This window comes from Nocardia sp. NPDC050175 (genome assembly GCF_044459885.1).
In the GTDB taxonomy this organism is placed as follows: domain Bacteria; phylum Actinomycetota; class Actinomycetes; order Mycobacteriales; family Mycobacteriaceae; genus Nocardia.
The window spans coordinates 1,048,342-1,162,193 of sequence record NZ_JBITJI010000001.1 but is presented as its reverse complement, the minus strand read 5'-3'; the positions used below and the strand labels follow the sequence as shown (position 1 = coordinate 1,162,193).

Genomic DNA, 113,852 nt, shown 5'->3' with positions numbered 1-113,852 from the left:
AGATACGACGTAGTTCACCGGGGAATCCGGGAAACGTTCGCGGGCGGTCCGTATCGCGGTGTCGGAGACATCGAACGCGGTGGTCTGGAAACCCAACTTGCCGAGATGCTCGGCGTCGCGCCCCAACCCGCAGCCGACCACGATCGCCCGCATGCCACCGTTGGCCCGCTCATGCCGCTCGAGCCAGTCGACCAGCAACTCGTTCGGCTCGCCCGCGTCCCAGGGCACGATCGCCGTGCCATCGGCGGCCGCCACGTACAGTCGCTCGAACCAGCCTGTTGGATCACCTTGCTTCAGCGAGTCGGTTGCCAGCCGGGTCGCATCCGCATCACGAGAATCGGTCACCCGCCGAGTCTGTCAGGCGCCCTCGGCGACCGCACGGCGGCCACCGGGCATGATCACCGGGTGACCTCTTTACGGCAGCCGATCGCGGTCTTCGACGCGGGCCTCGGCAGTTATTCGGCGGTGGAACTGTTGCATCGGCGCCTGCCCGACCGCGACATCGTCTACCTCGCCGACCGGGCCAGCTTTCCGTACGGCGCGAAGGATCGGACCGAGCTGTTGACGGTGGTCGACCGCGCGGTGCGGTTCCTCGCCGAATTCGAGCCGAGCGCCATCCTGCTGGCTTCCAACGCCCCGTCGGTGACCATCCTCGACGATCTGCACAGCCCGGTCCCGATATTCGGAGTGCGGCCACCGGTGCAGGAAGCGCTGGCGGTCGCCGACGAGGTGGCGGTGCTCGGCGTGCGCTCGCTGGTGGAAAGCGTTGAGCTGAAAGAGTTTCTGCGAGCGGAAGCAGGCTCGGCGATCACCCGGGTGCACGCCGTGAATGCCTCACCCCTGGTGGAACTGGTGGAGAGCGGCGACTTCCTGTTCCGCCGCGACCACACCGCGACGGTGATCAGCGAGTTCCTGAACACTCTGCTCGCGGCGCATCCGGAAGTCGACGCGGTGACACTGTCCAGCACCCATTTACCTTGGCTGCGTGACTATTTCGAGCACGCACGCCCCGAACTGCGACTGTTCGACCCCATCGAAGGCGTGGTCGACCGAATCCGCCCACTGTCCGCACCGGGCAGCGGCACCGTCCTCGGCCTGGTCACCGAGAACGACCGCTACCCGGCGAGCGAGTTCCGGGAGATGCTCACCCGCCTCGAGATCGACCTCGAACTGGAGTCCGTCGTCATCTCTTGAGCACTCACGAGGCCGAAATCGACTACAGTTAATGAAGTGCAACTAGGCGAGGAGGCGTGCACAGATGGCAGTTGACCCGATCGATGCAGGGCAACCAGCCCAGCATCCCGTCGCAGCCACCTTCGACCTGCTCGGCGACCGTCTGACACTGACCATCCTGCGCCACGCATTCGTCAACCACACCCGCCGCTTCAACCAGTGGATCGAACGCACCGGCGCCCCACCCGCCGTACTCACCGCCCGACTCGCCGCCCTGGTCGACGCGGGCGTCTTCGTCCGCACCCCGCAGGCGGCGTCCCCGGACCGCTTCGATTACCTGCTCACCGACCTGGGCCTGGCCACCTGGGAGATCCTCGTCTCCGTCTGGAGCTGGCAGCGCGAGTGGACCGCCGAGGGCGCCTTGCATCCCGACCTGGTGCACGGCGCATGCGGACACCGCGGCCCGCCGGTGCTGATGTGCCGAAGCTGCGGCCGCACGGTGACCCCACGCGACACCGATGTCGACCTGGGTGATGATGCGTTGTGGCGCTTCACCTCCAGCGGCAGACGCCGCGCCCGCGCTCCCGTCTCCGCCCGATCCGACATGCAATTCGACGAGGTCATGGCGGCGATCGGCGACCGCTGGAGCGCCACCGTAACCGGCCTCGCGCTGGCAGGTATGCGCCGATTCAGCGCGTTCCGCACCGCGATGAACATGTCGCCCACCACCTTGACCGAGCGACTGTCCCGCCTGTGTGACGCCGAGATCCTGCGCCGATCCGGCGAAGGCGCCGGCCGCGAATACCGCCTGACCCCGCGCGGCCGCGCACTGTTCGCGATCTATGCGTTCCTACTCTCCTGGTCCGCACTCGCGCACCCCGGCGCACCCGAACCGCGCCTGCGCATCCGTCATCGCGAATGCGGTGCGGACCTGGTGCCCGCCCTGCGCTGCCGCGGCTGCGAAGCCCGACTCGACCGCACAGCCGTCCGCTTCGAACCGGTCGCACAGGCCGTCCTCGACCGCCTCGCCTGAGCCGCCCGACCAGCACCTCTTGACACCCCTCATTGAGACGCGTATCACTTCAATAACTGTAGTGAAGGGGCAGGCAACTCATGACGCTCAACGAAGAACTCATCGCACCGGCCGCGCAGGCGCTGACCAACCCGTACCTGGAAGGCATGTACGCGCCTACCGCCGACGAGATCACCGCGACCGACCTCGCCGTCCTGCACGGCGAACTCCCCGCCGACCTCGACGGCGTCTACGTCCGCAACGGCCCCAACCCGCAGTTCGCGCCGATCGGCCGCTACCACTGGTTCGACGGCGACGGCATGTTGCACGCGGTGCATTTCGAGAACGGCAAGGCCACCTACCGCAACCGCTACATCCGCACCACCGAGTTCGAGGCCGAGCGCGCCGCCGGAACCGCGTTGTGGCGCGGCGTGATCGAGCCATGGGACGACAACCCGCCGGGCGACCGCCGCGAACGCAACTCCGCCAACACCGACGTCGTCTTCCATCACGGCAACCTGCTGTCGCTGTGGTACCGCGCGGGCAAACCCTATGCGCTGGACCCGATCAGCCTGGAGACCCGCGGCGTCGACACCTTCGGCGGCACGCTGCCCGGCGAGATCTCCGCACATGCCAAGGTCGACGAGCGCACCGAGGAATTCATCTTCTTCGACTACGGCATCCACGCGCCGTACCTGCGCTACGGCATCGCCGACCCGTCCGGCACGGTCACCCACTACACCGGCCTCGAGCTGCCCGGCCCGCGGTTGCCGCACGACATGGCGATCACCGAGAACTACTCGATCCTGATGGATCTGCCGCTGTACAACGACCCGAGGGCCGCCGCGGCGGGCCGGTTCAAGCTGTTCTTCGATCGCACGCTGCCGAGCCGTTTCGCGGTGCTGCCCCGGCGCGGCGACGGCAGCCAGGCGCGCTGGTTCGAGGCCGCGCCCGGCTACATCTATCACACGGTCAACTCGTGGGAGGACGGCGACGAGATCGTCATGGTGGTCTGCCGCGTCTCCAAGCCGAGCCCGGTATCCGATCGCGCGAACCCGCTCGCCCAGCTGCTGGCCTACCTGCGCCCCGAGGCGAAACTGCACAGGTACCGCTTCAACTTGCGCACCGGCGCCACCATCGAAGAACCGATGGACGACGTCAACACCGAATTCCCGGCCATCGATCAAGGCCGCACCGGCCAGCGCGGCCGCTGGTCCTATCAGATGCGGCTATCGGTAGACAGCACAATGCTTTTCGACGCGGTGATCAAGTACGACCTGCGCACCGGCGCCAAGCAGACCCAGCCGTTCGGCGACGGCTTCTTCGGCAGCGAGCTCACCGTGGTCCCGCGCCCGGACGCGCGCGACGAGGACGACGCCTGGCTGACGATGTTCGCCTTCAACAGCCACACCCAGCTGTCCGAGGTCTGGATCTACGACGCCGCCGATCTCGCCGCCGGACCGGTCTGCCGACTCGGCCTGCCGACCCGCGTGCCCCTCGGTTTCCACGCCACCTGGGTCAGCGGCGAGCGGATGCGCGCGGCCGCGGCTCCGGCCGAGTGAGCGCCGCCGACCGCCAACTGAGCGTGAGCCTGCCCTATTGGCAGGACCGCGATCCGTTGGACGCCCTCGCCGTCGCCGAAGCGGCCGAGAAGCTGGGCTATCACCGGCTGTGGCTCGGCGAGATGGCGACCTTCGACGCCTTCGCGCTGGCCACCGCGATCGGGTTGGCGCCCGGCCGGATTCCGCTGTGCCTCGGACCGTTTGCCGTCGATGTCCGAAGCCCGGCCACCATCGCGATGGGTGTTGCGAGCGTCGCGGCACTCACCGGTCGGACGGTCGACGTCGCCATCGGCAGCTCGAGCACGGTCGTGGTGAACGGCTGGCACGGACGCGAAAGAAGGCACACTGCAACGCATCTAGAGGAATCGGCGCGCATCTTGCGGGGGCTGCTCGCAGGCGACAAGGTCGATTTCGCGGGGAAGGTGGAGCGCACCAGGGGCTATCGGCTCCGTCTCGCGCCACCGCGCTCATCGATCACCGTGGCGGCCTTCGGTGCCCGCGCCTTGGCGGCCGCCGCCCGTGCTGCTGACCGTGTGGTGCTCAATCTGGTAACTCCAGAACAAGTTTCGCGATGTGCCGAGTTGGTGCGCGAGGCCGCGGCAGCGGCAGGCGTACCGAGTCCCGCGATCTCGGTATGGGTCACTGCCGCAGCGGATCCGACAGCCGACATCCTCGCTACTGTCCGTCGCGGTGTCGTGGGCTACCTGCGCGCACCGGGTTATGACGCCATGTTCGAGGAGGCAGGCTTCGGCGAGATCGTGCGTCTCGCGCACAGCGGCGCGCATCCGCGCGACATCCTGGCGGGTGTGCCCGACGAATTACCCGCGGCCGTAGGCATGTTCGGCGACGACACCACCCTGCGCCGCCGACTCGACGCGTACCGCAGCGCGGGCGCCGACGAAATCGTCGTCGTGCCCGCCACTTCGGCCGAGGACCCGGCGGGCCACCACACGCTCGAGACCCTCGCGAGGATCGACCATGCCTGACGCGCTACCCGACGCCTACCTCTACGACGCCATCCGGCTACCCCGCGCACGAGTCCGCAAGGCAGGCGGCACGCTCGCCGAGATCCCACCCTACGAGCTGTTCGGACAGCTGCTCACCGCACTCGAAAGCCGCTCGCTCAGTCCGGATTCCGTCGACGACATCGTGGTCGGCATCAACACGACGGTGGGGGAGCAGGGTGGGAATCTCGCCCGAGCGGCGGCACTCTGGGCGGGGTGGCCGGACCGAGTGCCGGGCGGCGTGGTGTCACGACTGTGTTGCTCCGGGCTCGACGCGGTCGAGAGCGCTGCGGCCCGGGTCGCCGCGGGCTATGCCGACGTGATCGTCGCAGGCGGCGTCGAATCGATGTCCCGGGTGCCGATGCTGTCGGATCGACCCGCCATCGCCACGGACACCGACCTCGGCGAACGCACCGGGTTCGTGACGATCGGCGTCTCCGCCGACCTCACCGCCGCCACCTACGGCATCACCCGCGCCGACCTCGACGCCTACGCCGTGCAATCACACCAGAGAGCCACCGCCGCACCGAGTTCCGACTCCGTGGTGCCGGTCCGCAAGGGCGGCACCGTACTGCTCGACGCAGACGAGGGCGCCCGCGCCGACGCGAACATCGACGCCTTCGCCGCACTACCCGCCCTGTTCGGCGACGATCCCGCATGGGAGCGGGTGGCCCGCCGCCTACCCGGAGCACCGCACCCGGCGGACGGCCTGCACACGATCGCAACCGCACCACAACTCGCCGACGGCGCCTCCGCCCTGGTGGTCGGAAACCTCCGCGCGACACAGACACTCGGCCACCCACCGATCGCCAGGATCGTCGGCACCGCACAGACCGCCGTGCGCTCGCCACTACTGACCGCCCCGGCCGCCGCAGCACGGCTCGCACTCAACCGAGCGAGCCTCACCGCCGCCGACCTGGACGTGGTGGAAGCCAACGAATCCTTCGCTGTCACACCGATTCTGCTCACCAGAGAACTCGGCCTCGACCCGGCATCGGTCAACCCGGCCGGTGGCGCACTCGCGGTCGGACATCCACTCGGGGCGACCGGCGGCAACCTCATCGTCCAAGCGCTCGACGCACTCACGCGCACGGGCGGCGAACACGCGCTGGTCACCATTCCCGCGGCCCTCGGGCTTGGCGCCGCGGTCGTGCTGCGGCGTCTGAATTGAAGGAACACCCATGGCCGAGTCGCCGATCACCGCAGCCGATGTCACTGATGCCGTAGCCACTGATTCCGGCGCGGCGGTACCCACCTGCCACCCCGAGGACACGGTGCGTGAGTACCTCGATCGTGGTTGGTGGCAACCGGATACGCTGCCGGAACTCTTTCAGCGCCGGATCGATACGGCACCGGACGCACCCGCCGTCACCGATCCCGCCAACCTGGCCGCGTTGACGGGAGCACAGCCGCGAACGCTGTCCTGGCGCGAACTCGACGAGCACACCCTCGATCTCGCGGCCGCGTTGTACCGCAGCGGAATCCGGCAGGGCGATACCGTCGCGGTCCTGCTGCCGAACTCGATCGCGTTGACCGCCACCTACTTCGCGCTGTGGCGACTCGGCGCGGTCGCGACACCCATGCCCGCCTCCTACCGCCGCCATGAACTGTCCGGCATCGTCGCAGCGGCCGACGCGACGGCCATCATCACCACGGGCGAGCTGTCCGGACGCGAACTCGCCCGCGAGGCACTGGAAGTGGCGGGCGACGCACGCACCGTCTTCGCCTTCGGCCCCGGCGTGCCCGACAACGCGATCGCCCTGGACGGGCCGGTGGATACCGCAGACCGGGAGCGCCTGCGCTTTTACGTTCGCGGACTGACGATTTCGGTGAACGACCGGGTCACCATCTGCTGGACCAGCGGAACCGAGGCCGCACCCAAGGGAATCCCACGCTGCCACGGCGACTGGCTCGCCATGGCCTGGGGCGTACAGGACGGACTGCACCTCACCCCGGAGTCGGTGCTGCTCAACCCCTTTCCCATGGTCAACATGGCGGGCTTCGCCGCGTCGTTCCTGCCATGGCTGATCACCGGCGGGCACCTGGTGCAGCACCAACCGCTGGATCTGCCGGTGTTCCTCGGACAGATCGCGCGACACCGGGTGACGCACACCAGCATGCCGCCCGCGCTGCTGACGATGCTGCTGCACAACGAAGCACTGCGCGCCTCGGCCGACCTGTCCTCGCTGCAACGAGTCGGTTCCGGCGGAGCGCCGTTGCCGCCCAGCATCGTTCGTGGCTGGCAGGAGGAGCTCGGCATCGAGGTGCTCAACTTCTTCGGCTCCAACGAAGGCGTGTCCCTGCTCGGTGCGCCCATCGACTTCCCCGATCCGATCATGCGAGCGCAATACCTGCCGCGCTACGGCGCGCCCGGCGTCCGCTGGGCCACCCGGCTCGCCGAGAGCACGCGGGTCAAACTCGTCGACGTCAGCACCGGCGCGACGGTCACCGAAGTCGGTGGCATCGGCGAACTCCGGCTCGCGGGCCCGGCCGTATTCGGCGGCTACCTGCCCGGCACCGCAACGGCCGAACCGTTCGACGACGACGGGTTCCTGTGCAGCGGAGACGTATTCGAGTTGTGCGGCGTAGACGGCCGGTATCTGCGTTTCGTCGACCGGATCAAGGAGATCATCATCCGCGGCGGTATGAACATCGCTCCGGCAGAAATCGAGGGGTTGCTCGCCGACGCTCCCGGTGTCGCCGATGTGGCGGTGGTCGGTTACCCGGATCCCGTGCTCGGCGAAAAGTGTTGCGCCTTCATCGTTCCCGCGCCAGGCGCGACGGTGACGCTCGACGGCCTGGTCGAGCATCTGCGCGCCCGCGAGGTGGCGTCATTCAAATTGCCGGAACGCCTGGAGATCGTTGAAACGCTGCCCCGCAACCCGGTCGGCAAGCTGCTGCGCCGCGAGTTGCGGTCCACGCTCATCGATGACCCAGCCTGATCGCCGATCCACGACATACAGGAGTCTCCATGTCCACCAGCGCCATTCACCTACTCGGCGGCAGCCAATCCGATTTCGCGGTCAACTGGCACCGCGCCGGAAAGGGATTCGACGCGCTCATCGGGGAGGTCGTCGGCGCGACACTCACATCGACGACCATCGCGCCGACCGAGATCGACGTGATCCACGTCGGCAACGCGTTCGGCCAATTGTTCACCGGCCAGGGCCAACTCGGCGGCATGCCCGCCACGGTCATCCCGGAACTGTGGGGCATCCCGGCCAGTAGGCACGAAGCCGCTTGTGCCTCCGGCAGTATGGCGCTGCTCGCCGCGATGGCCGACCTGGAATCGGGTCGCTACGACTGCGCGCTGGTGATCGGCGCGGAGCTCGAAAAGACCGTCCCCGGTGACGAAGCCGCCGGATATCTCGGTGCCGCCGCCTGGGTCGGCCACGAGGCGCAGGACACGAAGTTCGTGTGGCCCACCATGTTCGCCGAGCTCGCCGACGAATACGACCGGCGCTACGGCCTCGACGACGTCCACCTGCGCGCGATCAGCGAACTCAACATCACCAACGCCCGCACCAACCCGCTTGCGCAGACCAGGAATTGGACCTTCACCCCGGACAGCTTCGGCACCGACGACACCGCGAACCCACCGGTCGCCGGTCGGCTGCGCCGCCAGGATTGCAGTCAGATGACCGACGGTGCCGTCGCGGTAATCCTGGTATCGGATCGATTCTTGGCACGGCGCACCGACTTACGGCCCGACGAGCGCGCGGTGGTCAGCGGCTGGGGTCATCGCACCGCCGGTCTGTCATTGGCGCAGAAGCTGAGTGTCTCGGCCGACGAGCCGTACGTGTTTCCCCATGTGCGACAGACGATGCTCGACGCGCTGCGCCGGGCCGGTTTGCCCGATATCGACGCGCTCGACGGCATCGAGGTGCACGACTGTTTCTCCATGTCCGAGTACATGGCGATAGACCATCTTGGCATCACCGGTCCCGGCGAAAGCTGGAAAGCCGTGGAGGGCGGCGATATAGCGCGCGACGGGCGATTGCCGGTCAACCCGGGCGGCGGATTGATCGGTGGTGGTCATCCTGTTGGTGCGACTGGTGTACGAATGGTACTCGATGCCTACAAACAGGTCACCGGGAATGCAGGAGCGTACCAAGTGCCGGATGCGCACCGGTTCGCCACCCTCAACATCGGCGGGAGCGCCACGACCGCAGCGAGTTTCATCGTGCAGAGTCAGACGAAACGGTCATAGTGAAGTCGGGCCGTTCCTGATAGCGCCGTATTCGCCCACGGTGCAAGGACACTCGGCGCGCGGCGACCGGCGCCGCACAGCGTCCCGCGAGCATCCTCGGCTATCGATCGTCCGCAACTTTGCGGTTGCGAATCGTCGTGCCTGTTCTATGATCATCCAGGAAACGCGGTCGCGGCACGCCGCATTCGCCCGGCAAATCGACGGTTTTCGCTGGCAACGGTGCGTCGACGGCAAATGCGATGTAGCCTTCCCACGCGTGATCACTTGTCTGCCATCGAATCTCCTCTTGGAGCCGAAATGACCATCCAGCATCCCATTGAGGACGAGGTCACACAGCTGGCGCGGCGGGTCGAGAAGGCCCGTGGCCGGCTGGCATACCAATTCGATCCCGCGTTGACCGAAGCGCTCTCCGAGGATGAGCTGCTGGCCGAACGCGAGCTCGCCGAGAAGATTCGCGGGCAAGACCGTGGTCAGCGCTGGAAAGAGGCTCAAGCCGCCGCGGGAGCGGCCGACCGCGCCAGGCAGACCACCGAAGCGATCGAGAAGGCCGACATGCGAGATCTCCTGGTGGCCCGCAAGGCAATTGCCGCACAGCGCCGCGAGTCGAGCCCGCATGCCAAACTGGCCTCCCTATATCGGCACCGCGCCTGGTCACTGCGCGCGCTGGCCGGTGTCGTCGCAGCGGGCATGCTGTGGTCCGCGGTCAACGTGCAGCACAACATCGCCCCCGGCGGGCCGGGTGACCCGCTGTACTGGTTCAGCTACCTGCTGGAAGGCATGATCAGCGTCTGCCTGATCATCATCATGATCGGCACCAACAAGGTGGCCGAGTGGGGTGTGGTCGACAACCGCAAGCAGGTCGTCGCCGCCGAGGTCGCGCTGCTCGGGCTGACCGTCACCCTCAACACGTACCCGTACCTGCGCGCGGAGCATTGGTACGACGCCGCCGTGCACGCCGTCGCGCCGGTGATGATCGGCGTCTCGCTGCTCATCCACGACGCCGCCAGCGCCCGCTACGGCCTCGCCATCCACCGCGCCACCGACCAGGTCCGGGATCTGCCCGACCCGGCCGAGCAGATCCGGCGCACCCTGCCCACGCTCGCCAGCTACCGGATGCGACGCTCGGCGGACATGCGGGCGGCCAGTTCGTTCGCCGAACTGACCGTCGAGGCCGAACCGGACCCGCTCGCGGAATTGAACGCGGCACCGGCCAGCATCGTCGATCCCGAGATCGAAGACGCACCGACCGTCGTGCTCGCCGACGAGGACGACAAGGCCCCCGAGCCGCCCGCGCCCACCCGGTCCGCCTTCCGCTCGGCCGCCCCGGCGCCGTCGGCGAAGGTGATGGCCGCAGCGACCCTCGGCAGCGACCTCGCCGACATCACGGCGGAGACCCTGGCCGTGCCGAAGTCCGAAAACGGCGCCGCCGCCGGTACTTCCAAGCCGGTCCAGGCCGACGAGCCGGTCGTGCCGAGCAAGCCGGTGAACGGCGAGAAGCACAACGGGGTCGTAGGCAAGCCGATCACTCCGGTGAACGGCGCCAGCGCGCCGACCAAGCCCGCCACCCCGGCGGCCACCAAGCCGGTCACCCCGGCGGCCCCGAAGCCGGCCACGCCGACCAAGATCGCCGCGCAGCAGCCTGCCCCGGCCAAGCCGAGCAAGCCTGCCGCACCGGCCCCGGATAAGGCCACCGTGGCCTCGGCCGACCGTCCGTCGGCAACCGCAGCGGCATCCGCCACTACCGCCGCCATCAAGCGGCAGCCCGCCGCGGCGGACGAAAAGGCGTCCACCCCAGCCGATCCCAAGGCCGCCAAGGAAACTCCGGCCACCCCGGAGATCCACGACACCGGCCAGTTCCGCATCGCCGAGATCCTCGAACAGGAACTCGCCGAACTCCAGGCCGCCCGTCGCCGCGCTCGGACGAGCAGGAAGACGTCTACTCCTGCGGCAGGCCGCGACCGCTAGCTAGGCCGTACAACTCCATAAAGTCTTCAGCCGCTTCGTGTTTGCCCGGATCGTCGGGCCGGGAGCGGCTTCAGACTGTCTGCCGCAGTGCGTCGAGCAGCCAGTAGTGCACGGCCCCCACGGTTGTCTCCGTGCCGGTGATGTCGGCGGTGAGCCGCCAGAAGCGATGTAGCTGAGGATCGGTGTCCGTCGTGCCGGTGGTCAGTAGCTCGCGTCGGAATCGAGGGGTGTCCCGTTTATGCCTGGCCGCGGCGTGGGCATGCACGTACTGGTCCAGTTCGGGTCCAGGATGCGGGATTTCGTGGGCGGCGACGAGCGGAGCCGCGCCCTCGAACGCGTTGGCGACCGAGGTCACGAACTGTAGCCGATCGCTGATCAGGTCCCCATCCGACCGCCAAATCTGATGGGTCATCGCCGTTTTGACGTGCGGGTCGGTGGTGAGGGTGGTGAGCTCGGCATAGGCGACCACCTGAGCGGGCTCAGGCTCGCTCGGCAGCGGCGGCACGTTCATATCGATGAACGAATCGAATTCCTCCCGCGGCAGTGGCACGAGGATGGGCCGCCAGAACGCGACGATGCTCTCGATTACCACGCCCCGGTCGTGCACCGCGGCAAGCAGTTCCAGCCGCCCGGCCCGTTCCTCGGGCGGTGCGTTCTCGATGGCTACCAGTGCCGCTCGTCGCCATCGCAGTGCCTCGAGCTCAGCATCGAGCGCAGCGCGTTCAACGGCGGCGGCCTCACTGATCGTCTCGCTACCGTCCAGCACCCGCTCGATCGCGGCCAGCGGCAAACCCATGGCACGCAGCCGGCGCACCAGCAGCAGCCGGTCGGCCGCGGCGGCATCGAACACCCGATGACCGCCGCCGGTCCGGTGATACTCCAGAATCCCGCTGTCGCAGTAGAACCGGATCGTCCGAACGGGCACGCCGGTCCGGCGCGCCAACTCGCCGATGCTCACCACACCGCGCAGTGTGTCCTCGGTCACAGTAGCTTGCACCTCCACTCGGGTGGAGTTCTTACGGTAGTGGAACGTCGAGTGAGAGGGTCGAGCTATGAACCACATCGAATCCATGACGGCCGAGCAGATCTGGCACGCGGTGGCCGCCGAGCGCCAGCGGATGGCCGACCTGCTCGCCGATCGCCCCGAGTCCGACTGGGATCACGAATCCCTCTGCGCCGACTGGCGAGTCCGTGATGTCGTCGCGCATGTGGTGCTGTGCACGCGCGCGAACCTCGGCTGGATCCTGGTCAACCTGGTGCGCGCCCGTGGCAGCGTGCACGGGGCGTTGCGGGACACCGCCATTCGGCACGCCGACAGCGTCAGCACCCGGCAGTTGCACGCGGAGTTGCGCGCCAGCGTGCCGTCGCGGTTCTTCCCGATCGGCACCATCCCCACCGATCGATTGCTGGACATGCTCGTGCACGTCCAAGACATCGCGATACCGCTCGGCCTCACCCGCGAGATGTCTTCCGTGCCAGCACGATCCGCGCTGGATCGGGTGTGGGCGACCGGCGACCGGTTCGGCATCGACGACCGGTTGGCGGGCTATCGCCTCGTAGCGACCGATATCGACTGGTCGGCCGGCGACGGCCTGGTCGTCGAGGGCACGGCGGGCGCGTTGCTCTTGCTCGCGACGGGCCGTACCGCGGCGTCGTCGCAGCTGACCGGTCCCGGCGCGATCACGCTCGCCGCCACCCTGATCGCGAATCAGGCCTGAACAGTGGGGCCGCCATCGGTCAGCGGCGGCCCCACAAGCAGGTAGACAATCAGGCAGGCTTGGCGGCGCTCAAATACCTCATGTTGTTGAACATTTGGGCCATCGGCTGGAGCGCTGCGGTAAGCGGCCGGTCATAACGCTCGGCCAATTCCTCGGGTCGCGCGCTGGTCGTGGTCCAGCCTTGATTCGTCAGCCACTCGGCCGGGTCCGAGCGATCGTCGGTGTAGACGAGGTCGACGAAATCTATCTTTCCGAACGGCAGATCACGCAGTTGCTCCGCCTGGAAGTCGGCGATTTGCTGGTAGTCCAGGTCGGTGTCGAAGACGTCGCAGGCCAGGCTGCTGCCGGGTGCGGAAAGCTGATCTATCCGGGCGAACAGCGCGTCCTGCGCGGCTCCCGGCAGATACCCGAGCAGGCCCTCGGCCGACCACACCGTGGGCACGGCCGGATCGAAGCCCTCCTCGATGAGCGCGGCGGGCCAGTTCTCCCGCAGGTCGACGGCCACCTCCCGGCGGTCGGCCTTGGGGGCGGCGCCCGCGTCGGCGAGGACCTGTCGCTTGAACTCCAGCACCTTGGGCTGGTCGATCTCGTAGACGACCATGCCCTGCGGCCAGTCCAAGCGATAGGCGCGGGCGTCCAGTCCGGCGGCCACAATCACCGCCTGCCGGACCCCGGCCTCGGCCGCGGCGAGGAACAGGTTGTCGAAGAACTTGCTGCGCAGGCCCATGAATTCGGTGCCGAGCGGACTGTCCGCCCACAGTTGTGGATTGTCGATCAGCTGATTAGTGGTCGGATCCCCGGACGCCGCCACGAATAACGCGGCGAATTCGTCGTGGACCAGGGCGTCGGGCTGTTTCGACTCGACCGCCCGGATGGCCGCGACGAATAGCGCGGTCATCCCGACGCTGCTGACGATGTCCCAGGTATCACCTTCAGTACGCATGCTGCTCTCCTCGAAGTCTTTGAATGACCTGTGCGACAAGCAGTCCCGGTAGAGAAGCACGCGAACCGCTTGCCGACGTGGCAATTACGCTGCTGTCGGAAGGGGTAGAGCGGTAACCGAATTGATCCTACGACTTGGCGGCGAACCCTGCAGAACGCCCGGTCAGGACGCGATCAGGGGCGTGGCTCGGCGGCGAGGGCCTGTTCGGCCGCCGCACGCAGTTCCGCAAGGCGGGCTCGCTCCTCGGGGGTGTAGTCGCGCGCCTGGTCATCGAGCACACAGACGGTGCCGTAGACGCTGCCGTCCGGATTGTGCACGGCCAGCCCGAGGTAGTTGACCAGCCCGAATTCCACTTCGTCCTCGTTGCCCGCGAAGGCCGGATCCGCGCGCGAGTCGCGCACGAACAGTTCCGTGTCGTTGTCGACCACCCGCTCGCAGTACAGCTCCTGCGCCTCCGCGAAGGCCGCGCCCTTCTTGCCCTCGGCACCCACCGTGTAGTGCACCTCGGCGGCACCGGCCGTCGCCTCGACCGCCATATGAGTGGGCGTCGACCGCATGACCAGGACCGACCGCACCCCGAGCTCGGCCGCCGTCTGTTCGAGTAGCGATTCGATCGGCCGGAACTGGGCACTGCTATCGGACATGGGGACCTCTCCTGGCAAGACGGGACAAGTCGTCTCACTCTCCTCGGCGGGCGGTCCGGTCGCCACGATTGCGCTCACCCTGCGACAAACCAGGGTCAGGCGACGATCTGGGTGTAGGCGGCGCGGATATGGGATTCGGCGTCGGCGAGATAGTCGGCGAGCATCTTCTCCGCCGCGGCGGCCTGCCCGCCGATCATCGCCTCGTAGATCTCGTGGTTACGCGCCAGATAGGGCTCATGAAAGGTGAGCGGGTCGGCCATCACATGGAAGACCAGCCGCAGCTCGTTCCACACGCTCGCCATCATCTGATCCAGCCGCCTGCTGCGGTTGAGTGCGGCGATCGCCTTGTGGAAGTCGATGTCGGCCGTGCCGACGCCGGTCCAATCCTGTTCCGCCGCACAGGCATCCGCGCGCGCCAGGGCGGCGGCGAGCTCGGTCGGTTCCTGATCGGCGCGGTCGAATCCGTGCACCGCCGCGCCCTCGACCACCCGGCGGCACTGGTAGAGCTCCGCGACATCGTCTGAACTGGGGATGCGCACGAACGCGCCGCGGTTGAGTTCGTGGGTAACCAGACGTTCCTCGATCAACGAGCGGAACGCCTCCCGCAGGGTATTGCGCGAAACTCCCAGTGCCGCACAGATATCCGGCTCGGACAGCCGCGTGCCCGGCCGCAGTGCCCCATCCAGGATGCTCGCGCGCACGATGTCGGCCGTCTGCGAACTACGACTGGACCGGGCGAGTAGACCCTTGTGTTCGGACAGTGCCGTGTAGACGGGATCGGGCCGATCTACCGGTGTCGTCATCCAAACCTCCGCGACCAGTGACTTTGCCGTTCGAGCATAGCTCAGGGATCGAACTGCCAGCCGACGATCCGACTTTAGGATTGCAGAATCGTTCAACGATCCGTACGCTACTGTGACGTACGTCGCTCTCCTGAGCTCGAGCATTGCGAGGCAGCCATGAGCCTTTCCACAGACCTTCCGGTGGATCCGGCCGAGAAATCCCCACCCTTCGACTGGTTCCGCACCCTGAGCGCCAAAGGCAAGAAGGCCTTCCTCGGCGCGTTCGGCGGATATGGCTTGGATGCCTACGATTTCCAGGTTCTACCGTTGGCGCTCGGCGCCATTTCGTCCTACTTCGTGATCAGCTCGGGCAAGGCCGGTCTGCTCACCACGGTGACGCTGCTCGTGTCCGCGCTGGGTGGTGCGCTGGCGGGGGTGCTCGCCGACAAGATCGGGCGGGTGCGCACCCTTCAGCTCACCGTCGCTACCTACACGCTGTTCACGGTGCTGTGCGGCTTCGCGCCCAACTTCGAGACACTGCTGGTGTTCCGAGCCTTCCAGGGACTCGGCTTCGGTGGTGAATGGGCGGCGGGCGCGATCCTGGTCGCCGAATACGCGCAGACCAAGTACCGAGGCCGGACGGTCGCCTATGTGCAGAGTGCCTGGGCGGTCGGCTGGGGCTTGGCGGTTTTGGTCTACACCTTGGTCTTCCAGTTCGTCAGTGAGGATCTGGCCTGGCGGGTGTTGTTCTGGACCGGCGCGCTGCCCGCGTTGCTGATCATCTGGGTGCGCCGCAATCTGACCGACTCCGAAACCGTCACGCAGCGGCGCGAATCGGCGGGCAAGCGGGCCGGATCGTTCGCGTCGATCTTCCGGCGGGACCTGGTTCGGACCACGCTGTTCGCCTCGCTGCTGGCCACCGGTGTGCAGGGCGGTTATTACACGCTCGCCACGTGGCTACCGACCTATCTGAAGAAGAGCCGGCATCTGAATGTTGTTGGTACCGGCGGTTATCTGTTCATGCTGATCGGTGGCGCGTTCCTCGGGTACGTCACCGGCGGCATCCTCGCCGATCGGATCGGACGCAAACGCACCATCCAGCTGTTCGCCGTGCTGTCGGTCGCGTTCATGGTCGCCTACATCCAGGTGCCGGAGGGGGCGAACACGATGGTGCTGGTCCTCGGGTTCCCGCTCGGCTTCTGTACCGCCGCAATCTTCTCCAGCTTCGGATCGTTCCTGTCCGAGCTGTATCCGACCGCGTCGCGCGGTACCGGACAGGGCTTCACCTACAACTTCGGTCGCGGCGTCGGCGCGATATTCCCCACGGTGGTCGGCTTTTTGGCCTCCACCACACTGGGACTGGCCGGGGCCATGATGTTCGGCGCGTTCGGTTACGTCCTCGCCGTGATCGCGTTGTTCGGCCTGCCGGAGACCCGCGGCCGCGAATTAGCCTGAAGGAGTGTCGATGTCCGCGATCACCACACCGCTGCGGATACTGCCCGCAGGGGACCGGTCCGTGCTCGTCGCGCCCGACGAGCACGCCGACCTGGTCGCGTTCATCGACCTGTTGCGGCGCGAACTGCCCGCGGGCGTGCACGATGTGCTGCCCGCGGCACAGACGGTCCTGGTCACCATGACCGATACGGCGGATGCCCGTGCCGTCGAAGAGCAACTCCGGCAACTATTTCGGAGTACACAGGGTGTCGGCTCGGTCGAGCCGGAGCTGGACGCCGTGCGCACCATCCCGGTCCGTTACGACGGGCCGGATCTGGAAAGTGTTGCGGCGCAGTTGGGTATCTCGGTTCGTGAAGTGATCGCCGCGCACACCAAGGCGGTATGGCGGTGCTCGTTCATCGGATTCGCGCCGGGCTTCGGCTATCTGGAGTCCGCCGAATCCGGGCTGGCCGTTCCGCGCCGAACGGAATCGCGGACCTCGGTGCCCGCCGGCTCGGTAGCCTTGGCCGACGGGTACAGCGCCATTTATCCTCGGCGTTCGCCCGGCGGCTGGCAGCTCATCGGCACCACCGACGTCCGGATGTGGGACCTGGACCGCGCCGAACCGTCCCTGCTGCGCCCGGGCACCAGGGTCCGGTTCACCGAGGAGGCGAGGGGATGAGTTCGACACGTCGTGCGGTGTTGCGGGTTCTCGACCCGGGTCCGTTGAGCACCATCCAGGACCTCGGCAGGCCCGGCTGGTTCTCGGTCGGCGTCGGCGTCTCCGGTGCGGCCGATCGCGGTTCGCTGAAGCTGGCGAATCGACTGGTCGGCAATCCCGAGGATGCCGCGGGCATCGAAACCTTGCTCGGCGGACTGGAACTCGTGGCCGAGGCGCCGGTGCTGCTCGCGGTGACCGGTGCCGACGTGCCGATCACCGTGGACGGTGCCGCCGAGGCCAACGCGTCGGTCCTCGCCTTGCGTACCGGCCAGCGGCTGAAGCTCGGCCAGGCCGCCGCCGGGCTGCGCGCGTACGTCGGCGTGCGCGGCGGTATCGCCGTCGACGAGGTGCTCGGCTCCCGCAGCCGGGACACCCTCGCCGGACTCGGCCCGGAGCCGCTGACCGAGGGAACCGAGCTCGGCGTGGGCGCGGCGGACGGGTACCCATGGCCGAATGTCGCTGTGGCGCCGGTCCCTTCGATGCACTCGGGGGTCGTCACCGTCCGGGTGTTGCTCGGGCCGCGGGAGGACTGGTTCACCGATCCGCGCTCGCTGTTCACCGGAACCTGGTCGATGACCGACCGGGCCGATCGGGTCGGCGTGCGACTGGCCCGCGTCGGCGACGAGCCGCCGTTGAGCCGGATCAACGACAAGGAACTGCCGACCGAGGGCATGCCGCTCGGCGCGATCCAGGTGCAACCGAGCGGCGAACCGGTCGTGTTCCTCGCCGATCACCCGATCACCGGCGGCTACCCGGTGATCGGCACCGTCGTCACCGCCGACGTCGACCTGCTCGCGCAGCTGCGACCGGGCCAGCACCTGCGGTTTCGCCCGGCACAGTCCTGATCGCACCGGCCACCGCCGGTTCGGATTCGCCGAACACCGCGCGAACCTCCGAGTCTTCAGAGTTCCTGCAACAGAACACATTTCGGCCGAACTGGTCGGCTATGAACCGTCGGTGCTATGGCTGACCGCTGTCCTGGCCGGTGCCGACCCCGGCCCGACCGCCTGCTGAGCGTCGCCCGGCTACGTCGGGTAAACGTGGCCCATCCGTCGCGGCGATGAGTCCGAATAGACACGTGGACAACGGCTCTTATCTGAGGGCGGTCGGTCCACCATCGACGTCGGATTATCACGGGAGGTTTGGCATGGCAGCGGTCACACGGGGAATATGCTCGGTGTCCGGAAGCGACTATATCGCCAAATACGAGGGCTATCAGCGGAAATTCCAGTCCGGCAGAACATTCTGGTATTTCGATGAGCGGCCCACCGCGGGGCGGTGGGCACCGGGTGCCTGCTTGACTCCGGACGGCTCGGTCTCCGGAAAGTTCCTGAAAAAGCAGTGCGGCTTCGATATCTGTTGGCAGGAACTGTCTGCCGAGGAGGCACGCTACGGATCGACCGTTTCCAAGAAGTTCTATCAGGCCGCCGGTGCGGAATGGTATTTCGACGGTGACGACATCACTTGGGCCTGAATCGGTTTCGGATCAGCCGAGCTCCTCGCTCGATGGCGACATGACGATCGCCTCGCTGGGGCGTAGCACCGCGCCGGGAGTAGGGCCGGACGGTAGGAAGCCGGAGGTGATGAACTCTCTGATGTAGGCGTCGAGGGCGGCCTCGGTGATCGGTGGGCAGGCGATGCCGGTGTCGGCCAGTGCGGTTCGGGTGTGGGTGTCGCTCCAGTCGAGGTCGGCGAGGCCGAGGTAGTTGGTGCTCAGCAGGGCGGCGCGGACGAGGGAGTCGTCGCCGATGGTGTTGCGGCGGTGGGACTCTTCGGCGAGGGCGGCGCGGACGGTGTCCAGCGGAGCGATGGCTACGGGGAGGCCGTGGTAGCGCAGGCAGGTGAAGATGTCGGCTACCGCCACCGGGGTTTTGTTGATCAGGTGGTACACGGATTCCGACTGCGGCCCGGTGGCGAGTTCGACGATGGCGCGGGCCACGTAGGTCACCGGGATGAGAGAGATGGTCGCGTCGCCGACATCCGGTGCCAGGCCGAGGATCGCGGCGGCGCGGATCATGTTCCAGAACGAGTCGTCGGCACTGTTCCGGCCGACTTTCGGGTCGCCGCAGATGGTTCCGGGGCGGTAGATGCCGATCGGGATGCCGCGCTCGCCCGCCTGCCGGACCAGTTCCTCGGCGGCCCATTTGGACGCGACGTAGCCGTTGTCGGGTAGCTGGTCGGCTTCGAGCCGGACGTTCTCGTCGATGACGCCCGATGCCGCCGTGGTGGGGACGGTGGTGCCGAGGGTGGAGACGAAGTGCACCGGCTTGAGCCGCCGGGTGGTCGCGAGCCGGAGTACCTCTCGGGTGCCTTCGACGTTGGCGGTGCGCAGTCGCGCGTACGGGTCGATGTGGTTGACGCGGGCACCGTTGTGCAGGATGACGTCGACGCTGTCGGCGAGGTGGTCGTAGTCGGTGGCGGCGAGCCCTAGTCGTGGTGCGGCGAGATCGCCTGGGACAGCGACGATCCGAGCCGCGGTAGCGTCGTTCCAAAGGTGATAGCGGTGCAGGGTCTGCCTAATGCGGTCGGCGCCTTGCTCGGCGGTGTCGGCCCGGACAAGGCACCGGACCTGTGCGTCGGTGCGCTCCAGCAGTTCTCGCAGCAGGTGGGCGCCGAGGAAGCCGGTCGCACCGGTCAGCAGCACCTCCTGTCGTGGCCCGCAATACACCGGCCTGCAACCACTGCCATCGATGTCGCGGTCGAGTACCGCATCCTCGGCCGGGGACACCGCTGGGGTCTGTTCCGCCGTTCCGGTGAGATGTGCGGCGAGGCCACGCACCGTGGGCGTGGTGAGCAGCGCCGACATCGGCACGTCGAGGTCGAGGCGTGCCGAAAGCCGTTGATGCAGTGTGAAAGCCATCAGCGATGAGCCGCCGAGCTCGAAGAAATCGTCGGTCACGCCGATCGGGGATACGTCGAGGACCTCGGCGAATACGTCGGCGATGGCTATCTCGAGCACTGTCGACGGGGCGATGCCGCTGCGCGAAGCGAACACCGGCTGGGGGAGTGCCGCCCGGTCGAGTTTGCCGCTGGTATTGACCGGCAGCGCGTCGAGGAACAACACCGCGGACGGCACCATGTAGGCGGGGAGCATGCGGGATATCGACTGCCGCAGCGTATTCGGGTCGACCGCGGCGTCGGGAGCCGCGACGACGTAACCGACGAGGCGATCACCGGCCTCGGACGGTTTCACCGCGACCGCCGCCTGCGCGACCGCGGGATCGGCGAGCAGCGCGGTTTCGATATCGCCGAGCTCGATGCGGTGCCCGCGCACCTTCACCTGGAAGTCGCTGCGCCCGAGGTATTCCAGGGTTCCGCGCGCGTTCCAGCGCACCAGATCCCCGGTCCGATACATCCGCGCACCGCGCTCGGCCGGATTCGCGACGAAGCGTCCGGCGGTCAGCCCGAGCGCGCCGTGATAGCCGCGCGCGAGTTGGACTCCGGCCAAATACAGTTCACCGACCGCGCCGACAGGCACCGGCCGCAGCCGGGCGTCGAGAACGAAGGCTCGCGAATTCCATTCCGGCACACCGATCGGCACGGTGGGCGCCGGATCGGCCGGGTCGAAGCGGTGCTCGGTGATGCTGACCGCGGCCTCCGTCGGGCCGTACAGATTGTGCACCTCGGCGGAGCTGATCGCGGCGAACGCCCGCGCGGTCTCCGGCGCGAGCGCCTCGCCGATGACGAAAACGGCGCGCAGCGAAGCCACTTCGGCGGCGGTGGCATGACCGGCGAACGTCGTCAGCATGGTTGGCACGAAATCGGTGAGCGTGACCCGGCGCGTCGCGATCAACCCGCACAGCGCCGCCGGATCGCGATGCTCATCTGGTCCCGCGAGCACCATGCGCGCGCCCACACGTAGTGGCAAGAAGTAGCCCCACAGCGACACATCGAAGGTCGCCGGTGTCTTCTGCAGATAGGTGTCTGCGGCATCGACTCCGTACCGGTGTTGCATCCAGTCGAGCTGGTTGACGATCGCTTCGTGGCTGACGACAACGCCTTTCGGGCGGCCGGTCGAGCCCGAGGTGTAGATGACGTAAGCAGGGTGGTCGCCACGCAGCGGCATGCTGCGCTCATCCTCGCGCACGGGCGCGGGGTCCAACTGTGTCAGATCGAGGGTGTCGACAGCATGCGCGGCGGTGACCGTGAACGCGTCTCCGGTAGTGGTCAACACACACTGCGGCGCTGCGGAATCCAGCACGTAGCCGATCCGTTCGGCCGGATGGTCCGGATCGATGGGAACCCACGCGCCGCCCGACTCGGCAACCGCACACAGCGCGACAACCTGATCGATGGACCGGCGCATCGCCACCGCAACGACGGTCTCCGGACCGACGCCCTGACCGATCAGCCACCGCGCCAACCGGTTACACCTGTCCTGCAACTGCGCGTAGGTCAACGTCTCTGATCCGAAGACCAACGCGATGGCATCCGGCGTGGCCGCGGCGTTGCGTCGCAGTGCCGCACCGAGGGTTTCGGACGCGACCGCGTGATCAGGACCGGCAGACCAGGATTCGATCCGCCGCCGCTCCTGCGGGTGCACCATATCGATGTCACCGACCGCGCCGACCGGATCGGCGGCAACCTGATGCAGCACCCGGATATAGGCGTCGAGGAACCGAAGCACCGTCGGCTCGTCGAAAAGGTCGGTGGCGTAGCTGAACCGGATGATGATCTGGCCGGGCGTCCCGTCGGCGCCGTGCTCGTCCACCACCGCGATATGCAGATCCGTCTTCGCCGTTCGCGTGTCGATGTCGAGCCCGGAGAATGTCAGACCTGGCAGCTCCAGGCTGGCCTTGCCGAAGTTCTGGAACGCGAAACCGACCTGATACAGCGGATGCCGCCCCGGCGACCGCACCGGGTTGACCGCGTCGACGACGTGCTCGAACGGTACCTCGGAATGGGCGAAGTTCACCAGATCCCGGTCCCGCGTCCGATCGAGCAGCGCGGTGAAACTCTCGCCGAGGTCGATCCGGGTCCGCGACACCGTCGTATTGACGAACATGCCGACGAGGTCGTCGAGGGCGGCCTCGGCGCGATTGGTCATCGGCACCCCGATGGCGACATCGGTGCTGCCGGACAACCGGGAAAGCAAGACGGCCAGGGCCGTTCGCATCACCATGAACAGCGTCGCCTTGTGCTCGCGTGCGACGGCGAGCAATTCGCGGTGCAGCGTGGCGGGCACCGGCCGCTGGGTTGCCGCGCCGCGCAACGACGCGGTGCTCGGTCGCGGTCGATCGGTCGGCAGGTCGAGCTCGTCCGGGAGCCCGGCCAGTTCCGTGGTCCAGTAGGAAAGCTGCTGGGACAGTATCGAATCCGGATCATCACGCGAGCCGAGCAGTTCCTGCTGCCACAGGGCGTAGTCGGCGTACTGGATATCCAGCGGTCGCCACATCGGGGCAGTGCCCGCGGACCGTGCGGTGTAGGCGACGGCGATATCGCGGGCCAGCGGCGCCAGCGAGGAACCGTCGGCGCAGATGTGGTGCACCGCGCACACCAGCACGTATTCGCCGGGCGTGCGCAGCAGCCGAACCCGCAGTGGTACTTCGGTCGACACGTCGAACCCGCGCCACAGGATGGCGCGGATGCGTTCGGCCACCGCGTCGGGGGTCGCCGTCAGCATCTCCTCGACGGCGAAATCGGCAACGACACTTGCTATTTCGAGCGCTTGCTGCCGCGGACCGGTGGCGTCGGCGGGATACATCGTGCGCAGAATCTCGTGACGCGCAACGGTATCGGCGAACGCCGCACGGAGCACCTCGATATCGAGATCACCGGACATGTTCAAAGCGAAGCCGATATTGTCCACCGACGACTCCGGGTCGAACTGATTACGCAGCCAGAACCGAAGTTGCGAGGGCGACAACGGCACCCGCTCCGGCCGGGACCGGGCCAGCAGCGCCGGTCGGCCCTTGTCGAACCGCTGCGCCTGAATCGCCTTCGCCAACGCCGCGACCGTCGGATGATCGAACAGCAGCCGGGTCGGGATCTGCGCCTGCCACGTCTCGCTCAGCCGCGCGGCCACCTGGGTGGCGAGCAGCGAATTACCGCCCGAGGCAAAGAAATCGGAATCCGCGCCCAGCTGTTGCTGACCCAACACCCGAGCGAACACCTCGGCGATCAACTCCTCGCCGGGGCCGGACAACGACCGGCAAGCCAGTTGATCGACAGCGCGGCTACGCAATGCCGCCCGATCGGCTTTTCCGGTAGGTGTCAGTGGAATTCGGTCGACCACCGTGATCGTCGTGGGCAACATGTACTGCGGCAGCTGACGGGCCAACGCGTTCGCCAGCTCGGCGGTATCGAGTGTGCCGCCAGGCTCGGGCTGGACGTAGGCCGCGAGCGCCGTCTCACCGGCCGCGGTCTTACGGTCGACGGTGACCGCCGAGCGCACCCCCGGTTGCTGCGCCAGCACCGATTCGATCTCACCGAGCTCGATCCGGAAGCCGCGGACCTTGACCTGATCGTCGGTGCGGCCCAAGTATTCGAGGTCGCCATCCGTGCCCCGGCGGACGATGTCACCCGTGCGATACATCCGAGTGCCGGGCGCACCGTGCGGGTCGGCCAGAAAACGCTGCGCAGTCAGGCCGGATCGCGCGTGGTAGCCGCGGGCCAGGCCGGGCCCGGAGACATACAGCTCACCTGCGGTGCCGAGGCCGACCGGACGCAGCCGCTTGTCGAGCACCCGGCAGTTCATGCCCGATAGCGCCGACCCGATGGTCACCGGAAGATCCGGTGACAGCGGCGAACTGATCGCCACCATGATGGTGGTCTCGGTCGGTCCGTAACCGTTGAAGAATCGGCGACCGGGCACCGCCCAGCGGCGAACCAGTGGTGCGGGACAGGTTTCGCCACCGACGACTACCACTCGCAGCAGGTCGAGCCCGGTCGGCTCGAGCGAGGCCAGCGCTGACGGCGTCATGAAGGCGTGGCTGATCTCGTGTCGCGCGATGACACTCGCCAACTCGGCCCCGCCGTAGACCGTCGGCGGCGCGATCACCATGGTGGCGGCCGAGCCGACGGCGAGCAGCAGCTCGAGCACCGAGGCATCGAAGCTCGGTGACGCGAAATGCAGAGTGCGCGAGGAAGGAGTGAGCGTGTACCGAGCGATCTGCTCGGCACAGAACGCGGCAAGCCCGGCGTGGGTGACCGCGACACCCTTCGGGCGACCGGTCGAACCGGAGGTGTAGATCAGGTACGCGACATTCGAAATGCGCAGCAGCGCAGGACGATCGAGATAGGAGATGGGGTTCGCCGACTCGGTTGCCGTCAGCGCGACGAACTCGGGATCATCGATGGCCAGCCAGCGCACGTCGGCGGGCAGCACTGGCGCGTATTCGGCAGTGGTCAGCCCGATTTCGGCGGCACAGTCGGTGACCTGGAACTGGATGCGCTTGCGCGGCAAGCCCGGATCGATCGGCACGAACGCGGCACCCGTCTTTACGACGGCCCACACCGCGAGCACCGAGTCGATCGACCGCGGCAGCGCCACCACGACCATGGTCTCCGGGCCGACCCCCATCGCCAGCAAGGTTCGCGCCAATCGCGCGGAGCGCGCGTCGAGTTGGCGGTAGGTGATAGAGCTGTCGCCGCACACCGCCGCGACGCCGTCGGGATTGCGCTCCACCGCCGAGGCGAGCAGCGCGGCGAGCGTGGGTGAGTGCGTCGCCGAGGTCCGGCGGGAACGCGCGCGACGAGCAGACGAGGGGGTCCGCTGAATACCACTGGTCAAGCTCTGGTCCCGCCATGTGAAGTGATAAAGGTGAGAAGTCAACCGCTCGCGCACGTGCTCAGCCCAGTCGCTCGGCGCGGAGCCACACATTACGGCATTGGCTGCCAAGAGATTTCGAATTCAGAGGATTATCGTCCTACGTTTATCGATGCGTCTCCGACGCTCGACCGCACCCACCGGCGGCTCGGTTCCAGGCACCGCCGTTGCGCGTCGGCGAACAGCCGCACGCTGTCCAGTCCGGGCCAGTCGGCGGGCAGCATCTCCTCGGGGAGACCGGGATCGAGATAGGGGATGATGCGCCACTCGTCGAGCAGCGGCACGAAACGCTCGAAGGCCTGCCTGCCGGTGAGGCTGTCGCGGGCGAGGATGTCGCGATGGTGTTCGAGGAACGCACGGTGCCGATCGGCGAGGGCGGGCAGATCCCACCATTGCGCCGCCGCCGCGCGCAGCGTATCGGGGACCGTGAGTTCGGTTGCGCGAAAAGATGTCACGTACTCGTCGAGCTCCAGTGCCGTGACGATCGCGGACGCCTCCGCCGCCAGATACTCCGGGCAGATCCACAAGCCCGCGGAAACAGTGCCGCAGCCGATCGAGGACAGTCGGCGGCGCAGCTGATGTCGTGCGGCGCGCTGGGATTCGGGGATGCCGAACGAGATCAGATGCCAGGCCTCGCCCTCGCCCATCTGCCGGAAGCCGAAGATGCGCGGATCACCGCGCGAGTACATCGCCTCCGCGGCGTCGGTGATGCGGTATCCGCTACGCCCGCCACGAGATTCGGCAGCGAGCACGCCCTTGCTCTTCAGCCGCGTGACCGCCGTCCTGGTGCTCTGCTCCGGCACGCCCAGCCCGGCCAGCAGGCCACTGAAGTCGGCGATGGCGATCCAGCCACCCAGGTTACGGACGTAGGCACCGAGCACGGTCCGGGCGAGCGAGGTCGCGCTGCCCGGCCGCGAATCGATGTCGTCGAGGACGGCCCCCGCGAGGTCAGCGCGGGGTGAGTTCATCGCGGATCGCCGCCACCCCGGCGAGGACCTCGGCGTAGGTGGTACTGAGTGGGCTCAGGCCGATCCGAATGCCCTGCGGCGGACGGAAATCGGGGATGACGCCGCGTTGCCAGAGTCGCGCGGTGATCTCCTTGAACTGGGGGTGGTCGATCGTCACGTGGCCACCACGGCGGGCCGGGTCGGTGGGCGACGATACCGCAACGCCGAGCGGAAGCAACCAGGTTCGGACCAGTTCGAGCGCGAATTCGGTGAGCGCGACCGACTTCGCGCGCACGGCCGCCATGCCGACCTCCTCGATCAGCTCGAGGGTGTCCTGGATCGGGAGCATGCCGATGATCGCGGGCGTTCCGCTGATGACCCGCCGGATCCCTTGCGCAGGAAGGTATCCCTGTGCCATCTCGAACGGGCTCTCGCGCCCCATCCAGCCCCAGATCGGCTGGGTGAACTCGGCGAGGTGCTCGGCACGCACGTAGCCGAACGCGGGGGCGCCGGGACCGCCGTTGAGATATTTGTAGGTGCAGCCGACCGCGAAATCGACTGCCCAGGAGTCGAGTTCGATCTCCACCGCGCCCGCCGAGTGACACAGGTCGAGCAGCAGCAGTGCGCCGGCTTCGTGGGTGATGGCGGAGATGGCGGGCGCGTCGAGCAGGTACCCGGACCGGTAGGCGACGTGGCTGAGCACCACCAGCGCGGTGCGTTCTGAGACGGCCTCGCCCACGTCCTGCGCGGTGACGCCGCCGGTGAACTCCGGCTCGATCCACCGCAGCGTCAACCCGAGCTCGGTGGCGATCGCTTCCAGCAGGTAGCGGTCGGTGGGGAAGTTGTCCCGGTCCAGCACGATCTCGGTGCGCCCCGGCCGCAGCGCGAGGGCACCGCGGGCGATCTTGTACAGCAGCACGGTGGTCGAGTCGCCGATCGTGGTCTGACCGGCCGCGGCGCTGAGTATCGACGCGCCGATCCGCTCGCCGATTGTCACCGGCAGGTCGAACCACTGTTCGTCCCAGCCGCGGATGAGCCGGCCGCCCCACGCGTCGGTGACGAAGGTGGCGAGACGCTCGGCGGTCGCCCGGGTCGGCCGACCGAGTGAATTGCCGTCGAGGTAGGCGACGATCTCGGGATCGTCGCTGCCGAGGAAGCGGCTCGGGTAGTCGCGCAGCGGATCGGATTCGTCGAGAGCCTTTGCGCGCGTGCCGAAGTCGAGCGGTGCGGTGGTCATGTCGTCAGCGTCCGATCTCCGTGCGTACAGCGAACAGTTCGGGGAAGAAGGTGAGGTCGAGCGCGCGCTGCAGGAAGCCGACCCCGCTGGATCCGCCGGTGCCGCGCTTCATGCCGATGGTGCGCAGCACGGTCCGCAGGTGCCGGAACCGCCACAGCTGGAAGTTCTCCTCCAGGTCGACCAGCTCTTCGAACGTCTCATAGATCGACCAATGCTCTTGCGGAGCTTCGTAAATGGACTTCACCAGGGGGAGTAGGTCCGGATCGAGGACATAGGCCTGGGTCACGTCCCGATCCAGCGTCGAGCGCGGCACGTCGAGTCCGATCCGCGCGACGTGCTGCCAGAACGCGTCATAGAGGCTCGGCTCGTGCAGCAGCGTGTGCAACTCCTTGTGCGCGACGGGATCCGCTTCGAAGACCCGCAGCATCGAGGCGTTCTTGTTACCGAGAATGAATTCCACGGCGCGGTACTGATAGGACTGGAAGCCCGACGAGTTGCCGAGCACGTCGCGGAACTGGGCGTACTCGGTGGGCGTCAGGGTCGCGAGCACCGACCACTGCTCGGTGAGCGTCTTCTGGATATGTTTCACGCGCGCAATGCATTTGAGCGCGACGCCGATGTCGTCGGCTTCGAACGCCGCCCGCGCCGCCCGGGTTTCGTGCAGCACCAGTTTGAGCCAGAGCTCGGTGGTCTGGTGCTGGATGATGAACAGCAACTCGTCGTGATGCTGCGGCCTGCTCACCGGATGCTGCGCGCTGAGCAGCGTGTCCAGGTCCAGGTAGCCGCCATAGCTCAGACGCGAGCTGAAGTCGGTGACGATGTCGTGTTCGAGGGCACGGGTGTTGTGCTCGACGGTCATGCCATATCCCCATCAGTAGGGTGCTGCCTTCGCTCCACCGTATGACACTATCGTGACGCACGCCAGGTGTGTGTCATAGTTGCGCAACTGTCGCATCGGGCGCGGTCGCCGCAGCTCGGAGCCGTCTGGTGACCGGGATTCGTCTCGCCGCGATCGACGTTGTCGGTGTATCTCCTTGAGGTGAGAAGGCGTGACGTCATGGAGGGGACATGCTCGACGGTCAGAAGTTGTCGGATCCGAATCGCCCGTTGCCACCGGCCACCCAGGACGGCCACCCATTCAATGCGTTGACGGTCGCCGTCGTCACTGCGATGAATGCCGGATTGAAGGACGAGGCCGCGGCGCGCAGGCTTTCGGTGTCGCTGCGCACCTATCGCAGATACGTCGCGGAGGTCATGACGAGCCTCGGCGTCGCGACGCGGTTCCAGCTCGGTGTGCGTGCGGCCGAGCTCGGGCTACTTTCCGAGCCGCGGGCCGACCGCGGGGTGGTGCCGGCCCGGGTGTGACGGTTCAGCGGGTGGTGAGCGCGAAGATGGGGATGGTCCGGTCGGTCTTGGTGCGGTAATCCGCGTAACCGGAATACATGGCGTCCAACTCGGCCCAGGCGGCGTCGCGTTCGGCGGCGGGGATCTCGGTGGCGGTGACCGGGATGGTCTTCTTGCCGATCTCGACCTCCGCGTCGGGGTTCGCGCGCAGGTTCAGCACCCATGCGGGGTGCGTCGCGGCACCGCGATGCGACCCCGCGATCAAGTAGCGGTCACCGTCCTGGCGATACAGCAATGGCGAGGTGCGTCGTTGACCGGACTTGCGACCGACGGTGTTGAGCAACAGGATCGGCGCCTGCCCCATCTTGCCGCCGAGTTTTCCGCCGCTGACCCGATAGAGAGATGAGTTGAGGCCCACAAAGATTCGTTCGAGCTGACTCTGAATCGACATGGCACCAGCTTATGTCGATCTTCGGGATGTGGCGTTCGGGCGAATCGTGACAGGAAGCTGCCAACATTGGCTTGTTCGGGTCGGTTCCATTGCCCAAAACTAGAACCAGTTCTAGTTTTACCGTCATGGCTTTCAACGTCGCAGACCTTCTCGAGCACGCGGTGGACGCGGTGCCCGACCGCATCGCCGTCATCTGCGGGGACCGCCAGGTCACCTATCGCGAGTTGGACGACCGCGCGAACCAGCTCGCGCATCACCTCGCCTCGCGTGGCATCGGCAAAGGTGATCACGTCGGGGTGTACTCGCGTAACTCCATCCAGGCGCTGGAGGCGATGTTCGCGACCTACAAACTGCGCGCGGCGGTGGTCTGCGTGAACTACCGCTACGTCGCCGAGGAGGTCCGCTACATCGCCGACAACGCGGACCTGAAGGCGCTGATCCACGAACGCGCCTACTCCGACGTCGTCGCCGAGGTGCTGCCGCACACCCCGTTGCTCACCGACGTCATCGTCATCGAGGACGGCTCCGATCGGGACTTCCACCGTTACGGCGGCACCGAATACGAGGCGGCGCTGGCGAACGAGGCGCCGGTGCGCGACTTCCCGGAACGCAGCTCCGACGACCTCTACCTGCTCTACACCGGCGGCACCACCGGCTTCCCGAAGGGCGTGATGTGGCGGCACGAGGACGTGTGGCGCACCCTCGGCGGCGGCATCAACCACGTCACCGGCGAATACGTCGCCGACGAGTGGGAACTGGCCGACGGTGCGAAGTCCGGCCCCACCGGCATCGTCATGGCGCCGCTGCCGCCGCTGATCCACGGCGCGGCGCAGTGGGCGTCGTTCATCGCGCTGAACTCCGGCGGCACAGTGGTTTTCGTGCCGCAGTTCGACGCGCACGAGGTGTGGCGGGCCGTCGAGCGGCACCAGGTCAATGTGCTCGCCGTGGCCGGCGACGCGATGGCGCGGCCGCTGTTCGACGCCTACCGCGAGCGGCCGTACGACGTGTCGGCGCTGTGGGCGTTGAGCAGCAACGCGGCGCTGTTCTCGCATTCGCTCAAGCAGCAGTACCTCGAGCTGTTCCCGAACCTGTTCATCACCGACGTGATCGGCTCCTCGGAGAGCGGCGGCACCGGACTCGGGGTGGTCACCAAGGACTCCGATCACACGCAGGGGCCGCGGGTGAAGTTCAACGCCCAGGCCGCGCTGATCGATGAGGACGGCGCACTGCTCGAGCCGAAGCCGGGCGCGGTCGGCCGGATCGCGCGCCGGGGTCACGTGCCGATCGGCTACTACAAGGACCCGGCGAAGACCGAGACGATCTTCATCGAGATCGACGGCACCCGCTACGTCGTGCCCGGCGACTACGCCCGCTACGAGGAGGACGGCACCGTCACGTTGCTCGGACGTGGCTCGGAATGCATCAATACCGGCGGGGAGAAGGTCTATCCGGAGGAGGTCGAGGGTGCGCTGAAGTCGTCACCCGAGGTGTTCGACGCGCTGGTGGTCGGTGTCGCGGACGAGCGGTTCGGTGCGTCGGTGGCGGCAGTTGTCGCACCGCGCAAGGGGATTCGGCTCGATCTGGCGGAGCTGGACGCGCACGTGCGCACCAAGATCGCGGGTTACAAGGTGCCGCGTCGCTATTGGATCGTCGACGAGGTGATGCGGCAACCGAGCGGTAAAGCCAACTATCCGGCGGCCAAGAAGCATGTTGCCGAGCATCCCGAGGAGGTGCGCTCGCCGCGCTGACCCCCGAAAACGGCATGCGGTCGGCGTCGCCCGGTAATCATCGTTAATTCATCACCGGCCCGCTGAATACGTTATTCAACCGCAGTAATAGACGCGTGCCGTTCCAGGTATTCGGCGATTGTTTTTGTAGTGTGTGATGAATGACCGTGCAACTGGCTCGGGGGCAGGCAATTGTGCTCGAAGCCGAGCACATCGTTGTTTCGGTCCGGCACAGCGCGGCTGTCGATCTGTCCGCACTGTTGCTCACCACGGACGGCATGGTGCGCGCGGACGCGGATCTGGTCTTCTACAATCAGCCGCTCGGCCAAGGTGTTCGGCTGCTGCCGGGCGAGGAAGGTCGGCCCAGCGCATTGGCGATCGATCTGCGCGCGATTCCGGCCGACATCGAACATGTCCGAGTCGTCGTCGCGCTCGATGACCAGCAGGACAGCATGGGCAATTACGCCGCCCCTGACCTGAGCATCGATGACGCTGCCGGACACCGATTGTGCGACTACATGGTTACCGACCTCGGCCCCGAATCGACGGTCGTCGCCATGGACTTGGATCGGTCGGGCCCCGATTGGCTGCTCCGTCCCCTAGGACACGGCTACCACAGCGGGTTCGCCGCGCTGGTCACCGCGCACGGCGTCGCGGTGGGGCGCACTCCGAACCCGCCGGTGCGCCAGCCCGCCCCGCTGCCCGAGCCGCATGATGCGAGCCTGCTCGGCGCGACCACGGAAATGGCACTGCGTAAACCGGGCGGCGCCGAATTGTCGCACGTGAAAATGGCATTGGGCTGGGACCCGGTCCGCGCACCTGGTCGATTCGGACTACGCGAAGTCGATATCGACCTCGACGCATCGGCCCTGGTCTTTTCCGGCCGCCAACTCATGGACGCCGCTTTTTATGGTCAATTGTCCTCCAGAGACGGCTCGGTCCGTCATCAAGGCGACAATCTCACCGGCTCGAGCAACGGCGACAACGAAATGATCGACGTCGACCTCACCCTGCTGTCACCCGAGGCCTCGACCGTCGTTTTCGTGGTGACCTCCTACGCGGGACACACCTTCGAACGAGTCCGAAACGCCTTCTGGCGACTGGTCGATGGCAAGACAAACGTCGAACTGACCGGGGGCAACCTGCGCGTCGGCGGCAGGCACACCGGCATGGTTGTGGCGAAAGTGCAACGCGAGGCCGACATCTGGAAGTTTCACACCGTCGGCGCCCCGATCCAGGCAGGCCACCCGGTCGAGGCGGCCGAACAGGTCGCCCCCTACCTCTGATCCGAGTCGTCATCCGCCAACAGTCCGGTGCGCTGCGGCGCGGGCGTTCGGTCGAACGGGCCGATAGTGCCCGCGCGGTCGGTAACGTCAAGGTCGGGCCCGGTCGGCGCATTGATCGGGGCGGATTTGCCGAGGAGGATGGAAGGCGTGGCCGGCGGTGCGGATATTCGGGTGAATCCGTGGGTAGCGCTGCGCCCGGACGAGGATGCCGAGCAGGTGGGCACGGATGTGTCGGCCGCGCACGAATCGTTTGTCGAGCGGGGCGAGGCGCCGACGTCGGTGCGGCGGGTGGTCGAGGCGTCCTGGGTGCGCAGTCGGGGCAATGGCATCGATCCGGATCGGCAGATCGGGCGGACGTCGCTGACCGGAATCGAATTGGAGCGGTATCGGCGCGCGCATCCGATGGCGTCGGTTCGGCCGGTCGTGCAGACGCTGCTGGTCGAAGATGCCAGGGACACCGGGCTGTTGATCGCGATGAGCGATGCGCACGGCCGATTGCTGTGGGTGGAGGGCGATTCGGCGGCCAAGGACCGGGCGGCGGGCATGAACTTCGTCGACGGCGCGGACTGGAGTGAGGCCGCCGTCGGCACCAACGCCCCCGGAACGGCACTGGCACTTGATCATTGCGTGCAGATCTTCGGGGCCGAGCATTACAGCAGGCTGGTCCACCCGTGGAGCTGCGCGGCCGGGCCGGTGCATGATCCGGCGACCGGCCGGATACTCGGTGCGATCGATATCACCGGCGGCCCGCGCGTCGCTGCGCCGGAAGTGCTTTCGCTGATCAGGGCGACGGTTGCCGTCGCGGAGTCCGAACTTCGGGCGCATCCGGTGTCCGTTCGTACGGCACCGCGGGTGGAGCTGCTTGGCTCACAACCCGCGCTCCTGTTCGGCAACGAGCGAATCGCCTTGTCGCGCAGGCACTCGGAGATCTTGCTGCTGTTGATGGAACATCCGGAAGGACTCGCGACCGAGCACATCGCGGTACTGCTGGACGAACGAGACCTCGACGCCGTCACCGTGCGCGCCGAAATCTCGCGCCTGCGCAGGATTCTCGGCGGCACCGCATTGGGCTCGCGGCCCTATCGGCTACTGACGGAACTCGATTCGGATGTCGGCGAGTTGCGCCGCAGCCTGCGCCGCGGCGACATCGGCGCGGCCGTGGCGCGCTACCGCGGCCAATTGCTACCTGCCTCACGGGCACCCGGCGTCGGCCGGGTCCGCGAATCGCTGCGGGCGCGGATGCGCGCGGCCGTTCTCACCTCCAGGGACCCGGCGATCCTCGGCTGGTGGATCTCGTCGGTCGACGGACGCGAGGACCGCGGCGCGTGGTCGGCCTATCTGGCCTCACTCGACCGGGATTCGTCGCTGTATGCCCAAGTGGCGGCGCAGATCGGCATGTTGGATCGGGAGTTCGGCGGTCTGTGATCCATTCCCAACGTTGATGCAACGTTGGCGTCATAGTGTCGTGGGTCACAGTGAGTGCCGCCGTGAACGCTAGGAGATTCGATGACCGTATACGCACGTCCTGGTTCGCCGGAGTCCCCGACGAGCTTCCAGCCACGCTACGACAACTGGATCGGCGGCCAGTGGGTTGCGCCGGTCAAGGGCCAGTACTTCGAGAACCCGACCCCGATCACCGGTGAAACATTCTGCGAGATCGCGCGTTCCACCGCCGAGGACATCGAGCTCGCGCTCGACGCCGCGCACGCCGCGGCACCGGCCTGGGGCAAGACCTCGCCCGCCGAGCGCGCGGTGATCCTGAACAAGATCGCCGACCGGATCGAGGAGAACCTCGAGGCGATCGCGATCGCCGAGGTATGGGACAACGGCAAGCCGATCCGGGAGGCCCTGGCAGCCGACATTCCGCTCGCCGTCGACCACTTCCGCTACTTCGCCGGAGCCATTCGCGCGCAAGAGGGTTCGCTGTCGGAGATCGACAGCGACACCGTGGCCTACCACTTCCACGAGCCGCTCGGCGTTGTCGGGCAGATCATTCCGTGGAACTTCCCGATCCTGATGGCCACCTGGAAGCTGGCGCCCGCGCTGGCCGCGGGCAACGCGGTGATCCTGAAGCCCGCCGAGCAGACACCCGCCTCGATCCTGTTCCTGTGGAGCATCATCGGCGACCTGCTGCCGCCCGGCGTGGTCAACATCGTCAACGGGTTCGGCGTCGAGGCGGGCAAGCCGCTGGCGTCGAGCAACCGGATCGCGAAGATCGCGTTCACCGGCGAGACCACCACCGGCCGGCTGATCATGCAGTATGCGTCGCAGAACCTGATCCCGGTGACCCTCGAACTGGGCGGCAAGAGCCCCAACATCTTCTTCTCCGACGTAATGAGCGCCGACGACGACTTCCTGGACAAGGCCCTGGAAGGCTTCACCATGTTCGCGCTCAACCAGGGCGAGGTGTGCACCTGTCCGTCGCGTTCGCTGATCCAGGCCGATATCTTCGACCGCTTCCTCGACCTGGCCGCATTGCGGACCAAGGCGGTGCGCCAAGGCGATCCGCTCGATTCGGAGACGATGATCGGCGCGCAGGCGTCCAACGATCAACTCGAAAAGGTGTTGTCCTACATCGAGATCGGCAAGGGTGAGGGCGCACAACTGGTGACCGGCGGCGAACGCGCGATGCTCGGCGGCGACCTGAACGGCGGCTACTACGTGCAGCCGACCATCTTCACCGGCCGCAACGCGATGCGGATCTTCCAGGAGGAGATCTTCGGCCCGGTGGTCTCGGTGACCTCGTTCACCGATTACGACGACGCCATCTCGATCGCCAACGACACCCTGTACGGCCTCGGCGCGGGCGTGTGGTCCCGCGACGGCGGCACGGCGTATCGCGCGGGCCGCGACATCCAGGCCGGGCGGGTGTGGACCAACACCTACCACCAGTACCCGGCGCACGCGGCGTTCGGCGGCTACAAGCAGTCCGGCATCGGCAGGGAAAACCACAAGATGATGCTGGACCACTACCAGCAGACCAAGAACCTGCTGGTGAGCTACGCGCCGAAAGCCATGGGATTCTTCTGATGCCGAGCAACATGGCGAAGCGGGAACGGGTGGCACGGTGAGTGTCGCCCCGCCCCGTTTGGTCGCGACCGTGGGGGCGGCGGCACTGTTGCGCCGCCTCCGCGACGTGCACGGTGCGCTGATGATGCACCAGTCCGGCGGGTGCTGCGACGGGTCGTCGCCGATGTGTTATCCGTTGGGCGAGTTCATCATCGGCGATCGTGACATCCTGCTCGGCATCCTCGATCTGCGCCTCGCGGTGGGGGAGGTGCCTGCGAGTCTGCCGTCCGCCGACCTCGACGCCGTGCCGGTGTGGATCTCCGGATCGCAGTTCCAGGCCTGGAAACACACGCAACTCGTCATCGACGTGGTGCCCGGGCGCGGCGGCGGATTCAGCCTCGAAGCGCCCGAGGGCTGGCGATTCCTCAGCAGGGCAAGGGCATTCACCGAAGAGGAGAACGAATCACTCGAATCCGCGCCACCCCTGGTGGGGACCGAGTACGCCGACGGCGTCCGTCCGCCGGTCCCGGATTCCGCGCAGGTGGTGGCGGAGGCGGTGGACGCCTGCCCGGTGCCCGCGCCACCCATCGCGCGCTGAGTTCGAGCAGGAGAAGGCGCCCAGCTCCTCGAAATTCGTGGCTGCGGGCTCGTAGCATGGCGGTATGTCCGTCGCGCCGGTTCGTATCGCTGAACAGGTGATGGATGTCGCGGTCCCGGCGCGGTCGGGGCGGCTGGCGGGGGTCAGCATGGCCGGGTTTCGTGGCCGAGCCGATCGGCCGATCGAATTGCGGATGGTCCCGTACCCGGCCTTCACGATGTTCATCGATTTCGGCGACGTGTGGTTCGTCGACGAGGCCGATGGTGCGCGGAGGCATGGCAGCGGCGTGGTCGGTCCAGCCCCGGCCCGCGTGCGTGGGTGCGGGCAAGAGGTCGACGTGCTGCAGGTGCGGCTGTCGCCGGTGGTCGCGCACGCGGTGCTGGGCGCCTCGGCGGAGTTGGGCGGAACAGTCGTTGCGCTCGAGGATCTTTGGGGCAGCGACGCCGCGCGGATCCAGGAACAACTGCATGCCGCCGAATCCTGGGACGAGCGGTTCTCGATCGCGAAGGCCGCGCTGATCCGACGGCAGGAGGCGGGCCGGGCGGTCGACCCGGAGGTGGCCTTCGCTTGGGCGCGAATCGTGCTGAGCCGAGGGCGAATTCGAGTCGAACGGCTGGCGGCCGAGGTCGGCTGGAGCTACAAGCGGCTGTGGTCACGCTTTCGGTCCCAGGTCGGTCTCACGCCCAAGCGGGCCGCGCAGCTGGTCCGATTCGACTATGCGGCACATCGTCTCGCCGAGGGGCACAGCGCTGCCTTGGTCGCGGCCGAGAGCGGTTACGTCGACCAGTCCCACCTCTGCCGGGACGCGATGGCCTTTGCCGGAGTGACACCGGCGGGGGTTGCGGTGGCGCCGTGGCTGGCGGTCGACCCCGTCGCGTGGGCGGCGCCGGAGTACGCATCCAGGGCGTGAGCCGAGGGGCTGATTCTCGCGGTGCCGATCACCGGGGCGGGAAGATTTGTCCAATACGGCCGGCGATGAGCTGGCGATGCTGGCAGTCAGGTCTGCAACACGCGTCAGCTGCGGCGCGGTGTGCTCTAGGAGGAACGACATGACTGACGCAACCAGCATCGAACGGCCGCCGCTCGGTATTCGGCTGCTGTATGCCCTGCGGAAGGAGCCGGACTGGTCCACGATGACGGACGAGGAGCTGATCGCCTACCGCGACAAGGCGAACCGCATCGCCTCCGCACGACTCAGTCGGGTGATCACCGGGTCTCCGGATCGTCACGCCGAAATCCGTTGGCAGGAAGTGGCATTGGCTGATCGCGTGCTCCCCGTCCGGGTGTACCGGCCGTCGACCGGCGGCACCGACCTGCCGCTCGTAGTGCACGTGCACGGTGGCGGTTTCGTGGGCACCGCCGCCCAATGCGACTGGGCGAACAGTCATCTCGCGGCGCGACTGCCCGCGGTCGTCGTCTCCGTCGAGCATCGACTCCTCGCTCCGGGGACTCCGCTGTCGGACGCCATCGATGACGGCTGGGATGTGCTGCGGCACATAGTTGAGCACGCCGCGGAATGGGGGATTGACCCGGCACGAACCGCGGTGGTCGGTGAGAGCACCGGCGCGCTGATCGTCGCGATGGCCGCGATCCGCGCCAAAGCCGTTGGCCTGCAACTACGAGCGCAAGTATTGATCAACCCGGCCAGCGATCTGACCGAGACGATGTACGACTACCCCTCGATGTCCCGGTACGCGCACACTCAGACGGCGTCCGTGCCGAAGCTACGGCTTTTCCAGCGGTTGGCCGTGCCGCCGGGCACGGATCCCCACCTGGTGTCACCGTTGTTTGCCGCGGACCTCGGTGGGCTCGCCCCGGCACTCGTGGTGGTGCCGACCCTCGACCCGGTGGCCGATCACGGCCGCCGCTACGCTGCTCGACTGCGCGAATTCGGCACGCCCGTAAAGCTTTCCGAACATCCAGGAGCGCCGCACGCGTTCATCACCCTGCCCGGGGTGGTGCCGCAGGCCAAGGCCGCACGTGCGGAGATCGCCGAGTTCCTCCGCGGTCGCCTCGCCGGAGCGCAGTCTGCCGCTACACAGGCGGAAGCACGATGACCACGCATTCACCGGACGTGCGCCGCCGGGGTGACTACGGCGTGGATGGAGACTTCGGCGTGATTTCGGCGCGCTGGCAGGGGGTGATCCTGGCCGTGATAGTCGCAGCGCTGATCGCGCTGACGGTGCGCTACCTCGTGGTCGGCTCGCTCGTCGGCGCGCTGGTGACCGGCTCGAGCACGCTCGGGCTGGTGCTGTTCATCGGCTCGTATCTCTATACGACGCGTGTCGGCAAGTTCGAGGTGTGGTCACGGATTCTCGGCGATCTCCGGCTGCGCGGTGACGAGCAGGTCCTGGACCTGGGCTGTGGTCGCGGCGCGCTGCTGCTGATGGCCGCCGAACTGCTGCCCCGTGGGCGGGCGGTCGGCATCGACCTCTGGCAGGCCGACCAGACCGGCAACACCCCGGCGGCCACCCGGCGCAACGCCGAACGCGAAGGCGTGGCCGACCGGGTCGAGGTGGAAACCGGCGACATCACGCGATTGCCGTTCGCCGACAACACCTTCGACCTGATCATCAGCAATCTGGTCCTGCACAACCTCCCGTCCGCCGCCGATCGACGCGCCGCCCTCGACGAAGCCGTCCGGGTGCTGCGCCCCGGCGGTCGGCTCGCGATCGCAGATCTGTTGTCCACCGATCGATATCGCGCACACCTGCGTGAGCTCGGGTTGACCGACGTACAGCGACGCAATCTCGGCCCGCGCATGTGGTGGGGCGCGCCGTGGTTTCCCACCAGGCTCGTCACGGCAACCAAGAAGACCTGACCCGCGGCCGCAACGGGACCTGGTCGAACGACCGAGTCGAGGCCGTAGCAAACCCTAGGCGTCACACAGCGGGGCTGCCCGGCCGATGAATCCTCAGTGCGCTGCTGATGGTCGATTTAAGCCACGACGACCACCGACCAGCGGATTCCCGTGATTGCTTTTAGTAGCGCTTAACTGAAAGGTTTTAAGCGGCAGCATTCGCGGTCTCGTCCTATGCTTCGGCCATCCGAAATAGGTTCGAGTCGCATCCAAGGGCAGACATGCGAATAATGGGCAAACGTTTGGGATCGTCTGATCCCAAACGTCACCTGTGGGTTTTAGGTTTTGTCGCACCGGCGAGCGCGCTGCTGCCCTCCCAGCTGGTGCTACGCACGGGATCACCGGTCTTCTGGTGGATCGGTCCGATCATCGTATTCATCGTTATCCCGGTGTTGGATTGGATGGTCGGGGAGGACTACAACAATCCGCGTGACGAGGATTACGAGGTGCTGTCGAACGACCGGTACTACCGGTGGTGCACGTACCTGTTCCTGCCGGTCCAGCTGATCGGCCTGGTCATCGCGTGTGCCATGTGGTCGGGCAACGAGTTGAGCGTGGTGGACAAACTCGGTCTGACGGCGACGGTGGGCTTCGTGAGTTTTATCGGTATCAACGCCGCCCACGAGTTGGGGCATCGAGTCGAGAAACTAGAGCGGTGGCTGTCGAAAATCGCCCTGGCGCAGTCGGGTTACGGCCACTTCACCGTCGAACACAATCGTGGACATCACGTCTGGGTGGCCACGCCTACCGATCATTCGAGCGCGCGATACGGTGAGTCGCTCTGGGAATTCCTGCCACGCTATCTGGTCAGCGCCTTCCGCTCCGCGATCGAGCTGGAAGGGGTGCGGCTACGCCGAAAAGGCCGGGGATGGTGGAGTATTCACAACGATATCCTGCAGGGATGGTCGATTACCGCCGTGTTGTTCGGCGGACTGCTCGCCGTATTCGGCTGGCACATTTTGCCGTACCTGTTGATACAGGCAGTGCTCGGCATGGGGTTGCTCAAGACGATCGGCTACATCGAGCACTACGGACTGCTACGCGAGCGCAAACCCAACGGTGCGTGGGCTCGCTTCTCGCCGAGGGACAGCTGGGATTGCGACTGGCTGGTCACCAACCTCTTCATCTTCAATGTGCAGCGGCACAGCGATCACCACATCAATATCGGACGTCGGTATCAGACTCTGCGCACTTCCGATGAGGCGCCACGGCTTCCGGCCGGATACATCGCCATGGTCGTGTGCGCGGCGATTCCGCCGCTGTGGCGGCGCGTGATGGATCCGCGGGTGCTCGCGCACTACGACGGCGATATCACCAAGGCCAATATCCAGCCCAGCAAACGAGCCAAAATCCTGGCGGCCCATGGACGCAACGAACTGAACCACGAACGTGGGGTGGAAGGCCGACAGTTCGAGCGTCCGGCAGGGACGGTCGAGCCGGCCGTAGACGGCCTCGTACCGGGGTAAGGCACGCTGGTCCGTCGGGTGCTCAGCGGTTCAACTGTGACGGGTAACAGCTCGACAAGGACCTGTTGCCTAGAAGTAACTAGTGCGCCTCGAGGCCTGTGGCGCTTACTATCATCAGCATCTATGACGACAGGTGACAGTTTGCCGACATAAGGCGGTAACCCGATGGCCGTTATCCAGCCCATGGTTCGAGCATGGTGGAACGACCGGGTCGATTATCGCTGGCTGATCCAGACGCTCGAATCCCATTCGGCGCTGCGCCCACTGAAGTTCATGGTCGGCTGCGGGGGCATCGGGATGGTCGTGATCACGGTGCTTGCCGTGGTGTCACAGGTGGGGCAGACAGGGCTGGTGGGACAGTTGCAGGCTGCCGCCGCGGCCGTACTCGCCGGGGTGTGGGCGTTGCGCTGGTGGACGTTACCGTGGCCGGGGGAGTGGGAGTCGCTCGCCTGGGTCGCGGCGATCGATGTCGCTATCGCCGCCAACAACGTGCTGGTCCAGGACCGGCTCTTCGGCCTGCAGGGCGTCGTGCTGCTGGTGACGACCGGGGGATATGTGACGATCTTCCACGGTCCGCGGGTCTTGGCCGTGCACATCGGCTGGTCGCTGCTGGCAAACGTGGTGCTGGCGAGCATGATGGTCATCGGCCTGCCGCAGGCTGGACGTGGGACCGGAGATCTCGCCCTCGGCGTCGGGGTTGTGGTGAGCAATCTCGTGGTGATCGGGGTGGTGCTCCCCATCGTCCAGTTCTGTCACTGGCTACTGCGGCTGGATGCGTTGTCGGATCCGCTGACCACGCTGTTGAATCGGCGTGGCCTCGACTCGTACCTCTCGCGATTCGTCGGATCCTGCGGTCGCGGTGACGTGTACGTCGTGACGCTCGATCTGGATCGGTTCAAATCCGTCAACGACACCTTCGGTCACCCCTTCGGCGACGAGGTACTGGTGCGGACGGCCGAATGCCTGCGATCCGCAGCTCTGCCCGGCGCTGTCATCGCGCGCACGGGCGGTGAGGAATTCGCGATCGTGGGCTTCTTGGGTGACGAGGTGGTCGGCGCCGTGGCTGAGCGGGCGCGGCGCGCGGTCGAGACGATGTCCGATCTGCCGATCGCGATCACCGTCAGCGTCGGGGCCGCGGTGTCTGAATCTGTGGGGACCGGCGCGGGGGACACCATGCCGAGTCAGTTGTTTCGCCGCGCGGATTCGGCCATGTATCAGGCAAAACAATTGGGCGGCAACACCGTCGTGATCGCCGAGCCCGACAACGTGCTCGCTGAGCCTGCCAAGACGGCGCAGGCTCAGTCCTCGATACGGACATGATCGACCGGCACGCATGCACGTGCTGGATCCGATGTTGCTCACCTGAATCAATCCTTGCTCACGTAAGCAAGACGAGCTACAGTTTTGCTCATGCAAGCAAACAGTGGCTCGGATAAGCAATCCGGCCGGACGTTCACCGAGGCGGCTCGGCGCGCGCAGATCGTGGCGGCCGCGATCGATGTCATCGCCGAGCACGGCTTGCCGAACACCTCGTTCGCGAAGATCGCGCAGCAGGCGGGGCTGAGCAGCACCGGCATGATCTCGTACCACTTTCGCGGCAAGAACGACCTGATTCGCGAGGTAACCGACGAAATCGTCCGGGTGAACACCGAATTCGTGGTGTCGAAGCTCAGGCGCGAGGCCGGTTACCTGGCCCCGCTGCGCGCGTATTTCGCCGCCAACCTCGCATTGCCCGACGAGTACCCCACCCATCAGCGGGCGCTCGCCAGCATCGTCGCCAATGCCAGGCCGGACGACCCACACACGTTGGGCCTGATCGAGAAGGTCGATGAGATCGCCCGCGGCCAGGAGGCGTGGCTCCGGGAAGGGCAGCGGGCCGGGGAATTCCGGTCCTTCGACCCTGCGATCATGGCGCTCGCCATTCGATCCGCCCGCGACGCGGCCGTCGCCCGTGCCGGGGACGATCCCGACTTCGACGCCGCCGCCTGCGCCCGTGAACTGGCCGATCTCTTCGAACTCGCCACCCGTAAACAATCGTGATCAACACCGGAGCCGAGATGAACGCACCACAGGTACTCACCGCTGAACGCACGCCGGAGCAGAAACGCGCCGCCGTCCGCCGACACCTCCTACGCCAGCTGATCGTCGATTTGGTGCTTCCACTCGGCGGCTACTACGCCCTGCGCGCGGCCGGGGTGAACCCGTGGCTGGCGCTGATCGCGCCCTCGCTGCTCATCGCGGGAATTGTTGCCTACCACGCGATTCGCGAGCGCCGCGTCGAGGCGTTCGCGCTGTTCACCCTTTCGATGATCGTGGTCGGCACGCTGATGACCCTGGTGACCGGCGATCCCCGCACGCTGCTGGTCCGCGACAGCTGGATCTTCGGGGTGCTCGGCCTGTGGATGCTCGGGAGCCTGCTGACCCAACGTCCGTTCATGCGCACCGCCTCCCGCGCCCTCGTCACGGCGAAGATCGGCGAGGAAGGCTACCGACGGTGGGATGCCCGCTGGGACAACGACTCCCGATTCCGCAGCAACCTGCGGGTATTGACCGCGGTGTGGGGCACCGCCTTCACCCTCGATGCCGTGGTGCGAGTGCTGCTCGCCTACACCCTGCCGATCGACGCGATACCGCTGGTGAGCACCCTGCAATGGCTGGTCGTCCTCGGCGCAGTCCTCGTCTTCCACAACATCTACGTCACCAAACACGGGCTGAAGGCCTGAGTTTCAGGCTTCGGCAAACCGCTGTGGGCCGCGGGTAGGCAGGCATTCTCCGGGACTTCCCCCACTGTGGCATCACTCCAGCGGGGTACGGGAGATCCCCTCTGGAGGTGATGAACTCATGGGATCACTTCCCTACCATGGCGATCGTGTCTATCGCCCGCGCTGCTCGCTGTCGCGTCCTGCTCGTCGCGGGGCTGTGGCTGCTGCTTGCTTCGGTGGGGATGGCGCCCGCGTCGGCGGACTCCGCTGCTGCGGTCGCGGATGTTTCGGTCGCGCAGACGCTCGGTGATCGGGAATTGACGATTGTGCTGCGGCGGGTGACCAGTGTGCCCGGGCCGTTGCGCGTGGACGTTGTCACGCACGCGGGCACTGCCGCCGGGAAACTCACGCTTGCGGTGACGCCGACTGGAGCCGGTTCGGATCTGCCTGCGCCGGGCGTGCCGACCGCCGATGCCGTTGTCGAACTCGGTGGCACGCCTGGGATGTACTCGGCCACCCTCGAGATGGATCGGCCCGGTCCTTGGGAACTCTCCGTCGGTGACGGAGCGCGGGTGGCGCGGATTCCGTTCGTTGTGCCCGCGCAGGTCACCTCGCCGCCGGAGCGGCTGGTTTACCTAGGTTTCCTGGTGGCCGGTGTGCTGCTGCCTGTTTCGGTGTTGATCGCGATGCGGGCCCGGCACAGTGCGTGGGCGTTGATTCCGGCCGGTGGGATGGTGGCGGGGGTTGCCGTGTCGGTGACTGCGGCACTGCTGTCGGCATCGTTGCCGCTGCCGCCGCAACCGGGTAATCAATTGGACCCGACGGTGGACAACGTCACCGATCCGTATTCGTTGAACCAGCCGTTGATTTCGGACTATTCCCGGCCTCCTGTTCTGCTCACCGTCGAAGGGGCGGTAACTGCCGGGCGGCCAGGCGATTTCGATCTCGTGCTGATCGATGCGGCTACCGGGGCGGCGGTGGACGATCTGCTCGTGCACGACAGTGCGCTCGTGCATCTGCTGGTGGTCGGGCCGAGTGGTGGACTGTCGCACCTGCATCCGATCCGGACCGGGCCCGGCCGGTATCAGGTTCATCTGACTGCCCCCGAGCCTGGTCGTTACGCGCTGTCGGCCGAGTTGGCTCGCCGCGGCGGTGGTGTCCAAATGGTGCGTGCCGCAACCGGGTTCACTGCCGTGCCGAATGATGCGAGCGCCGCGCCTCAGACATCCAGCGCCCCCTTGCATCTCGGCGGTGGCGACAAGTCCGCTTCGCTGGTTCTCGATGGCAACTCCGTCACCGTCAAGACAACCGACGCGGTGGTGGGGAAGCCGACGACCATCACCGCTGAAGTTGGCGACACCTCCGATCTGCAACCGTGGCTCGGCATGGTCGGTCACCTGATCATGGCGGGTCCAGTGCCGGACGGCAGCGTGGATATCGCTGCGGCCGTGCAGAACTCGGCCGTTTGGGGTCATGCGCATTCGATGGGGCCGACGTCGATGCCGGACATGCCGGGGATGAGTGGTGCGCACGACATGTCGGGAATGAGTGGTGGGCACGACATGTCGGGGATGCACGGGATGGACGCGGCCGGCTCGGGACGCGGGGTCATGCTCATGCCGCCCGTGAACGGTGAGAGTCCGCCTGACGAAACCGTGGCCGCGTTCGGACCCGACGTTCCGTTCACCTTCACATTCCCTGTCGCGGGCCGGTACCGGCTCTGGATCCAGGTCGAACGCAACTACACGCTGCTCACTGTCCCCGTGGTGCTCGATGTCGCGGGAGCACAGCGATGAGCGCGTTCACCGGTCGACGTTCGCTTCGTCTTGTCGCCGCCGTAGGTGCCGTGGTCGTAATCGCTGTCATCGGATGGCTGGTGTGGCCTAGTCCATCTGCTCCGGTCGTGCTGAAAACCGGTACGTCCCAACACCTTGTCACCGTCACCATCGACAGTCTTCGGCTGGGCGACACCGCCGTGGACGTGACCGTCACCGACCGCGCGGGCGCTCCGATAGACCATGCGGCAGTACAGGTTCAAGCGATCCAGCCGCTGATGGGCCATGCCGGAGCGCCGATCTCGGCCGCCGCCAACGGGTCTGGTCGTTTCCACGCCCCCGCGGTCTCGCTGATGATGACCGGCCCCTGGGAACTGCACCTGTCCATCGACGCGCACAACGGCATCGACCAAATCACCCTGCCACTGTGGGTCGGCGGCTGAGCCCGGTCGCACACACGAACCGCAGGACCACTACAGAGGAGGGACCGCTCGTCATGAATATCTCAGCACCGTCCGACACGATCGACAGCGCGCCGAACACCGCCGCAGGCGCGTCCGACAACAGCACCGCCGCCCGGGTCGGGGCCTGGGGTGTGCTGTTCGGCACCGCCGTCACGTTGATCGGCCTCAGCTGGGATATCCAGTGGCACAACGACGTCGGCCCCGACACCTTCTTCACGCTGCCGCATCTGTTCCTGTATTCCGGCAGCGCGCTGGCCGGCTTCGCCAGCCTCGCCATGGTGCTCATCGCCACCTTCGCCCAGCGCGCCGGACGGCCCGTGCCCGCGCTGGGCGGCACACCCATCCGAGTGTTCGGCAGCAACCTCACCGCGCCACTCGGCTACATGGTCGCCGGGGCGGGTGCCGCGTTGTTCCTGCTCTACGGCCTGCTCGATATGCAGTGGCATTCGATCTACGGCTTCGACGCGGTGCTGAACACCCCGTCGCACGTGGCGCTGTTCCTGTCGATCACGCTGACCATGATCGGCAGCATCATGGTCTTCGCGTCGCACCGCGACCATCGCTGGGGCCAGGTCGGCATCGTCCTGGCCGTCCCGATCCTGATCACCTTCGCGCCGATCCTCGCCGAGGCGTTGAACAACCTGGAACTGCCGATCAATTCGATGATTCTGGGGACCGTGTTCTTCGGGCCGATGCTGTTGGTCCTCGGTGCCGCCGTGCTGGCCCGCCCCGGTGCGGCCATCGCCATCGCGCTGACCCTCGGCATCATCCAGGCGATCCTGTGGTGGTTCTCGCCGTGGGCCGCGGAAACCTACGCCTCGGCCATCGGGCTGCCGCTGCGGGACGGGCTCGGCTCGCGCCCACCGTCGCTGCCCGCCATGATGCCGATGTTCCTGCTCCTCGCCGCCGTCGCGGTGGAGGGTCTGTTCTGGCTGGCCCGCACCCGTGGCTACGACGCGAACAAGATCGTGCTTGCGGCCGGTCTGGTCACCGGTCTCGTTGTCGGCGTGACCTTTCCGCTGCAGTTGCTGTTCATCCACGCCTTCTCGCACCTCGCCTTCAGCGACGTCGCGATGTCCACCCTGGTCGCGATACCGCTCGGCCTGCTCGCCGGCTTCCTCGGCGGCCGCTTCACCCGCATGCTGCCCATGCCCGCAACGGAGACCGCCCGATGATCACCCTGCGCAAACTCGCCCTCACCGTGCTGGCGACCCTCACCCTGTCGCTGGTCGCGATCGCCCCCGCTTCGGCCTACGCTCCCGTCGACATCGTGCACACCGAACGGGTCCAGGTGGGTCCCTACGCCATGACCGTCGGCTTCTCCACCTGGCCCATCCGTGCCATGAAGTCGCTGGACTTCACCTTCATGCCCGAAGGTGGCATCGCCGACAAAACCGGAACCTTTCGCATCGCGGGCCCGGCCTACAGCACCTGGAAACGCAACGCGCCACTCGTCCGGCACCCCCGCAAACGCGACTCCTGGGGACTCGACATCCTGGCCATCAACGATCCCGGCGACTACAGCTTCCGCTTCACCCTCGACGGCCCCCTCGGCCACGGTGAAGGCACCCTCGACGGCATCCACGTCCTCGACCAACCCGGCCCGCCACTGCCCCTGAGCTGGACAATCGCCTCGCTGCCCCTCCTCGGCCTGATCGCCTTCCTCGCCGTCGCCTGGCGTCGAACCCGCCCCGCCCGCCAACCATTGCCACTCTGACTGGCAACCTTCCGGCTACTCTTCGTACATGATCCTGTTCCTCCTGCCAGACCACGACTACGACCCCACCGAATCGGCGGTGCCGTGGGCCGCACTGCGGGACGCCGGGATCCCCGTCCGCTTCGCCACCCCGGAGGGGCGAGTCGCCCTCGCCGACGACCGCTTGGTCGAACAGGGCTTCTCCGTTCTTTCCCCACTCCTCATGACCCGCTCCGACGCGCTACACGACTACGACCGAATGCGCGAAGATCCCGACTTCCAGTCGCCCCTGGCGTATTCCGACGTCGTCGACGCGGAGGTCGCGGGCGTCTTCGTGCCGGGCGGCCACGCTCCCGGCATGAAGTCGATGCTCGAATCAACCACCGCCCAAAACATTTTCGGGCACGCACTACTGGCCGGAAAGCCGGTCGCCGCCGTCTGCCACGGAGTTCTGCTCGCGGCCAGGGCAACGGATCCGGAGACCGGCCGCTCGGTGCTGTACGACCGCCGAACCACCGCCGTCACAGCCACTTTGGAACTTTCGGCCTGGAACCTGACCCGCCTACGCTTGGGCACCTACTACCGAACCTATCCCCAAACCGTGCAGGCGGAAGTGACTGCCGCCCTACGCGATCCCCGCCAATTCGCCCGCGGCCCGCTGATCCCACGCCGCGACACCGCAACTCGTCGGAACCGCGGCTTCACCGTCCACGACCGCAATTACATCTCGGCAAGGTGGCCCGGCGACTGCCACCGCCTAGCCGCCGAATACCGAGACCTGGTGCTGGACAACCGAAGCGCGCACTGAGCGGTCAGGCGGGTTGCAGGACGAAGAACAGGAAGCCCGGGCTCGTGGTGAGGGCTTGGTATGCCTCGGGGAACAGCTCGCGGGCCGCTGGCACGGGCCGCGGCTCGCTGATGGTGGAGATGCGGAAGCCTGCCGCGGTGAAGGCGTCGGTCATCGCGTGTAGTGGTCGGGCCCAGAAGCTGATCGGGACGGTCTGGTCGCCCAACGTCCAGTGGAAGTTCCATTGATAGGTCGCTGAGTAGTCGGGGCTTTGCCCGGCCTGGCGTTGCATGCCGTAGGCCACGAAAGGGTGGTCGACCGAGACGAGTAGTCGACCGCCGGGTGTCAGGACGCGGCGCAGTTCGGTGAGCGCCGGCCCCCAATCCTGCAGGTAGTGCAGCACCAGGGACGCGACGACATCATCGAACTCGCCATCGGCGAAGGGGAGTGGGTCCGCGAGATCGGCGCACCGCAGTTCCGCCTCGGTACCGAGGCGCTGTCGTGCCAGCTCCAGCATTGCGGCGCTGGCGTCGATGCCGGTCACGGTGGCGCCGCGATCGCGCAGCGCCGCGAACAGCGGGCCGGAGCCGCAGCCGGCGTCGAGGATCCGTCGGCCGGCCACGGCTCCGGCGAGCTCGAGCATCGCGGGCCGTTCGTAGTAGGCGTTGTACAGGTTGTTCTCGTTCTCGGCCGTGTACACCTCGGCGAAGCTGTCATAGTCGTTCGCCCGCAAGGGAAGTGCTCGACTCTCTGGGACCGGATTCATGTAGCCCATGCTGGCATGCCGAGCTCGCCCGCACCCGGTGATGCCCAGGTCTCAGGAAGCGGTGAAGGCGGGGAGGCGCAGTGCGGTATGCGCCGCGCGGCCGGTACCGCCGGGCAGGGTGGAGAGCTCCCGGAGGGCGGCGTTGCGGTGTGCCAGGGCCTCGGCCGTGCGGGGGAACATCGCGGCGTCGCCTTCGCTGACCAGCGCCTGGTTCTGCTCGACGTACGGCCGGGTGGCCTGCTCATAGGCGGTGAACGCGCTCGTATGGTCGGCGTTGGTGGCCAGTGCACCGGCCAGCATGTACGCGCCGACCAGGGCGATGCTGGAGCCTTGACCGGTCAGGAACGACGGGGCATAGGCGGCATCGCCGACCAGGGCGACGCGACCGGCGGACCAACGCGGTAGGTGGATTTGGCTGACGACGTCGAAGAAGAGGTCGTCGGCGGTGCGCATCGCGCTGACCATGCGCGGGATCTCCCAGCCGTCGTCGGCGAAGACGGAGGCGATCAGTTCGCGTTGCGCGGCCGGGTCGCGGAACGCGTAGAACGGGGGCTCGGCGCGGGCGAAAGCGAGGAAGGCGTGGACGTTTTCGCCGTGGCCCACGGCGTAGAGGGGTGCGCCGCGGCCCGGGACGTTCCAGACGACGCCCTCGTGGGACAGATCGAGGTCGTTGTGCATGGTGAAGCCGGCGAAGCAGTAGCCGAGGTAGTGGTGGAACTGTTCCTCGGGGCCGAAGACGAAAGTTCGGACGCCGGAGTGCAAGCCGTCGGCGCCGATGACGAGATCGAACGTGCGGCGGGTGCCACTGCGGAACGTGATGTCGACGCCGTCGGCATGGTCGTCGAGTGCGGCGATGGAGTCGTTGAAGAGGAATTCGACGTCATCGCGGATAGTGGCATAAAGGGCTTGGGTGAGATCGCCGCGGGGCACCTCGAGGTCGTGACCTTCGACGCCGCCGTTGAGGGCATCCGGGTCGAGCGAGGCGATCAGGCTGCCGTCGGGGTTGACGAAGGAGAGCCGGCGGGTGCCGATGTGGGCGGCCCGCAGTTCCGGCAGCAGGCCCATCCGCTCGACCACGTCCACTGCCGTGCCGCGAATGTCGATGGGGTAGCCGCCGCCGCGCAGGGTGTCCGACTTTTCGACGATGGTGACATCGAAGCCGTAGTGGTGCAGCCAGTAGGCCAGGGCGGGTCCCGCGATGCTGGCGCCGGAGATCAAGACAGTGCTCATTTCCACTCCTCGGTAGCTGTCGGTTCATGTAGCTAACTTAGGTATGCTTCTCGGAGCCGCACGATCGCTACCTTTATCGGGGCGCCTAGGCCAACTATATACCTAACTTAGGTAAGTAAGAGGTGAGATGAGCGACAGGAAAGACGACCGGCTCGACCCGTCGGCAGTGCTGCCGCACCTGATGCAACTGAGCGCGGTGCTCAACCGCAGCCAGTTGACGGAGCGGGCCATGGACCGGGTCGGCATCGCACTGGACCGGCCCGCGCTGACCGTGCTCATCACCCTGCGCATGGCCGGCCAACCCCTGCGGGTCGGCGAGATCGCCACCCGAATGCAGGTCGTCGGCCCGCACGTCACCCGGCACCTGCACGAACTCGAGCGACGCGGGCTGGTGCACCGGGTCACCGACCCGAATGACCAGCGCGCCCGGCTGATCGAGCTGACCTCGCAGGGGGACGCGGCGGCAGGCCGGTATCTGGAGACCGTGCTCGGCTGGTTCACCGATGCGGTGGCCGAGTGGTCCGACGAGGACCGGCGGGTCTTCGGCACGTTGCTCACCCGGTTCGTCGGCGACGTGACCTCGCGCCTGGCCGATTCCGATGATCAGGCCACCTGAACCTGCCGAGTTGGCACGCTCATGATCGGATGCGACTGCGCCGCAGTGTGTCTCGCCTCGGCAGGCGACGTCATATGCGGCGGATGCAACCAATGTCGCTGCGACGCCCGCTAACTCGCACTGTCGCCGGCGCGGCGGAAACCCAGGACGGGGTAACGCGGGTCGGTGCCGCCCGGTTGGCCTTGGCCATGGCCGATGAAGGATGTCGCCGCGGCTAACTGAAGGTGGTGCCGGGCACCGAGCGCGGTGAGCTGAGCGCAGGTGTCGGTGTGCGGCCGGTCTTCGCGAATGGTGTTGGACGCCACCCGGACTGCGGCAATCTTGTCCGCGGTGGTGAGGAAGAGCCCACCGGGCCGGAGAACCCTGGCCACCTCGGCCAGCACCGGCTCGGCATCATCGAGCAAGTGCAACAACCACACCGCGGTCACCGTGTCGACCGAACTGCTCGGCAGCGGAAGCGCAGTGGCATCGGCACGCGCCACCCTGCCCGGAAGCCGCCGACCGGCATGCCGCAGCATGCCGACCGACAGATCCACCCCGACCACCCGATGCCCGAGCGCCTCGAGCTCGGCAGCCACAATCCCGGTACCGACCGCGAGATCGAGAACCACACTGCGCGAAGGGATCAACCCATCCAGCGCAGCAGCCGCCGCCTCCGCCCTCGGCCCCCCGCCCCGCGTCCGGTCATAGTGAGTCGCTTCATCGTCATAGTCGAGCACCCCACCATCATGCTTTACCAAAGGATTGGTCCACCCCAACATTCGATTCCGCCAATCGCATGGTTCCCCAGCTGCTGGTCGTCCGATCAGAGGGAACTGGCGTCGGTAACGAGAGGGCAGTAGCATCAATTCCTCGTGATCGCGTGTCCAGTAGTGGATTTCGTCATGCAGGCGGTCGCTCCTGGGAGCCGTTGATCGACCGCCTCACGCCGGTCCGGCTCGTATCGTGAAGTGGAATTGTTCGTCTCGATCGTTCCGCACAAAGCCCAGAGGCAAACGAATCACCGTTGGGGCGAAACGGTCGGTGACCGCGCGTCCGCAGACGATCGGGCGTGCGGGATCGGACCAGCTGGTTGGTCAGTCGACGTGGCGGACGCAGGAGGCGATGGCTTCGCCGGATTGGTCGTCGGAGCGGCCGGTGGCGACTCGGTCGAGAGTGACGGTTACTGTTCCGGCGCGGTCGATTTCGATGCGTTTGTTGCCGTTCTGTCCGTCTACCAGGACGGTGGCGAGGTGGTGGCGGCCGGGTGGGAGTATTCGGACGGTGATGTGGCCGTCGTGGATGTTGTCGAGTTCGCGGGTGGCCACGTGGCGGACTCGGGTGCAGAGCAGGGGAGCGGTGGTTTCGAGGCCGCCGTCGTCGAGGAGCATTACTTCGACGCCGCGTTGGCGGGCGGCGCGGGCGGCGGCGAGTAGTTCGGGGGTGGCGAGTTGGGGGGCGCGGAGTTCGTCGCGGAGTTCGGCTTCGAGTAGCCGGCATTCCTCGCGTTCTTCGGGTTGGAAGGGGACGGCGGCGGCGATGCGTTCGAGCATCGGGCGGGCGCGGCGGTCGAGGCGGTTGAGTTGGCGTTTGCGTTCGGCGTTCTGGGCGTCGATTCTGGCTTGTTTCACGGCGCGGGCGGTGGACTCGATTTCGAGGTGGTGCAGCGACCGCAGGGTCGGGCGCATGATGGCGGCGAAGACGGCGGCGATGGCGACATTGACCATCGGCACGACGGCCTGCACGTACGCGGTCGGTTCGCCGCCGGCGGCGAGCACGACGGCGATCCAGGTGGCCGCGGTTCCGGTCCAGGCCAACACGTTTCGGCCGCGCAGCACGAGCATCGCCAGCGCACTACCCGCGGTGTAGGCGGTCCACACGCTGGTGTGCGCGTGCAGTTCGGCGGTGACTTGTTCGTGGGCGATCAAGGTCGCGACGGGACCGGCGGCGGCCACGAAGGCCGCGGCGTGCTGGTGGATCGGTTTCCCGGTGTCGAGCACGACGACAACGGTGGCGATGGCGATGAGCACGGCCGCGGCGACCAGCGACACCGACAGCGGCAGCTCGGCCCGGCGCACCGAGCGGATCACCACGGCGGCGTCGGTGGCGAGCACCACGGCGATGATCGTCACCATGGTGGCGCGGTGCTCGCTGAGCAGTCGGCTCAGGTCGCCGTCGTCAGGTGTCATCGGGTGCGTTCCATTCCAACGTGATTCGGGTGCCCGCACCGGGACGGGAGTCGATGGTGGCGCGGCCGCCCGCCTCGCGCATCCGCTGCACGATGCTCACCGTGACGCCGAGCCGGTTCGCCGCGATCAGCGCCGGATCGAAACCTGCCCCGTCGTCGGCGATGATCACGGTGATCCCGCACGCGCGCGCCATGATCGACAACTGCCGCGCGACCGAACGCCCCGGCACCTCGGCGTGCCGCACGCTGTTCCGAACGGCTTCGGCCGCGGCCTCGGCGAGCGCGGTCACCGCGGCGGCCTCGATGCGCAGATCGGCCGAGCTGTAATCGTGGCGAACCTGCACGCGCAGTTCGGCCTCGGTGGCGCCGACCACTTCGCGCGCGATCGTCTCGATCGCCTCGAGATCGGTGCGTATGTCGTTGACGCGCCCGATGGCCGCGAACTGACCGAGCGCTTGATTCGCTTGCCGCGCAAGCATGGTGGGGCAGCCGCCGCGCGAGGTGTCGAGCAGGGTGGCGAGCACCTTGTCGTGGATCACGCCGGCGAAGCGCGCCCGCTCGCTGGCCCGCGCCTCGTCCGCCGCCGCGCGCGAGGCCAATTGGTGTGCGCGCGCCCGTTCCTTGTCGAGCAGGCGGGCCGCGCGACGCGCTGTTTCGGTGATGTAGACGAAGGTCACCGTGATGCCGAGGATACGCATCGAGGTGAGCGCGAACTCGGTCCAGCCGAGGTCGCCGGTGGCCTCGCCGGTGGACGATGCGGCAAGCACGCCGACGCCGACGACGTAGATCGCGGTGGCCGGCGTCCGCCACGCCAGCGTTGCCGCAACCCCGCCGAGCGGAACCAGCCGATAGATCCATTCCACATCGTCGATGACCTGCCCGGGCAGCACCGCGAACCCGGACAGCCCGACGGCCATCGCGAAAACCGTTGCGTGCGTTGCCGCGATGACCCGCACGATGGGCAGCCCGGCCTGCAGCGCGGTCGCGGCCAGCAGCAGCGCGGTGCCGAACACACCGAACATGGCGAGCGCGGTCCACCAGCCGGGGAAGTGCCGCGACTGCTCGGCGATCTCGGCCGCGTCGCCCGCGCCGAAGATCCACACGCCGACACCGAGCGCGAACAGCAGAATGCGATCGATCTGCTCGGTGGCGGCTCGGCTGATCGACGTCCGCTGGCTGCATCGACCCGACAACGCGGCCACGGTGCGGCCGAACAGTGACGGCGACATCGAGGTCATCGCGGTTCGCCGACCTCGATCCTGGACCGGCTCGACGCTCGCCTCGGTGCGTACACGGCCCTGGCCTCGCGCTTCGGGCGCAGGTTGATCGTCAACTTCATCGCGGCGTCCCGGTCGATCCGCACCGTGCCGCCGGCGAGCAGCAGCGCGGTGAAGATCTGCCCCTCCAACAAGGCAAGGGCGGAACCGATGCAGACGTGCTCGCCCGCGCCGAACGGCAAGTAGGACAGCCGTTCCCACGACCGGTCCGCCTCCTGTGCGAAGCGATCGGGGTCGAATTTCGCCGGATCAGGGAACTGCCGAGCCGACCGGTGCATCACGTACGGGGCGACGAACACGATCGTGCCCTCGGCGATGGCGTAATCGCCGATCCGCGTCGCGCACGCGGCCTCGCGCAGGAACGCGGGCGACGGCGGATACAACCGCATCGATTCCTTGAACACCTGCAGGCAGTAGGGGAGTTGCCCCAGATCCTCGGCTGTCGGCGTCGCATCGCCGAGCACCCGATCGACCTCGGCGGCGGCGCGTTCGGCGACGCCGGGATGGCGCGACAGCGCGTACGCCGTCCAGAACATCGCGTCGGCGCTGGTTTCGTGCGCCGCGGCCCACAGGTTGATCACCTCGTCGACCAGCCGGTCCGGGCTCATCGGCGCACCGTCGCGGTCGCGCTGGGCGAGCATGGCCGACACGATGTCGTTGTGCCGCTCGGGATTCCGGCGTCGCACGTCGATCGCGCGGGCGGCCCAGTCACGCACCAGCGCGAGATCCTGAATGAAGTCGCGGTTGCGTTTCGTCGGAATGTTCAACGGCGCGACGATCGGTCGCGACATCGCCCGCATCTCCCAGTCGAAGATCCGGGTCGCCGCCTCGACCACCTCCCGGTGCGCGTCGAGCGGTTCGTCGATCAGCAGCCCGGCGACGACGTCGTGCATCATCTCCTGCACCCCGGCCAGCAGGTCCACCTCACCTGCCGCCTGCCATTTCCGCAGGTGCGTGTGCATCCGGGTGGCCATCACGTCCACGTATTTCGGCACCCGCCGCGCGGTGAACAGCGGCGCGACCATCGCACGCTGAGTGCGATGTACCTCGCCCTCGGAGATGATCAATCCCTCGCGCAGCGCGGGCCACAGCGTGCCCGTCACCGCCCGCGCCCGCCGGAATTCCGCGGCGCGCGAGACGAGTACCTCGTTGATCTCCGCAGGCCCGGTCACCAGCACAGCCGGAAACATCCCGATCCGGAACCCCGCGACCGGTCCCTGTTCGTCGGCCAGCCGTTCCATCACGGCCAGCGGATCACGGAACCAGCGCAGTGTCGTACCCAGCCCGAGCACGCCACTACGTCCGTGGTCCAGTAACTCGATTTCCCCCGCCCGATCATCGTTCACTGACGATTCCTCCCATGGTTCGTCATCGAAGTCAGAGCGATTCGTCAGCCCCGCCGCCCGGTGTTCAGGACGTCTGACGAGCAGTCTGTCTGTGCCGGATCGTATTGGGGCGACGGCTCGGAGTCATGCCCGCAGAACTGGGGTTAGGGCATCGTTCTCGCGGTGTTTTCGCAGGTCGATGGCGTTCGTGAGATGCGTTCCACAGCAGCGGGTTCGGGCCGCGCGACACCCGCGAGTTAAGTGATAGGATGATTGATCTTAGTTTAGCTAAACAGTTGCTGGTCTGCGTGTGTTGCCTCACCTGATGAAGGAAAAACAACTCCATGGCTGTCATGCTGCAAACAGGAGAACAGCGCGGCACCGGTGCGATCGGAAAGCCGCGCGCCTCGCGTGAATTCGCGGTACTCGGTGCCGCGATCGTGTTCGCCTGCGTCTCCGTCGGCGCCTGGCTGGCATTCATCCGGCCGAACTGGGATATGTACTGGCACCAGGTCGACCTGCAGGTTTATATGTGGGGCGGCTCGATGGCCGCACTACATCCCGAACTGCTGTACGACGGACGCGGCCCGCTGGGACTGCCCTTCCTCTATCCGGTCTTCGCCGCGTGGATCTGCGCGGAATTGGCCCAATTCCCGATCAACTATGTCGGGACCGGCGTTGTCGTCATGACGTTGGTGTCGCTCGGAATTAGCGTGTGGAGTGCCGGGGTGCTGCAGCGTCGGCGGCGCGGGCTTGTCCTGGTCGCGCTGACCATCGCCGTCGGCGCCGCCGGACTCTGGCTCGAGCCGGTCCAGCAGACCTTGCAGTTCGGGCAGCTCAGCGTGCTGCTGATGGCGATGGTGCTCGCCGACCTCGCCCTCCCCAAGAATCGTTGGTACCGTGGCATTCTCATCGGCATCGCGACCGGCCTGAAGCTCACGCCCGCCGTATTCGTCGTCTATCTGCTCATCACCCGGCAATTCAAGGCCGCCGCCACCGCGTGCGCCGCTTTCGCCGCGACGGTCGCGATCGGCTTCTGGTATCGGCCGACGCAGGCGCTGGAATTCTGGACCACGACCATGACGTCGCAGAACCGAATCGGCTTCGCCTATGTGCAGAATCAATCGATCAACGGGCTGTTCGGTCGCCTCCAATGGTCGACCTGGGAGGACAGCAGTTCCTCGCTGGTGTGCGCCGGTCTGCTCGGTCTCGCCGGAATAGCCGCGGCGCGGATCGCGTATCTGCGCGGTGATGAATTGCTCGGCGCGCTGCTCGCGGCCACGGTGATGCTGCTCGCCTCGCCGATCTCCTGGACGCACTACTGGGTGTGGATTGTTCCGGCGTTGATGTGGGTGTTCCGCGCGCTGCGCGATCGACCGCTCGGTGTCCGGATCGCGGTGCCCGCGGCCGTCTACCTGTTCGTGTTCGCGTGGCCGATGCGGATCGATCGGGTCGGCTGGTGGGACCCCGATCTGCCCCTGCTGCCGCAAGGGCTGGTCTGGGATGTGCCGCAGACCAACGGTCGCGAATACCGTTGGAACCTCTGGCAATTCCTGCTCGGCGACTCGTACACCCTGCTCGCCGTCGGTGCGCTGGTTGCTGCGAGCGGCTGGCTGCTCTTGCGCAGGCCAGGGAGCCCGCTTTCTGAATCGGGCATCGAGCCGGATTCTGTGCAAGTGGTCAGTTCGATCACCTCGAAGGAGCTCGCGGAGTCTCGAGCCGCACATACGCGCGGTGCCGAGACGGTCGAAGTTGGTGCGGCACAGCAGGATTCGATTCCGCTGTAGTTACAGGTGGCGTCGGCGCCGCGGTCATGGCCAGCCTCCTGGACGGAGGTCTGCGATTCATAAGTACGAAACCGTAGCTACGGAGACGTACTTACACTACAGTTGCGGCTGCAACGGCAGCGACGCACTGAATCGAGGGACCCATGACCGGGAAAGAGTCGGTCGACCTGTCACCGTTACGGCTGGTCGATGACCAGTCGGTGGTGATCAACGCGCCCTCGGCGGTGGTCTGGCGCGAACTCGGCGCGGTAATCGGGCGAGCGGGTTCGCGCGGTGTGGAGCTGGGCGGTCGATTGCTGCGGTTGCGGCCGGCCGCCGCCGCGGGCGACCCGCTCTTCGTCGGCTCCGCCCTGCCGGGCTTCGCGATCGTGCGTGCCGATCCGCAGCGCGAGCTGGCTCTGACCGGGCGGCACCGGTTCTCGACCTATGCGGTCATCTTCCATCTCGCGACCGAGGGCGAACAGACGACGCTGCGGGCCGAGACCCACGCCGACTTCCCGGGCATGGCCGGACGCCTCTACAAGGCCGCCGTGATCGACACGCGATTGGGCACACTGGGCACCCGCGCTTTGTTGCGCATGGTCCAGCGCCGGGCGCAGCGGTAGCGACCGATGGACAAAGTTGTTCCCACGGCGGCCGAAGCGGTCGCCGACATCCCCGATGGCGCGTCCCTCGCGGTCGGCGGATTCGGTCTGGTCGGTGTGCCGGAAGTGCTCATCGCGGCGCTGCTCCGGCATGGTGCTACCGACCTCGAGGTGGTCAGCAACAACTGTGGCACTGCGGGTTTCGGGTTGGGGGTGTTGTTGGCCGAACATCGGATCCGGCGGGCGGTCAGCTCCTATATCGGTGAAAACAAGGAGTTCGCAAGGCAATACCTCTCCGGTGAGCTGGAAGTCGAACTGACACCGCAGGGCACGCTCGCCGAACGCATGCGCGCGGGTGGGGCGGGGATTCCCGCGTTCTTCACTCCAGCGGGTGTCGGCACCCAGGTCGCCGACGGTGGGCTGCCGTTGCGATACGACGGCAACGGTGCCGTCGCGGTGGCGAGTTCGCCCAAGGAGACCCGCGAATTCGATGGTGTCACTTACGTATTGGAGCGGGGAATCGTCACCGACTATGCCTTGGTGCACGCGTGGAAGGGCGATCGGCACGGCAATCTCGTGTATCGGCTCAGCGCGCGCAATTTCAATCCGCCAGCGGCGACCGCCGGGCGGATCACCATCGCGCAGGTCGAGCATCTGGTGGAGCCGGGTGTGATCGCGCCGGATCAGGTGCACACGCCGGGGATTCACGTCCAGCGCGTGGTGCATGTCGGTGCGGTGCGGGTGGGTATCGAGAAGCGGACGGTGCGCGCATGACGCTGAGCCGTGATCAGTTGGCCGCCCGGGTCGCGCGCGAACTGCGCGACGGACAATACGTCAATCTCGGCATCGGCCTGCCGACCTTGGTGCCGAATCACTTGCCCGCCAACATGACCGTGGTGTTGCACTCGGAGAACGGGGTGCTGGGCGTAGGGCCGTACCCGACCGAGGACGAGCTCGATCCGGAATTGATCAACGCGGGCAAAGAGACCATCACCGTGCTGCCTGGTGCCGCGTACTTCGACTCGGCGGCTTCGTTCGGGATGATCCGCGGCGGCGCGGTCGATGTCGCGGTACTCGGCGCCATGCAGGTGAGCGAGCGCGGCGACCTGGCCAACTGGATGATCCCCGGACAGCTGGTGAAGGGGATGGGCGGCGCGATGGATCTGGTGCACGGTGCGCGCAAGGTGATCGTGATGATGGAGCACGTTTCGCGCGGCGGCGAACCGAAGATCCTCACCGACTGCACCTTGCCACTCACCGGAATGCGTTGTGCCCACAGGATTATCACCGACATGGCGGTATTGGATGTCACGCCGGACGGTCTGTTGCTCGTAGAAACGGCCGAGGGGTGCAGCGTGGACGAGGTCCAGGCCGCGACCGGAGCCAAGATTCAGGTGGAGAGAGAACAATGGTGAGCTTCGACGATCGTATTGTCGAAACGGATGTCCTGATAGTCGGTTCCGGTCCTGCGGGCGCGTCGGCGGCGCTGTTTCTGTCGACGCTCGGCGTGCCGAACATCATGATCACCAAGTATCGGTGGACCGCCAATACGCCACGCGCACATATCACCAACCAGCGGACGATGGAGATCTTCCGCGACCTGGGGATCGAGGATCAGGTGCTGGCCGACGCCACGCCGCACGAGATGATCGGCGATACGGTCTTCTGCACGTCTCTCGCCGGTGACGAACTCGGTCGCATCCACACCTGGGGCACCCATCCCAAGCGGCACGCGGACTACGAACTCGCGTCGCCGTCGATGAATTGCGATATCCCGCAAACATATCTGGAACCGATCCTGGTCAAGAACGCGACCATGCGCGGCACGCACACCCGCTTCTCCACCGAATACGTCTCGCACACACAGCATTCCGATCACGTCGAAGTGCTGGTGGCGGACCGGCTGCTCGGAGTCGAGTACACCATCGTGGCCAAGTACCTGATCGGCGCGGACGGTGCCCGATCACAGGTCGCCGCCGATATCGACCTGCCGATGCAGGGCCGGATGGATATCGCCGGATCGATGAACATCACCTTCAAGGCGGACATGGGCGACCTTGTGCGCGACCGGCCTTCAGTCCTGTACTGGGTGGTCCAGCCGGGATCGAACATCGGCGGCATCGGCGCCGGTCTGGTTCGGATGGTGCGGCCATGGAACGAATGGCTGATCGTCTGGGGCTACGACATCGCCGGGCCGCCACCGGAAGTGACCGACGAATCGGCGACCCAGATCGTCCGCAACCTGGTCGGGGTGCCCGATCTGGCGGTCGAGATCACCGGAAAGTCGCTGTGGGGCAACAACGAACAGTACGCGACCCGAATGCAGGCCGGTCGCGTGTTCTGCGCGGGCGACGCCGTGCACAGGCATCCGCCGAGCAATGGTCTGGGCTCGAACACCTCGATCCAGGATTCGTACAACCTCGCCTGGAAGATCGCTGCGGTGCTGGCGGGTAAGGCGGGTCCGGCGTTGCTGGATACGTACTCCGTGGAACGTGCGCCGGTCGCCGAACAGATCGTGCGGCGCGCCAACAAGTCCAGTCGCGAGTTCGGCAAGCTCTTCGAGGCGCTCGGCATCGACAAGGCCGAAACACCTCAGGAGATGGCCGCGCTGATCGAGTCCCGTAAGGACAACACTCCGGCGGGTGCCGCCAAGCGCCGCGCGATCAGCGAGGCGATGGAGATCAAGAACTACGAATTCAACGCCCACGGTGTCGAATTGGGGCAGTGCTATACGTCCAGTGCGGTGGTCGCGGACGGCAGCGAGCGTCCCGCGCCGACCAGGGATCCCGAGTTGTACTACGAGCCATCCACTTTCCCCGGAGCCAGGTTCCCGCATGCGTGGGTGGGGGACAGTAGCCACAAATACTCGACGCACGACCTGTCGCCCTATGGGCAATTCACCCTCTTCACCGGAACGACCGGCGACCAGTGGGTCACTGCCGCGGCGAAGGTGGGCGAACAACTCGGCATCGACCTCGACACCGTCGTCATCGGACCGGGAACGCCCTATTCGGACCTCTACTTCGACTGGTCCGAGCTACGCGGCGTGGCGGAAGATGGTGTTGTGCTGGTGCGGCCGGACAAGCACGTAGGGTGGCGATCCGCGACACTTCCCGCCGATCCCGCGTCGGCGCTGTACGAGTCCCTTTCCGCGATCCTGAGTCTCGGGAGTTGAGCATGCGCTTCGAACACGAAACCTTGAGTCAGCGAGTGTTATTCGGCACCGGCGCGGCGGCCACGCACCTCGTGGCGGAAGTCGCCCGGCTCGGCGCACGACGAGTGATGGTGATCGCCGCGGAATCGGAGGCGGCCATCGCGGCCACTCTGATCGAAGGCATTGACGTCGCACTCGTCTACACCGATGTCGCGCCGCACGTGCCGATCGAGAAGGCGGAGGCCGCGCGTAAAGCGGCGGCGCAGGTCGATGCCGACCTGCTGGTGTGTATCGGCGGCGGCTCGACGACCGGTTTAGCCAAGGCCATCGCCATGGTGCACGCGGTGCCCATCGTGGCGATCCCGACGACCTACGCGGGCTCGGAGGCTACCAACGTCTGGGGACTGACCGAGGCGGCCCGCAAGACCACCGGCGTGGACAACGCGGTCCTGCCGGTCACCGTCATCTACGACGCGGAACTCACGCTGTCGTTGCCCGTCGAATTGTCGGTCGCCTCCGGGCTGAATGCGCTCGCGCATTGCGTCGATTCGATGTGGGCACCCAGAGCCGACCCGATCAACCAGGCCCTCGCGATCGAGGGGGTGCACGCACTGTCCTGGGGTCTTCGGCTGGTCGTCATGGACCCGGAAGGAACCGTCGGCCGCGAACGCGTGCTCTACGGCGCGTATCTCGCCGCGGTCGCGTTCGCCTCGGCCGGTTCCGGTATGCACCACAAGATCTGCCATGTTCTCGGCGGCGCGTTCGGCTTGCCGCATGCCCAGACACACGCCACGATCCTGCCGCACGTGCTGGCGTTCAACTCCGCCGCCGTCCCCGATATCGAGCAACGTCTCGCCGACGCTTTCGGAAGCGTCACTGCCACAGTCGGACTCGACAAGCTCCGCGCCGATACCGGTGCGCCGACCGCACTACGAGACTACGGATTCACGGAAGCCGACATCCCCGAAGCGGTACAACTGATCCTGCCCAACATTCCGGCAAGCAACCCCCGTCCGGTGACGGCGGACAACCTCGAGACACTGCTGCGCGCCGCGCTGGTCGGCGCGGCGGCGGGACAATAGGAGAGGGCACGATGACCGAATTCAACATTGCGGCACAGCCGATCTCGCCGCAGCAACGCGAAGCCGAGGACGCACTCGAGGCGACCGTTCTCGCCTCCTTCGGCAATGCCGACAACGAGCGTCTTGGCTTCCTGATGCAGTCGCTCACCAGGCACCTGCACGCCTTCATCCGCGAGGTGCGGCTCACCGAGGACGAATGGCAGGCCGCGATCGAATTCCTCACCGCCGCAGGCAACATCACCGACGACAAGCGTCAGGAGTTCATCCTGCTCTCCGACGTACTCGGTGCCTCCGCGCAATGCATTTCCGTGAACAACCAGGCCTACAAAGGTGCGACGGAGGCGACCGTGTTCGGTCCGTTCTTCGTCGAGAACGCCCCGCACATCGAACTCGGCGGCGACATCGCCGGTGTGGCGTCGGGCCTACCGTGCTGGGTCGAGGGAACCGTCACCGACACCGATGGTGCGCCTCTGCCCGGTGCGCGCATCGAAGTCTGGGAAGCCGACGATCAAGGTCAATACGATGTCCAGTACCCCGATGGCCGGATATCCGGTCGGGCCCACCTGTTTTCGGACGCGCAGGGCGAATTCCGTTTCTGGGGACTGACGCCGACGGCGTACCCGATCCCGCACGACGGCCCGGTCGGCCTGCTGCTCGAAGCGGTCGGCCGCTCACCCGTCCGCGCCGCCCATCTGCATTTCATGGTCTCCGCCGAGGGGATGCGCACGCTGGTTACCCACATCTTCGTCCGCGGCGACGAATTGCTGGACAAGGACAGCGTTTTCGGCGTGAAACAGTCCCTGATCAAGGAATTCGTCGAGCACGCACCGGGAACCGCGACACCGGACGGCCGTGACCTCGGCGACCGAGCATGGACACAGACCCGATTCGACATCGTCCTCGCCCCGCAGGGCACCTGAGAAGCGGTCAGGCCCCGAGCTTCCCGCGGCCGTTCGACGCGGCGGACAGTCCGAATTCGAGCCGGGCGACGTCATTGCCGGTAGTGGCTCGCCGGTACTGAATCTTGCTCGTACTCCGGTGGGATGACGGTTGAGATACCGCTGAATACCGTCTTGCGATATGCGCTCACGTCGACTGTTCGCGGTCTCGCTCGGTCTCCTCACCGTCGTCACGACGGCCTGCTCCGGTACCGCCGAGTCGGACGCTTCCGTGACTTCTTCCGCGTTGACGATGTCGTTCGGCGACTTCGTCTCGAAGGCAGAGCTGACTCTCCCATCGGGTGACCGACCGGCGCCGCTCGTCGTGCTCGTCGGCGGGTCGGGGCCGGAGGATCTCAATGCCGACGACGCGAGCGACGGGGCGACCTCACGCGGCCATCTGTTCGCCGATGTCGCCCGCTCGCTCGCGGATGAAGGGTTCGCCGCGTTGCGGTACAACAAGCATTACGTGAACGGTCTCGGCGATATCGATCCACGTTTCGGCACCGAGCTCACGATGTCGCAGCTCGTCGATGACGTGCACAGTGCCGTCAACGCGGTGGCAAACGACCCGAGGATTGATCCGCGATGGGTGTATCTCTATGGCTGGAGCGAAGGTACGACCGTTGCCGCCGCGGCCGCGACCGGAATACCGAACCTGCGCGGGATCATCCTGCAGGGAGTGGTCGGTATCCCTTGGCGGGAAGGTCTGATCGCGCAATGGGAACGCGTCGTGCGGCCTTATCTCCGGAACTTCGCGGTCGACGGGTCGGTGGGCGCCGCGGAACTGAGCCGAGCATGGCACGGCGACGGCGGTGTGGTGGCGCACGAACTCATCGGCGTGCTCGGTGACGACGTCAGCTCCGAGCGCACCGTCGTCAACCCGACTTTCGACCCGGACGGCAACGGCAGAATCGACCTGGACAACGAACTGCCCACTGCGGCAGTGAGGTTCGTCGACGAGCAGTTGGCGGGCGGCGTCTTCCGTCTCTACGGTGCACCCTCCGCGCTACCCGATGTCACCGCGCAGGCCACCGCACTCCGCGACCTGCCTGTCCTCACCTTGCATGGCGAGAACGACAGCAACGTGTCAGTAGACGCGGCCACCCGACTCGATCGGGCACTGGCGGCCAACGGAAGTCGCGATCACACCCTGCGCACCTATCCCCGGTCCGGCCATTCCCTCAGCGAGGCAAGCGATCTGCAGCACGACCCGATCGGCCCGATTCGGCCGGAGCCGCTCATCGACCTCGGACGTTGGCTGCGCGACCACGAATCACGCTGACCACGTTCGGAATCAAGCGTGGTGGCCCAGGGCGAGGTCCAGGAAATCGAAGAATTGCTGCCCGATTATCCGAGGATCGACGGCACCTACGAATTCGTGGTCGGTGAACGGGTAATTGAAGAACTGGGTGCGCACTCCGGCATTCTTGAGCGCGGTGCTCAACTGAACGCTCTGCCCGAAAGGCACCAGGTGATCAATAACGCCGTGCTGCAACAGAAATGGCGGGTCGTCGCTACTGACGTAGGTGATGGGGCTGGCCGCGCGCGCCCGATCCGGGCATTTCGACGGGGCGCACCCCAGATACTGCTGTTCGGGTGAGCCTTCGTCGTGCGGGAGGCCCCCGGGCAGGCTCTGACTGTCCATCGTCGTGAAATCGGCTGGACCGAACCAATCCGCCACAGCCTGCACCCGGCTGGAATAGCCGGGATTGCCGCCGTCGCCTTCGAGTTCGGGCCGATCGCCGGTGGTGCCCAATATGTTGGCCATATAGCCGCCCGCCGAGTCTCCCCATGCGGCGAATCGGGTGGTATCGAAGCCGTAGGTATCAGCATGCGCGCGGAGCCAGCGCACCGCGGCTTTGACATCGAAAACCGGAGCGGGCCATTGGCTTTGCGGGCTCAGGCGATAGTCCACGCTGGCCATGGCATAGCCGCGCTGATTGAGCGCGTGGGCGATATCGGCCACCGACCCCCAAGGCAGCGGGATGCCCGAATTGGTCCGATTGCCGGAAATGAACCCGCCGCCATGGAAATAGATCACCAGCGGCGCGGGACCACCGGGGTGCGCACTCGGCAGATAGAGATCGAGTAACTGGGGAGTTCCCGCCGCCTCGGTATAGGGAATGGCCGGTAGATATCCGGTGGGTGGCGCCGCGTGCACCGTCGCGGCGGTGACGCCGAGCGAGGTGGCCGCGGCCAGCAGCAGAATTGCCGCGAATCGGGGGAGGGACCTGCGATGGATCGTCATGTCGAACTCTTCTGTCGAAGGCAGGCGGAATTCGCGGACGGTACTCGGACGGCCGCGATCAATGGTGGCAGGAATGGGCAACGGAGGGATTGCCCAACGGGGATTACCGGTAGCGCCTCGCGAGAGCTATTGGGTGACACGGATGATGGCGTAAGCCTCGTGCGCCGTCAAGCCGGTCGAAAGTTTCGGCTGGTACCAACGATCCCCAGATGGGGTGGTTCCCCCTTTGGTTCACGGCAAGTCTTGTAATGCGGCGCGGATCACATCCAGGAACCACGCCTGCGCGGCGCTCCGCCCCGGCGGCCTGCGCGTATACGCGGCGATCTCGGCGGGCTCGATGGGCCACGGCAGTGCGAAGGTCCGGACCCGATGCGTCCCGGCCATGGCGCGAGCGATCCGGTTCGGCACGATGGCGACGAGTTCGGTGTCCTGCACGACATACGGCAGCGTGGCGAAGCGAGTGACCCGGACCGCGATGTGTCCTTCCAGTCCGTGTGCGCGCAGGGCTTCCCGTGGCGCGGGATGACCGGTGGTGCCTTCGACGACGATATGCCGTTCACCTCGGAGTTCGGCGTCGGTCGCGGTGGCACCGCGCAGCCGCGGATGGTCGGCCGAGACCATCCCGGCGTAGCCCTCGGTGAACAGCGGCACCCGGTTGAGCCGCACCGAATCCAGCACCGGGCTGGCCACGATCGCGTCGACCCGGCCGCGGGTGAGTTGATCTTCGGCGGTGTCGATGTCGAACGCGTGCACCTGCAACGTCGCGGCGGGCGCGCGGGCCGCGAGTTCGGTGTGCACCAGCGGCAGCGAGTTCACTTCGCCGAGGTCGGTGAGCCCGATCGAGAAGCTGATGGGCCCGGACGGGTCGAATTGTGTTGCGGCGCCGATGGTCACGTCGAGCTGCTCGATGGCGGTGCGCAGCGGCGGATAGAGCCGCTCGGCCTCCGAGCTGGGCACCAGACCACCAGGGCCGCGCGCGAACAGCTCGTCGCCGAGCCGCCTGCGCAGCTTGCCCAACCCGTAGCTGACGGTGGGCTGAGTGACGCCGAGGACGTCGGCCGCCGCCGTCACGCTCCTCGTCTCATAGAGCAGGACGAACGTCCGAATGAGGTTGAGATCGAATTCCGCGCCCATAGATCCCCTCTATATAGATTCCGAAAAACATCTATTGGATTTCTGATGTGGTCGATCGTAGCGTGATGGCAATCACGATTGCTCCTCCAGAAACGAACTCCCTATGAAGAAGTTGTTGTCCTGGTCCGCCGCGCTCTGCTGGCTGACCGTCCTGCTGGAGGGCTACGACCTCGTCGTTCTCGGCGCCGTCATCCCCACGCTCATCGATCAGCATCACATCGGATTCACCGCTGCCAGTGCGACTTTCGCCGCGACCATCTCGCTGGTCGGCGTCGCCATCGGCGCGACGGCGTCGGGACCCATCGCCGACCGCTATGGCCGCCGCCGGATGCTGCTCTGCTCGATCGCCCTCTTCTCGCTGTTCACCGCCGCCGTGCCGCTGGCCGGATCGGTGAGCGTCTTCGCCGCGTTCCGCCTGATCGCCGGGCTCGGGCTCGGCGCGTGCCTGCCGACCGCGCTGACCCTGATGGCCGAGTTCATGCCGCCGGCCCGCCGGGCCTTCGCGAGCACGATCACGATGACCGGCTATCACACCGGTGCGGTGCTCACCGCGTTGGTCGCGTTGCGCGTCATCCCGCATTGGCAGCCGTTGTTCTACGCGGGTGGGGCGGCCGGACTGCTGTTGCTGCCGGTCATCTGGGCCAAACTGCCCGAGTCCGAGGCCTATCTCGCCGCCAAGGACGCACCGACCCGAGTCAAGCCCACCGTGTTGCTGCAGCCCGTGTATCTGCGTGCGACGCTGGGGGTTTGGGTCGGATCGTTCATGGGGTTGCTGCTCGTATACGGCCTGAACACCTGGCTGCCGAAGCTGATGCGCGACGCCGGATACAACATGTCCACCTCGCTGACCGTGCTGCTGATGCTGAACATCGGGGCCATTATCGGCCTGCTCACGGCGGGCACGCTCGCCGATCGGCGCGGCATCAAACCGACCGTGCTGGTGTGGTTCGGCGCGGCGGCGGTCTTCCTCGCGCTGCTCAGCGTCAAGATCTCGAGCACCGTGCTGCTGAATGCGCTGGTGCTGGTCACGGGCATCTTCGTGTTCTCGGCCCAGGTGCTCATCTACGCCTACGTGACTCAGGCATACCCGGCCGAAATCCGCGCCACCGCCATGGGATTCGCCGCAGGCGTCGGACGGCTCGGTGCGATCTTCGGTCCGACGATCACCGGCTGGCTCATCATCGTCGGGTCCGCGAACCCTTGGGGCTTCTACCTTTTCGCTGCGGTCGCGGGCATCGGATTGCTCGCCATGGCCGCTGTGCCGCGGACCACCGTGGACGGACTCGCTCCGGTCGAGTCCACCACGTCGACTGACCGAGGAGCGCGCGCGGCATGAAGACCACCCGTACCCAGGTAGCGATCGTCGGCGCCGGTCCGGCCGGTCTCCTGCTCTCGCACCTGTTGCACCGGGCGGGCATTCACGCCGTCGTCATCGATCATCGCGGGTACGAGCAGATCGCGGGCACCATCCGGGCGGGCATCCTCGAGGCGGGATCCGTTCGGCTGCTGGTGGATTCGGGCGTATCCGAGCGCGTGCTCACCGACGGTCAGCGGCACGACGGTGTGGTGTTGCGCTACGACGGGGAGAACCATCGGATCGACTTCCAGGAACTGGTCGGCGAATCGGTCTGGCTGTACCCGCAGACCGAGGTGTTCATGGACCTGTCCGTGCGGCGCACGGTCGACGGGGGAGACGTGCGCTACGGCATCACCGATACCGTCGTGGACATCTCCGGTCGGCGCCCGACGATGACGTTCGCCGAACCCGACGGCAGCAAGGTGCGCGTCGAAGCCGATCTGCTCGTCGGTGCGGACGGCTCCCGATCGATCTGCCGCCACGCCTTCCCCGACGGCACCCGCGACGAATGGTTCCGCGAATATCCGTTCGCCTGGTTCGGCTTCCTGACCGAGGCGCCGCCCTCGCACGACGAATTGATATACACCCGTTCGGATTACGGCTTCGCGCTGATCAGTCAGCGGACACCGACGATGCAGCGGATGTACTTCCAGTGTGAGCCAGGCGAGCGTCCGGAGGAGTGGGACGACGACCGGATCTGGACCGAGATGCGAAGACGGGTGAACGGCAACGGCTTCGAACTCCAGGAGGGTCCGATCAGCGCGAAAACGGTGCTGCCGTTCCGCTCCTTCGTCACCGCGCCGATGCGGCACGACAAGCTGCTGCTCGCGGGCGACGCGGCGCACACTGTCCCGCCGACCGGTGCGAAGGGCTTGAACCTCGCGCTCGCCGACGTGGCGGTGCTGGCGGAGGTGATCGCCGATTTCTACCGTATCGGCGAAGCCGACGTGCTCGATCGATACACCGAGCGAGCCCTGGATCGGGTCTGGCGGGCCCAGCACTTCTCGTATTGGGCGACCACGATGCTGCACGCGGTCGGCGACGCGTCGCCCTTCGATGAGCAGCGGCAGCGCGGTGAATTGTCGATGGTCACCGGATCACGGTATGGCTCAGCGTATTTCGCCGAGGCATACACCGGCTGGCAGCAGAAATAGACCCTACGAAACGTAAGGAGTGATTGTGGCCCGGATATCGTCCCTGGCGGATGCGGTGGCAGAGCTCGTGCACGACGGCGACATCGTCGCGCTGGAGGGTTTCACGCACCTGATCCCGGTCGCGGCCGGGCAGGAGATCATCCGGCAGCGCAGACGCGAGCTGACTCTGGTCCGGATGACCCCGGACATCGTGTACGACCAGCTGATCGGCGCCGGATGCGCCGCCAAGCTGGTGTTCTCCTGGGGCGGCAACCCGGGTGTTGGTTCGCTGCACCGGTTCCGGGACGCGGTCGAGCATGCCTGGCCGAGGGCGCTGGAGATCGAAGAGCACAGTCACGCGGGCATGGCCAACCGGTATGTCGCGGGTGCCTCCGGGCTGCCGTTCGCGGTGCTGCGCGGTTACGTCGGCACGGATCTGCCGACGGTCACCGAGACGATCAAGCCGATCACCTGCCCGTTCACCGGGGAGCAGCTGACCGCGGTGCCCGCGATCAACCCGGACGTCACGGTGATTCACGCGCAACGCGCGGACCGGGCCGGGAACGTGCAGCTGTGGGGTCTGCTCGGCGTGCAGAAGGAGGCCGTGCTCGCCGCGCGGCGCAGCCTGGTCACCGTCGAAGAGATCGTCGACGAGCTCGCGCCCGTGCCCGGCGCGATCGTGTTGCCCGCCTGGGCGGTGACCGCGGTCGCCGAGGTGCCCGGTGGCGCGAATCCTTCGTACGCCCATGGGTATTCCGAACGGGACAATGCGTATTACGCGGCCTGGGACCCGATCAGTCGTGATCGAGCGCGATTCACCGAGTGGCTCCAGGAGCACGTGTACGCCGATATCGCTGGGAGTGTGGCATGAGCGGGTCGACCGCTGACGAGACGATGACCGTCGCGGCGGCGCGGGCGTTGCGTGGCGGCAAGCGGTGCTTCGTGGGCATCGGGTTGCCTTCTACGGCAGCGAATTTGGCGCGGACTACGCATTCGCCGGATCTGGTGCTCATCTACGAGTCCGGCACGCTGGGGTCCAAGCCGGGCAGGCTGCCCGCCTCGATCGGCGACGGGATTCTCGCGGAGACAGCCGATGCGGTGATCAGTGTGCCGGAGGTGTTCAACTACTGGCTGCAGCCGGGGCGGATCGACATCGGGTTTCTCGGTGCCGCGCAGTTGGATCGGTTCGGGAACATCAACACCACCGTCATCGGTGACTATCGCAATCCCAAGGTGCGGTTGCCCGGGGCGGGGGGTGCGCCGGAGATCGCGGCGTCCTGCGGTGAGGTGTTCGTCGTCGTCCGGCAATCTCGCCAATCCTTTGTCGAGCGAGTCGATTTCGTCACCTCGTTCGGACACGGACGTGGTGGTGGCGAGCGCGCGAAGCTCGGGTTGCGTGGGGCGGGGCCGACTCAGGTCATTACCGATCTGGGCATCATGCGGCCCGACGATAACGGCGAGTTGGTGCTGACTGCGGTACATCCGGGCGTCACGGTCGAGCAGGTGCGTGCGGCGACGGGCTGGGAGCTGAAGGTTGCCGACGACCTGGCGGTCACCGAGCCGCCGACCGTCGGCGAACTCGCGGCCCTGCACACCTTGCAGGCGGCGTCATGAGCGGCGCGTTTCTCTACGACGGTGTGCGAACGCCCTTCGGCCGCTACGGCGGAGCGCTCGCCGGTGTCCGTCCCGACGATCTCGGCGCGCACGTGCTGCGTGTGCTGACCGAACGCACCGGGCTGGACCCGGCGACGGTCGATGACGTGCTGTTCGGCGCCGCCAACCAGGCAGGCGAGGACAACCGCAATGTCGCGCGGATGGCCGCGCTGCTCGCGGGCTGGCCGACGTCGGTGCCCGGCACCACCGTGAACCGGTTGTGCGGGTCGAGTCTGGACGCGGTGCTGCACGCTTCGCGGTCCATCGAGACCGGCGACGCCGCGACCGTGGTGGCGGGCGGCGTCGAGTCGATGAGCCGCGCGCCCTGGGTGATGCCCAAGCCGCCCAAGGGATTTCCCGCGGGCGATGCCACGCTGCATTCGACCACGCTCGGTTGGCGGATGGTCAACCCGGCGATGCCCGATCAGTGGACGGTGACGCTGGGCGAGAGCACCGAGCTGCTCGCCGACCGCTTCGGCATCGATCGCACGGCGCAGGACGAGTTCGCCACGCGCAGTCACCAACTTGCCGCAAAGGCTTGGGACAACGGGTTTTACGACGACCACGTCGTGGCTGTCCCGGATGCCGACCTCGCTCGTGACGAACCGATGCGCCCGGACACCACCGTGGAAAAGCTGACGCGACTGCGGCCGTCGTTCCGCCCGGCCGGGACCGTCACCGCGGGCAATGCCTCGCCGTTGAGCGACGGCGCGTGCGCGCTGCTGCTCGGCGACGAGGCACTCGCCGAGCGGATCGGCCGAGCACCGCTTGCCCGGATCGCCGGGCGCGGTGCGGCAGGTGTCGACCCCGATGAGTTCGGCATCGGTCCGGTGCAGGCCGCGCGAAATGCGTTGCGCCGAGCCGGAATCGGCTGGGGTGATATCGGCGCGGTCGAGCTGAACGAGGCGTTCGCCGCGCAATCGCTGGCCTGCCTGGCCGGGTGGCTCGACCTGGACCCGGAGATCGTCAATGTCAATGGCGGCGCACTCGCGCTCGGTCATCCGCTCGGTGCGTCCGGCGGCCGGATCGTCAACCAGCTGGCCCGCGAAATGCGGCGCCGCGGCAGCCGATGGGGACTTGCCGCATTGTGCATCGGTGTGGGTCAAGGCCTCGCCGTCGTCCTGGAGGCAACATCATGAAGACTCGACCGCACCCGGCAAGGTTTCGTCACGACCCCGACGACATTCACCCGCCGTTGGACTATCCCGACTACACCTCCACGGTGCTGCGGCATCCGCGGGAATCGCTGATCCTGTTGCCGCAGCGGCTGACCGAGCTCACCGGTCCGGTGTTCGGTTCGGATCGATTGGGGCCCAAGGACAATGACCTCACCGCGCAGCATGCGGGCGAGCCGATCGGTCAGCGCATCATCGTGCACGGCCGACTGCTCGACGGCGACGGCAAGCCGATCCCGCGCTCGCTGGTCGAGATCTGGCAGGCCAACGCGGGCGGTCGCTATCGGCATGATCGCGATCGCTGGAACTCCGCGCTGGATCCCAACTTCGACGGTGCCGGGCGCACCTATACCGACGATGCGGGGCGCTACGAGTTCACCACCATCAAGCCTGGCGCTTATCCGTGGCGCAACCACCACAACGCGTGGCGGCCTGCGCACATTCACTTCTCGCTGTTCGGGCAGGCGTTCGCGCAGCGGCTGGTGACGCAGATGTACTTCCCGGACGATCCGCTGTTCTTCCAGGATCCGGTCTACAACTCGGTACCCGAGCACGCTCGCGAATTACTGGTCAGTCGTTTCGATTACCAGCGCACCGAGCCGGCGCAGGCGCTGGCCTTCGAGTTCGACATCGTGCTACGCGGGCGCGACGCCACACCTTTCGAACACGAGGAGGACGATGATGATTAGCTTGCGCAGCACCCCGTCCCAGACCGTCGGCCCGTTCCTGCACATCGGCCTGATCCAGGACGACAGTGTGTTCGCCGTGCCGTTGGGGACGCCGGGCGCGGTGTGGATCACCGGCCGGGTGTTCGACGGTGCGGGCACGGCCATCGATGACGCCATGGTCGAGACCTGGCAGGCCGACCTCGCCGGACTGGTGGACGATGACGAGATCCCAGGCGACCGACTGGGTTTCGCGCGCAGCGACACCCGGCTCGGGCAGTTCGCGATCTACACCGTCGTCCCGGGCCCGGTGTGTGACGATGCGGGCGGGCGGCAGGCTCCGCACCTCGATATGTCGGTGTTCTCCCGCGGACTGCTGCATCGGGTGGTCACCCGGGTCTACTTTCCGGAGCACGCCGACCGGCATTCGGTCGACCCGGTGTTGGCGACGGTGCCGCCGGAGCGCCGCGACACGTTGATCGCGGTGCGCGACGGTGCCGGGTACACCTTCGACGTGCACCTGCAGGGCGACGGCGAGACGGTGTTCTTCGATGTCTGACGGTCTGTTCGACGGCGTGCTCGCGGCGGGACCCGTCGCCGAGCTGGTCGGCGATCGGGCCTGGGTGCAGGCGATGCTCGACTTCGAGGCGGCGCTCGCACAGGCCTGCGCCGCGGCCGGCGTGATTCCGGAAGCGGCGGCGCGGGAAATCGAAAGGGGTTGTTGTGCTGAGGATTACGACATTGCCGCACTGAGCGCCGATGCGGTGCGGATCGGCAATCCGGCGGGCCCGCTGGTGCGCGAACTGACTGCGCGGGTCGCGCCGGGGTCCGCCGGATATGTGCATCTGGGCGCGACGAGCCAGGACGTTATCGACACCGCCGCGATGCTGGTGACCGCGTGGGCGCTTGCCGCACTACGCGTCGATGTGCACGCCTGCGCGGTGCGGCTCGCGCAGTTGGCCGAGGAGCACGCGGGCACGGTGATGGCCGGTCGGAGCCTGCTCCAGCAGGCACCGCCGGTGACTTTCGGGCTCACCGCAGCCGGGTGGCTCGGTGGCCTCGTCGCGGCGCTGGATCGCATCGACGTGATTCGCGAAGAGCGGCTCGCCGTGCAGTTCGGCGGCGCGGTAGGCACCTTGGCGTCGTTGCGCGGCAACGGTATTCCGGTCATGCGCGAGCTCGCCCGCCGCCTCGAACTCGCCGAACCGGTGCTGCCGTGGCACACCGAGCGCAGTCGGATCGGCGAGATCGCAGGGGCGCTCGGGCAGACCTGCGGCGCCGTCGCGAAGATCGCCCGCGACATCACCCTGCTCGCGCAGACCGAGATCGCCGAGTTGTCCGAGCAGGGCCCACCCGGCAGCGGCGGCTCATCGACCATGCCGCACAAGCGAAATCCCGTCGCCGCGGTCCTCGCCGCCGGGTCGGCGGCCCAGGCTCCCGGACTGGTCGCCACCCTGCTGAGCGGAGCAGCGCACGAACATCAGCGGGCCGCCGGGTCATGGCATGCCGAGTGGCGGCCACTGGTCGAATTGTTGCGCAGCACCGGGTCCGCGGTGCACTGGCTTCGGGTGTGCCTGGATCGCCTCCACGTCGATCCAGAGCGCATGCGCGCCAACCTCGACAGCACCGGCGGCCAACTATTGGCCGAGCAGGTCGCCATCGAGCTGATGTCGGTGTCGAACGGCGCAGTGGGCAGGCAAGAAGCAGGCGACCTGGTCGCGGCCTGCTGCGGTCAGGCCGGAGCGGACGACCTCGCCGATGTGCTCGCGGCCGATGTCGTGATCGGAAAGTTCTTGGACCGCAATCGAATCGGCGAACTGCTGGAGCCGTCCGGCTACCTAGGATCCGCCGACGAGTTCCTCCGCCGCGCGCTGCGCGATTGGCAGTCGCGTCCATGAGCGGTCCGACGAGGTCAACCGTCACAGCCGCACGCGTTTTGACATACGCACGCGTGTCAGCGCGGCGATTCGCGGTGCGGGAAATCAGTAGGCGTGCGGCTGGACGCAAGATTGGTAGCGAGGTGCAGCGGTGACAGCAGTTGAGGTCGACTATGTCATCGACGGGTCACCAGCGGGCACTCCCGTCGTATTGAGTGGCTCACTCGGCAGCGATCTGCGCATGTGGGAGCCGCAGGTCGCTGCGCTCGCCGCAGCGGGCTACCGGGTCGTGCGTTACGACCACCGCGGCCACGGACGTTCCCCAGTACCGCCTGGCCCCTACGCATTGACCGATCTCGGCTCCGACGTGCTCGCGCTGCTCGACCGCCTGGACATCCGCCGGTCTCATTTCGTCGGCCTGTCCCTCGGCGGCATGGTCGGTATGTGGGTTGCCCAGCACGCGCCACACCGCCTGCACACTCTCACGCTCGCCTGCACCTCGGCCGAACTCGGCCCGCCCAGCGGCTGGGCCGAGCGCGCCGCCCTCGTTCGAGCCGAGGGAACCCAGGCGGTCGCGGTCGCAGTCGTGCAGCGCTGGTTCACCCCGCAGTGGCGCGCCGCGCACCCCGAACGGACCCGCGACTACGAGGACATGGTCGCCGCCACCCCCGCCGAGGGCTACGCCGCCTGCTGCACGGCGATCGAAACAATGGACATCGCCGCCCGCCTAGCGAGAATCAGCGCACCAACACTGGTCATCTCGGGCGCGGACGATCCAGCGACCCCACCGCCGCACGGACAGCGGATAGCCGACACCATCCCGCTGGCACACCTCGAAACCATCAGCCCAGCAGCACATCTCGCCAACGTCGAACTACCCGAAACCATCAACGACCTGATCCTCGGCCACCTGAAGGAGAATTCGTGAACGAGCGCGCACAACAGGGTGCCAAGGTGCGCCGCGAGGTCCTCGGCGACGCCCACGTCGACCGCGCCGAAGCCAACACCACCGACTTCACCCGCCCCTTCCAGGACTACATCACCGAATCGGTCTGGGGCGGCATCTGGACCCGCCCCGGCCTGGACCGCCGCACCCGAAGCTGCCTCACCCTCGCGATCCTCACCGCCCTCGGCCGCCACGAGGAGATTGCCATGCATGTCCGCGCAGCCATCGGCAACGGCGTCACCCGCGCGGAGATCGCCGAGGTCCTCCTGCACACCGGCGCCTACGCCGGAGTCCCCGCCGCCAACGCCGCCTTCGCCATCGGCCAAAAGGTCCTCGATGACCTCGAGGATCCGGACCGGTAATTACGGATCGCGTCGACTAAGGCAGGGCGATGTATTTGGTTTCGAGGTATTCCTCGATGCCTTCGGTGCCTGCTTCGCGGCCGAGGCCGGATTCCTTGACGCCGCCGAAGGGGGCGGCTACGTCGGAGATGATGCCTCGGTTGATGCCGACCATGCCGGTTTCGAGGGACTCGGCTACGCGTAGGGCGCGGTCGAGGTCGGTGGTGTAAATGTAAGCAGCCAAGCCGAATTCGGTGTTGTTGGCGGCGATGATCCCCTCCGTCTCGCCGTCGAAGCCGGTGATGGCGGCAACCGGGCCGAATACCTCCTCGCGCAGGATGCGGGCGTCGGCGGGGACTTCCGCTAGGACGGTCGGCTCGTAGAAATAGCCTTCGCCTGCGATGCTCGAGCCGCCTGTCGTGACGCGTGCGCCCTTTTCCTTTGCGTCCCTGACCAATTCGCTGACGGTGGTGCGTTGCTTCTCGCTGATCAGCGGTCCGACCTGGACCCCGTCGAGGTGGCCGGGGCCGATCTTCAGCGCACGCATGCGGTCGGTCAGTTTGGTGGTGAACTCCGCGCGGACGGCGTTGTCGACGTGGAAGCGGTTCGCCGCGGTGCAGGCCTCGCCGGTGTTGCGCATCTTGGCGGCCATGGCGCCGTCGACCGCGGCATCGAGGTCGGCGTCGGCGAACACGACGAATGGGGCGTTGCCGCCGAGCTCCATCGAGGCGCGCAGCACGCGGGTAGCCGCTTGCGCGAGAAGCAGTTTGCCGACGGCGGTGGAACCGGTGAAGGTGATTTTGCGGAGCCGGTCGTCGGTGAACATCGGGTCGGTGAGCGGCGCGGCGTCGGAGGTCGGCAGGATCGAGAGCACGCCGGGTGGCAGTCCCGCGTCGGCGAAGACCTGGCCGAGCAGCAGCATGGTCAGCGGCGTCTCGGCGGCGGGCTTGACCACCATGGTGCAGCCCGCCGCGAGGGCGGGGGCGATCTTGCGGGTGCCCATCGCGAGCGGAAAGTTCCATGGCGTGATGGCCAGCGTCGGGCCGACGGGCTGTTTGGTGACGAGGATGCGGCCGCTGCCCGATGGTGCGTGCGTGTAGCGGCCGTGCACGCGGACCGCCTCCTCGGCGAACCAGCGCAGGAACTCCGCGCCATAGCTGACCTCGCCGTAGCTCTCGGCCAGCGGCTTGCCCATTTCCAGCGTCATCAACAGTGCGAAGTCGTCGCGTCGCGCGATCACCAGTTCCCAAGCGCGGCGCAGGATTTCGGCGCGGTCGCGGGACGGCGTCGCGGCCCAGGCGGCTTGCGCATCGGCTGCGGCATCGAGCGCGTGGGCGCCGTCGGCGGCCGACGCGTCGGCGACCTCGATCAGGACCTTGCCCGTTGCGGGGTTGTCCACGGGGAAAGTGCGGGCCGCCGGTACCTGCTTGCCGCCGATCCACAGATCGGTGGGCAGCGCGGCGAGCAGTTCGGCCACCTCACGCATTGTCGGCTCGGATCTCGGCGACCTCGGCCAGTGCCTTGTCGAGCCGCTCGATGAGCTCGTCGATGAGCTCCGGCGTGCTGTTCAGCGGCGGAGCCACGAGCACCGAATTGGTCGCCTTGCCGATACCAGCCGGGCACAGCACGAGCCCATTCATTTTGGCGGCGGCGATGATTCGCTTGTTGGTATCAGCAGGCTGGTCGGCGTTGATGTGCAACGCTCGCATGAGCCCGATACCCGATTGATCCGACAGCAGTATCGGATAGCGGCCGCACAGGGTGGTCAGCGCCGCCGCGAGGTGCCCACCTGTCGTGGCCGCATTGCTCAACAAACCCTCGTCCTCGATGACACTCAGCACCGCGTTCGCGGCCGCGCAGGCGAGCGGATTCGCGGACATGGTGTGCCCCAGCGCAATCGGCCCGAGCGGCTCCGCGATGGCGGCGGTGATCGTCTCGGCGATCAAGGTGACCGCGAGGCTGGTGTAGCCGCCGGTGACACCTTTTCCCGAGGTCAGGATGTCGGGAGCGATGCTGGAATGATCGCAGGCCCACCACTTTCCGGTGCGCCCGAAGCCGGACATCACCTCGTCGGCGATGAGCACGATCCCGTTGTTCCTCGTCTCCCGGCGTAACCAGTGCATCGTAGGGACATCGATCGGCGCGGCACCCGAGGACGCACCGCCGAGCGGTTCGATGACGATCGCGGCCACCTTGGACGGCCCGACGCCGAGCAGGGCCTGCGCCCACTCTTCGTGGGTGGCCCGCCGCCGACCTGGCTTGGGCCGCACCAGAACTCGATTCCCGCTCGGCTGCCCCAGCAGGGGTTCCACCGAAGGATCGCGCTTGTTGGGGCTGCCGGTGATGGACAGTGCCCCCGCCGTCATCCCGTGGTAGCTGGGCTCCTCGGACAGCACGACGGTGCGCTGCGGCTTGCCACGCCGGTGCTGGTAGGCGAAAGCCAGCCGCAGCGCGCACTCGTTGGCCTCGGACCCCGAGTTGCTGTATTCGATCGCTGCGGTTTTGGCGGGTGCGATCGCGAGCAGCCGTTCGGTGAGCCGCAGCGCCGGGTCGTTCCGGAATTGCGTGCGGTGCACGAAGGTCAGCTGCCCGAGCTGAGCTTCGATGGCCTGCAGGACTTTCGGATGCGCGTGCCCGACGTTCACGTTCAGGACACCGGAAGACCCGTCGAGATAGTCGTTTCCGTCGGCGTCGTAGATGTAGGGGCCCTGGGCCCAGGCGGCGACGGGGAGGGCGGTGCGGCTTGGCGCCGTGGCCGGAGCGGGAATCATGCTGGCTGACGGTCCTTTCGAATGAGCACGAGCAGCGCGGCCGCGACCAGGGCCGCCGCGATGCCGAGGAAGCCGGTCACCCCGGCGAAGGCGGCACCGCCGACGGCGAGCGTGCCGAGCAGCGTGGTGCCGATCGCGATGCCCGCGTTCATCATCGAGTTGTTCCAGGCGACGACGGACGCACGCTGGGTCGGATCGGCCGACGACAGGTAGGCCTGCTGGCTGGAGTAGAACGCTCCGCCGAAGACACACCACAGGGTCAGCGCCACCAGCGCGAGGATCATGTTCTCGGTACTCAAAGCCACTGCGGCACAAGGCGCGAACGCCGCCGCCGCAATGACCGACACCCACACGCCGCTCACCTTGCGTCGATGCAGGTGATCCAGGATGGTGCCGGTGCTCAGCGAGCCGATCAGCGACCCGGCCCCGACGAGCAACCCGACGAGACCAAGTGCGTTGAGGCTGAACCCGAACCGCTGCGCGAAGATCACCCCGACGAACGTGTACGCGCCGAGACGCCCCGCCTGCAGGAACAGAGTTGCAATGAGTCCCAAGCTGATTCGCGGTTGCGCCCACGGTGCCAGGAGCGCCTTGAAGCCGCGCGAGGTCCCGGTCGCCGGAATGTGATCGAGCCGCAGGTACAACACCGCCGACGTCGCGATCATCAGCACACCGACGGCGAGGAACGGCCACCGCCAACTCGTCAGTGAGGCAAGGCCCGCACCGAGCGGCACGCCGAGCACCTGGCCGAGCGAGTAGACACTCGCGCCGAGCGAGATCACCCGTCCGCGCTTGTGCTGCGGGGTGCGTTCGGCGAGATAGGCCCAGATCGCGGGGGCCGCGATCGCCGCGCCGAGGCCGGTGATGCCGCGGCCCGCGATCAGCATGGCCAGCGAGCTCGACGCCGCGCACGCCAGGTTTCCGAGCATGAAGACGAGCGAGCCCAACAGGATCGACCACCGGCGCGGGTACCGGTCGGCGAGGATGCCGAATGGTGGCCCCGCGACGGCATAGACGAGAACGTAGGCCGTGACGATGGTGGCCGAGGCGGCCACCGACGCGTGCAACGACTGGGCGATACCCGGCAGCATCGGTGCCACGAGGTACATTTCGGCGCCCATGAGGAAGAACGCGGCGTAGAGAAGTATGTGCTGAGCCCACGGCGTTGGGGACTCGGCCTCCGCCGCCGGCCGCAGGCTCCGGGGTGGCTTGGGCCGCGTCTCGAGACTCATACCGAAACCTTCTCCAGCGCTTCGTGCGTGGCGATCGGGAGTGTCGGACGACGCGGCAGGTTCAGGCGAGACCAGACGGTGTCGATGATCTCGGCGAATCGGTGCACGGCCGCGGGACTGTGTACCGGTGATGGATTGATCCGGAGCCGCTCGGTGCCCCGCGCGACGGACGGGAAATTGATCGGCTGGGCGTATTGGCGGTATTCCTCGAGGAGGATGTCGGCCAGTTCTTTGCATTTGTACGGATCACCTACGAGAACGGGAACGATATGGCTTTCGGTGGACACCAACGGGATTTCGGCATCGGTGAGCAGGTCCTGGAGTAGTCGCGCCCGGTGGTGCAGCAGGATGCGCTCGTTGTCCGATTCCCGCAGGTGCCGCACGCTGGCCAGCGCGGCGGCCGCGAGGGCGGGCGGCATGGCGAGGGTGAAGATGAAGGCGGGCGCGAAGCTGCGCACCGCATCGAGGATCGGCGCGGGCCCGGTCAGGTAGCCGCCGAGCGTGCCGTACCCCTTGGCGAAGGTGCCCATCAGCAGATCGACCTGATCCGCGCAGCCCATGTGAGCGGCCATGCCGGACCCTTCCGGGCCGTACATGCCGACGGAGTGCGCCTCGTCGACGTAGACCAGCGCGCCGTGTTTCTTTGCCACGGCGCACAATTCGGGCATCGGCGCGACGTCGCCGTCCATCGAGTAGATCGATTCGAAGGCCACGATTTTCGGGCGGTCGGGATCGGTGGCCGAGAGCAGCTCGTCGAGATGGGCCGGGTCGTTGTGCCGGAAGATCTGCCGCTCGGCGCGCGAGGCGCGCATGCCGAGGATCATCGACGCGTGATTCTGTTCATCGGAGAAGAAGATGGCGCCGGGCAATTCCTTACCGAGCACGCCGAGCACGGCGTCGTTGACCGCGTAGCCGGTGATGAACGTCAGACCGGCTTCCTTCCGGTGTAGTTGCGCCACTTCGCGTTCGAGCAGGATGTGGGTGTGGTTGTTGCCGGAGATGTTGCGCGAGCCGCCTGCCGCGACACCCGAGCGATTCACCGACCGGTGCATGGCCTCGACCACGGCGGGGAACTGGCCCATGCCGAGGTGATCGTTGCTGCACCACACCGTGATCTCGCGCAGCCCGTCCCGGTGGTGGTGTACCGCGTGCGGGAATCTGCCTGCCAGGCGCTCGATTTCGACGAATGTTCGGTACTGACCCGAAGCCCGGATGTCGTCGATTCGTCTTTCGAAGAAGGCCGTGTAGTCGAATGTCATGGGAGTCTCCGTTTTCTCGAAGTGTGTGATTTGTCGGTCAGTTGAGTTTCTGGTCGGCAAGGTGGTCGGTGAGCGCCCGGTTGGTGTCCCACCCGGTGATGGGTGGATAGGCGTCGGAATCGGTGACGATGTCGAGCACGGTGGTAACCGGATCGACGATCGCCTTCGAAAGTGCTTCGCGCAGTTCCACATCGGTGTGGATGGTGTGACCCCGTGCGCCGCACGCGGTCGCGATCTGCGCGTGGTCGACGTGACCGAGCTCGACGGCCGAGGTCGGCCGGCCGAACTGGACGATTTCGGCGTGCTTCTGGTAGCCGAGGATGGAGTTGTTCAGCACGAGCACAACGACATCCAGGTTCTCCCGGACGGCGGTCTCGATCTCGGCCCAGCAGTGCGCGAAGCCGCCGTCACCGACCAGGCAGATGACCGGCGAGGCAGGCCGCGCCGCCTTCGCCCCGATCGCCAGCGGCAGTCCCCAGCCGAGCCCGGCCATGCCGCGCGGCAGGATGAATCGCTGCCGGTGGGTGGTGGCGCGGACGTAGTTGGCCACCCAGATCGAGGAGTAGCTGGCGTCCGCGACGACGATCGCGTCATCGGGCAGCAGGGTGCTGATCTCGTCGGCGACCCGTTCGGGGCGCAGCGGCTGTCGCGTCGAGGTGCGCACGGCGGCCGTTGTCGTCTCGAATTCGGCTCGGGACCGGGCGATTTGGGCAGTGATCGCGGGTCGGTCGGTGCTGCGCTTGCTCAGGTCGAGGTCGCGCAGTGCGGCCGAGAGGTCGTCGATGCCGGTCCGGACGTCGCCGACCAGCCGTAATGACGGGTAGTTGCGGCCGATCTCGGTGGGATCGATGTCGAGGTGGATGAAGGTGGCGTCGCGGGGGAACAGGCTCCAGCCGTCGGTGCCGTTCTCGTTGGTGCGGGAACCGGCGAGCAGGACGGTGTCCACCTCGGCGATCCATTCCCGCATGCCGTGCGAAACCCCGTGTGGGCCCATGTAATTGCCGATGACGCCGACGCTCAAGTCGTCGGTGTCCGGGACAACGCCCTTGCCCATCGGTGTGGTCGCGACCGGCAACGACGCCAGATCGCTCAACCGGGCCAGCGCGGCGCCCGCGTCGGAGGAAACCGCTCCGCCGCCAGCGACGACGAGCGGCCGCTTGGCACCGGCCAGCAATTCCGCAGCGGTACGGACGGCGTCTTCGGGCGGGCGGATCCGATCGAGCGGGAACACCGTCGGACCGAGGTGCTCGGGTGGGGGCGGCGCGGCCAGTTCGAGGACGTCCTTCGGCAGCATCAGAACCGCGGGACCCGGCCGTCCACTGGTCGCCGCCCGGAATGCCGCGTCGATATAGTCGTGCACGCGGTCCGGATCGTCGAGGCGGTCGAACCATTTGGTGCAGCCGGAAAACAGACTTTGGTGATCAATCTCCTGAAACGCATTTTTGTTGCGAATCGGGCTCGGTACGTCCTGAATGAGCGCGACCACCGGAATCGAGACCTTCGCCGCCTCGGTCAGCGGCGGCACGAGCAACGTTGCCGCAGGACCGTTCTGTGCCACTACTACAGAACAGTGTCCGGAAACTCGGGCAAAGCCGTCGGCCATGGTGCCGCCCGCGTTTTCGGTGCGATAAACGATCTGGCGGATGCCGAGATCCTCGGCCGCCAAAACCAGCAGCGACGGCAGGCTCTGGCCGAAGAATTCGGATATCTGCCTGGCTCGAAGATTCTCGGCTATGGCGGCGGCGACTGTCGGCATCGGAACACCTTCTCGCGGTAGCGGACGTGGACTGGATCGGTAGCTACAGTCTCGGCCTGCGCAGAACGCCAGGTCCAATACGTATTTACTTCCCGTTGATAAGAAACTCTTATCTGGCTAGGCTGACCGCGTGGACGACCTACGTCGCGTTCGTTACTTCCTAGCGGTAGCCGAGCACCGACACTTCGGTCGCGCGGCCGAGGCGCTGCACATCACTCAACCCGCGCTATCTCAGCAGGTCAAGGCGCTGGAGAAGGAGCTGGGCGTCGAACTGCTGGCCCGTACCGGCCGCGGTTTCGTCATGACACCGGCCGGACTCGCGCTGCAGGCGGGCGCCCAGCAACTACTCTCGGCCGCCGCTGACCTGGAACGCACCGTTCGCGCCCGGGCCTCGGGCACGGCCGGGGAACTGAAGGTGGCCTTCACTCGATCGGGCTCCGACAGCGATATTTCCCAGCGCATCAGGTCCTTCCGTAAGGAATTTCCGGACATCGATGTGTCGACCATCACGGGGTGGACCTCGTGGAATCTCGACCTGCTCGAATCGGGCGAGGTCGATGTCGCATTCGTGCGCGGAAATATCGCCCACCCGCGGGTGCAAACGCACCTGATCGGGCTGCAGGAAGCCGCAGTGGTGGTCTCCAAAGGGCATCCGCTGGCCGAAAAGGCCAGCGTCGAAATCGGCGATATCGTCGACGAACCGATCGTGCTCTGGTCACGTCAGACCGGACCCGACTTCTACGACGAACTGGTCAGCCATATCTGGGGCGACGGCGCGCCGAACCTGGTCGCCGAGGAATCCGACGCCGAACAGGTCCTCGACCTGGTATCGAGCGGTACCGGAATCAGCGTGCTCGACCGCAAGCGCGCGACCCGAATCGCGCACGAAAACATCGTCGTCATTCCGTTCGGCACCAACGCGCCGCAAATCGCCATCCAGATCGCCTGGATGCGCGGGTCGGACGCCCCGGCCCTGGCACATTTCCTCGAATGGTGGCGGCGCTGTAGTTAGTTCGCGTGCCTGCTGCGTCGGACGACGGTGACGCCACGCACGGTGGTGAGGATCGCGACCACCATGATCGTCAGCAGCTGCATGATGTTCCAGGCCACGGGGTCTGGCTTGGGTTCGGCTTCCGCCAGACGCATTGGCAGGGGCTGACTTTCGATGACCGGCAGGTTCGGTATCGGCGGCGTCGGCTCGGGTTCGGGCGGTGGCGGGGCCTCGACCGGGGGAGTAGCGATGACCGGTAACGCTGGGGCCGGTGGGCCGAGCAGCAGTGGTGCACCGGGAAACGGCGGCAAGTCGCGCGGCCACAGCAGACACGCCAGCCCGCTGCCCGTGGCGGCGCTGCCGACGACGACGCTGCCCAGCGCGGAACCACTGGAGCCGAGGATGCCGTGCGAGCTGCCGGTCACCAGGCCGAGTAGAATCAGTGCACCGCCGACCGCGACGCTGCCGGTGCATGCGTTGCGGGTGTCGTCGGAGTCGAGATCGGGACCTTCGGCAGAACCGCCGGGCAAGGGCTGCGCGGCGATCGGCTTCTCGGCCGGTGCTGGTTCCGGGGCGCTGGCTTGCCCGGTGCGGGCGGCAGTTCCGAGACCGAGGCCGGTGCTCGCGCTGCCACTGCTGAGATAACCGTGCCCCGCCGGTGCGCTCGGTCCGAGGCCGAGTTCCGTTCCGGCGAATGCACTTCCGGTATCGGCTGACCCCGAAGACGCACTCCCACTGACGATTTCGCCGATCGACGGCAACGGATCCGCAGCCGCGACAGCGTTGTGACCGGCCAGCAACGCCGCGGCCAGCGGCAGCGCCGACGCGATGACAAGTCCCCTGGTGTGTGCCATGAGCGCACATCCCATCTTTAATCGGTGTTCAGACAAAGAATTCCGCTAGTGCCGCGTCCAGAATGGTCGGCCCGATATCGACCGAAGGCGCCCTTCATCGCGTCCGGCCAACCAAAGGGCACCCTCGGTCTGAAGGTGCCGACTGACCGAAGGGGTCCTTCATCGACTCAGACCGGCTGAAGGGCGCCTTCGGTCGGGTTTCATATCCAACGTATCCAGACGCGGCGCTAGGTGATGTGCTGGAAACGGGACAGCGCCGAGGTGAAGGCATCCTTCGGCACGATGTTCCCGCCGGAGAACGGCCGATCGAGGCCGTAGATCGCGACGATCGCCGCGCCGACCACGATGCCGAGCAGCGCGGTCATCAAGACGCTGCGTTTGGTGACCTCGACGCCGGAGAGCACCGCCGTGCACAGCAGCAGCACCGTGGTGAACCACAAAGCGGTGTACAGGAATCCGGGCATGCCGAGGTCGGCGTCCATCGAGCGATCGTGGCGGGCCTGCGCTACCGCCTCCAGGGCGGCGATGGCGCTGGCGCGCAGGTCGGTGACGTTGGAGTCCTGCGACTGGATGGCAAAGACGGTGTCCCGCAACGTATCCAGGGTGTCCTGGGTGGACTGGCTCATCCGGCCCTCGTTGTCCATCTCCGGCCACTCCACATTCACGACCTGCTCGGTGTAGTCGTGCACCAGCTTTTGCACCTGCTGGTGTTCGGGATCGGGCATCGAGTGGGCGGCCCAGTAGACGTCGATGAGCGCCTTGGACTCGGCGATCGTGTGATTGTGCGCGTTGTCGTACTGCTGCCAGCAGATCACCACGACGAAGGCGGCCACGGCCATGAAGAGCGTGTTGATCAGGTCGATGACCAGGGTGCCGGCCGCCTCGTCGTCGGTCTCGCGCCACGAGGCAGGCCGCAGCCGGTCCCCGATCACGAAGACGATAACCGCCACGACGGCGACGGCGACCGGCACGAGCAACTGCTGAATGAGCTCACTATCCATGACGCGGCCTTTCCTAGGTGTTCCTCGAGACGACTACATCGGCGACATGGCGCAGGGCCTGGCCGACCGCGGCAGGGAAGGGGGCGTCGTCGAGGGCGCGGTTAGCCTGCGCCCATCGGGTGCGAATCATCGCCTCGACGCGGGGACGCGCGGTGGCGGTGAGGATTTCGCGGCAGGTATCGGCCTGCCTGCTGTCCAATTCCGGATTGCCGAGCAGAGTGAGCAGCTGTGCGGCTTGCGCCGGATCCGCGTGTTGGAGGGCCAGCGCGACCAACGCGGTGTGCTTGCCGTCGCGCAGGTCCTCCAGATCGGACTTGCCGGTGCTCGCCGGGTTGCCGTAGACGCCGAGCAGATCGTCCTGCAACTGGAACGCCTCGCCGATCGGCCTGGCGTAGGCGGTGAGCGCCTCGCGCACCCCGGGGTGCGCGCCGGCCAGGACGGCACCGAGCTGCAGCGGACGTTCACAGGTGTAGGACACCGTCTTGTACCTGACGATCTGCATCGCATGGTCCAGGTTGGGTGACGGCCGCGCCGTGGTGATCAGGTCCAGGTACTGGCCGTACATGACGTCGGCGCGCATGCCGTCGAGGACCGTGAGCGACTCGGTCAGCTGGGTGGCGGTCAACTGTGCGGTGTGCAGCAATTCGGCCGACCAGACCATCGCCAGGTCGCCGAGGACGATGGCGCAGTGCGCGCCGAACTGGCCGGGGTCGCGGCGATCCTGATGCCGGGCCGCCAGCGCGCGGTGCACGGTCGGGTGATCGCGGCGGGTGTCGCTGTTGTCGATGATGTCGTCGTGGATCAGCACGGCGGCGTGGAACAGTTCGAGCGAGGCGGCGGCGCGCACGATCGGCTGCGGCACGGGCATGCGCCCGCCCGCGGCGTGCCAGCCGAGGACACACAGCAGCGGGCGAATTCGCTTGCCGCCCGCGAAAAGAAAGTCCCGCACGATATCGGTGACCTCATCGGGCAGTGCCGGTTCGGTGGCGGCGGCCTTGTCACGCAGGAACTGGCCGAGCTCGCCGTCCACCCGCGTCCGGATCGCGGCCAGATCCACCGGTGCGGGTGTCGCGGGCTCGGCGTGCGCGGTGGTCATGAGATCCCTTCCGCCGGTGCGTCTTCGAGGTGACTGGTGAGTGCTACGGCCTCGGCCACCAGCGTTTCGACGATGAGGTGTTCGGGCACGGTGCGAATCACCTTGCCCCGGACGAAGATCTGCCCCTTGCCGTTGCCCGAGGAGACCCCGAGGTCAGCCTCGCGGGCCTCGCCGGGACCGTTGACGACGCAGCCCATCACCGCGACCCGCAGCGGATGCGGGAAGCCCTCGAACGCCGCCTCCACCTGACCGGCCAGCCGATGAATATCGACCTGGAGCCGGCCACAGCCAGGGCAGGAAACGATTTCGAGCTTGCGCGGGCGCAGGCCGAGCGACTGCAGAATGTGACAGCCCGCCTTGACCTGATCGACCGGCGGTGCCGAGATAGACACCCGAATGGTGTCGCCGATGCCCTCGCCGAGCAGGATGGCGAAGGCGACCGCCGATTTGACGGTGCCCTGGAACATCGGGCCCGCCTCGGTGACGCCGAGGTGCAGCGGATAGTCGCAGCGTTGGGCGAGCAGCCGATTGGCGGCGATCATGGTGCGCGGGTCGTGATGCTTGACCGCGATCTTGAGGTCGGTGAAGCCGTGCTCCTCGAACAGCGCGGCCTCCCAGAGCGCCGATTCGACGAGAGCTGCCGCGGTGGCCGAGCCGTGCTTGGCGAGCACGCGCGGATCGAGCGAACCGGCGTTGACGCCGACCCGGATCGGAATGCCCGCTGCCGCCGCCGCTTTCGCGATCTCGCCGACGCGATCGTCGAATTGCTTGATGTTGCCTGGGTTCACCCGCACCGCCGCGCAGCCCGCGTCGATCGCGGCGAAGACGTAGCGCGGCTGGAAGTGGATGTCGGCGATCACCGGCAGCGGGGACCGGGCCACGATGGTCGGCAACGCGGCCACATCCTCGGTGGTCGGCACCGCGACTCGGACGATGTCGCAGCCCGCCGCGGTGACCGCGGCGATCTGCTGCAGTGTGCCGTCGATATCGGCGGTCCGGGTAGTTGTCATGGTCTGGACGGAGATCGGCGCGCCGCCGCCGACCGGGACACCGCCGATGTTCAGCCTTTTGGTGCGGTGGCGCGGGAGTGCGGTCGGCAGGCCGAGATCGCTAGTGTTCATCACAGGTGCCTGACGTCGGGTGGCGGGGCGAAGGCGATGTTCTCGACGGCCGTGACGTGTTCGCGGACGGTGAGCGGCCCCCAGGCGCGCAGCGCCTCGATGACCGCGTCGACGAGGGCCGCGGGCGCGGAGGCGCCCGCGGACAGGCCGATGGTGTCCGCAGCTTCGATCCAGGCGGGCGAGATCGCCGACGCATCTTCGATGAGGTAAGCCGGGATGCCATGGCGTTCAGCGACTTCCACCAGCCGCTGGGAATTGGACGAGTTCTCCGAGCCGATGACGAGCACGACATCGCTCTGCTGCGCCACCGCCTCCACGGCCTGCTGCCGATTGGTGCTTGCGTAGCAGATATCGGCGCTGCTCGGCCCGTGTAACTGTGGAAAGCGTTGGCGCAGCGCCTGAATGGTCTCCTCGGCTTCGTCGACCGAGAGGGTGGTCTGGGTCAGGAAGGCGACCTTGCCTTCGTCGGGGACCTGGAGCGCGGCGGCCTCGGCCGGACTGTCGATCACCACGGTCACCTCAGGCGCCTCGCCCGCGGTGCCCTCCACTTCCTCGTGCCTGGCGTGGCCGACCAGCACGATGGTGTTGCCGCGGGCCGCGAAACGCCGGGCCTCGGCATGCACTTTGGTGACCAGCGGGCAGGTGGCGTCGATCACGGTGAGCCCGCGTGCCTCGGCCTGTTCGTGTACGGCGGGGGAGACGCCGTGCGCGGAGAAGACGACCGTCGCACCGGTCGGCACCTCGTCGAGCTCCTCGACGAATATCGCGCCGCGCCCGGCCAAGTCGGCGACCACGTGAGTGTTGTGCACGATCTGCTTGCGCACGTAGACCGGCTCCTGACGGTCTGGCGCGGCCAGTAACCGTTCCACGGTGTCGATGGCCCGCTCGACGCCGGCACAGAAGGACCGTGGCGCGGCGAGCAATACCGTTCTCGCGCGGGCGGTGGTCATGGCGACACCGTTTGCGGGGCAGGTGTATTCGCCTTCAGTGAGCGGCAGAGTCCGTCGATGCGGACGGCTCCGGTGCCGAGTCCGCTCGGTCGCTCGAAGGACGGCGCCGGGCCCGCCTCGATCGGCGGTTCGGTGACCGGTTCGTCGGGCACGGACCGATAGCGGTCCGCTAGCTGCGCCTCCTTGTAGCGGCCACACGATATGTGCCAGTTGACGATTCCGGCCATCCAGTCCTGCAGTTCGACCGCGCGCCGGTCGAGCGAGTCGCGTACGTCCTGACCGAGGTCGTATTCCTCGTAGAGGGCGGGCAATTCGCTGCCGACGATGCGTTCGAACTGCTGCATCCGGGCGGTCAGCAGGTCGTTGACGATGGCGACGCCGTCCTCGGAACTGCAGTCGAAGAAGTTCTGCATGACCCGGACCGCGTTGTGGAAGTCGCCTTCGTACTGTGTCTCTTTCTGATACGAGAACAGGTCGTTCACCATCGTGGCGTAGTCGCTCGCGGTGTGCTCCAGGTCCATGATCGTCTGGGTGCGATAGACATCCGGCGGCACCAGATGACCGTGCGAGAACCGCGACAGCGCCATGGTGAGATCTGAACCGAAAGTGCGGCGGCGCATTTCGACATAGTCGACCGGATCGGGAATGCGATTGGCGATGTCGTTGGCCACCTCCCATTCGCAGCTCTCCAGGAAAGCCACTACGGCGCGGTGGAATTCACGCCTTTGCTCGTCGTCGAGGACGGCGGTGGTCCGGTGCCAGAGGTCGGCGAGGGCGCGCTCCATCGCGTTGGTCGCGGGCGGGACCACCTCGGACTCCAGCGGCATGAACGCGGAGAAGCGTTTGCCCTGAGCCTTGGCCGCGAGCATGTCCTTGCGTTGACCGAACACCTGGGGGTAGTAGTCGTCGACGTAGGTACCCCAAGCCAGCCAATTGGCCGACAGATCCAATTCGGCGAGGGTGGCGTCGGGATCCAAACCGGCTGAGCACAGCGCGAAGTCGAACTCGGCGAGGTCCACCGGACGCCACAGCACCCGGCCACCCAGTTCCGGTACCGGGCCGTGGAAGCCCATCTCCTTGCCCCAGGCGAGCAGATTCTCCCGCGCCGCGTCGACGAACGGACTCACCTGGAGTTTGTAGGGCAGATACAGCTCCGGCAACGCCGTCGGCCCGACCTCCTCGAAGCGCGGACGCAGGAAACTCTTCATCCGGCTCGGCCCGAGCGCCGCGTTGGGGGCGAACAGATACACTGCGGAACTGCCGAGGCCAACGGGTTTGAACAATCGTGGCAACGGGTCGCTCGCGGTCGTACCGCCCTTGTTCATGTATCTGCTGGAGCGCATGTGCCATTCGTGACCGCCGGATTGCCAGTCCTGCAATCCTTTTGCGTAGGCGACGACTGCGGCCTGGTCCTGCGGACTGGCCGCGTATTCGGCGAACAGCATCGGCAGTTCGGTGAGCGCGGTGTGCTCGAACTGTTGCAGACGTGAGGTCAGCAGATCATTGACGACGTCAGCGGCATGCTGGGTGTCGTAGCCGAAAAACTTTTCGACCACCAGGATTCCGTTGGCGTTCTCACCCTCCTCGCGCACCTCGCGTTCGTAGGAGAAGATGTCGTTGCGCAGGTGCACCGCGTCGGAGAAGGTGTCGCGCAGCACTTCCAGCGGTCGTGTTGCGGCGAGTTGAGCCGGTACCGCCGCACCGACGGCGTGCTCGACCAGGTTGGCCGACCACGGCGCGCCACCGACCTTGCGCCGCATCTCGATGTATTCGATCGGATTCGCGATCCGGCCCTCGGTGATATTGGCCAGCTCCCACCGCGACTCCTCCAGCAGCGCAGTGGTTGTCGCGACGAAGCGCTGCCGCCAGTCCATCGGCATCGACGGCACGGTCCGACCCCACAGGTCGGCGAGTCCGCGCTCGACGGGATTTGTCGGCTCCGGCATCGGGCCGCCGGCCAGCGGCATGAAGTCGCGCAGCCGCTCCAGATATATTCGCGCGCCCTCACTGTCCCGAGTTCGCTTGAACAATTCGAGGAAGTGATCGTCGAAATAGAACACCCACACATACCAGTCGGTGATGAGAGACAGTTCCTGACTGTCGCATTCGGGATGGGTGTAGGCACACAGCAAGCCGTAGTCGTGCTTTTCGAGGTCGGTCTCGTCCCAGATATGGTGTCCCTCTTGGGGTTCGAAGAAACCCATCTCATCGGCCCAGATCCTGGTGTGCGCGCGGGCGCTGTCCACGTGTGGGTTGAGCCTGGCCGGGTAGGGCATGTAGAAATCGGGAAGTTCGAAGGGCTGCATGTCATCTCCTTACGATCGACACTCGCGGCTCAGTGGTTCCGGCGCGAAACCAGGCCTGCCAGCACCATCAGGTCCGCTGCGGCGGCGGGATCGGCCAGTGCCGCGATGGCCGCGCGGACCCGGCGGTCGGCGAGCTGCTGGGTGCATTCGCGTCCGCCCGCCGACTCGACCAGGGCGGTGGCCCGAGCGATATCCATCGAGTCCGGATCGCGGCCGTACATCGTCGCCAGCTCCGCGGCCGCCGCGGTGCCCGAACCGAGAGCCGTCACCACCGGTAGCGACATCGTGTGCCGGGCAAGGTCGCTCGTCGGTTTGCCGGTGACCTTCGGATCACCCCAGATTCCGATCAGGTCGTCGACGAACTGGAACGCCATACCCAGTTCCCGCCCGAACGTGTCCATCGCCGATACGGTGGGCAGATCCGCTTGCGCGCATAGCGCCCCGAGCGCGCAGGCGCACCCCATCAGCGCGCCGGTCTTGCCCATCGCCATCCGCGCGTATTCCTCGACATCGACCTGCGCGCCCGACCGGAACTGACAGTCCTTTTGTTGTCCCTGGCACATCTCGATGACCGCCGACTCGAGGCGGCCGACCGCCGCGGTGGCCGTCCGGCCCGGCAAGCCGGTCACCAGCACCCGGGCCGCCAGGGCATGCAGCGCGTCGCCGAGCAGCATCGCGTCGGGAACGCCCCAGATCGTCCACACGGCCGGCCTGCCGCGCCGGACCTGATCGACGTCCATGATGTCGTCGTGCAGCAGCGTGAAGTTGTGCACCAGTTCCACGGCGGCCGCCGCGGCGAGCGCGACCCGTGGGGTGGCGCCGCACGCCACGGCCGCGCAGACGGTCAGCGCGGGTCGCAGCGCCTTTCCGCCCGGTTGCGGGGTGGCGGTTCCCTCGGCATCCCACCAGCCGAGGTGGTAGCCGCCCATCAGGCACAGCGGCTCGGGTAGCGACGAAACGGCCTCGCGCAGTACCGGATCGCACATCTTGCGGGCGCTGGACAGGATCTCTGTGGCCCGGCGGCTCGTCGCCGCCGAGGTGCTCTCGACCATCAGCACGTACACCTTCCCTTGCGGTGTCGCGGACGCCGGCGTGCGGCCGCCCACGACCTGGGAACGCCGCGGCTGCTCGGTATTTCGTGGCCGCCGCGGCGTCGAAGACATCCAGGTCGCTGATCGTCCTGCGTCAGTCGGTCTGGCGTGCGACGAGGACGTTGTCGAGAATGCCGAGCGCGTCGGGGACGAGGATCGCCGCCGAGTAATAACAGCTCACCAGGTAGGAGATGATCGACTGGTCGTCGATGCCCTTGAAGCGGACATTGAGACTCGGCTCGTACTCGTCGGGCAGGCCGACGGTGTGCAGGCCGATGACGCCCTGGTCCTTCTCGCCGAGGCGCATGGCGAGGATGGACGTGGTCTGGGTGCCGCTGACCGGGATCTTGCCGCAGGGGAAGATCGGCACTCCGCGCCAGGCGGGCACCCGGTGGCCATCGATGTCGACGGGGTCCGGGTACAGGCCGCGCTTGCTGCACTCGCGACCGAACGCGGCGATCGCTTTCGGGTGCGCGATAAAGAGATTGGTGCTGCGGCGCATGCTGAGCAGCTCGTCCATATCGTCCGGGGTGGGCGGGCCGGACTCGGTGTAGATGCGCTGCTTCAGATCACAGTTGTTCAGCAGTCCGAAGTCGGGGCTGTTGACCAGGTCGTACTCGCGGCGTTCGTAGAGCGCCTCGATGGTGAGCCGCAACTGCTGCTGGGTCTGGTTCATCGGGTCGTTGAACAGATCGGCGACGCGGGTGTGCACCCGCAGCACGCTCTGCGCCAGGCTGAGTTCGTATTCCCGTGGGCTGGCGTCGTAGTCGACGAAGGTGCCGTCCAAGAGGGGCTCACCCTCGTGGCCTGAATGGATCTGGATGGCCGCCTCGCCCTGTTTGTTCTGTGGTTGCGCGGCGGCCGCCGCTACCTCGGAGAGTTGCTCTCGAAGTGCCGGTGCGTTGTCGAGTACTTGCTCGAACGCCTCCCGAGGCATGACGAGCATGGTGGTCTTGGTGACCGCCTTGACGGTGACCGGCCAAATGGCGGAGTCGTCGGTGATGCATTCGTCGCCGAAGAAGTTGCCGCCCGCGAGCATGCCGAGCTTCGTTTGCTCGCCGTATTCACCGGAACCGATCTTGGCCAATTTACCGTGCACGATGAGCATGATCTGGTTCATCGGGTTTCCGAATTCGGCGACGACCGTGCCCGGTTCGAGGTCGCGCTGTTCGAATCGTTGCGCGAGGGCCTGCAGGACTTCCTCGTCTTCGACGTTGTGCAGTGCGTGCAGCTCGCGCAGTTCCTGGGGGATGACCCTGGCCTGCGAGCCGTCGATGACGAACTCGATCTCGCCATTGCCCAGGGTGTGGGTGAGGCGGCGGTTCACCCGGTAGACACCGCCGTTGACCTGCGTCCACGGCAGCATGCGGGTCAGCCAGCGCGAGCTGATGCCCTGCATCTGTGGTTCGGATTTGGTGGTGGTCGCCAACTGGTGAGCGGCTGCGGTACTGAGGCTCTTTCGGCCATTACCATTGCCGTTGCCATTACCGTAACCATTGGTCTCAGTAGAAACCGGCATTTCGATTGTCATATTTGATCCTCACCTCGAAATGGTCACCCGTGGACGGTTTGTCATGGAATGTCCGAATAGGTGATCGTTCAGATTCGATGGTTGTGCACAGCAGGTCGACGGGCGGCGCAGAGCCCGCGGAATCAGATCACTGGAGCGAATGTTGGTATATGGCAGTGCGTTTCAGACGATGTCGATCTTAAGCCGCGAAACCTCGTGGGCGTACCCAAACTTCGAATATTAGTCGTTATTATCAGGATGGTTACGACACGTGTTCGATTGGGACACCGGCGGATAACACCTTCGTGTGAATCGCGAAAGTCGGGACAGATCGCGGGTCGGTAGCTATCTTCCGGCCACAGCGCGGAACGGCGCCACCCGGTCAGGTGACGCCGTTCCGTGGCGGACTGAATTATTCGGCAGGCGGCCCGGCGGCTTCCTCGTCCGGCGGCTCGGTGGTGGTACGCAACAGTGAGTAGCCGAGGCAGACGACACCGAAGAACAGGTACCCCAGCGCGACCTGTGGCGCGGCCGCCCAGTCCACCTCGGCGGCGTGAATCAGCCCGATCCAGCTGAGCACCGCACCGACCAGCGAGGCGAGTGTCGCAGCGACAAAACGCTTTTCGAGCACGAACGTCACTATGGTGCCGAGCACGAGTCCGGCGAGCACAGCGCCGGAACCGAGCGTTTTCAGGCCGTCGTAGACGACGCCAGCTTGGCCGAGCGCCTCGGCGCCGACCTTGTCCGCAGACGTGCCCGCCGCGCTGAGCGCGTTGTCGATCAGGCCGACCGCCCACTCCGCGAGGTTCGGCAGCAGCGCCGCGACGACGGCGACCGCGTGCAGTCGCGGCACCGCCTGGAACGCCTGTGCGCCGATCAGCAGTCCGATATAGAGCAGGATCGGCACGATGGCCGGGATCGGCAGCACCGTCGCGAGCAGCCCGAAAAGCCCGAGCAGGCACATCAATCCGATGGCCGCGCCGCTGGCCAGCGAGTATCCGGTGCGCCCGCCCGCGTCCTTCCAGCCGGGATGGCCGATGTAGACCGCGGGCGGGAAGGGCGAGCCGAACCCCGACCCGATGATCGCGCCGAAGCCGTCGGCGAGCAGCACGCTGCGCAGGTTGTAATTGTCGCCGGCCGCCGCGGCGCTCTCCACATTGCTCATCGCCTCGGTGAAGTTGTAGACGCCCAACGGAATTGCCGTCGCGAGCAGCGGAGCGAGATTGCTCAGCCCGTCGAAGAGCAGATCGAGCCGCAGGTCGGGCAGGCCGAGCGCGATATCGTGCGCGGCCTTCGAGACGTCCGGCGCCGACATGTAGCCGCCGATCCAGCCGATCGCCGTGCCGACCAGCAGCGCGACCAGGCCGACCGGAATGTTGCCCGGCAGCTTCACATCGGTGAAGAAGCCGATCAGGATGATCGCGAGCACCGGAAGCCCGATCCACGCGGCCTCCCACATCTGCGCGGCGGGCCGCATCGCGATGAACGTGATGGAGATGCCCGCCAGGGTGCCGAGCATGGCCGCGCGCGGGGTGATCTTGCGGATGAACGGACCGACGAAGGCGCCGATCATCACGATGACGCCGATCATGAATGCCCAGGCCAGGCCCGCCGACCAGGCCTTCATCGGGTCGTTGGTTTTCAGATAGATCGGCAGCATGACCACGAACACGACGATGAACATGTGCGGCACGCTCGGGCCGTACGGCAACGCGGTCACCGTCGCGCGGCCTTGGCGGCGGGCGAGGCGGCGCGCCAGCAGCATGTAGTACAGGTTGCCGAGCACCAAGGCGACGCCCAATGCGGGCAGCACCGTGCCGAGTACGTCGCCGCTCGGGATCTTGACGACCGCGATGGACAGGGTGGTGAGGGTGAGCACGTTCACCAGGATGTTGAACGCGAGCCCGAAGAAGGCGTTGGTGTCGCCGCGCGTCCACCAGGGAAGGGTAAGTGCGGCAACGGGTTCGGCTTCGTCGGTGGTCTTCGTATCGACAGACATCGGGATTTCCTGTTCGCTAAGCCGGGATGTGCGCGGACTCGAGTGCGCCGATGACCGACGCGGAATCGGTGACCCAGCCGAAGATGCCGCCCTGGGCGGCGATCATCGCGAGCCCGACCCGCTGGAACTCGGGGAAATATGAACCGACACAATCGGATACGACCAGGCAGCGGTAGCCGCGGTCGTTCGCCTCGCGCACCGTCGTATGGACGCACACCTCGGTGGTAACGCCGGTGACCAGCAGTGTCTCGATCGAGTTCTGCTGCAGCACCGCCGCGAGATCGGTGGCGTAGAACGCGCCCTTGCCCGGCTTGTCGATCACCACTTCGCCTGCGAGCGGGGCCAATTCGTCGATAATGTCGTGGCCGTACTCGCCACGGATGAGAATGCGCCCGAACCGGCCCGGATCGCCGATGCGCTGAGTTGGGTTACCCCGCTCCAGTTTCGCCGGTGGACAGTCCGACAGGTCCGGTAGATGGCCTTCGCGGGTGTGGATCACCGGGATGCCCGCCGCGCGTGCCGCCGCCATCAGCCGGGCCAGCGGGTCGATCACCGTCCGGAGTAGCGCGACGTCGTTGCCGAGGCTTTCGCCGAACCCACCGGAGAGCAGGAAGTCGCGCTGCATGTCGATCACGAGCAGGGCGACGGTGGTTCGGTCGAGGGTGAAGGGTGTCGGTTGTGCCGGAATGTGTTGTACTGCGGTCATCTTCGTTCTTTCTGTACGAGCCGGATATCCAGATGCGCCTCGGCCAGGCGCGGCTCGTCGAGGATTCGGGCGGCCGCCGCGAGCACCGTGTCGTCGGCGAGCGCGGGTCCGAAGACCATCGCCGACACGGGGCGTCCGTCCGATGTGTTGCCCACCGGCACCGCAATGGCGGTGAGGTCGAGCAGGTTCCCGAAATGGGTGTAGTGGCCCAGCATGGTGTTGGTGGCGATGGGGTCGGCGAGCACCTGCTGGATCGTGCAGGTGGTGCCGATCGTCGGGACTACGACGACGTCGTAATCGGCCCACATCCGGGCGACCACCGCACGCAGTTCCTGCAGACGCTGTTGGGCACGGAACACATCGACCGCGGTGAATCCGTAACCGCTGGTGAATATCTCGCGGACCACGGGCAGTATCGACTCGGGATGTTCGGCGAGGAAGGTGCCGAACTCGACGAGCCGCTCGGCGACCCACGGGCCTTGATAGAGCAGCACGCCCGCGTCCAGGAACGGCCGCAGTGTGGTTGTCACACAGTCGAATCCGAGTCCGTACAGCCGGTCGCGCACGCCGAGGTGCGCGGTGCGGAAGGCCTCGTCACCGAAGAACTCCAGCTCCGATTCGACGGGCAGCCCCACCCGAATGGGCCCGCCGCGGAAGCGTTCGCCGCGCGACCTGCTCCACGGGTCGGCCGGATCCGGGGCGGCGATCACCGCGAAGACGCGGTCGAGATCTTCGATCCGCGAGGCCATCAGCGTCAGACAGTCGAGCGATTTGCACGCGGGCACCAGCCCGACCGTGCTGATCAGTCCGCGCGACGGCTTCCAGCCGAGAATCCCGTTGAGCGCGGCCGGAACTCGGCCCGAGCCCGCGGTGTCGGTGGCGACACAGAACGGCACCTGGCCGAGGGCGACGGCGAGCGCGGAACCCGAACTGGAGCCGCCGGAGATCAGGTCGCCGCCGAAGACGCTGCGCGGCATGGGGTATGGCGTCCTGGTGCCGTTCAGGCCGGTCGCGAACTGGTCGAGATTCGTCTTGCCGACATACAGCGCGCCCGCGTCCAGCAGCCGCTGCACCGCGGGCGCGGTTTCGGTGGCGACATAGGCGAAGTCGGGGCAGGCCAGCGTGGTAGGCCAGCCTGCGACGTCGATGCTGTCCTTCACCCCGAACGGCACACCGTACAGCGGGAGGGTTCGGGCGCCTGGTCGCCGCTCGAGCTCCGCGGCCGCGGAGAGCAGTTGTGCGCGCGGTACGGGGGTGATCCAGGTGCCGTCGTCGCCCCGCGCCTCGATGGCGTCCGCGACCCGGGCCGCGGTGCTGCTCGGCGAGCCGCTGCCGCCTGCGTGCGAGGCGAGAATCTCCGCGACAGTTGGCCCTGGATTTCGCATCTGTCGATTGTCGGCAGTGCGTGTGAAGCGGACGGCCTCACAATGTATCCGCTGTGTTAGCTGTTTCTGGGCGGCGAATGCCGCTGGGCCGGTATCTGTCGGGGCGGCGGATTAGCCTCGGGGTATGTGTCGAAACATCACTGCCCTGCGGGGGCTAGAGCCCGCGGCGACGCCGGAGGAGATCCAGGCCGCCGCGTTGCAGTACGTGCGTAAGGTCGGCGGGTTGTCGAGTATCTCGGCCGCCACTCAGCCTGCGGTCGATGCCGCCGTCGCCGATATCGCCGCGATCACGACCCGGCTGCTGGAGCAACTGCCGGATCGTAAGGTGCCGCCGAAGTCGGTGCCGCCGCTGCGTCGGCCCGAGGTGCAGGCGCGGATTCAGGCCAGGGCACACTCGCACGACTAGCCTCGCTGCCTCGGCATCGGTCGCTGTGCGCGGGTGCGGTCGGCGAACGGGTGCCTGCTATCTTGAACGTCGTTCAAGCTGGTAGTTGGAGGAAGTCGTCGTGGACGGTGTCGAGAACTCTCGGGGCTCGAGGGTTGCCTTTTCCGCGCGGGACATCGCGCAGGTCGCGGTGTTCGCCGCGCTGATCGCGGCGATGGGGCTTCCCGGCGCGATCACGGTCGGATTCAGCGGTGTGCCGATCACGGTGCAGACGCTCGGCGTCATCCTGGCCGGCGCGGTGCTCGGTGCGCGCAAGGGGACCGCCGCGGTGCTGGTGTTCCTCGCGTTGACGCTGATCGGGTTGCCGCTGCTGTCGGGTGGCCGCACCGGACTGACCGCGATGGCTGGGCCTAGTGCCGGATATCTGGTCGGGTGGGTGCCCGCGGCGCTGGTCATCGGCTTGCTGACCGCGCGGATCCTGCCGAAGTATCCGCTGGTGCTCGGTCTGTTGATCAATGCGCTGGGCGGGCTTGTGGTCATCTATCTCTTCGGCACGCTCGGGCTGTTGCTGCGCACCGATCTGGATATTCGGCATGCGATCAGCACCAACTTCGCGTTCATTCCCGGCGACTTGGCGAAGGTTGTGGTCGCGACGGTGGTCGCCAAGGGTGTGCATCGCGCGTATCCCGGTTTGATTCGTGCGTAGTCCGGAGCTCGGCGGCTCGGGGGATCAGCCCGCCGTCGAATTCGGCGGTCGCGCTTACACTTACGATCAGCTCGATCGTGCGATCGAGGAATGGATCGCAGGGGACAGTGCGCCTGTTTACGACGCGTCGATGCTGTCGGTCCCCGATGCGTTGATCTGCGTCTGTGCTGCCGCTCGGCGGGGTGTGCCGGTGATCGTCGAGAATCCCGAGGCACGGCCCGATCGCCCGGACATTCCTTCCTCGGCATTCCTTGTGGTGACCACATCGGGTTCCACCGGCCGGCCACGACCGCTCGCCCGTACTGCGGCGTCCTGGTTCGACAGTTTTTCGGCGTTCACTGCTATTACTGGCGTCGAGGCCACGGATCGTGTGCTGATCACCGGTCCGTTGCACGCGACTATGCATCTGTTCGGTGCGCTGCACGCATTGTGGCGGGGCGCGTGCGTCACCGACGATCCGACGCGAGCCACGGTTGTGCATGCGGTACCTGCCGTGCTTCGTGACGTGGTGAACAAGGCACCGAAGCTGCGGACGGCGATCGTCGCGGGCATCGCCCTGGACGACGGTGCTCGTGCGGCGGCGGACGATATCGAGATCATCGAATACTACGGGTCCGCAGAGGTTTCGCTCGTTGCGGCGCGTCGGGTGCCCGAACCGCTTCGCCTGCTGGACGAGGTCGATGCCGAAATCCGCGACGGGCTGCTCTATGTCCGGACCCCGTACAGCGTGCTCGGTACGCCCGAATGGTTCGGCGTCGGTGACCTGGCCGAACTCGGTGCGAACCGCGAGCTCACCGTCCGAGGCAGGGGAGAATCCGCAATCAATGTCGGCGGCACCACGGTCCTCGCCGAGGACGTCGAGCGCATCCTCGGGACACTGGAAGGCGTCGCCGCCGTAGCGGTGGTCGGCTCGCCGCACGCGGTGCTCGGTGAGATCGTCACGGCCGCAGTGCAACTCGACGGCGTCGGCATCGATACGGTCCGTGCGCAGGCGCGCGGCCTGCTGATGAAAGAGGCCATGCCGCGTCGCTGGGTGCCGCTGCCGACGCTGCCACGGACCGCCAGCGGGAAGGTGGCCAGAGGTCAGCTGAAAGACTTGCTGGCATGAACTCGGTCCCCGTGCTGGTAGCGCCGCGTCGAACGCCGATCGGCAATGCCGGGCACGGGTTCGCCGCGCTGACGACCACTGACCTGGCCGCGCCTGTGTTGCGCGAGGTGCTGTCGACGCTGCGCGGGGCGGGCGTTGCTGCCGAGGTGGACGATGTCGTACTCGGTAACTGCTTGGGTCCCGGTGGGGATCCGGCGCGGATCGCGGCGTTGGCGGCCGGGTTCGGGGTGGAGGTTCCCGGTGTCACGGTTGATCGGCAGTGCGGGTCGGGTCTCGATGCGGTGATGCAGGCGGCATTGCGGGTGCGCAGTGGGGCCGATGAGCTCATTCTGGCGGGTGGTGTCGAGTCGGCGAGTACCGCGCCGTGGCGGTTCTGGCCGCCGGTCGCCGGGGCCGAGCCGGTGCGGTACACGCGCGCTCCCTTTGCGCCGCACGGCTTTCCGGATCCCGAAATGGGGGTGGCGGCCGACGATCTGGCGCGGGTTCGTGGGATCAGCCGGGAGCGGCAGGACGCGTATGCCGCGCGTTCGCACACTCTTGCCGCGGCGGCGGACTTCACTGCGGAGATCGTGCCGATCGGGGAGGTGCGTCGGGACGAACGTATTCGGGCGGGGATGACCGAGGCGCGGCTCGCGCGGCTGCGGCCGAGTTTCGGGGTCGACGGGACTGCGACGGCGGGTAATTCGTGTGGCATCTCCGACGGGGCGGCGGTGGTGGCGGTGACCAGCGAGTCGCTGGCCGCGGGGCTGCCCGCATTGCGGATACTCGGGTCGGCGGTGGCCGGATCTGATCCTGCCTACCCAGGGCTCGGGCCGGTTCCTGCGATACGGAAGCTGTTGCGGCGCAACGGAGTCGACGTGACAGATGTGGGAATCGTCGAGATCACCGAGGCTTTCGCTTCGGTAGTGCTAGCGGTGTCGGACGAGCTGGGTTTGGATGAATCGAAGATCTGCCCGGAAGGTGGGGCGATCGCGATGGGGCATCCGTGGGGTGCGTCGGGAGCTATTTTGCTGGTGCGGTTGGCAAGTCAGATGCTGCGCGAGGGTGGGCCCGCGCTCGGGCTCGCGGCGTGTGCCATCGGTGGCGGGCAAGGCATTGCCATGCTCGTGGAGCGTGTGTCGTGAGTGAGATCGTCTTTTCCTCGGTGAGTCACAGCTTCGGTGAACGAAAAGTATTGCGTGGCATCGATCTTCGGATCACCGAGCGGCGGGTCGGCATCATCGGAGCCAACGGTTCCGGGAAGTCGACCCTGGCGCGCATGATCAACGGGTTGCTGGCGCCGACCTCGGGCACCGTCACCGTGGACGGCATCGACGCGGCACGCAAGGGCGGGCAGGTGCGGCGCAAGGTCGGGTTCGTGTTCACCGACCCCGACACCCAGATCGTGATGCCGACCGTCGCCGAGGATCTCGCTTTCTCTTTGCGCCGAACAGGTTTGAGCAAGCAGGAGGTCGCGGCGCGGGTCGAGGAGATGCTGGTTCGGTTCCGCCTGCACGAGCACGGCGACCACCCCTCGCACCTGCTGTCCGGTGGGCAGAAACAATTGCTCGCCATCGGCGCGGTCCTCATCCGCAGGCCCGAGGTGATCATCGCCGACGAGCCGACCACCCTCCTGGACCTGCGCAACGCTCGCGTCGTCGCCGACGCGCTGGACGCGATGGACCAGCAGGTGATCGTCGTGACGCATCAGCTTGCGCTGCTGGATAGTTTCGAGCGGGTCATTGTGATCGATGAAGGTCTCGTCGCGTTCGACGGAACGCCCGCCGCTGCCGTCCCCGCCTACCGGGAACTGGTCGAATGATCGGGCTGTACCGGCCCGGTGACTCACTGCTGCACCGAATGCCCGCCGGGGCCAAGCTGTTGCTGTTGATCGTATCGATCGTGGCGGCAACGGTGTTCGTGCGCAGCCCGATCGAGGTCGGCATCGTCGCCGCAGCGGTGGCGGGACTGTTCGCCCTCGCCCGCATCCCGTTCAAAGTCGCTGTGGCGCAACTGCGTCCGATGGTGTGGATGCTGCTGATCATCGCCGTGTTCCAGGTCCTGATCACCTCGCCCGCGCGGGCCGTCGTCGTCTGCGGCGTGCTGCTGATCTCGGTGGCACTTGCCGCGTTGGTCACCCTCACCACCCGCGTGACCGACCTGCTCGACACGGTGACACGCGCGCTCGGGCCGTTGCGCAGGCTCGGCGTCGACCCGGATCGCATCGGTTTGCTACTGGCGCTTGCCATTCGATGTGTTCCGCTGTTGGCCGGAATCGTGCACGATGTCGCAGAGGCGCGACGAGCCCGCGGCCTGCAATGGTCGATGACGGCCCTGGCGACCCCGGTACTGGTACGCGCCTTGCGCACAGCCGACGCGATGGGTGACGCCCTCGCCGCGAGAGGAGTCGACGATGACTGAGCTACTGGCCGAGCGCATCGCCCGCCGCGCCGCCGAGCACCCGGACGCGACCGCCGTCATCTCCACTCGTGAACGCGTCGACTATCGCGAGTTCTGGTCCCGCGTCACCCGCACCGCGGCGGGCCTCAGTGGCATGAATCGCGTTGCCGCACTACCGACTTCGGACATCGATTCAGTGGTCACCGTAACCGCGGCCATGCACACCGGCGTCAGCATCGTGCTGCTGCACCGTCACCTCATGCCCGAACAACTGACCCGCGTCCTCGCACTCGCCACACCAGCTGCCATCGTCGCCTCACCCCAACAACACCGCCGACTGCGAAAAATGGGATATGACGGGCCAATCCAGACTGCCACCACCCTGGAATCCGATGGCTCAGCCGCCCAGGCGCTACCCGGCACCGAGCTACTGGTCGGCATAACCTCCGGCACCACCGGCGAACCAAAACTGTTCGTACGCAACCAACAATCCTGGTCAACCACCCTCGACCGCTCCGACACCACCTTCGACATCGGCCCCCGCGACCTCGTCTCAACCCCCGGCGTCCTCGACCACACCCACTTCCTCTACGGCGCACTACACACACTCACCCGAGGCGCGACAGTCGACCTCCGCCCGGTCCTAGAATCACTCGAAGACGGTGCGACACACCTGTATTCAGTGCCGACCATCGCCTGGGACATAGTCCGATCAGGCACCGGCCCGTTCCCCGACGTCCGTGAGGTCCTCTCCTCCGCGGCCCGCTGGCAACGCACGGGAAGGCAATCGCTACAAGAGGTCCTGCCGAACGCTTCCCTGGTGCACTTCTACGGCGCCTCCGAACTGAGCTTCGTCTCCTTCGACCGAGGACTCGGCAACCCCAACGAGAACTCGGCAGGCCAACTGTTCGACGGCGTCGATATCGACATCCGAGACGGCCTCGTATTCGCCCGCAGCAACATGCTTTTCGACGGCTACCTCACCGAACACGGCATAGCCGACGGCCCCGTCGACGGCTGGATGTCAGTGGGGGACAGAGGCCAAATGCTCGGCAACGAACTACACCTGTTCGGCCGAGAAAGCGAAATGCTGATCCGCGCAGGCCTCAACGTAGAACCCGCCGCCATCGAATCCGCCCTCACCGCCATCCCCGGCATCACCGAAGCCGCCTGCATGGCCGTCCCCGACCATCGCATGGGCGAAGCCCCCGCCGCGGCAATAGTGGTCGACGAAACCGCCCCGAGCACCGACCAAATCTGGCGCCACCTACGCGCCACCCTCCCCAGTCCCAGCATCCCCATCCAAATCCTCACCCTCCCAAGCCTTCCCCGCACCCCACGCGGAAAGCTCGATCGCGAAGCCCTCGCCGCCGCCTTCAGCTCCTTCATACGTGAGGCGGCAGACTAGCTTTTGTACAGATTGACATGAATACAGGAATTTCTGTACTGTTCGTGCATGGCCACCTTGGTGCACAGCGACGCGCTTTCTAGGTTCGGGTACGCGCTGTCGGATTCGACGCGCTCGCAGATCCTGCTTGCGCTGCGGACCGCGCCGAGTTATCCGTCGGAGCTTGCTGATCGGATCGGTGTCTCCCGGCAGATCCTGTCCAACCACCTAGCCTGTCTGCGCGGCTGCGGGTTGGTTGTCGCCGTTCCCGAGGGGCGGCGCAGCCGGTATGAGCTCGCTGATCCTCGGATCGGTCGTGCCCTCGACGACCTGGTCGGCCTGGTGCTCGCGGTCGATCCGGCCTGCTGCCCAGACTCCGATACCGAGGGGTGCTGCTGATGACCTCGGACCTCGGGTTGCCGAGTGTCCCCAGTGGCCCGAATCTGGCACGGCGACAAGTGCTTTCGCGGCGGATCCGGCTGTTCGTGGCGGCGACGATCAGCTACAATGTGATCGAGGCGGTGATCGCGTTGACCGAGGGCACCCGGGTGTCCTCGGCGGCGTTGATCGGCTTCGGGCTCGACTCGGTCATCGAGGTGTCCTCCGCGGCGGCAGTGGCTTGGCAGTTCTCCAGCAAGGATCCCGCGGCGCGAGAACGGTTGACGCTGCGGATCATCGCGTTCTCGTTCTTCGCGCTGGCGCTGTATGTCACCGTCGACGCGATCAGTTCGTTGCTCGGGGTCGGTGAAGCCCGACATTCGCCCGTCGGAATCGCTTTGGCCGCAGTGAGTTTGGCTGTCATGCCGGTGCTCTCGTCGGCGCAACGCCGGGCCGGGCGGGAACTCGGCTCGCGGACGGCGGTCGCTGATTCGAAACAGACCTTGCTGTGCACGTACCTCTCGGCCGTCCTGCTGGTCGGTCTGTTGCTCAACACCCTGTTCGGCTTGTCGTGGGCGGACCCGATCGCGGCGCTGGTCATCGCGGTCGTCGCGATCAAGGAGGGCCGCGATGCGTGGCGCGGCGACGCGTGCTGCGCCACGCCGATCGCGGCGGGCCGAACCGAAGTCGCCGGGCCCGACTGCGCGTGCTGCTGAGGCCTGTGACTCGCAGCGGCGGATAACGGCAAATCCTGTCGCTGTCGCTCGGAAATCGGCGGGCTGTTCGTCGCCCCCGAAGCACAGGGCAGGGGCATTGGCCGATTACTGGTCGAACACGCTGTCGCCATGCACGGCGACCTGCCCCTCGAGGTGTACGAGCGCAATACCTCTGCCCGCGCGGTCTACGACCGACTCGGGTGAAGATCGTTCCCTTGACGTTGGTGGCGAACATAGAGTCGATCAGATCCTCCGTCACCTCGCCGAACGGAGCTACGGTGCCGACGCCGGCTGGACGATCACCGGTCGGCGCTACCGTGGGCAGGTGTTCACCGACATCGAAACCTTCCAGGAGATACGCGCGGCGAGCGGGTTGCCGCCTGTGCTCAGTGGGCGGCACGACGGCGGGGAATTCCGGGCCGGCCTTGTTGCGCGTGACCTCGGGCCGCTCAAGCTGATCGAGTTGGTCACGCCCGCCGGTGAATGCTTCCGGGACGCTCGTTGCGCCCGGGCCGACGACGAGGAGCTGTGGCAGATCGACCTGGTGACGCGGGGTCGGGCGCGCGTCGAACAGGGCCGTGGCACTGCGGATCTCGGGCCGGCCGACCTGGTTCTCATCGATCCGGCGCGGCCGGTCCGGTTCGCCAGCACCGCATGCACGCACGTGACCATCCTGGTGCCTCGACGGGAGCTGCGGCTTCGTTCCGGGGATGCCGCCCGCTTGGCCGGCGTACGCATCGCAGGCGACTGCGGCCCGGGGGCGTTGGTGTCCTCGCTGGCGCGGGACATGGCCCGGTCACTGACCGGGTTCCGCGCCGGCGAGGCGGATCGGTCGGCGGCCGCGGTGATCGAGCTGATCTCGGTGGCACTCGAGGCACAGCTGGGCGACGCGCGTCCGAGCTCCGACGAGGCGCTGCGCGCCCGCGTTCTCGGCTACATCGAGGCGCGGCTGTCGGACCGGGACCTCGCCCCAGCCAAAATCGCCGCCGCACACCATATTTCGCTACGCAGGCTCCACAAGCTGTTCGACGATCAACCGCTGACCGTCGCGGCCCTCATTCGCCGGCGCCGTCTGGAGCGGTGCCGCGCCGACCTGGCGCGCAGCGACCGGACCGTCGCGGCTGTCGCTGCGCGTTGGGGGTTCGTCGATCCGGCGCATTTCAGCAGGCTGTTCAAGGCGACGTACGGCTACAACGCGGCGACGCTGACAGTCAGCAACCGTGCACGCACAGTCAAGGCGCCCGCCGCCGGGCCCGGTGAGGATGGAGGCGCACACATTCTAGAAAGGTGAACACATGGAACAGTCGGTCGAGGCGATCAGCGCTATTCCGGGCCGGATGTATGAGGCATGGAACCGCGGGGACGTCGCCGGTTTCTTCGCCGACTTCGCCGAGGACGTCCTGTTCGCGGAGCTCGAGGGAACCATCTACCGCAGTCGCGCGGAGGCGATCGCGGCGCACGAGACGATCTTCGCGACCGTGATGAAAGGTTCCCGGCTGGTGCGGGGCGAGGTGCCGTTCGCCCGCATCATCAGCCCGGGTGTCGGTGTGGTCCACGCCCGCGTCGGGATCCTCATGCCGGGCGAGGAGGAGCCGCCGTCGACACGCTTCTCCATGCAGCTTTTCGTCACGGTGTGGCGGGACGACCGCTGGGTGGTCGTGGCTCTGGAGAACGCACGCCTGCTCTCCCTGGAGACCATGGCGGCCCTGGAGTCCCTGCCTGCCGGATAACGGGAACATGGCTCGCAGCCGCAGCTGTCACCGGTGGTCGAAGGACGTCTTCGCCTCGCGGTTGCTCGACAGTTAGCAACCCCTTCGACCCCGCACGATAGGTAGGGTCAGGGGAGTCGTCGCCACATTTCGGAATCGTTGCGTTGGAGGGCTGTTGGAGATCGACACGCTTCGATACGTGGTGACCTGGTCACCTTCCTGGTCTCCGGCAAGGCCACCAACATCATCGGTGCGGACTACATCATCGATGGCGGGACGTTGAAGACCATTTGATTATGTGGCGATTCCGACAGCTGCGTCACCGGCCCGGTACTTTTTGCTGAACCGGCAAAGAACGTCGGTGGAGACTCGGTTCGTCTGACACATTTCGAACGTGATCGACAAACAAGGAACCGCGAACGAACTCCTGAGCCGCCCGGCGTCGACGATGTCGGTCGACACCCCAGTCCACCAGGTCGCCACCCGGTTCGTGCAGACGTACAGCCTGACCCGAGTCGACCCTGAATTCGACGAATTGTTCGCCGAGACCGTCGAGGTATGGCACAGCTTCGACCACGAGACACTGTCGCTGCCCGGTGTCGAGTTGGCGAAAGCGATGGTGCGGATGCTCCGCGCGACCGCTGAAATGGTAGGTGGCCACCGCGACCGGATCTGGTCCCTCACCGTCGGCCACGACGGTTTCGCGCTGGCCGCGACCGCCTCGGGCGAACTGGAGGACGGCACCGCGCTGCGGATCTCGCGGTGTCTGCTGGTGACCGTGCACGACGCCCGGATCACCCGCATCGACGAGTTCGGCGATCAGCGCCAGCGTGCGCCACTCGACGAGGCCCTGCGTGCGGCCGGCAGATTCCGCACCTAGACCAGCACACCGAACAAGCCCGGAGGCTGGGCCTGGGGTCAGTCGAAATGCACCGTGCCCATCAAATACACGAAGAACACTGCAAGCGCCGTGACAAAGAGGTTGATCGCAAGACTGATGCTCGCGATCATGAGGGCAGCATAGGCAGGTCCGGACCCGCGGTCTGTGCGCTGGGAGCGCCGCATCCCTCCCTTGCTGAGCAAAAACGCCGAGCTACTGAGAATCACGGGAAATGTGACAGCGAATAGCGCATCACCGAGACCGGAATCCACGAACGGACTCGGGACTAGGTAGAGAGTCCAGGGCAGCGTGACCGCCGGGCAGGCGAGGACCAAGGCGGCATACGTCATCCAGTTGAAGCGGTGCGATGGTTGCACCGACGGATGGCGTTGCGGCACAGGTTCTTTCATCGGCCAATGACAACAGCACGCCGGCGCGCTGTACACCCCGGAGTTCCAGGGGCCCAGGACCTGCTCAATCGGTCCGGTCGTCCAACGGAAGTCCTCGACTGTGCGGTTCGGTCAGCACCGTCGGAGGTGCAGGTCGCGGGCGTGGTCGCTGCTGTGTGGAACCGGTCTGAGCGGTCAAAGATCGGGCACAGGCGGTAAATTTCACCGGGACGGCTCGGTTTGTGACCGCTCAGGCCCGATGACCGGACTTCAGCTGCAGAAGCAGTACGGCACGCTCGCCAGGGTGTTGATCAGAGCGTTTCGCGCTCTAGGTGGCCCCGCCCCCTCGCGTGTAGTGTCTAACGCAACGCCCTGCGCACGATGCCACAAACTCGCGACGTATCGTCGCCCGCAATGCGCAGCTCTCGCCACTAGAGGCCGGTAACCGCTCATTCAGCGAGCCATTCATACAGTCAGCGGCACGGTCGCCGCAGTCCACCGACCTCGCAGACAAGCCATTGCGCGTCCGGCCATCCACCGCCAGGAAAACACCGGCCGACCACAGGCCGACGACACCAGGTGTCGATCACACGCCCGTCGCATCGAAAATCCACCCTCCGGCCGTGGTGAACGCAGTACCGACTATCCGAAACCGCCAGTACGGCAAGCCGATCCGAACCGAAAGAATTGAGCCAGCGATGACATGGTCGATACCACGAATCACCACGGGCGCGGAACGCCGTCTGCTCGAGTACATGCTCGACCGCAACCGGGCCGAACTGATCAACACGGTGCGCGTGCTGTCCGAACACGATGCCCGCCGCCGCCTCGTCGCGTCGCTGACTACACCAATCGGATTACTCAAGCACGCCGCGGTCGCTGAACGAATCTGGTTCCATCACGTCCTGGGCGGCATACCTGAGAGCCAATGCGACGGTGGCACGACGCCGGGCGACGCTAGTTTCGTTGTCGATGACAACGAGACCCTGGCCGAGGTGATCGCCGAATTCGAGAGCGCCAGTGAACGTTCCCGCGCGATCGCCGCCCGATTCGACCTCGATGACATCAAGACGCACCCCCGTGTCGGGGATGTCAGCCTCCGCTTCGTCTATCTGCTTGCGATCGAGGACTTCGCACGTCATGCCGGCCACGGCGACATCCTCGGCGAGCAGATCAACCACCCTGTCCCACCGAGCATCGACGGTCCAGAACGCTGATAGCCGAGATCACCACCCGGCACACACGGACCAAACTCCGCTCGCAGTTCACAACGCGCCGTAATTGCCGCGACCTCCGCATTCGCGAACGTCTTTCTACGCCGCTGAGCGCGCGTTGGTCGGCCGTCCAAATCTATTGGTCGACACGGCTTCCCAACACGCACTCAGTGGTCGCGTTGTGCGTGGTCCGAAACGGTCAAGGGGTCCTGAGGGGCGTGGAAGTTATTGCTGGCTAAGCAACCTCAGGCTCGCAGGGGCCGAGTAGGTCCCATCGGTTGCCTGAGATGTCGAGGAAGACGGCGACCTGCCCGTAGGGCTCGGTGCGCGGCTCGGTCACGAACGACACCCCAGCATTGACCATCCGGTGATACGCCGCTGCGAAGTCGGTGACCCGGAGGAAGAATCCGACCCGGCCCGCGGCCTGCTCTCCGATAGCGCGGTGCTGCTTGTCCCCGTCCGCCTGTGCGAGCAGGATTCCGGTGGTGGCGGCGGGTGGGCGAACGACTACCCATCGTTTGGTGCGGCCATCGTTGGTCAGCGAGGGAGAGTCTTCGATGAGATCGAAACCGAGTGTCTCGACGAAGAACTTGATGGCCGAGTCGTACTCCTCGACGATGATCGCAATCAGTTCCAGATGCACTCAGCGAGCCTAGGCGCGGCTGCGCGTGTTGCTGAGGCCGGCCAACGGGTCCGGCAGTGCCCGGTCGAACCTCCGTCGGGCGTGGGCGCCGCAGGTTTCGGATCCGAGCAGAGGATGATGGGCAATCGTGCCCACTGATCCGAACGTCACCGATATCAAGCCACGCAGCCGCGACGTCACCGACGGCCTCGAGAAAACCGCCGCTCGCGGGATGCTGCGCGCGGTCGGGATGGGGGACGACGACTGGGAGAAGCCGCAGATCGGGGTGGCTTCGTCGTGGAACGAGATCACGCCCTGCAATCTCTCGCTCGACCGGCTCGCCAGGGCCTCGAAGGACGGGGTGTTCGCCGGTGGTGGGTTCCCGATGCAGTTCGGCACCATCTCGGTGTCCGACGGCATCTCGATGGGCCACGAGGGGATGCACTTCTCGCTGGTGTCGCGCGAGGTGATCGCGGACAGTGTCGAGACGGTGATGCAGGCCGAGCGGCTCGACGGTTCGGTGCTGCTCGCGGGCTGTGACAAGTCGCTGCCCGGCATGCTGATGGCGGCCGCTCGGCTGAACCTGGCGAGTGTGTTCCTGTACGCCGGTTCGATCCTGCCGGGCATCGCGAAGATGTCCGACGGCAGCGAGCGCGAGGTGACGATCATCGACGCGTTCGAGGCGGTCGGCGCGTGCTCGCGCGGGCTGATGAGCCGCGAGGACGTGGACGCCATCGAGCGGGCCATCTGTCCCGGCGAGGGCGCCTGCGGCGGCATGTACACCGCGAACACCATGGCCAGTGCGGCCGAGGCGATGGGCATGTCGCTGCCGGGCAGCGCGGCACCGCCCGCGACCGATCGCCGCCGCGACGGTTACGCCAGGCACAGCGGCGAGGCGGTGGTGGAACTGCTGCGGCGCGGGATCACGACCTCCGACATCCTGACCAAGGAAGCCTTCGAGAACGCCATCGCCGTGGTGATGGCCTTCGGCGGCTCCACCAACGCGGTCCTGCACCTGCTCGCCATCGCGCACGAGGCGAACGTCGACCTGAAGCTGGCCGATTTCGCGCGGATCGGCCGCAAGGTGCCGCACCTCGCCGACGTGAAACCCTTTGGGCAGCACGTGATGACGGACGTCGACCGGGTCGGCGGCGTACCCGTGATGATGAAGGCGTTGCTCGATGCCGGTCTGCTGCACGGGGATTGCCTCACCGTGACGGGCCGGACGGTCGCGGAGAACCTGGCCGCGATCGCGCCGCCGGACCCGGACGGCAAGGTGGTGCGGGCGATGACCTCGCCGATCCATCCGACCGGCGGCATCACCATCCTGGAGGGCACCCTCGCGCCCGGCGGCGCGGTGGTCAAGTCGGCGGGCTTCGACTCCGACGTATTCACCGGCACGGCAAGGGTTTTCGACCGCGAGCGGGCGGCGATGGACGCGCTGGAAGACGGCACCATCTCGGCGGGCGACGTGGTGGTCATCCGCTACGAAGGCCCCAAGGGCGGTCCCGGCATGCGCGAGATGCTCGCGATCACCGCCGCCATCAAGGGTGCCGGACTTGGCAAGGACGTCCTGCTGCTCACCGACGGACGATTCTCCGGCGGCACCACCGGATTGTGCGTCGGGCACGTCGCGCCGGAAGCCGTCGACGGCGGACCGATCGCGTTCGTGCGCGACGGCGACCAGATCCGCCTCGATGTCGGCAAGGGCACCCTCGACCTGCTGATCGATGCCGCAGAGCTCGCGCGTCGCGCCGAGGGCTGGGAACCGTTGCCGCCCCGCTACACCCGTGGCGTGCTCGCCAAGTATTCGAAGTTGGTCGGGTCGGCGTCCTACGGTGCCGTCTGCGGCTGAGGTCGGGTCGGCGGGTGCGCGAGACGCGCACCCGCCGCGGGCGCAAATGGCCTTGTCAGGGATGCCGATTTCCAGCAGAGTCGACGAGATGGATGAGACCACAACAGATTCGACTCCTGTGCGTAGCGCGCGCGACATCGCCGACGCCTATGTCGACGCGCTCACCGAGCTCGATCCGCTGATCGCGGTGATGCTCGGGCGCAACCCCGACGATGACCGACTTCCCGACCTGTCCCCGGCCGGACTCGAAGCACATGCCGCCTGTGCCCGTGCCACACTTGCCGAGCTCGACGCCGCGACGCCCGCCGATGGCTTCCCGGACGCGGCCGACCGCCGCTGCGCCACACTGCTGCGCGAGCGTCTCACCGCCGAACTGGCGGTGCACGACGCAGGCGAACATTTCCGCGCGCTTCGCAACATCAACTCGCCGGTGCATGGCGTCCGTGACCTGTTCACCCTGCTACCCACCGACACCGAGGCGCAGTGGCAGGCCATCGGCCGCCGACTGAACCGGGTGCCGGTCGCGCTGGACCAGTACCGGTCCACGCTGGCCGTTGGCATCGACCGTGGTCTGTTGGCCGGGCCTCTGCAAGTGAGTGCCGTGGCACAGCAACTCGACGAGTGGGTCGCGGGCGACAATCCGGGCGGCTGGTTCGGCGATTTCGTTGCCGTCGGCCCGGAATCGCTGCGCCCCGAACTGGATTCGGCCGCCGTCGCCGCAACGGCCGCCGTGGCGGAACTACGCGACTGGCTGCGAGATGTCTACGGCCCGAAGGCAATCGACGTTCCCGACACGGTGGGTCGAGAGCGCTACCAGCGTTTCGCCCGCTATTGGAGCGGTGCCGAACTCGACCTCGACGAGGCGTACAACTGGGCGTGGGAGCAGTTGCGCGAGGTCGACGCCCAGATGCGCGCCGAAGCAGACAAGGTGCGGCCAGGCGCGACGCCGATCGAGGCCATGCGGTGGCTGGAACAAGACGGCCCGGCACTCGACGACGCGGACAGCGCCCGCCGCTACCTACAGAACCTGATGGACCGAGCCATCAAAGATCTGCAGGGCACCCATTTCGATCTCGCCGAGCCGCTGCTGAAGGTCGAGTCGATGATCGCACCGCCGGGGAGCGCGGCCGCCCCCTACTACACCGAGCCCTCGCTGGACTTCACCCGACCGGGCCGCACCTGGCTGCCCATCCTCGACCCGAACCGAATTCCGGTGTGGAGCTTGGTTTCCACCTGGTATCACGAGGGCGTCCCCGGCCATCACCTCCAGATCGCCCAGTGGATCCACCTCGCCGACCAACTATCCGTCTATCAGGTCACCCTCGGCGGCGTGAGCGCCAACCTGGAGGGCTGGGCGCTGTACGCCGAGCGGCTGATGGACGAACTCGGCTACCTCACCGATCCCGGCCACCGCCTCGGCTACCTCAACGCCCAAATTCTGCGGGTACTCCGGGTGATCCTCGACATCGGCCTGCACGTCGGCCTCGACTATCCACCCGATTCCCCGTACCGGCCCGGCGAGCCCATGCGGCCGGACAACGCCCGCGAATTCTTCGCCAGCTACTGCGGATTACCGCCGGAACACCTCGACAGCGAGCTCATCCGCTACCTCGGCTGGCCGGGCCAGGCGATCGGCTACAAGCTCGGCGAACGTGCCTGGCTGCGTGGCCGGGCCGCCGCGGCCGCGGCACACGGCGAAGCGTTCGACCTGAAGGCCTGGCACATGGCCGCCCTGTCGCAAGGCTCACTCGGCCTCGACGACCTTGTCGCCGAACTCTCCGCGCTCTGAGAGTCGGCTCGGCTCGGCGTATTGCTTTGCCGCGCGGAGCAATTCGTCCAACTCGGTGACGAGATAGCCGGCGATGACGTCGATGTCGGGGACCAGTTCGCGGCAACCGAGCAGGCCGAAGTGCAGGCGGCCGCCGGAGCTGCTGACGGTGATGTTCAAGCCTTGGCCGTCCATCACGACCGAAAGGGGGTAATTGGCAACCATTTTCGCGCCGCCGAGGTAGACGTCGACGTTCGGGCCCGGCACATTGGAGATCACCAGATTGAACGGCGGGATCCGATGTGGCAGGCCCATCGCGAAGGCGACGCGGGCCGCGCGGGCCACCAGCGCGGGCGGCGCGAAGTCGGTGACGTTCTCGATGAGTCCCGGCGGGATCGCCGCCTGCTGTGCCTTGGCGATCTTGGTGGCCCGGTGCACGGCGGTGAGGCGCGCTACGGGATCGTCGAGATGGGTCGGCAGGGATGCCAGCATCGCCGAAACCTTGTTGCCCAGCTTGGATCTACTGCCCTCGTCGCGCACCGAGACCGGGATCATCGAGACGAGCGGGACGGCGGGCAACGCGTCGTGATCGATCAGCCACTGCCGCAACGCTCCCGCGGACATGGCCATCACGACGTCGTTGACCGACATCCCGAAGACGTTCTTGACCGCCTTCGCCTCGTCGAGATCGACACTGCGGAAGGCGAACCGGCGGTGCGGGGTGATCTCGCGGTTGAACGGTGTCTTCGGCGCGAGCCCGACCGCGCTGGCGATCACGTCGCCGTCGTCGTGTTCGCGGCCGAGTATCGCGCCGACATAGGGCGTCAGGTAGCTGCCGACGAGTGGCAGCGAACGCCCGAGGTCGCCGGCGATCCGTGCGGCCTGTAATGGCCTGCTCGCCAGGGACACTGCCGCGCGGGTGAGCATCGTGCGCCTGCTCGGCTTCGGCTCCGCGGGGAAAGTCGATGGGAGAGTTAGTAGTCGGCCCTCCGGCGTCAGGTCGAGCAGGATCGTCATCAGTTCCGCCCCGGAGACGCCGTCGATCGCCGCGTGATGCATCTTCGTATAGACCGCGAGTCGCCCACCGGCGAGCCCGGAGATCAGATACGCCTCCCAGAGCGGCCTGCGCCGATCGAGCGGCCGCGCGTGCAGCCTGCTGACCTGCTCGGTCAGTTGCGCGTCCGAACCCGGTGTGGGCAGCGAGATCTCACGGACGTGATATTCGATGTCGAAGTTCTCGTCATCGATCCAATAGGGCTGGTCGAGTCCGAGCGGGACGTACGTCAATCGCTGATGCAGCAGCGGGATCAGTGGCACTCGCTCGCCGACCAGCGTTGTCAGTGCAGCAAGGTCGAGCACAGTCGGTGATTCGCTCGGGTCGAGCACGCACAATCCGCCGACATGCCCGGTGGAGTTGTGGGTTTCGAGCGACAAGAACGCGGCGTCGAGGCCGGAGAGCTGCTTCATCGTTGATCCTCTGTTGCTCCTGAGGATCTGAGCATCGCACCTTCGGTTCGTCCAGTCTCCGAAACGAACTCGTCAGCGGGCAATCCGTTCGTCGAGGGGGATGCGTTCGGCGTCCGGC

Annotated in this window: 105 protein-coding genes (2 of these 105 only partly in view); 67 read left to right on the top strand and 38 right to left on the bottom strand. The window is 66.8% G+C overall.

Annotated elements, in window-relative coordinates; genetic code table 11:
• A protein-coding gene (locus ACIBK2_RS05280; RefSeq protein ID WP_396963884.1) for a class I SAM-dependent methyltransferase crosses the window boundary here: on the bottom strand, positions 1–345 show its 5' portion. 321 nt of this gene lie to the left of the window's left edge; the window shows 345 of its 666 coding nt (coding positions 1–345); it begins with the start codon at positions 343–345; its stop codon lies beyond the left edge, outside the window.
• A gap of 60 nt (positions 346–405) precedes the next feature.
• On the opposite strand from ACIBK2_RS05280, the gene ACIBK2_RS05275 reads away from it, so the two are divergent.
• The 8 genes from ACIBK2_RS05275 (at position 406) to ACIBK2_RS05240 (ending at position 10,926) form a co-directional block, all read left to right on the top strand.
• A complete protein-coding gene (locus ACIBK2_RS05275) occupies positions 406–1,194 on the top strand; it encodes a glutamate racemase (protein ID WP_396963882.1) in 789 nt (262 codons plus the stop codon).
• A 64-nt stretch (positions 1,195–1,258) separates the two neighbouring features.
• Complete coding sequence (locus ACIBK2_RS05270) at positions 1,259–2,206, top strand: winged helix-turn-helix transcriptional regulator (protein ID WP_396963880.1); 948 nt, start codon at positions 1,259–1,261, stop codon at positions 2,204–2,206.
• Between the two features lie 80 nt (positions 2,207–2,286).
• Positions 2,287–3,747 carry a carotenoid oxygenase family protein gene (locus tag ACIBK2_RS05265; protein WP_396963877.1) on the top strand — a complete coding sequence of 487 codons (1,461 nt, stop codon included), beginning with the start codon at positions 2,287–2,289 and terminating at the stop codon, positions 3,745–3,747.
• On the top strand, positions 3,744–4,733 hold the full coding sequence (locus ACIBK2_RS05260; protein ID WP_396963875.1) for an LLM class F420-dependent oxidoreductase: 990 nt from the start codon (positions 3,744–3,746) through the stop codon (positions 4,731–4,733). The genes ACIBK2_RS05265 and ACIBK2_RS05260 overlap by 4 nt, the downstream gene beginning before the upstream one ends.
• Entirely contained in the window at positions 4,726–5,922 is a 1,197-nt protein-coding gene (locus tag ACIBK2_RS05255; RefSeq protein ID WP_396963873.1) for a thiolase family protein, read from the top strand. Before ACIBK2_RS05260 ends, ACIBK2_RS05255 begins: the two co-directional genes overlap by 8 nt.
• A 10-nt stretch (positions 5,923–5,932) precedes the next feature.
• Entirely contained in the window at positions 5,933–7,693 is a 1,761-nt protein-coding gene (locus ACIBK2_RS05250) for a class I adenylate-forming enzyme family protein (protein ID WP_396963871.1), read from the top strand.
• A 29-nt stretch (positions 7,694–7,722) separates the two neighbouring features.
• On the top strand, positions 7,723–8,961 hold the full coding sequence (locus ACIBK2_RS05245; RefSeq protein WP_396963869.1) for an acetyl-CoA acetyltransferase: 1,239 nt from the start codon (positions 7,723–7,725) through the stop codon (positions 8,959–8,961).
• 297 nt (positions 8,962–9,258) lie between these two features.
• The gene (locus ACIBK2_RS05240) at positions 9,259–10,926 is read left to right on the top strand and encodes a hypothetical protein (protein ID WP_396963867.1); all 1,668 of its coding nucleotides are present in this window, start codon (positions 9,259–9,261) and stop codon (positions 10,924–10,926) included.
• Positions 10,927–10,996: 70 nt separating this feature from the next.
• Here the strand turns inward: ACIBK2_RS05240 and ACIBK2_RS05235 are convergent, their stop codons facing one another.
• Complete coding sequence (locus tag ACIBK2_RS05235) at positions 10,997–11,911, bottom strand: MerR family transcriptional regulator (protein ID WP_396963864.1); 915 nt, start codon at positions 11,909–11,911, stop codon at positions 10,997–10,999.
• A gap of 67 nt (positions 11,912–11,978) precedes the next feature.
• Between ACIBK2_RS05235 and ACIBK2_RS05230 the strand changes: the two genes are divergently transcribed.
• Complete coding sequence (locus ACIBK2_RS05230) at positions 11,979–12,644, top strand: maleylpyruvate isomerase family mycothiol-dependent enzyme (protein ID WP_396963862.1); 666 nt, start codon at positions 11,979–11,981, stop codon at positions 12,642–12,644.
• Positions 12,645–12,693: 49 nt separating this feature from the next.
• Here the strand turns inward: ACIBK2_RS05230 and ACIBK2_RS05225 are convergent, their stop codons facing one another.
• From ACIBK2_RS05225 to ACIBK2_RS05215, 3 genes are all read right to left on the bottom strand, one after another.
• Positions 12,694–13,587 carry a class I SAM-dependent methyltransferase gene (locus tag ACIBK2_RS05225; RefSeq protein ID WP_396963860.1) on the bottom strand — a complete coding sequence of 298 codons (894 nt, stop codon included), beginning with the start codon at positions 13,585–13,587 and terminating at the stop codon, positions 12,694–12,696.
• A 173-nt stretch (positions 13,588–13,760) separates the two neighbouring features.
• Positions 13,761–14,231 (bottom strand): GAF domain-containing protein, encoded by a 471-nt coding sequence (locus tag ACIBK2_RS05220; RefSeq protein ID WP_396963858.1) that lies wholly within the window; start codon positions 14,229–14,231, stop codon positions 13,761–13,763.
• Positions 14,232–14,326: 95 nt separating this feature from the next.
• Positions 14,327–15,034, bottom strand: coding sequence for a GntR family transcriptional regulator (locus ACIBK2_RS05215; RefSeq protein ID WP_396963856.1), 708 nt, complete (start codon positions 15,032–15,034; stop codon positions 14,327–14,329).
• A gap of 156 nt (positions 15,035–15,190) precedes the next feature.
• On the opposite strand from ACIBK2_RS05215, the gene ACIBK2_RS05210 reads away from it, so the two are divergent.
• The 4 genes from ACIBK2_RS05210 to ACIBK2_RS05195 all read left to right on the top strand — a co-directional run bounded on the left by ACIBK2_RS05210 (position 15,191) and on the right by ACIBK2_RS05195 (position 18,642).
• A complete protein-coding gene (locus tag ACIBK2_RS05210; protein WP_396963854.1) occupies positions 15,191–16,468 on the top strand; it encodes an MFS transporter in 1,278 nt (425 codons plus the stop codon).
• A 10-nt stretch (positions 16,469–16,478) separates the two neighbouring features.
• Positions 16,479–17,129: an allophanate hydrolase subunit 1 gene (locus tag ACIBK2_RS05205; protein WP_396963852.1), complete on the top strand. Its 651-nt coding sequence runs from the start codon at positions 16,479–16,481 to the stop codon at positions 17,127–17,129.
• Positions 17,126–18,013, top strand: coding sequence for a biotin-dependent carboxyltransferase family protein (locus tag ACIBK2_RS05200; RefSeq protein ID WP_396963850.1), 888 nt, complete (start codon positions 17,126–17,128; stop codon positions 18,011–18,013). Before ACIBK2_RS05205 ends, ACIBK2_RS05200 begins: the two co-directional genes overlap by 4 nt.
• A 332-nt stretch (positions 18,014–18,345) precedes the next feature.
• Positions 18,346–18,642: a hypothetical protein gene (locus ACIBK2_RS05195; RefSeq protein ID WP_396963848.1), complete on the top strand. Its 297-nt coding sequence runs from the start codon at positions 18,346–18,348 to the stop codon at positions 18,640–18,642.
• A 12-nt stretch (positions 18,643–18,654) separates the two neighbouring features.
• Here ACIBK2_RS05195 and ACIBK2_RS05190 read toward each other — a convergent pair whose 3' ends face one another.
• The 4 genes from ACIBK2_RS05190 to ACIBK2_RS05175 all read right to left on the bottom strand — a co-directional run bounded on the left by ACIBK2_RS05190 (position 18,655) and on the right by ACIBK2_RS05175 (position 27,979).
• A complete protein-coding gene (locus tag ACIBK2_RS05190) occupies positions 18,655–24,900 on the bottom strand; it encodes an amino acid adenylation domain-containing protein (protein ID WP_396963846.1) in 6,246 nt (2,081 codons plus the stop codon).
• A gap of 128 nt (positions 24,901–25,028) precedes the next feature.
• Positions 25,029–25,904: a PaaX family transcriptional regulator C-terminal domain-containing protein gene (locus ACIBK2_RS05185; protein ID WP_396963844.1), complete on the bottom strand. Its 876-nt coding sequence runs from the start codon at positions 25,902–25,904 to the stop codon at positions 25,029–25,031.
• Positions 25,885–27,120 carry a kynureninase gene (locus ACIBK2_RS05180; protein ID WP_396963842.1) on the bottom strand — a complete coding sequence of 412 codons (1,236 nt, stop codon included), beginning with the start codon at positions 27,118–27,120 and terminating at the stop codon, positions 25,885–25,887. The genes ACIBK2_RS05185 and ACIBK2_RS05180 overlap by 20 nt, the downstream gene beginning before the upstream one ends.
• Before the next feature lie 4 nt (positions 27,121–27,124).
• Positions 27,125–27,979: a tryptophan 2,3-dioxygenase gene (locus ACIBK2_RS05175; RefSeq protein WP_396963840.1), complete on the bottom strand. Its 855-nt coding sequence runs from the start codon at positions 27,977–27,979 to the stop codon at positions 27,125–27,127.
• Between the two features lie 209 nt (positions 27,980–28,188).
• Between ACIBK2_RS05175 and ACIBK2_RS05170 the strand changes: the two genes are divergently transcribed.
• Positions 28,189–28,485 carry a hypothetical protein gene (locus ACIBK2_RS05170; RefSeq protein ID WP_396963838.1) on the top strand — a complete coding sequence of 99 codons (297 nt, stop codon included), beginning with the start codon at positions 28,189–28,191 and terminating at the stop codon, positions 28,483–28,485.
• A 4-nt stretch (positions 28,486–28,489) separates the two neighbouring features.
• Here ACIBK2_RS05170 and ACIBK2_RS05165 read toward each other — a convergent pair whose 3' ends face one another.
• A complete protein-coding gene (locus ACIBK2_RS05165) occupies positions 28,490–28,915 on the bottom strand; it encodes a nitroreductase family deazaflavin-dependent oxidoreductase (RefSeq protein WP_396963836.1) in 426 nt (141 codons plus the stop codon).
• Positions 28,916–29,040: 125 nt separating this feature from the next.
• On the opposite strand from ACIBK2_RS05165, the gene ACIBK2_RS05160 reads away from it, so the two are divergent.
• The 17 genes from ACIBK2_RS05160 (at position 29,041) to ACIBK2_RS05080 (ending at position 47,306) form a co-directional block, all read left to right on the top strand.
• A complete protein-coding gene (locus ACIBK2_RS05160; protein WP_396963834.1) occupies positions 29,041–30,663 on the top strand; it encodes an acyl-CoA synthetase in 1,623 nt (540 codons plus the stop codon).
• Positions 30,664–30,803: 140 nt separating this feature from the next.
• The gene (locus tag ACIBK2_RS05155) at positions 30,804–31,928 is read left to right on the top strand and encodes a TerD family protein (RefSeq protein WP_396963832.1); all 1,125 of its coding nucleotides are present in this window, start codon (positions 30,804–30,806) and stop codon (positions 31,926–31,928) included.
• A gap of 147 nt (positions 31,929–32,075) precedes the next feature.
• Positions 32,076–33,353, top strand: a complete 1,278-nt coding sequence (locus tag ACIBK2_RS05150; RefSeq protein ID WP_396963830.1) for a transcriptional regulator — start codon at positions 32,076–32,078, stop codon at positions 33,351–33,353.
• A gap of 81 nt (positions 33,354–33,434) precedes the next feature.
• Positions 33,435–34,958 (top strand): aldehyde dehydrogenase, encoded by a 1,524-nt coding sequence (gene adh, locus ACIBK2_RS05145; protein ID WP_396963828.1) that lies wholly within the window; start codon positions 33,435–33,437, stop codon positions 34,956–34,958.
• A gap of 37 nt (positions 34,959–34,995) precedes the next feature.
• A complete protein-coding gene (locus ACIBK2_RS05140; RefSeq protein ID WP_396963825.1) occupies positions 34,996–35,535 on the top strand; it encodes a DUF779 domain-containing protein in 540 nt (179 codons plus the stop codon).
• A 64-nt stretch (positions 35,536–35,599) separates the two neighbouring features.
• Complete coding sequence (locus ACIBK2_RS05135; RefSeq protein ID WP_396963823.1) at positions 35,600–36,445, top strand: helix-turn-helix domain-containing protein; 846 nt, start codon at positions 35,600–35,602, stop codon at positions 36,443–36,445.
• A 139-nt stretch (positions 36,446–36,584) separates the two neighbouring features.
• On the top strand, positions 36,585–37,592 hold the full coding sequence (locus ACIBK2_RS05130) for an alpha/beta hydrolase (protein WP_396963821.1): 1,008 nt from the start codon (positions 36,585–36,587) through the stop codon (positions 37,590–37,592).
• Positions 37,589–38,356, top strand: a complete 768-nt coding sequence (locus ACIBK2_RS05125) for a class I SAM-dependent methyltransferase (RefSeq protein WP_396963819.1) — start codon at positions 37,589–37,591, stop codon at positions 38,354–38,356. Before ACIBK2_RS05130 ends, ACIBK2_RS05125 begins: the two co-directional genes overlap by 4 nt.
• 260 nt (positions 38,357–38,616) lie before the next feature.
• Positions 38,617–39,861 (top strand): alkane 1-monooxygenase, encoded by a 1,245-nt coding sequence (locus tag ACIBK2_RS05120; RefSeq protein WP_396963817.1) that lies wholly within the window; start codon positions 38,617–38,619, stop codon positions 39,859–39,861.
• A gap of 165 nt (positions 39,862–40,026) precedes the next feature.
• Positions 40,027–41,181 carry a GGDEF domain-containing protein gene (locus ACIBK2_RS05115; protein WP_396963815.1) on the top strand — a complete coding sequence of 385 codons (1,155 nt, stop codon included), beginning with the start codon at positions 40,027–40,029 and terminating at the stop codon, positions 41,179–41,181.
• Positions 41,182–41,271: 90 nt separating this feature from the next.
• Positions 41,272–41,901 carry a TetR family transcriptional regulator gene (locus tag ACIBK2_RS05110; RefSeq protein WP_396963813.1) on the top strand — a complete coding sequence of 210 codons (630 nt, stop codon included), beginning with the start codon at positions 41,272–41,274 and terminating at the stop codon, positions 41,899–41,901.
• A 17-nt stretch (positions 41,902–41,918) separates the two neighbouring features.
• Positions 41,919–42,584: a VC0807 family protein gene (locus tag ACIBK2_RS05105; RefSeq protein WP_396963811.1), complete on the top strand. Its 666-nt coding sequence runs from the start codon at positions 41,919–41,921 to the stop codon at positions 42,582–42,584.
• A 146-nt stretch (positions 42,585–42,730) separates the two neighbouring features.
• Positions 42,731–44,359, top strand: a complete 1,629-nt coding sequence (locus ACIBK2_RS05100; protein WP_396963809.1) for a hypothetical protein — start codon at positions 42,731–42,733, stop codon at positions 44,357–44,359.
• 107 nt (positions 44,360–44,466) lie between these two features.
• Positions 44,467–44,781: a FixH family protein gene (locus tag ACIBK2_RS05095; protein ID WP_396963807.1), complete on the top strand. Its 315-nt coding sequence runs from the start codon at positions 44,467–44,469 to the stop codon at positions 44,779–44,781.
• A 53-nt stretch (positions 44,782–44,834) separates the two neighbouring features.
• Positions 44,835–45,977, top strand: coding sequence for a hypothetical protein (locus tag ACIBK2_RS05090; RefSeq protein WP_396963805.1), 1,143 nt, complete (start codon positions 44,835–44,837; stop codon positions 45,975–45,977).
• Positions 45,974–46,519 (top strand): hypothetical protein, encoded by a 546-nt coding sequence (locus tag ACIBK2_RS05085; protein WP_396963803.1) that lies wholly within the window; start codon positions 45,974–45,976, stop codon positions 46,517–46,519. The genes ACIBK2_RS05090 and ACIBK2_RS05085 overlap by 4 nt, the downstream gene beginning before the upstream one ends.
• Before the next feature lie 28 nt (positions 46,520–46,547).
• Positions 46,548–47,306, top strand: a complete 759-nt coding sequence (locus tag ACIBK2_RS05080; RefSeq protein ID WP_396963801.1) for a type 1 glutamine amidotransferase domain-containing protein — start codon at positions 46,548–46,550, stop codon at positions 47,304–47,306.
• Positions 47,307–47,310: 4 nt separating this feature from the next.
• On the opposite strand, the gene ACIBK2_RS05075 is transcribed toward ACIBK2_RS05080, so the two are convergent.
• Complete coding sequence (locus ACIBK2_RS05075; protein WP_396963799.1) at positions 47,311–48,051, bottom strand: class I SAM-dependent methyltransferase; 741 nt, start codon at positions 48,049–48,051, stop codon at positions 47,311–47,313.
• 51 nt (positions 48,052–48,102) lie between these two features.
• Positions 48,103–49,281, bottom strand: a complete 1,179-nt coding sequence (locus tag ACIBK2_RS05070) for an FAD-dependent monooxygenase (RefSeq protein WP_396963796.1) — start codon at positions 49,279–49,281, stop codon at positions 48,103–48,105.
• Positions 49,282–49,408: 127 nt separating this feature from the next.
• On the opposite strand from ACIBK2_RS05070, the gene ACIBK2_RS05065 reads away from it, so the two are divergent.
• Positions 49,409–49,897: a MarR family winged helix-turn-helix transcriptional regulator gene (locus ACIBK2_RS05065; RefSeq protein WP_396963794.1), complete on the top strand. Its 489-nt coding sequence runs from the start codon at positions 49,409–49,411 to the stop codon at positions 49,895–49,897.
• Positions 49,898–50,007: 110 nt separating this feature from the next.
• Here ACIBK2_RS05065 and ACIBK2_RS05060 read toward each other — a convergent pair whose 3' ends face one another.
• From ACIBK2_RS05060 to ACIBK2_RS05045, 4 genes are all read right to left on the bottom strand, one after another.
• On the bottom strand, positions 50,008–50,658 hold the full coding sequence (locus ACIBK2_RS05060) for a class I SAM-dependent methyltransferase (protein ID WP_396963792.1): 651 nt from the start codon (positions 50,656–50,658) through the stop codon (positions 50,008–50,010).
• Positions 50,659–50,973: 315 nt separating this feature from the next.
• Complete coding sequence (locus ACIBK2_RS05055; RefSeq protein WP_396963790.1) at positions 50,974–52,065, bottom strand: hypothetical protein; 1,092 nt, start codon at positions 52,063–52,065, stop codon at positions 50,974–50,976.
• Positions 52,055–53,302 (bottom strand): sensor histidine kinase, encoded by a 1,248-nt coding sequence (locus ACIBK2_RS05050; RefSeq protein ID WP_396963788.1) that lies wholly within the window; start codon positions 53,300–53,302, stop codon positions 52,055–52,057. The genes ACIBK2_RS05055 and ACIBK2_RS05050 overlap by 11 nt, the downstream gene beginning before the upstream one ends.
• The gene (locus tag ACIBK2_RS05045; RefSeq protein WP_396963786.1) at positions 53,299–54,687 is read right to left on the bottom strand and encodes a cytochrome P450; all 1,389 of its coding nucleotides are present in this window, start codon (positions 54,685–54,687) and stop codon (positions 53,299–53,301) included. The genes ACIBK2_RS05050 and ACIBK2_RS05045 overlap by 4 nt, the downstream gene beginning before the upstream one ends.
• A gap of 323 nt (positions 54,688–55,010) precedes the next feature.
• Here ACIBK2_RS05045 and ACIBK2_RS05040 point away from each other — a divergent pair, with 323 nt between their 5' ends.
• From ACIBK2_RS05040 to ACIBK2_RS05005, 8 genes are all read left to right on the top strand, one after another.
• The gene (locus ACIBK2_RS05040; protein ID WP_396963783.1) at positions 55,011–56,453 is read left to right on the top strand and encodes a glycosyltransferase 87 family protein; all 1,443 of its coding nucleotides are present in this window, start codon (positions 55,011–55,013) and stop codon (positions 56,451–56,453) included.
• A 143-nt stretch (positions 56,454–56,596) separates the two neighbouring features.
• Positions 56,597–57,058, top strand: a complete 462-nt coding sequence (locus tag ACIBK2_RS05035) for a hypothetical protein (RefSeq protein ID WP_396963781.1) — start codon at positions 56,597–56,599, stop codon at positions 57,056–57,058.
• Between the two features lie 6 nt (positions 57,059–57,064).
• Positions 57,065–57,811 (top strand): CoA transferase subunit A, encoded by a 747-nt coding sequence (locus ACIBK2_RS05030; RefSeq protein ID WP_396963779.1) that lies wholly within the window; start codon positions 57,065–57,067, stop codon positions 57,809–57,811.
• Positions 57,808–58,452: a CoA transferase subunit B gene (locus ACIBK2_RS05025; RefSeq protein WP_396963777.1), complete on the top strand. Its 645-nt coding sequence runs from the start codon at positions 57,808–57,810 to the stop codon at positions 58,450–58,452. The genes ACIBK2_RS05030 and ACIBK2_RS05025 overlap by 4 nt, the downstream gene beginning before the upstream one ends.
• Positions 58,446–60,212: an FAD-dependent oxidoreductase gene (locus ACIBK2_RS05020; protein WP_396963775.1), complete on the top strand. Its 1,767-nt coding sequence runs from the start codon at positions 58,446–58,448 to the stop codon at positions 60,210–60,212. The genes ACIBK2_RS05025 and ACIBK2_RS05020 overlap by 7 nt, the downstream gene beginning before the upstream one ends.
• A gap of 2 nt (positions 60,213–60,214) precedes the next feature.
• Positions 60,215–61,273, top strand: a complete 1,059-nt coding sequence (locus ACIBK2_RS05015) for a maleylacetate reductase (RefSeq protein WP_396963773.1) — start codon at positions 60,215–60,217, stop codon at positions 61,271–61,273.
• Positions 61,274–61,284: 11 nt separating this feature from the next.
• The gene (locus ACIBK2_RS05010; RefSeq protein WP_396963771.1) at positions 61,285–62,193 is read left to right on the top strand and encodes a dioxygenase; all 909 of its coding nucleotides are present in this window, start codon (positions 61,285–61,287) and stop codon (positions 62,191–62,193) included.
• 160 nt (positions 62,194–62,353) lie between these two features.
• A complete protein-coding gene (locus ACIBK2_RS05005; protein ID WP_396963769.1) occupies positions 62,354–63,496 on the top strand; it encodes an alpha/beta hydrolase family protein in 1,143 nt (380 codons plus the stop codon).
• A gap of 12 nt (positions 63,497–63,508) precedes the next feature.
• Here ACIBK2_RS05005 and ACIBK2_RS05000 read toward each other — a convergent pair whose 3' ends face one another.
• Together ACIBK2_RS05000 and ACIBK2_RS04995 are read right to left on the bottom strand one after the other, a co-directional pair.
• Positions 63,509–64,462 carry an alpha/beta hydrolase fold domain-containing protein gene (locus tag ACIBK2_RS05000; RefSeq protein ID WP_396963767.1) on the bottom strand — a complete coding sequence of 318 codons (954 nt, stop codon included), beginning with the start codon at positions 64,460–64,462 and terminating at the stop codon, positions 63,509–63,511.
• A 231-nt stretch (positions 64,463–64,693) separates the two neighbouring features.
• Positions 64,694–65,596 (bottom strand): LysR family transcriptional regulator, encoded by a 903-nt coding sequence (locus ACIBK2_RS04995; protein ID WP_396963765.1) that lies wholly within the window; start codon positions 65,594–65,596, stop codon positions 64,694–64,696.
• 103 nt (positions 65,597–65,699) lie between these two features.
• On the opposite strand from ACIBK2_RS04995, the gene ACIBK2_RS04990 reads away from it, so the two are divergent.
• The 10 genes from ACIBK2_RS04990 to pcaC all read left to right on the top strand — a co-directional run bounded on the left by ACIBK2_RS04990 (position 65,700) and on the right by pcaC (position 74,764).
• The gene (locus tag ACIBK2_RS04990) at positions 65,700–66,932 is read left to right on the top strand and encodes an MFS transporter (RefSeq protein WP_396963763.1); all 1,233 of its coding nucleotides are present in this window, start codon (positions 65,700–65,702) and stop codon (positions 66,930–66,932) included.
• Positions 66,929–68,107: a 4-hydroxybenzoate 3-monooxygenase gene (locus tag ACIBK2_RS04985; RefSeq protein WP_396963761.1), complete on the top strand. Its 1,179-nt coding sequence runs from the start codon at positions 66,929–66,931 to the stop codon at positions 68,105–68,107. The genes ACIBK2_RS04990 and ACIBK2_RS04985 overlap by 4 nt, the downstream gene beginning before the upstream one ends.
• Positions 68,108–68,132: 25 nt before the next feature.
• Positions 68,133–68,957, top strand: coding sequence for a CoA transferase subunit A (locus ACIBK2_RS04980; RefSeq protein WP_396963759.1), 825 nt, complete (start codon positions 68,133–68,135; stop codon positions 68,955–68,957).
• On the top strand, positions 68,954–69,700 hold the full coding sequence (locus tag ACIBK2_RS04975; protein ID WP_396963757.1) for a CoA-transferase subunit beta: 747 nt from the start codon (positions 68,954–68,956) through the stop codon (positions 69,698–69,700). The genes ACIBK2_RS04980 and ACIBK2_RS04975 overlap by 4 nt, the downstream gene beginning before the upstream one ends.
• Entirely contained in the window at positions 69,697–70,878 is a 1,182-nt protein-coding gene (locus tag ACIBK2_RS04970; protein ID WP_396963755.1) for a thiolase family protein, read from the top strand. Before ACIBK2_RS04975 ends, ACIBK2_RS04970 begins: the two co-directional genes overlap by 4 nt.
• Positions 70,875–71,603 (top strand): protocatechuate 3,4-dioxygenase subunit beta, encoded by a 729-nt coding sequence (gene pcaH, locus ACIBK2_RS04965; protein WP_396963753.1) that lies wholly within the window; start codon positions 70,875–70,877, stop codon positions 71,601–71,603. The genes ACIBK2_RS04970 and pcaH overlap by 4 nt, the downstream gene beginning before the upstream one ends.
• Complete coding sequence (pcaG, locus tag ACIBK2_RS04960) at positions 71,593–72,138, top strand: protocatechuate 3,4-dioxygenase subunit alpha (protein ID WP_396963751.1); 546 nt, start codon at positions 71,593–71,595, stop codon at positions 72,136–72,138. Before pcaH ends, pcaG begins: the two co-directional genes overlap by 11 nt.
• A complete protein-coding gene (gene pcaB, locus ACIBK2_RS04955; RefSeq protein WP_396963749.1) occupies positions 72,131–73,477 on the top strand; it encodes a 3-carboxy-cis,cis-muconate cycloisomerase in 1,347 nt (448 codons plus the stop codon). Before pcaG ends, pcaB begins: the two co-directional genes overlap by 8 nt.
• Positions 73,478–73,607: 130 nt before the next feature.
• The gene (gene pcaD / locus ACIBK2_RS04950) at positions 73,608–74,384 is read left to right on the top strand and encodes a 3-oxoadipate enol-lactonase (protein WP_396963747.1); all 777 of its coding nucleotides are present in this window, start codon (positions 73,608–73,610) and stop codon (positions 74,382–74,384) included.
• Positions 74,381–74,764: a 4-carboxymuconolactone decarboxylase gene (pcaC, locus tag ACIBK2_RS04945; protein WP_396963745.1), complete on the top strand. Its 384-nt coding sequence runs from the start codon at positions 74,381–74,383 to the stop codon at positions 74,762–74,764. Before pcaD ends, pcaC begins: the two co-directional genes overlap by 4 nt.
• Before the next feature lie 16 nt (positions 74,765–74,780).
• On the opposite strand, the gene ACIBK2_RS04940 is transcribed toward pcaC, so the two are convergent.
• Genes ACIBK2_RS04940 through ACIBK2_RS04920 form a run of 5 tightly spaced genes read right to left on the bottom strand, consistent with a single transcriptional unit; the run spans position 74,781 to position 81,761 of the window.
• A complete protein-coding gene (locus tag ACIBK2_RS04940; RefSeq protein WP_396963743.1) occupies positions 74,781–76,229 on the bottom strand; it encodes an NAD-dependent succinate-semialdehyde dehydrogenase in 1,449 nt (482 codons plus the stop codon).
• The gene (locus ACIBK2_RS04935; RefSeq protein WP_396963741.1) at positions 76,222–77,514 is read right to left on the bottom strand and encodes an aspartate aminotransferase family protein; all 1,293 of its coding nucleotides are present in this window, start codon (positions 77,512–77,514) and stop codon (positions 76,222–76,224) included. The genes ACIBK2_RS04940 and ACIBK2_RS04935 overlap by 8 nt, the downstream gene beginning before the upstream one ends.
• A complete protein-coding gene (locus ACIBK2_RS04930; protein WP_396963739.1) occupies positions 77,511–78,746 on the bottom strand; it encodes an MFS transporter in 1,236 nt (411 codons plus the stop codon). The genes ACIBK2_RS04935 and ACIBK2_RS04930 overlap by 4 nt, the downstream gene beginning before the upstream one ends.
• Positions 78,743–80,005 carry a 5-aminolevulinate synthase gene (gene hemA / locus ACIBK2_RS04925; protein ID WP_396963737.1) on the bottom strand — a complete coding sequence of 421 codons (1,263 nt, stop codon included), beginning with the start codon at positions 80,003–80,005 and terminating at the stop codon, positions 78,743–78,745. Before hemA ends, ACIBK2_RS04930 begins: the two co-directional genes overlap by 4 nt.
• A 37-nt stretch (positions 80,006–80,042) precedes the next feature.
• On the bottom strand, positions 80,043–81,761 hold the full coding sequence (locus ACIBK2_RS04920; protein WP_396963735.1) for an acetolactate synthase catalytic subunit: 1,719 nt from the start codon (positions 81,759–81,761) through the stop codon (positions 80,043–80,045).
• Between the two features lie 130 nt (positions 81,762–81,891).
• On the opposite strand from ACIBK2_RS04920, the gene ACIBK2_RS04915 reads away from it, so the two are divergent.
• Entirely contained in the window at positions 81,892–82,773 is an 882-nt protein-coding gene (locus ACIBK2_RS04915) for a LysR family transcriptional regulator (RefSeq protein WP_396963733.1), read from the top strand.
• Here the strand turns inward: ACIBK2_RS04915 and ACIBK2_RS04910 are convergent.
• The 11 genes from ACIBK2_RS04910 to ACIBK2_RS04860 form a co-directional block, all read right to left on the bottom strand.
• Positions 82,770–83,606: a hypothetical protein gene (locus ACIBK2_RS04910; protein ID WP_396963730.1), complete on the bottom strand. Its 837-nt coding sequence runs from the start codon at positions 83,604–83,606 to the stop codon at positions 82,770–82,772. The genes ACIBK2_RS04915 and ACIBK2_RS04910 overlap by 4 nt on opposite strands.
• 227 nt (positions 83,607–83,833) lie before the next feature.
• Positions 83,834–84,607, bottom strand: coding sequence for a DUF4239 domain-containing protein (locus tag ACIBK2_RS04905; protein WP_396963728.1), 774 nt, complete (start codon positions 84,605–84,607; stop codon positions 83,834–83,836).
• A gap of 13 nt (positions 84,608–84,620) precedes the next feature.
• Entirely contained in the window at positions 84,621–85,703 is a 1,083-nt protein-coding gene (locus tag ACIBK2_RS04900) for a polyprenyl synthetase family protein (RefSeq protein WP_396963726.1), read from the bottom strand.
• Positions 85,700–86,824, bottom strand: a complete 1,125-nt coding sequence (gene ispG, locus ACIBK2_RS04895) for a flavodoxin-dependent (E)-4-hydroxy-3-methylbut-2-enyl-diphosphate synthase (protein ID WP_396963724.1) — start codon at positions 86,822–86,824, stop codon at positions 85,700–85,702. The genes ACIBK2_RS04900 and ispG overlap by 4 nt, the downstream gene beginning before the upstream one ends.
• Positions 86,824–87,774, bottom strand: a complete 951-nt coding sequence (ispH, locus tag ACIBK2_RS04890; protein ID WP_396963722.1) for a 4-hydroxy-3-methylbut-2-enyl diphosphate reductase — start codon at positions 87,772–87,774, stop codon at positions 86,824–86,826. Before ispH ends, ispG begins: the two co-directional genes overlap by 1 nt.
• Positions 87,771–90,080: a germacradienol/geosmin synthase gene (locus ACIBK2_RS04885; RefSeq protein WP_396963720.1), complete on the bottom strand. Its 2,310-nt coding sequence runs from the start codon at positions 90,078–90,080 to the stop codon at positions 87,771–87,773. The genes ispH and ACIBK2_RS04885 overlap by 4 nt, the downstream gene beginning before the upstream one ends.
• Positions 90,081–90,109: 29 nt before the next feature.
• Positions 90,110–91,132 carry a polyprenyl synthetase family protein gene (locus ACIBK2_RS04880; protein ID WP_396963718.1) on the bottom strand — a complete coding sequence of 341 codons (1,023 nt, stop codon included), beginning with the start codon at positions 91,130–91,132 and terminating at the stop codon, positions 90,110–90,112.
• A gap of 133 nt (positions 91,133–91,265) precedes the next feature.
• Positions 91,266–92,702 (bottom strand): family 2B encapsulin nanocompartment shell protein, encoded by a 1,437-nt coding sequence (locus tag ACIBK2_RS04875; RefSeq protein ID WP_396963716.1) that lies wholly within the window; start codon positions 92,700–92,702, stop codon positions 91,266–91,268.
• Between the two features lie 391 nt (positions 92,703–93,093).
• Positions 93,094–94,680 (bottom strand): regulator, encoded by a 1,587-nt coding sequence (locus ACIBK2_RS04870; protein WP_396963714.1) that lies wholly within the window; start codon positions 94,678–94,680, stop codon positions 93,094–93,096.
• Positions 94,681–94,696: 16 nt separating this feature from the next.
• Positions 94,697–95,386, bottom strand: a complete 690-nt coding sequence (locus ACIBK2_RS04865; RefSeq protein ID WP_396963712.1) for a cysteine hydrolase family protein — start codon at positions 95,384–95,386, stop codon at positions 94,697–94,699.
• Positions 95,383–96,771, bottom strand: a complete 1,389-nt coding sequence (locus ACIBK2_RS04860; protein ID WP_396963710.1) for an allophanate hydrolase — start codon at positions 96,769–96,771, stop codon at positions 95,383–95,385. Before ACIBK2_RS04860 ends, ACIBK2_RS04865 begins: the two co-directional genes overlap by 4 nt.
• 124 nt (positions 96,772–96,895) lie before the next feature.
• Here ACIBK2_RS04860 and ACIBK2_RS04855 point away from each other — a divergent pair, with 124 nt between their 5' ends.
• The 13 genes from ACIBK2_RS04855 to ACIBK2_RS04795 all read left to right on the top strand — a co-directional run bounded on the left by ACIBK2_RS04855 (position 96,896) and on the right by ACIBK2_RS04795 (position 106,419).
• Entirely contained in the window at positions 96,896–97,177 is a 282-nt protein-coding gene (locus tag ACIBK2_RS04855; protein ID WP_364734865.1) for a DUF2277 domain-containing protein, read from the top strand.
• 100 nt (positions 97,178–97,277) lie between these two features.
• Entirely contained in the window at positions 97,278–97,862 is a 585-nt protein-coding gene (locus tag ACIBK2_RS04850) for a biotin transporter BioY (RefSeq protein ID WP_396963708.1), read from the top strand.
• Positions 97,855–98,970 carry a class I adenylate-forming enzyme family protein gene (locus ACIBK2_RS04845; protein ID WP_396963706.1) on the top strand — a complete coding sequence of 372 codons (1,116 nt, stop codon included), beginning with the start codon at positions 97,855–97,857 and terminating at the stop codon, positions 98,968–98,970. The genes ACIBK2_RS04850 and ACIBK2_RS04845 overlap by 8 nt, the downstream gene beginning before the upstream one ends.
• Entirely contained in the window at positions 98,967–100,094 is a 1,128-nt protein-coding gene (locus tag ACIBK2_RS04840; RefSeq protein WP_396963704.1) for a thiolase family protein, read from the top strand. The genes ACIBK2_RS04845 and ACIBK2_RS04840 overlap by 4 nt, the downstream gene beginning before the upstream one ends.
• A complete protein-coding gene (locus ACIBK2_RS04835; RefSeq protein ID WP_396963702.1) occupies positions 100,091–100,771 on the top strand; it encodes an energy-coupling factor ABC transporter ATP-binding protein in 681 nt (226 codons plus the stop codon). Before ACIBK2_RS04840 ends, ACIBK2_RS04835 begins: the two co-directional genes overlap by 4 nt.
• The gene (locus ACIBK2_RS04830) at positions 100,768–101,370 is read left to right on the top strand and encodes an energy-coupling factor transporter transmembrane component T family protein (RefSeq protein WP_379290494.1); all 603 of its coding nucleotides are present in this window, start codon (positions 100,768–100,770) and stop codon (positions 101,368–101,370) included. The genes ACIBK2_RS04835 and ACIBK2_RS04830 overlap by 4 nt, the downstream gene beginning before the upstream one ends.
• Positions 101,363–102,757 (top strand): AMP-binding protein, encoded by a 1,395-nt coding sequence (locus tag ACIBK2_RS04825; RefSeq protein ID WP_396963699.1) that lies wholly within the window; start codon positions 101,363–101,365, stop codon positions 102,755–102,757. Before ACIBK2_RS04830 ends, ACIBK2_RS04825 begins: the two co-directional genes overlap by 8 nt.
• Positions 102,758–102,805: 48 nt before the next feature.
• Positions 102,806–103,135 (top strand): ArsR/SmtB family transcription factor, encoded by a 330-nt coding sequence (locus tag ACIBK2_RS04820; protein WP_396963697.1) that lies wholly within the window; start codon positions 102,806–102,808, stop codon positions 103,133–103,135.
• The gene (locus ACIBK2_RS04815) at positions 103,135–103,830 is read left to right on the top strand and encodes a cation transporter (protein WP_396963695.1); all 696 of its coding nucleotides are present in this window, start codon (positions 103,135–103,137) and stop codon (positions 103,828–103,830) included. The genes ACIBK2_RS04820 and ACIBK2_RS04815 overlap by 1 nt, the downstream gene beginning before the upstream one ends.
• A 54-nt stretch (positions 103,831–103,884) precedes the next feature.
• The gene (locus ACIBK2_RS04810) at positions 103,885–104,034 is read left to right on the top strand and encodes a GNAT family N-acetyltransferase (RefSeq protein WP_396964044.1); all 150 of its coding nucleotides are present in this window, start codon (positions 103,885–103,887) and stop codon (positions 104,032–104,034) included.
• Between the two features lie 121 nt (positions 104,035–104,155).
• Positions 104,156–105,121 (top strand): helix-turn-helix domain-containing protein, encoded by a 966-nt coding sequence (locus ACIBK2_RS04805; protein WP_396963693.1) that lies wholly within the window; start codon positions 104,156–104,158, stop codon positions 105,119–105,121.
• A 4-nt stretch (positions 105,122–105,125) separates the two neighbouring features.
• Complete coding sequence (locus tag ACIBK2_RS04800; protein ID WP_396963691.1) at positions 105,126–105,560, top strand: SgcJ/EcaC family oxidoreductase; 435 nt, start codon at positions 105,126–105,128, stop codon at positions 105,558–105,560.
• A 373-nt stretch (positions 105,561–105,933) separates the two neighbouring features.
• Positions 105,934–106,419 (top strand): hypothetical protein, encoded by a 486-nt coding sequence (locus ACIBK2_RS04795; protein ID WP_396963689.1) that lies wholly within the window; start codon positions 105,934–105,936, stop codon positions 106,417–106,419.
• Between the two features lie 38 nt (positions 106,420–106,457).
• On the opposite strand, the gene ACIBK2_RS04790 is transcribed toward ACIBK2_RS04795, so the two are convergent.
• Positions 106,458–106,829, bottom strand: coding sequence for a hypothetical protein (locus ACIBK2_RS04790; protein ID WP_396963687.1), 372 nt, complete (start codon positions 106,827–106,829; stop codon positions 106,458–106,460).
• A gap of 677 nt (positions 106,830–107,506) precedes the next feature.
• Here ACIBK2_RS04790 and ACIBK2_RS04785 point away from each other — a divergent pair.
• The gene (locus ACIBK2_RS04785) at positions 107,507–108,025 is read left to right on the top strand and encodes a DinB family protein (RefSeq protein WP_396963685.1); all 519 of its coding nucleotides are present in this window, start codon (positions 107,507–107,509) and stop codon (positions 108,023–108,025) included.
• A 232-nt stretch (positions 108,026–108,257) separates the two neighbouring features.
• On the opposite strand, the gene ACIBK2_RS04780 is transcribed toward ACIBK2_RS04785, so the two are convergent.
• Positions 108,258–108,665, bottom strand: coding sequence for a VOC family protein (locus ACIBK2_RS04780; RefSeq protein ID WP_396963683.1), 408 nt, complete (start codon positions 108,663–108,665; stop codon positions 108,258–108,260).
• Between the two features lie 127 nt (positions 108,666–108,792).
• Between ACIBK2_RS04780 and ilvD the strand changes: the two genes are divergently transcribed.
• Together ilvD and ACIBK2_RS04770 are read left to right on the top strand one after the other, a co-directional pair.
• Positions 108,793–110,499 (top strand): dihydroxy-acid dehydratase, encoded by a 1,707-nt coding sequence (gene ilvD, locus ACIBK2_RS04775; protein WP_396963681.1) that lies wholly within the window; start codon positions 108,793–108,795, stop codon positions 110,497–110,499.
• An 88-nt stretch (positions 110,500–110,587) separates the two neighbouring features.
• Complete coding sequence (locus tag ACIBK2_RS04770; protein WP_396963679.1) at positions 110,588–112,288, top strand: DUF885 domain-containing protein; 1,701 nt, start codon at positions 110,588–110,590, stop codon at positions 112,286–112,288.
• Here ACIBK2_RS04770 and ACIBK2_RS04765 read toward each other — a convergent pair.
• Positions 112,244–113,734 carry a wax ester/triacylglycerol synthase family O-acyltransferase gene (locus ACIBK2_RS04765; protein ID WP_396963677.1) on the bottom strand — a complete coding sequence of 497 codons (1,491 nt, stop codon included), beginning with the start codon at positions 113,732–113,734 and terminating at the stop codon, positions 112,244–112,246. The genes ACIBK2_RS04770 and ACIBK2_RS04765 overlap by 45 nt on opposite strands.
• Before the next feature lie 72 nt (positions 113,735–113,806).
• Positions 113,807–113,852 carry the 3' portion of a DUF5933 domain-containing protein gene (locus tag ACIBK2_RS04760; protein WP_396963675.1) on the bottom strand. The gene runs 1,328 nt beyond the window's last position, so only the last 46 of its 1,374 coding nucleotides appear in the window; its start codon lies beyond the right edge, outside the window; its stop codon occupies positions 113,807–113,809.

Bases quoted from the DNA above. Each gene is read 5' to 3' on its own strand.
- hemA (WP_396963737.1), bottom strand. From the start codon at position 80,005: ATGACATTCGACTACACGGCCTTCTTCGAAAGACGAATCGACGACATC.
- adh (WP_396963828.1), top strand. From the start codon at position 33,435: ATGACCGTATACGCACGTCCTGGTTCGCCGGAGTCCCCGACGAGCTTC.
- ACIBK2_RS05125 (WP_396963819.1), top strand. From the start codon at position 37,589: ATGACCACGCATTCACCGGACGTGCGCCGCCGGGGTGACTACGGCGTG.
- ACIBK2_RS04880 (WP_396963718.1), bottom strand. From the start codon at position 91,132: ATGGTCGAGAGCACCTCGGCGGCGACGAGCCGCCGGGCCACAGAGATC.
- ispG (WP_396963724.1), bottom strand. From the start codon at position 86,824: ATGAACACTAGCGATCTCGGCCTGCCGACCGCACTCCCGCGCCACCGC.
- ACIBK2_RS05050 (WP_396963788.1), bottom strand. From the start codon at position 53,302: ATGACCTCGATGTCGCCGTCACTGTTCGGCCGCACCGTGGCCGCGTTG.
- ACIBK2_RS04790 (WP_396963687.1), bottom strand. From the start codon at position 106,829: ATGAAAGAACCTGTGCCGCAACGCCATCCGTCGGTGCAACCATCGCAC.
- ACIBK2_RS04820 (WP_396963697.1), top strand. From the start codon at position 102,806: ATGGCCACCTTGGTGCACAGCGACGCGCTTTCTAGGTTCGGGTACGCG.
- pcaB (WP_396963749.1), top strand. From the start codon at position 72,131: ATGTCTGACGGTCTGTTCGACGGCGTGCTCGCGGCGGGACCCGTCGCC.
- ACIBK2_RS05040 (WP_396963783.1), top strand. From the start codon at position 55,011: ATGGCTGTCATGCTGCAAACAGGAGAACAGCGCGGCACCGGTGCGATC.
- ACIBK2_RS04860 (WP_396963710.1), bottom strand. From the start codon at position 96,771: ATGCGAAATCCAGGGCCAACTGTCGCGGAGATTCTCGCCTCGCACGCA.
- ACIBK2_RS05065 (WP_396963794.1), top strand. From the start codon at position 49,409: ATGAGCGACAGGAAAGACGACCGGCTCGACCCGTCGGCAGTGCTGCCG.
- ACIBK2_RS04975 (WP_396963757.1), top strand. From the start codon at position 68,954: ATGAGCGGGTCGACCGCTGACGAGACGATGACCGTCGCGGCGGCGCGG.
- ACIBK2_RS04815 (WP_396963695.1), top strand. From the start codon at position 103,135: ATGACCTCGGACCTCGGGTTGCCGAGTGTCCCCAGTGGCCCGAATCTG.
- pcaG (WP_396963751.1), top strand. From the start codon at position 71,593: ATGATGATTAGCTTGCGCAGCACCCCGTCCCAGACCGTCGGCCCGTTC.
- ACIBK2_RS05240 (WP_396963867.1), top strand. From the start codon at position 9,259: ATGACCATCCAGCATCCCATTGAGGACGAGGTCACACAGCTGGCGCGG.
- ACIBK2_RS04910 (WP_396963730.1), bottom strand. From the start codon at position 83,606: ATGGCACACACCAGGGGACTTGTCATCGCGTCGGCGCTGCCGCTGGCC.
- ACIBK2_RS05030 (WP_396963779.1), top strand. From the start codon at position 57,065: ATGGACAAAGTTGTTCCCACGGCGGCCGAAGCGGTCGCCGACATCCCC.
- ACIBK2_RS05015 (WP_396963773.1), top strand. From the start codon at position 60,215: ATGCGCTTCGAACACGAAACCTTGAGTCAGCGAGTGTTATTCGGCACC.
- ispH (WP_396963722.1), bottom strand. From the start codon at position 87,774: ATGACCACCGCCCGCGCGAGAACGGTATTGCTCGCCGCGCCACGGTCC.
- ACIBK2_RS05070 (WP_396963796.1), bottom strand. From the start codon at position 49,281: ATGAGCACTGTCTTGATCTCCGGCGCCAGCATCGCGGGACCCGCCCTG.
- ACIBK2_RS04875 (WP_396963716.1), bottom strand. From the start codon at position 92,702: ATGACAATCGAAATGCCGGTTTCTACTGAGACCAATGGTTACGGTAAT.
- ACIBK2_RS04920 (WP_396963735.1), bottom strand. From the start codon at position 81,761: ATGCCGACAGTCGCCGCCGCCATAGCCGAGAATCTTCGAGCCAGGCAG.
- ACIBK2_RS04885 (WP_396963720.1), bottom strand. From the start codon at position 90,080: ATGCAGCCCTTCGAACTTCCCGATTTCTACATGCCCTACCCGGCCAGG.
- ACIBK2_RS05230 (WP_396963862.1), top strand. From the start codon at position 11,979: ATGAACCACATCGAATCCATGACGGCCGAGCAGATCTGGCACGCGGTG.
- ACIBK2_RS04930 (WP_396963739.1), bottom strand. From the start codon at position 78,746: ATGAGTCTCGAGACGCGGCCCAAGCCACCCCGGAGCCTGCGGCCGGCG.
- ACIBK2_RS05085 (WP_396963803.1), top strand. From the start codon at position 45,974: ATGATCACCCTGCGCAAACTCGCCCTCACCGTGCTGGCGACCCTCACC.
- ACIBK2_RS05135 (WP_396963823.1), top strand. From the start codon at position 35,600: ATGTCCGTCGCGCCGGTTCGTATCGCTGAACAGGTGATGGATGTCGCG.
- ACIBK2_RS05120 (WP_396963817.1), top strand. From the start codon at position 38,617: ATGCGAATAATGGGCAAACGTTTGGGATCGTCTGATCCCAAACGTCAC.
- ACIBK2_RS04940 (WP_396963743.1), bottom strand. From the start codon at position 76,229: ATGCGTGAGGTGGCCGAACTGCTCGCCGCGCTGCCCACCGATCTGTGG.
- ACIBK2_RS04995 (WP_396963765.1), bottom strand. From the start codon at position 65,596: ATGGGCGCGGAATTCGATCTCAACCTCATTCGGACGTTCGTCCTGCTC.
- ACIBK2_RS05185 (WP_396963844.1), bottom strand. From the start codon at position 25,904: ATGAACTCACCCCGCGCTGACCTCGCGGGGGCCGTCCTCGACGACATC.
- pcaH (WP_396963753.1), top strand. From the start codon at position 70,875: ATGAAGACTCGACCGCACCCGGCAAGGTTTCGTCACGACCCCGACGAC.
- ACIBK2_RS05000 (WP_396963767.1), bottom strand. From the start codon at position 64,462: ATGACGATCCATCGCAGGTCCCTCCCCCGATTCGCGGCAATTCTGCTG.
- ACIBK2_RS05180 (WP_396963842.1), bottom strand. From the start codon at position 27,120: ATGACCACCGCACCGCTCGACTTCGGCACGCGCGCAAAGGCTCTCGAC.
- ACIBK2_RS05170 (WP_396963838.1), top strand. From the start codon at position 28,189: ATGCTCGACGGTCAGAAGTTGTCGGATCCGAATCGCCCGTTGCCACCG.
- ACIBK2_RS05010 (WP_396963771.1), top strand. From the start codon at position 61,285: ATGACCGAATTCAACATTGCGGCACAGCCGATCTCGCCGCAGCAACGC.
- ACIBK2_RS04900 (WP_396963726.1), bottom strand. From the start codon at position 85,703: ATGACCACCGCGCACGCCGAGCCCGCGACACCCGCACCGGTGGATCTG.
- ACIBK2_RS05255 (WP_396963873.1), top strand. From the start codon at position 4,726: ATGCCTGACGCGCTACCCGACGCCTACCTCTACGACGCCATCCGGCTA.
- ACIBK2_RS05220 (WP_396963858.1), bottom strand. From the start codon at position 14,231: ATGTCCGATAGCAGTGCCCAGTTCCGGCCGATCGAATCGCTACTCGAA.
- ACIBK2_RS05060 (WP_396963792.1), bottom strand. From the start codon at position 50,658: ATGTTGGGGTGGACCAATCCTTTGGTAAAGCATGATGGTGGGGTGCTC.
- ACIBK2_RS05165 (WP_396963836.1), bottom strand. From the start codon at position 28,915: ATGTCGATTCAGAGTCAGCTCGAACGAATCTTTGTGGGCCTCAACTCA.
- ACIBK2_RS05225 (WP_396963860.1), bottom strand. From the start codon at position 13,587: ATGCGTACTGAAGGTGATACCTGGGACATCGTCAGCAGCGTCGGGATG.
- ACIBK2_RS05115 (WP_396963815.1), top strand. From the start codon at position 40,027: ATGGCCGTTATCCAGCCCATGGTTCGAGCATGGTGGAACGACCGGGTC.
- ACIBK2_RS05270 (WP_396963880.1), top strand. From the start codon at position 1,259: ATGGCAGTTGACCCGATCGATGCAGGGCAACCAGCCCAGCATCCCGTC.
- ACIBK2_RS05130 (WP_396963821.1), top strand. From the start codon at position 36,585: ATGACTGACGCAACCAGCATCGAACGGCCGCCGCTCGGTATTCGGCTG.
- ACIBK2_RS04840 (WP_396963704.1), top strand. From the start codon at position 98,967: ATGAACTCGGTCCCCGTGCTGGTAGCGCCGCGTCGAACGCCGATCGGC.
- ACIBK2_RS05105 (WP_396963811.1), top strand. From the start codon at position 41,919: ATGAACGCACCACAGGTACTCACCGCTGAACGCACGCCGGAGCAGAAA.
- ACIBK2_RS04970 (WP_396963755.1), top strand. From the start codon at position 69,697: ATGAGCGGCGCGTTTCTCTACGACGGTGTGCGAACGCCCTTCGGCCGC.
- ACIBK2_RS05055 (WP_396963790.1), bottom strand. From the start codon at position 52,065: ATGACACCTGACGACGGCGACCTGAGCCGACTGCTCAGCGAGCACCGC.
- ACIBK2_RS05110 (WP_396963813.1), top strand. From the start codon at position 41,272: ATGCAAGCAAACAGTGGCTCGGATAAGCAATCCGGCCGGACGTTCACC.
- ACIBK2_RS04785 (WP_396963685.1), top strand. From the start codon at position 107,507: ATGACATGGTCGATACCACGAATCACCACGGGCGCGGAACGCCGTCTG.
- ACIBK2_RS04865 (WP_396963712.1), bottom strand. From the start codon at position 95,386: ATGACCGCAGTACAACACATTCCGGCACAACCGACACCCTTCACCCTC.
- ACIBK2_RS04770 (WP_396963679.1), top strand. From the start codon at position 110,588: ATGGATGAGACCACAACAGATTCGACTCCTGTGCGTAGCGCGCGCGAC.
- ACIBK2_RS05005 (WP_396963769.1), top strand. From the start codon at position 62,354: ATGCGCTCACGTCGACTGTTCGCGGTCTCGCTCGGTCTCCTCACCGTC.
- ACIBK2_RS04990 (WP_396963763.1), top strand. From the start codon at position 65,700: ATGAAGAAGTTGTTGTCCTGGTCCGCCGCGCTCTGCTGGCTGACCGTC.
- ACIBK2_RS05210 (WP_396963854.1), top strand. From the start codon at position 15,191: ATGAGCCTTTCCACAGACCTTCCGGTGGATCCGGCCGAGAAATCCCCA.
- ACIBK2_RS05155 (WP_396963832.1), top strand. From the start codon at position 30,804: ATGACCGTGCAACTGGCTCGGGGGCAGGCAATTGTGCTCGAAGCCGAG.
- ACIBK2_RS04855 (WP_364734865.1), top strand. From the start codon at position 96,896: ATGTGTCGAAACATCACTGCCCTGCGGGGGCTAGAGCCCGCGGCGACG.
- ACIBK2_RS05250 (WP_396963871.1), top strand. From the start codon at position 5,933: ATGGCCGAGTCGCCGATCACCGCAGCCGATGTCACTGATGCCGTAGCC.
- ACIBK2_RS05020 (WP_396963775.1), top strand. From the start codon at position 58,446: ATGGTGAGCTTCGACGATCGTATTGTCGAAACGGATGTCCTGATAGTC.
- ACIBK2_RS04905 (WP_396963728.1), bottom strand. From the start codon at position 84,607: ATGGATAGTGAGCTCATTCAGCAGTTGCTCGTGCCGGTCGCCGTCGCC.
- ACIBK2_RS04765 (WP_396963677.1), bottom strand. From the start codon at position 113,734: ATGAAGCAGCTCTCCGGCCTCGACGCCGCGTTCTTGTCGCTCGAAACC.
- ACIBK2_RS04985 (WP_396963761.1), top strand. From the start codon at position 66,929: ATGAAGACCACCCGTACCCAGGTAGCGATCGTCGGCGCCGGTCCGGCC.
- ACIBK2_RS05025 (WP_396963777.1), top strand. From the start codon at position 57,808: ATGACGCTGAGCCGTGATCAGTTGGCCGCCCGGGTCGCGCGCGAACTG.
- ACIBK2_RS05160 (WP_396963834.1), top strand. From the start codon at position 29,041: ATGGCTTTCAACGTCGCAGACCTTCTCGAGCACGCGGTGGACGCGGTG.
- ACIBK2_RS05245 (WP_396963869.1), top strand. From the start codon at position 7,723: ATGTCCACCAGCGCCATTCACCTACTCGGCGGCAGCCAATCCGATTTC.
- ACIBK2_RS04800 (WP_396963691.1), top strand. From the start codon at position 105,126: ATGGAACAGTCGGTCGAGGCGATCAGCGCTATTCCGGGCCGGATGTAT.
- ACIBK2_RS05215 (WP_396963856.1), bottom strand. From the start codon at position 15,034: ATGACGACACCGGTAGATCGGCCCGATCCCGTCTACACGGCACTGTCC.
- ACIBK2_RS05090 (WP_396963805.1), top strand. From the start codon at position 44,835: ATGAATATCTCAGCACCGTCCGACACGATCGACAGCGCGCCGAACACC.
- ACIBK2_RS05035 (WP_396963781.1), top strand. From the start codon at position 56,597: ATGACCGGGAAAGAGTCGGTCGACCTGTCACCGTTACGGCTGGTCGAT.
- ACIBK2_RS05080 (WP_396963801.1), top strand. From the start codon at position 46,548: ATGATCCTGTTCCTCCTGCCAGACCACGACTACGACCCCACCGAATCG.
- ACIBK2_RS04935 (WP_396963741.1), bottom strand. From the start codon at position 77,514: ATGATTCCCGCTCCGGCCACGGCGCCAAGCCGCACCGCCCTCCCCGTC.
- ACIBK2_RS05075 (WP_396963799.1), bottom strand. From the start codon at position 48,051: ATGAATCCGGTCCCAGAGAGTCGAGCACTTCCCTTGCGGGCGAACGAC.
- ACIBK2_RS05200 (WP_396963850.1), top strand. From the start codon at position 17,126: ATGAGTTCGACACGTCGTGCGGTGTTGCGGGTTCTCGACCCGGGTCCG.
- ACIBK2_RS05265 (WP_396963877.1), top strand. From the start codon at position 2,287: ATGACGCTCAACGAAGAACTCATCGCACCGGCCGCGCAGGCGCTGACC.
- ACIBK2_RS04825 (WP_396963699.1), top strand. From the start codon at position 101,363: ATGACTGAGCTACTGGCCGAGCGCATCGCCCGCCGCGCCGCCGAGCAC.
- ACIBK2_RS05175 (WP_396963840.1), bottom strand. From the start codon at position 27,979: ATGACCGTCGAGCACAACACCCGTGCCCTCGAACACGACATCGTCACC.
- ACIBK2_RS04870 (WP_396963714.1), bottom strand. From the start codon at position 94,680: ATGTCTGTCGATACGAAGACCACCGACGAAGCCGAACCCGTTGCCGCA.
- ACIBK2_RS04830 (WP_379290494.1), top strand. From the start codon at position 100,768: ATGATCGGGCTGTACCGGCCCGGTGACTCACTGCTGCACCGAATGCCC.
- ACIBK2_RS05205 (WP_396963852.1), top strand. From the start codon at position 16,479: ATGTCCGCGATCACCACACCGCTGCGGATACTGCCCGCAGGGGACCGG.